The sequence below is a fragment of the Amycolatopsis anabasis genome (assembly GCF_009765355.1).
GTDB lineage: Bacteria > Actinomycetota > Actinomycetes > Mycobacteriales > Pseudonocardiaceae > Amycolatopsis > Amycolatopsis anabasis.
Window position 1 is genome coordinate 1 of record NZ_VTHK01000002.1, and the last position, 115,343, is coordinate 115,343.

A 115,343-nucleotide genomic window follows, 5' to 3' on the forward strand; every position below is an offset into this window, starting at 1 on the left:
GCCATGATCCACATCCTCACTCACACGAGGAGCCTCCATCAGACCCGGGGCGGTTCATCCCGCTGGCGCGTGAGGGTCGTGAGTGTTCCAGCCGGTTAGAACCGGACCAAACACTCACGACTCCGCGCGGGGTGGGCATCGGCCGCCGGCTCGGCTAGCCTCGTGATCATGATCGGACCGGAGTTCGCATGAGCCTGCCGCGAGCGCTGGGAATCGCCTTGGGGGTGCTCGCCGACTGGAAGTTCGGGGATCCCGAACGGCGTCATCCCGTCGCGGCCTACGGCCGGGCCGTGCGGGCCGTGGAGGCGAAGCTCTACCGCGACGACAAGCGAGCGGGCGTGGTGTTCCTCGCCGCGCTGGTCGTTCCACTGTGGACGGCCGGGCGGCGGGCCGAGCGCTGGTCCCGGCGCCACCCGCTCGCCGAGGTCCTGCTCACCGGCGCCGCCACCTGGATCACGCTGTGCGGCACCACCTTGCGCCGCAGGGCACGCGAGATCGCCGAACCCCTGGCGGCGGGGGACGTCGAGGCGGGGCGGGCGGCCTATCCCCGGTTGCTGTTCACCAGCCCGGAGCAGATGGCGGACCACGAACTGGCCCCGGTCGTGGTGTTCGCGGTGTCGGAAAGCTGTTGCGACGCCGAGGTCGCGCCGTTGTTCTGGGGCGCCGTCGCCGGGGTTCCCGGTTTGCTCGCCTACCGTGCCGTCAACACGCTGGACAGCACGGTCGGGTATCTGAGCCCGCGCTACCGGAACTTCGGCTGGGCCTCGGCACGGCTGGACGACGTCCTGAACTACCTGCCGTCCCGGATCGCCGCCGTGCTGACCGCGCTGAGCGCTCCGGCGGCGGGTGGTTCAGCCGCCGGAGCGTGGCGCGTCTGGCGGTCGGACGCCCGGCTCGACACCAGCCCGAACTCCGGGCAGCTGTTCGCGGCCTTCGCCGGCGCGCTCGGCATTCGCCTGAAGAAACCGGAACGCGGGAACCATCCCGGTGCGCCGGTGGTGGCGTTCGGTTCGGGTGGCCCGGCGACCCCGGCCGCCGCATCGGCCGCGGTGCGGCTCAGCGCGCGGGTGGGCGTGCTGGCCGGTGCCGCCGCGGTGGCCGCCGCCGCGTTCCGCGGGAACCGGCCACGCCTCAGGCGGGGGTGAGCCCGGCGACCGCGTCCTCGAGCGCGGCCAGGCGCGTCGCGGACGTCGCGATCGCGCAGTAGGCGGCCCGGCCGGACGCCGCGGCGCCGTCGGAGGTCAGCACGACGCCCTCGCGGCGGCGGTGGTCGTACCGCAGCCCGCCGAGCGCCAGCAGGTGTTCGGCGTCCTTTGTGGACGGTGCGGGGAAGACCCCGGCCGCGACGTGGCGTTCGTGCGGGTAGTCCGGTCCGACCAGGCGGACGAGCAACCGGTGCAGGTGCGTGAACCCGCTGAGCCGCGCGTTGAACTCGGAGAGGAGCACCTGCCCGTCCGGGGTGACGATCCCGTCGATGTTGACCAGGCCCCGGTAGCCGAGGGTGCGCATGACTTCGGCCAGCCGGAGGGCCAGCCGCCGGAACCGGCCCGCCGATCCGGCGCCGGTGCCGGGATCCAGCCAGGCGAAACCGTCGACCCGGGGCCGCATCCGCATCTCCACCAGCACATCGGTGGTCACCTCGTGCGCCGAAATCGCGAACTCGGCGCAGAGCGTCACGCAGTTCTCGTGGTACTCCTCGACGACGACCGGGGATTTGCCGCCGGAGGACAGGTAATCCCACCGCTGCCGGAGGGGCGCCCGCGAACCGGCCGGGGTGTGCGCGAAATCGCCCGCGCCGATCGCGGGCAGCCCCGGATCGGGCGAGAGCACCACGTTCCCGAATCCTCCACCGTGGAAATCCCGTTTCACGATCACGTGCGCGCCGCGGCGGAGGTACCCGTCGACGGTTTCCACGGCCTCGTCGAGACCGCGGACGACCGCGCCCCGAGCGGTCGGCAGGCCGAGCCCGGCGGCCAGCGCGCGGAAGGTGCTCTTGCTGTTGAACAGATCGGCCCCGCCCTCGTCGACGAACGCCTGGCCGGGAACGGCGTCCGCCACCCCGGCCGCCGCGGCGATCGACGTGGTGAAGCGGTCCAGGCAGTACGCGGTGAAATCCGTGCACCCGAGCCGAGCCAGCCGGGTGACGAACTCGGGGTCGCCGAGCCGGTCGCGGGTCAGCATGTCCTCGCCGAGACGGCCCGGCGGGGGCACGAGAACGGTGAGATCACCGGTGTCCATCCCGAGCGTCCGGGTCACGTAGTCGAGGAAGGCGTCGCTCGGCCGCCTGCTGAGCACGAGGACGTCCCCGGGAGCGGCCAGCCACAGAAACAGACCGGACCGCGCGCGCACGGCGACCCGCGCGGTTTCGGTGGGGGGATCGGCGAAGAGGTCCTCGTTGACGAAGTTCTCGATGTACAGGGTCGGCATGCCCTCAACTTCCCAGGGACAGCCACGTCTCGGTGAGGAAGGTCAGCGCCCGGCGCTCGACCTCGGTGAGATCGGGGTGCCAGGTGTCCAGCAGCAGGACCGAGCGGTAACGGCCGGAGGTGTTCTGGACCGAGTGTTCGAAGGAGTCGTCGAACACCAGGCATTCCCCCTCCCGCCATTCCCTGGTCTCGCCGCCGACGGTCATCGAGCAGCCGGGCGGCACCACCAAGCCGAGGTGACAGCGGATCCTGGTGTTGCTGAACCCGCAGTGCGGTTTCATCCGCGTGCCCGGCGCCATCACCGAGTAGTACGCCATCCCGGCCGCGTCGATCCCGGGCACCGCCGCGATGGCTTCGGACGTGGCGGGGCACGCGGCGTGGTTCTCGTGGTAGCGCTTGCCCAGCCGGAAGAAGTGGTACGCGCTCCAGTTGCCGGTGGTGGCCAGGTCCGCCGATTCCGGATGGTCGGCCAGCGCGTCGTACTGGGCGAGGAACTCGTCCCGGATCCGGGCGAAGTTCCGCTCGAGGGTGCGCACCCACTCGTAGCGGGCGGGGTCGTGCCACGGCTCGGCCGCCAGCCCCGGGTACAGCAGCACCGGCCGCTGCCGGGGCGCCCCGCCCTTGCCCGATCCGCCCAAACCGTCCCGGAGCCGCTCGAGGTTCCGGTGATCGATTCCCTCGCGGTCGGCCCAGTCGGCCAGTACGGACACCGCGTCCGGCTGCTCGTTCATCTGTCCCCCAAGGATTCCGTGCCTGTCCTCGATGCTACGGACTGGTGATCAACGCGGAAAGCCCCGGCACGGGCGGCTTGACGGCTTCCGATCCGCGGCATAACCTCTCGTCTTCAGACAGGCACAGACGAAGAGCCACTGTCAGCGGTCTTCGTCGTGTCTGTTTTTTGCGTGTGCCGGATCGCTGACAGCCAGCGCAGAAAGTTGGCGGTCCATGAGTTCACAGACGGTCGCAACGGCGGGATCGGTCTCGAACGTCTCCCAGGTAGCCGCGCTGATCAACGGCCTGCCCAGGCTGTCGCGCAAGGCGAATCTGCTGTGGTACCTGGTGCTGGGCGGACTGTTCCTGGACGCCTATTCGAACGCCGCGCTCGGCGCCGGGCTGGCGCCGATGACCAGGGAACTGGCGCTCAGCCCGACCCAGGTCGGCGTGCTCACCGCGACCGCGCCCGCGGTCGCCATCCTGTTCAATCCGGCCGGCGGCTGGCTGGCCGCCCGGATCGGCCGGGTCAAACCGCTGATCATCGCCAAGGCGATCGCGGCGCTGGGCGCCCTGCTGACCGCCACGGCGGGCAGCTTCGAGGCGGTCTGGCTGGGCCGCGGGCTGGTCGGCGTGGCCTACGGCGTCGATTTCGCGGTGGCCATGGCACTGCTCGCCGAATACACCCCGGCCCGGCTGCGCGGCCGGTTGAACCTGTGGCAGTCGGTCTGGTACGTGGCCACCACCGCCAATCTGGCGCTGACGCTGCTGTGCTACCAGCTCGGCGTCTCGGCCGAGATCTGGCGCTGGTCGGTCGGCTCGGCGGGCGTCTTCGCGGTGGCCCTGCTGGTGCTCCAGGTCGTGTTCCTGGTGGAGAGCCCGTCGTGGCTGGCGGCCAAGGGACGGCTGGCCGAGGCCGCCCGCGGCCTGCGCCGGATCTACGGTTTCCAGGTGACGCCGGGAACCCCCGGCGAGGCGGCTGAGCCGGAGCCGCCGAAGGTCGGGTTCCGGCAGGCGGGCGTGCTGTTCCGCAAGCCCTATCTGCCGCGCACGATCCTGTCCACGGCGATCTCGCTCACCCAGTCCATGCAGTACTTCGCCATCGGCTGGTACCTGCCGGTGATCAGCCTGGCGATCTTCGGGCAGCGGTTCGAGACGGCCACCCTCGGCTCGATGATCTTCAACAGCGCCGGGATCGTCGGCGGCGCGCTCTCGGCGTACTTCGGCCGCAAGATCGGGCTGCGGGTCAGTTCCGCGGTCGGCTACGCCTTCGCGTTCGTCATGCTGCTGGTGATGGGCCTCGGATTCGGCAAGCTGCCGATCGCCATCGGATTCGTGCTGCCCTTCCTGTTCATCTTCTTCCACTCCGCCGGTCCGGGGGCGAACGGCAAGTCGATCGCGGCGTTGTCCTACCGCAGCGACATCCGCACCCTGGGCACCGGCGTGACCGGAATGCTGGGCAGCTTCGGCAGCGTGATCGGGCTGTACGTGTTCCCGCAGATCAAGGAATCGCTGGGGCTCGGGCCGACGATCGCCCTGCTGGCGGTCGTGCCGCTGCTGGGACTCCTCTCCTGCCTGATCATCAAATGGGATCCGACCCGCAGCGGCATCGATCCGGACGACGAGGTGATCGACCTCAAGAGGAGTGCGTGATGCGCCGAGGAATCCTGTCCGTCGACGAAGGCTCCACCGGCACCCGGGCGGCCGTGGTCGGCGAGGACGGCGAGTGCGGCCCGTCGTTCTACGCCCCCCTCGACGTGGTCCACCCGGCCGCGTCGCGGGTGGAGCAGGACGCGGAACAACTGCTGCGCCGGACCGTGGAGGTCGCCCGCCAGGCGGTGGCCTGGGCGGCGGAGAACGCGGTGGAGATCGCCGGGCTGGCCCTCTGCACCCAGCGGGCGACCACCATCCTGTGGGACCGGATCACCGGGCGTCCGCTGGCCCCGGCGGTGGTGTGGCAGGACAGCCGGTACGCCGGCGAACTGGCCGAGCTGGCGCCGAAATGGGATCCCGTCCTGCTGCCCCGGACGGGCCGCCCGGTGGGCGCCCGGGCCCCGTTCCTGTGGGCCGCGCGGGAACGGGAACGACTCGGCGTCCCGGCCGACCGGGTGCTGTTCGGATCGGTGGACACCTGGCTGGTGTGGCACCTGTCCGGCCGGACCCGGTACGCGATCTCGGCGACCAACGCGGTCGCGCTCGGCGGCTACCTGCTGCGCGAGCACGCCTGGGACGCGGAGTGGCTGGACGCGCTGGGCTGCCCGGCGGACCTGGCGCCGCCGCCGGTGGACGACGACGGCGACTTCGGCCGCACCGACCCCGAGGTGCTGGGCATCCGGGTGCCGATCGCGGCGGTCATGGGCGACCAGCACGCGTCCCTGATCGCCCTGGGCGCGCTGGCCCCGGGCCAGGGCACCTGCATGCACGGCACCGGCACGTTCGTCGGCGCGCTGGTCGGCGACGAACCGCCCGCGGACCTCGGTGCGATCGACGGGGTGCTCTGCCTGGTCGGCTGGCGCAGCGCCGGGCACAGCCGGTACAGCCTGGAGGCGTACACGTCGACCACGGGGTCGGCGCTGCGGTGGCTGACCGAGGACCTGCGGTTGTTCGAGTCCGCGGCCGAGATCAGCGCCCTGGCCGCGGCGCGGCCGACGAGCGATCGGACCTGGTTCGTCCCCGCGCTGGCCGGGGTGCGCACGCCCGTGCAGCGGCCCGAGGCCCGGGCCCGGCTGATCGGGCTGAGCCTGGCCACCACGCGGGACGCCATCGCCCGCGCGGTGCTCGACGGGATCGCGCATTCGGTGTGCGACACCGTGGAGGCGCTGCGCACGACCATGGCCCGGCCGGTGACCCGGTTGCGGGTCGGCGGCGGCCTCGCCGCCAGCGACGCGCTGCTGCAGAGCCAGGCCGACTTCACCGGTGTCGCGATCGAGCGGGTGGCCGAATCGGCGACCGCCAGCCTGCGCGGCGCCGCCTACCTCGCCGGGGCCCGGCTGGGGATCTGGCCGTCGCTCGCCGACGCGGTCGCCGACCAGCGACCGGGCCGGATCTTCGAGCCCGGCCTTCCGGAAACCGACCGGCGGGAACTGCGGGCGCGCTGGCAGGGCGTGCTCGCCGAAACACTGTCCTAAGTGGAGAGAGGATCTATGTTCACACTGCCGTCCCGACGGCCGAACGCCGTGGCCGCGCGGGCCACCCCGGCGGCGATGCTGCGGCTGGACCGCCGCCAGGCACTGGCCGAGCTCGCCGACGGCGAGTTCGACGTGCTGGTGATCGGCGGCGGCGTCACCGGCGCCTACACCGCGCTGGACGCCGCGTCCCGCGGCCTGTCCGTCGCCCTGGTGGAGAAGGACGACTTCGCCTCCGGGACCTCGTCGAAATCGTCCAAAATGGTGCACGGCGGGCTGCGTTACATCGAGCAGGGCAACCTCGACCTGGTCCGGCACTCCTTGCTGGAACGCCAGCGGTTCCGCCGCAACGCCCCGCATCTGGTGCAGCGGCTGCCGTTCCTGTTCCCGATCCTGGCCCAGGACGGCGTGTTCGACGCCCGGATCGCCCGCGCCTTCGAAGGTCTGCTGTGGACATACGATCTGGCGGGTGGCTGGCGGATCGGCAAACTGCACCAGCGGCTCACGGTCAACGAGGTGCTGGCGCACGCCCCGACCCTGCGCGCCGACCACCTGAAGGGCGGGTTGCTGTACTACGACAGCCGCGCCGACGACGCCCGGCTCACGCTGGCGATCGTCCGCAGCGCCGCCCGGCTGGGCGCGGTCGTCGCCAACGGCGCGGCGGTGACCGGCCTGCGCAAGGCCGGCGGGCGGGTGACCGGCGCCCGGATCGACGCCGGCGGGGAGCGGTTCGAAGTCCGCGCGCGGGTGGTGGTCAACGCGACCGGGGTGTGGGCCGACCGCGTGGACGGCATGGCCGACGAGGGCCATCGCCCGCGGGTGCGCCCGGCCAAGGGCGTCCACATCGTCCTGCCGTGGTCGAAGATCCGCAACGACTGCACGGTCACGGTTCCCATCCCCGGCCGCGCCCGGCGCGCGACCTGCACCCGCTGGGGCGACGTGGTCGTGGTCGGCACCACCGACACCGACTACGACGGCCCGACCGACGACGTGCACTGCACCCGCGAGGAGATGGAGTTCCTGCTCGAGGGCGCCACGATCGCGTTCGACACCAAACTGGACGCCGGTGACGTGCTGGGCAGCTACGCCGGCCTGCGCCCGCTGGTCGGCGGCAAGCAGGGCGCCACGTTGGACCTGCGGCGCGACCACCACATCACGGTCGACGCCGGAATGGTCACGGTCACCGGCGGCAAGCTCACCACCAGCAGGCACATGGGCGAGCTGGTGGTGGACGAGGTCGTCGGGCTGCTCGGGCGCAAAGCCCGCGGCCGCACCAAATCGCTGCCGTTGCTGGGCGGCGCGGGCTACGACGCCGAGGCCACCGCCGCGTCCGGCGGCATCGCCGCGCATCTGGGCGGCCGGTACGGCACCGAGGCGCGGTTCGTCAGCGCGCTCATCGACGAGGATCCGTCGCTGGGCGAACCGCTGCTCACCGGCCAGCCCTACCTGAAGGCCGAGGTGGTGTACGCGGCGCGTTCGGAGCTGGCCCGCTCGGTGGACGACGTGCTGTCCCGGCGGACCCGGTTGCGGTTGTTCGCCCGCGACGCCTCCGCCGAGATCGCCCCGCTCGTCGGTGAGCTGCTCGGCGCCGAGCTGGGCCTGGACCAGCGGACCGTGGCCGGGCAAGTACGGGAATACCGGGCGGATGTCGCCCGGGAGAAGTCGATCCTGTTGGGAGACAACGCATGATCAGCCGCCAGACGATCACCCACCCGTTCAACCGGGGCAACTACGTGGTCGGCGCCCCCACCCCGCCGCGCTGGGGCGCCCGCACCGAACCCGGACCGGGTGCGGCGTCGCTGCAGACCGCCGCCGTCACGGTGCCCGGCGCCCTGGTCGAATCGCTGCGCGGGGTGGCCGACACCGTGCACACCGACCGGAACGAGGTGGTGCTGCGCACCCGCGACTGGTGGGCCGGATCGATGATCGGCGAGACGGCGGGGCGACCGGCGACCCCGGACGCGGTGATCGCCGCGGTGAGCACGGTGGAGCAGGTCCAGGCCGTGGTCCGGCTGGCCGCCGAGCACCGGGTGCCGCTGACCGTGTCCGCCGGGCGCAGCAACGTCACCGGCGCCGCGCTGCCCGTCTTCGGCGGTGTGGTGCTGGACGTCTGCGGCCTGAACCGGATCCTCGGCTTCGACGCCACCTCGCAGCTCGTCGACGTGCAGGCGGGCATGTTCGGCGACGTGTTCGAGACCGAGCTGCAGGAGACCCACGGCGCCACCACCGGGCACTGGCCGTCGGCGTTCGCGATGTCCACCGTGGGCGGTTGGGTGGCCTGCCGCGGCGCGGGCCAGCTGTCCACCCGGTACGGCAAGATCGAGGACATGGTCGCGGGCCTGGACGTCGTGCTCGCGGACGGGAGCCTGGCCCGCTTCGGCGACTACCCGCGCGCCGCGACCGGTCCGGACCTCCGGCAGCTGTTCGTCGGCTCGGAGGGCACCCTGGGCGTGATCACGTCCGTCCGGCTGCGCACGCATCCGCTTCCCGGGTACGCCAAGGCGATCGCCTACGGCTTCGACTCCTTCGCCGCCGGGCTGGAGGCCTGCCGGTCGATCCTGCAGCGCGGCGCGACCCCGGCCGTCCTGCGGCTGTACGACGAGCTGGAGAGCGGCACCCACTTCGGCCTGCCGGACACCAACCTGCTGCTGATCGCCGACGAGGGCGACCCCGTCCTGGCCGACGCGATGATCCGGGTGAGCGCCGAGGTCTGCGCCGCTACCGGGTCCGAATTGGACGGTCCGGCGCTGTTCGAGCGCTGGCTGGACGAGCGGATGCTGGTCGGCAAGTCCGCCGACGGATTCACCCCCGGCCCCGGGTTCGTGGCCGACACCCTGGAAATGGCCGGGTCGTGGTCCGCGCTGCCCGCCATCTACGACGAGGTTATCGCCGCGATCGAAGCCGTCCCGGGCACGCTGGCCGCGTCCGCGCACCAGTCGCACGCCTACACCGACGGGGCGTGCCTGTACTTCTCGCTCCGCGGCGAGGTGGAGCCGGAGAAGCGGCGGCACTGGTACCGCTCGGCGTGGGACGCGGCCAACGAGGTGCTGATCCGGCACGGCGCCGCGCTCAGCCACCACCACGGCTCGGGCCTGCTGCGCGGCCCGTACCTGGCCGACGCGCTCGGCTCGGGCTTCGCCACGTTCGCCGACGTCAAGCGCGCCCTGGACCCGCACGGGCTGCTCAACCCGGGGAAACTGGGCCTGCCCAGCGAGCTGGGCGCGGGTCCGCTTGACTCGGCGGACTGAGCGACCACTGTGGACGCCATGAACGAGAAGATCGCGGCGGCGTTCGCGGAAGTCCCGGTGTGCGCGTCGGTGGTCGGCCCGGCGCGCGTCCGGGAGTTCGCGACCGCGGCCTCCCGGGTCGGGATCCTGGCGTCCATTCCGGTGGGACAGCTGCCGAAGATCGTGCCGGTGCTGACCCGGCTGGACAAGCTCCTGTTCGTCAACATCGACTCCTGCCCCGGCCTGGCCACCGACCGGGGCGGGGTGGACTTCCTCCAGGAGATCGGGGCGAGCGGGGTGGTCAGCACCCGGGTCGCCCCGATCGAACGGGGCCGCGCGCTGTCCCTGCTGACCATGCACAAGGTGTTCGTCACGGACCGGTCGAACCTGAACCGGAGCCTGGAGGCCGTCAAGCGCAGCGGCCCCGACCTGGTGGAGCTGATGCCCGCACCGATCATCCCGTGGATGTCGGCGGAGTCGCGGGAGGTGATGTCCCCGTTCGTGGCGGCCGGTTTCGTGACCGACCGCGCCGGGGTGGCGCATTCGCTGGCGATGGGCGCCCTGGCCGCCGCCTCGTCCGATTCGGCCCTCTGGTCACTGACCCGGGCCGAGCTGCGCGGGGGAGCGGAATGAGTTTCGCACCTTCCCGCGCGCACCGAATGCCACATCGGGTGCGCAGGGACCCGCCGAAGGCCGCATTTGACGCCCGCTCGCCCTAATTCGGTTGGGCTCGTGGTGCGGCGATGGGATGTTGGGCCGGTGGTATGTGCTGTGACGCGTCGCTTGCCGGGATGGCTGCGGGCGTGGGGGCTGTCCGGAGCCAGGGTGCTCGACGAGCTGACCGAACACGGTGACCGGTCCCGGGCGTGGCGGGTGCGCGCGGACGATGGTGACTACGTCGCGAAGCTGACCTTCGACGTTCCGGCGTTCGTCGAGCCGGGACTGCGGATCGCGGCGGCGCTGGACCGGGCGGGAATCACGACCGGCGCCCCGGTTCCCACCGTGACCGGGTCCCTGTGCCGCCGGGTGCGGCGCTGGCCCGGTGGCTGGACGCTGGCGCTGTTGGAGTTCGTCGAAGGGCGCCCGATCGACTGGACGACGCCGGACGCACCCGAGTTCTGCGGTGATCTGCTCGGGTCGGTCCACCGAACCCTGTGCGGGCTCGATGATCGCCCGGAACCCGCGGGCCGGTTGCTCGATTTCTACGCGGCGGAGGCGGCCCGGATCGGCGGGCCTCGCGGTGGCGCCCTCGCCGACGCCGTCGCGGCGGTGTGCGCGTTCGACCGCCGGGCAGGGCTGACCCAGGGGGTGCTCTACGGCGACCCGGCCCCCGAAGTGTTGCGCGACGACCGCGGCGGCGCGCCGGCGCTGATCGACTGGGGCACGCCGAGCTGGGGGCCGCTGCTGCACGACCTGGTGAGCTGGAAGCTCTTCGCCGCGGAGCGGAATCCCGGAGATCCCGGGGTCGGGCCGCGCCTGGTGGCGGCCTACCGCGCGCGGATGCCGGTCGAGGACACCGAGTTGGCCGGTCAGGAGTTGTTCGTCGACCTGCACCGCGCGATCCAGGCGGCCTGGGTTTAAGCGTTGATAGCAGAAGTGAGAGGGTCCAACTAGACTTCGACGCTGTCGCGCTGATCAGGAAGGAGCGGCTGATGACGGACCCAGGCGGGCAGAGTCCGCGGGAGCGTTACCGGGCCCAGGTGCGTGCGGAGATCAAGCAGCACGCGTGGGAGCAGATCGCCGCGGCGGGGGTGCCCGCGCTGTCGCTCAACGCGATCGCCAAGCGGATGGGCATGACCGGCCCCGGGCTGTACCGGTACTTCGCCAGCCGCGACGAGCTGATCACCGCGCTCATCCGCGACGCCTACCGGAGCCTCGCCGACACCGTCCGGGCGGAGTTCGACTCCGGCGCCGATCTGGCCGGGCTGGCCCGCGTCATCCGGGAATGGGCGCGCAGCGACCCGCAGCGGTACTTCCTCATCTACGGCACGCCCGTCCCCGGCTACCAGGCACCCGAGGACACCACCGCGATCACGTTCGAGGTCATGACGGTGCTGCTCGAAGCCTGCGGTGCGTCCTCGGCGGACAAACCGGCGACACCCTTCGACGCCCACCTGGAAAGCCACCGCGACTGGGCCGGCGACCACCCGGCGCCCGCCCCGACCCTGCATCGCGCCCTTGCCTTCTGGACCCGCCTGCACGGCGTGCTCTCGCTCGAACTCGCCGGCCACTTCACCGGAATGAAGTTCGACCCCGAACTGCTGATCGCCGACGAACTGAACGCCCTGCTGGCGCGGTGACCGCGGGCGGGAGATCGCACGACCTCCCGCCCGCGGGTCATCCTCTACTTAGGACAGTCACGCAAGAGCGGGGCTCAGGTCGCGTAGTGGGTCATGCAGATCGTTTCCGGCTCGAACCCGAGCGACGACCAGAACGCCTTGGCGGGTCCGTCGTGCAACCAGGTCTCCAGGCGGATCGGGTCGCTGGCACCGCGATCCCGCAGCCAGGCCAGGGCCGCCTTCGCCAGCGCGGTGCCGATACCGTCGCGCCGCTCCCGCGGGATGACGTAGCAGGTCTCGATCTCACCGGTCAGCCCGGGCAGCAGACCGTCGCCGGCGCTCAGCGAGCCGTTGACGAATCCGACGATGCGGCCTTCCCGCACCGCGACCAGGCAGAAGGCCCGTTCGTGCCACGCGAAAACGGACAACATGTGCTCGACCCGCCGCAACTCGACAGGCGTCATCGGGTCGCCGCCGGGAAGCTCACAACCCAGCCGATCCCACAGGCGTGCGACCGCCGGGCCTTCTTCCTCGCGAATGCGTCGTATGTCCACCATTGGTTTTCTCCTCGTCTCGGTCGTCAGCGTGCTGAGGGCGACACGGACGAGGAGGCGCGCGAGCGCGGTGAATCTAGAGTCAACCTGGCATGGTGCCCAACCTAGCAGCGCCCAGGCGGCGCAACCATCCCTTTTTCGCCGCGCCCCCGCCTTGACCTCAAGTATGGTCGAGATTTGAGACTGACCACCATGGACACCACACCTGACATCTCCCGGTTCGACTCCGCCTACGAATCCGGTTCCGCGCCCTGGGTGATCGGCGAGCCGCAGCCCGCGATCGTGGCGCTGGAGCGCGACGGCTGGATCCGCGGCGCCGTGCTCGATCTGGGCTGCGGCACCGGAGAGCACACGATCCACCTCAGCAGGCTCGGGTACGACGTGCGCGGGTTCGACTTCTCGCCGCGTGCCGTCGAGCAGGCGCGGGCGAACGCGGCCGGCCGGAACGTCCCGGCCCGGTTCGAGGTCGCGGACGCGTTGCACCTGCCCGGGGAACCGCGGTTCGACACGATCGTGGACAGCGCGCTGTTCCACATCTTCGACGACGTGGACCGTGCCCGGTACGTGCGCAGCCTGCATGCCGCCTGCCGTCCCGGCGCGCTGGTGCACGTGCTCGCGCTCGCCGACACCGGGCGCGGCTTCGGGCCCGAGGTCAGCGATGCCATGCTCCGCGAGGCGTTCGGCCGGGGCTGGACGCTGGAAGAGCTGCGGCCGAGCCAGTACCGGGGCATCGTCGGCGCCGAGCACAGCGCTCGACTCGGCCTCGCGGCGGGCACCGTCGTCGACGAGCCCGCGTGGCTGGCGCGGGTCCGGCGGGCCTGACGCCACCCGCCCGCCGAGGCGCTCTGCCGAATCTTTAGATCTCCCGTTTACGTTTCAGTTGCCACGGTTTTTCGAGGAACGGAAGGGAGGGACCGGCCATGCAGTTCGAAATCGAGATCGTCGAGGACGACGCCCAGCTGCTTCACCACCCGACCACCTGATCGGGTTGAACGCTGTCCAGCCGCAGCGGGGTCCAGTTGCGGCTGGACATGCCCGGTCCGGCACCCGAAGGAGGAAACGCATGAAACTGCGCAGGCGCGATCCCCTGGTGTGCCAGTGGACCGGGGCGGGATTCCTGATCGGAATGCCCGGCCGAAATTCTTCGCTCAAGGTTTCTCCCGGAATTCTGCGCATCCTGGAAGCCGCGGGCGATCCGGTCGACCCCGAAGAGCTGGCCACCGCCGTGGACCCGGACGGGTCCGGGAAGATCCGGCCGGTGGTGGACCAGTTGGTCCGGCACGGGATCCTGGTGTCCGACGTGGACGCCGAAACCGGTGGCCCCGCGCTCTGGGAGCACTGGGGCGCGGTCACCGAACGTTTCCACCTCAGCGCCCGCGACGCGAACTACCTGGTCGACTCGCCCGAGCGGGCGGAGGTCGCCGCCGCGATCATCGCGGGTGGCGCGGCCCCGCCGATCTTCAAGGAGTACCCGGACCGCCCGGTGGTCATGCTGCCCCGGCGGCCGCTTCCCCTGCGCGCGAGCGTGGAAGACGTGTTCGCCGCCCGGCGCACGCACCGGGAGTTCACCGGCGACCCGGTGTCGGTGGACCAGCTGTCCACAGTGCTGTTCCACACGTTCGCCCCGCAGCGGTTCCTCGACGGCGCGCTGTTCGGCGTGCAGCAGGGCCGGGTCAGCGCGTCCGCGGGCGGGCGGCACGAGGTCGAGTGCTACCTGGTCGCCTACGACGTCGAAGGGGTCGCGCCGGGGCTGTACCACTACTCCGCGAACCGGCACGCGCTGGAACTGCTCGACCCGGACGTGACCCGGGACCGGGTCGCCGAACTCAGCTACGACCAGGAACCCTCGTACCAGGGCGCGTTCACGATCTTCACCACCGCGGTCGCCCATCGGCTCGCGTACAAGTACCGGCACCCCCGCGCCTACCGGCTGTGGATGTACGACGCCGGGCACTACGGCCAGACGTTCGCCCTCACCTGCACCGCGCTCGGCCTCGGACCGTTCCAGACGGTCGCGTTCACCGACACCGAGGTCGAGCGGCTGCTCGGCGTCGACCCGGATGAGGAGTTCGCGGTGTACCTGTTCTCGGCCGGCGTACCGGCCGGGGAGAACCCGTTGCAGCCCAAAGGTTTCAGCACACCCGCACCCAGCCTGGTGCGGTGAGGGGAGATTCGCGATGGCACTCGACCGGCTGGTCCCGTCCGCCGCGCTGTTCCGGCACGAGATCTTCGGTTCCCGGCACGCCCACCACCGCGCGGACGAGCTGACCGGCGGCTTCGCGGACCTGTTCTCCGCCACCGCGCTCGAGGAACTGCTCGGCGGCACGGGCCTGCGAACCGCGTCGATCAAACTCGTCAAGGACGGCCGGGAACTCCCGGTCGCCGCCTCGGGCGTACCGGACATCGGCGATCCGGCGGGCGCGCCGCCGCTGGTGGACACCGAGTTCGTCCGGCGCGGGCTCGCCACCGGGCACACCCTGATCCTGCGTTCGCTGCACCGGTTCCACCCGCCGCTGCGGGCGTTCGCCCACGCGCTCGCCGCCGACCTCGGCCATCCGGTGCGGGTCAACGCGTTCATCAGCCCGCCGCACGCGGTCGGCGCGGCGCTGCACTACGACACCCAGGACGTGTTCATCCTGCAGATCGCCGGTTCGAAGGTCTGGGAGCTGAAGAGCCCGCCGATCCGCCACCCGCTGCCGAGCCAGGCCTGGTTCGACTTCCCCGCCAAGCGCCGGGACGAACTGCGCGAAGCGGCGGAACCGCTCGGCGTGCGCACGCTGCGCCCCGGCGACACGCTGTACCTGCCGGGCGGCACCATGCACGCCCCGCGCACCGAGGACGAGGTGTCCATCCACCTGACCGTCGGGGTGTCCCGGGTGACCCGGCACGATCTGCTGCGCCGCCTGGCCGAGGCCGCGGCCGAGGACGACTGGTTCCGCGAGGCGGTGGACCTCGACGCGCTGGAGAACCGGCCGGACACCGCGCGCGAGCTGGTGCGGGGGGCCACCGCGAGGCTGGCCCGCCAGGCGGGCGAGGTCCCGGTGGACGGACTCCTGTGGTCGGTGCGGGAAGAGGCGTTCCGCGAGCTGGTGCCGGAACCGGTGCCGGTGCTTCCCGCCGCCGAACCCGCCCCCGGCCACCGGTTGCGGGCGGGCGCGCAGTTCAGCGCGCTGGCCGAGGGGGATTCCCTGGTGCTGCGAGCCCGCGGCCGCACCCTGCGGCTGCCGCTCGCCGCCGCACCGGTCGTCGCGCTGCTGCGCAAGGGTGGCACGCTGGACGGCGCCACGGCCGTCGAGGGCCTCGGCCGCGCCGAACTGGCCGACATCCGGCGAGCGTTGAGCGAGTTCGGGTTGCTCGTGCCCGAAGCACCGGTAGCACCACCCGATCGGCTGGAGGACCCGGCCTGATCCACCCGCTACCGTCCGGAGCAGGCCACTACTGGGGGAGGAAACCGCGCCGTGCCGGCCGTGCAGAGTCAGAATCCGCCCGGGACGGGCACGTTGCGGAGCCATCCGCGGTTCCTCCGGGTGTGGGGAGGGCAGGTCGCCGGGGCGATCGGTGACCAGCTGGTACCGGTCGCGCTGAGCCTGCACGTGGTGCTGCACGGCGGCGGCGCGGGCACGGTCGCCGGCGTGCTCGGCGGCCGCGCGGGCGGCCTGGTGCTGTGCCTGCTGATCGGCGGGGTGCTCGCGGACCGGATGAGCCGGTCGGCGATCGTGGCCTACGCGGACACCTACCGGGCGGTGCTCCTCGTGGCGACCGCGCTCCTGCTGGACCGGCTGCCGATGGGCCTGCTGGCGCTGGCCACCGTGCTGGTCGGAGCGGGGGAGGCGCTCGGCCGCCCCGCGTACCGGTCCCTGGTGCCCACGCTGCTGCCGGTTTCCTTGCTGGAGAAGGGAAACGCCCTGGTTTCGGCGGGACTGCGGAGTTCGGCGGTGCTCGGCGCGCTGGCCGGGGCGAGCGCCGCCGCGCTGGTCGGCACCCGGGCCGCGCTGCTGATCGCCGCCGGGACCTTCGCGTTCGCCGCGTTCACCGTGTTCGGGGTGCGCGCGCCCGCGCCGGACCGGAAACCGTCCTCGGTGCTCGGCGACGCCCGGGACGGATTGCGGGCGGTGTACCGGCGTCCGTGGGCGATGGCCGTGATGGCGGCGACCTGCGTGCAGATCATGGCAGGCACCGCGGTCGCGCTGACCCTGCTGCCGATCGTCGCCCAGCGGGAGTTCGGCGGCGGGTTCTCCTACGGCGCCGTGCTCGCCGCCACCGCGCTCGGCGCGCTTCCCGCGGTCGTGCTTGCCGGGAAGTGGCGGCCGAAGCGGCGCGGGACGGTGTCGATGCTCGTGCTCGTCTGCTACGCCGGGCTGCCGCTGAGCCTGCTCGGCCCGCTCCCGCTGCCCTGGACGATCGCGGTCTTCGCGCTCGGCGGGTTCGTCGTGGAGCTGTTCTTCGTGTACTGGCTTTCCGCGCTGCAGCGGGAAATTCCCGCCGAGCTGCTGGGCAAGGTACTGGCGCTGGACCAGCTCGGCGCGTTCGCGCTGCTGCCACTGGGATACGCGCTGGTCGGCCCGGCCGTGGCCGCGTTCGGCGAAGGCGCGACACTGCTGGGCAGCGGGCTGATCGTCGGGGTCACGACCCTGGCGACCCTGCTCGTCCCGGGGGTGCCCGAGTTCGGCGGATCTTCCCGTCCACAAAGGACGACGCGCTGACCTGTTCCCGGGATCCGCTCGGACGGCGATCCTCAGTCGCGAGGAGCAGATCGATCTGCTCAATCGCAGTGAGGTTTTCTCAGTAGGGCTTGTCCAGGGGTGCTCGGAGTGCTCGATGCGGCGTGGGGAACCTCGCCTTCCCGGGCGCGCCGAAGGGTCGCATTTGACCCCCGCCGACTCCCGGAACGGGCGTGCGAGTTCCCCGTTTCGGTAGGTGAGTTCGACATCCGGGAAGAAACCTCGCTGGGTCTTCTCCGCAGGGCCGGGACCTTGGTTGCCGGGTACCGGCCGATGCTGGACAGGCTGGTCTCGGGTTCGGGCTGAGCCAGCGTCGATGCGGCGTTCGGCGCGTCCCTCGTCCTGGGCACTTCCCGCAATGTCCGAGAAGCCCTACCGAGAAAGGATCAGTGTGGAGGACTGGAACGCGTGGCGTCCGGGGAATCCCGGTGTCCGGCCCGATCTTCATGACGCCGAACTGGGGCCGGACATCAGCGGAGCTGATCTGCACGACGCGGACCTGCGCGACGCCAATCCGAAGGACGCAGGTCAACCCTCCGTTTCCGATAGTCGGCGCCTTTGCGGGCTTTACTCGTTGGGGTTCTTGTGGATCCCACCCGCGGATGGCGAGCAGGGTCACCGACGGTGATGTCAGGTGGTTGACCTGCGAAAACGTCACAGCTAATTCATTTCGCAGGTGAGGCTATCCTAATTCTCTTTGTGTTGCGGTTTCCGGTATCCGGTGGCAGCGTGCAGTCCGTGGCCATTGTTGGATAAGGAGCGATTATGACAACCACCGAAATGCCCATGCCCGCGGTCAACGAGTGCACCGTCACCGGCTGCTCGTACAACCACGATGGCTGCCACGCCTTCGCGATCACGGTGAACGGCACGAACGGGGCCGCCGACTGCGGCACTTTCGTCCCGCTGTCCCGTAAAGGCGGCCTGCCGAAGGTCGTCGCGCAGGTGGGCGCCTGCTCCCGGGCCGACTGCGTGCACAACAGCGATCTCGAGTGCACCGCGTCCGGAGTGCGAGTCGGGCCCGGTGAAGGCGACCACGCGGCCAACTGCCTGACCTACACCAAGGCTTGACGCCTGCATTTCCTTCTCGCGAATTCCGCTTTCGGGGTCGTGAGTGTTTGAACCGGTTCCAACCGGTCTGAACGCTCACGACCCCGAAAGCATGTCACCGCCTGTTCTTTGCCCGGCCCCCGCTCTTGTGGATCTTCCTCGCCCGCGGGCTTCGGCGGGCGAGTGCCGGATCAGGCGCGGATGCGCGTGCATCGGCATGTGCGTGGTCTAGGGTGCTGCTGCTACGGATGAGCCGCCGCCCCGCACAAAACCTTGGGGCTTGATGTACGGATGGTGATGGATTTTCACATGGTTCACCGGATCGGTTGACAGGCAAGATCATTTTGTGGCAGAAAACAGCGTGCCCGGGGTGAGACGAGGAGCTTGTGCTGGCTGGGTTTCACCGTGGGGGCGGTCGCGGTCGGCGGTTGCGGATGGTTGGCTCGATTTCACGGTGTGTCGCGGCACTCCGTGTGGTGAGCGGTGCATGCGCGGGATCCGTTACGCGGTCATGGACGTGAGACTCGGGGCAGGCCACGACGGACAGCGGGGTGTCGGGCTCGGCTGTGGAGAGGTTGCTGGCTGGTGAGCGATCGGTTGGCGCAGTCGTATGACGATCTTGCCTCGGTCGCTGCCGGTGTGCTTCGCGGATTCGTGGTTTGCGAGGTGGATGAGCTGCCGTTGGCGGTGCTGGCCGCGGCGGCGGGCGTGTCCGAAGCCGAGGCCGGGCCGGTCGCGGACGGTTTGGTGCGGGACGGGTGGCTGACCGCGCGCGGCCCCGGGTGGTTCGCCACGACTTCCGCGGCGCGCGCCGCACTGGGCGGGTTGGCGCCCACCCGGCGCGGCGCGGACGCGATGGCGGCCGCCGCCCGTGGTGTGGGCGAGCACCTCCGTGCCGCCGCGGCGGTGGTCCGGCGGGGTTTCGCGGACGCCGAGCGGGATCCGCTCGGCTGGGCGCGTCGGCACGGCCCGTTGGTGGCCGGGGTGGTGCGGTCGGCGCACCGCCACGGCGAGGCCCGGTTGGCCGTCGAGATCGCCGCGGTGTGGTGGCGGGTTACCGAGGACGTGCCGGAGGCGCCGTGGCGCCACGATCTCGCGCGTGCGGGGGAGGAGGCGGCCATCGCCGTGCGGGATCCGGCGGCGCTGGCGGACCTGCTGTCGCGCAGCGCGGGCTGCGCGGTCCGGGCGGGTGATTTCGCGACGGCGGAAGCGCAGTGGGTGCGGGCGTTGGCGGTGTTCCGCGAGGCCGGTGACCAGGCCGCGGGGATCGACGTGTTGCGGTCACTGGGGTCGCTGTACCGGCGGTGGGGGCGGCTGCACCGCGCCCTGGACGTGTATCTGGACCTGCTCGCGACCCACGAAAGCATCGGCGACGGTGCGGCGATCGTGGAAACGTTGGGGTGGCTGGAGGAAGTGCTGCTGGCCGCGGGGCGGCCGGAGGCCGCCGAGGAACATCTCGCCCGTGCCGTGGGGATGGCGGAGACGAGCACGCGGTTCGACGAGAGGGCGCGTGCGGAGTTGCTGATCCTGCTGGGCCGCGCCCGCTGGCACGCGGGCCGCCCCGGGCCGGCACGGCAGGCGTTCAGCGGGGCGCTGGCGTTGCTCGTCGACCGCGACGAGGCCCGTGCCGATCAGGTTCGCGCGATGCTGGCGACCGGCGACGGGCGGCGGTTGCCCGGGGACGACGGCGAGCGGGACACCGGTTCCGGGCCAGGCGCGCCACCGCCAGCGCCAGCAGAATGAGCACCGCGAGCCACAGCCACGGTTTCGCGCGGGAACGGCGGGGCCGGGCGTGGCGGTGACCGGGACGTCGGTGACGCGGGGACGCGTGCATGGCGGTTCTCTTCCGGCGGTGGGGCGTTATTCCGGCTCGGACTTGAAGACGTCGCGGTCGGTGTCCGGCGGGACGGGGTCGTAGGTGGTGAGCAGGTCGAGCACCGGCTGGCAGAGGAAGATCTTGTTGTAGTTCTTGCCGGGCAGCGGGGTGAGCAGCCCGGCACGCTCGAGGGTGCGGGTCACGTCGTTGGCGCCTTTCCAGGTCATGCCGAAACGGTTGGCGATTTCGCGATGGTTGCTGACCGGCATGCCGATCAGCCCGCCGGCGACCGTGGCGGCGTTGCCGCTGCTGCGCTTGACCTTCGACAGCTGGTCGGCGCGCAGATCCTCCAGGCGCCTGATCAGCGCGATCCGTTCCCCGCACAGCTCCCGAACGCCCTCGGCGAAGAACATCATGAACGCCTCGAAGCTGCCGGTGTCCACGACCTCGCGCAGGCGCCGGTGGTATTCCTCGCGGTGCCGGTCCATCCACCGGGACAGGGGCAGGATCTGATCCCGCAACGCCTTGGCGCGCACGAGTTCCAAGCTGACGTACAGGCGGGACACGTAACCGTTGCCGCCGGCGAAGGGATGGATCACCTCGAGCTGGTGATGCCCCATGGCGATCTTGCCGACCAGCGGCAGCTCGCAATCGTCGCGTGCCCAGGCCTCCCACTGGGCCGCGGCGGTGGGCAGGTGCGGGCCGGGCGGGGTGTGCACGAGCACCGCGGTGTCGGGCGTCGGGCCGCCGACCCAGCTGTGGCCGGTCCGCCAGGACCACGCGCTCTCGTCGTCCTCGCCGCGCTGGGGAGCGAGCTGGTGGCTGATCCGGCCCAGCAACGCCACATCGATGCGAGCGCCCTCGCGCATGGCGGCGAACGCGCGCTCGCCGGCCTCCAGATAACGCAGGAGCGGCTCGATGGCCGGGGCGGGTTTCGCGCCGGGCAGCTGCGCGAGCAGCACCTCGCGCAGGGACAGGTTCGTGGACTCGAGCGCGGCGGAGCTCTGCGCTTCGCGCAGCATGGTGTCGCGGACGAGAACCCGGCGATCCGGCAACCGCTGAGCCGCCTCGTCCAGGCGGCCCAGCGCCTGTTCGGCCGCCGCCAGCGCTCTGTGCGTCCGGGAGCGCAGCGGTAGATCGGATGGCAACGGACGAGGCACCCAAGCTCCTTCTCGCTGGACCGCATCCGGAAACCCCGGTTGGTCCCCCAGCGGATCCCACACCCCACCATCGGGGGTTGTTCCTGTCATGACGCAAAGACTCTACGAACACACGAAAAGGCGGCAAGTGGTGGATTCTTCCCGACGAAGATCAACTTGGCGGCGTAGTGGCGGACGGTGGGATCGGCGCCCCGCCCACGGCTCCGCGCCCGGCCGGTGTTGCCGAACGGCTTACTTTCGTGCGGTTCAACGGCGAGTCCGGGGAGAAAGCGCCGGGACGCCGGTGAGACGGCCTGGTGTGCCCGTCATGCGGCGGCCCGAGTCGAACTCCTATACCAAGCGCAATCCCGCCGCGTCCGGAAAGCCGCCATCGCGCACAGAATTCACCACAACGGGTGCAGTCACCACGACACACCGTTCGCGCGGAAGAATCCTCCCGGCGTCCGATCGTGATCATGGCATCCGTCGCGTCCACGGGTGCTCCTCCAAGTGAACGTGGGCGAGTCCTCGGTGCGTGCGGTTGACATCTTCGGCCATGGAATCCCAGCCTCCTGTCCACGGCGACACATTCGATCGAACACGGCGCACGGGGTGTGCTCAAGGGGATGATGAACGCACACCCGCCGGAAGAAACGCAAGCGTGGTCCGGCCTTTGCCGCCGGGCGACTTCTTTCTGGCCCGGCGGGGAAACACGCATGCCAATAGTTCGATACGCGTCCACTCGTCGCCGCGTCGGAACCGTCGGCGGCGGGCTGGGCGGGCGCGCCGGAAACGCATGGAATGGGCGGGGAACCCGATATTCGCCAGTGCCGGGAATCCCCGGTGAGAGTTCAAGTGAAATGCACACTCGGGCGACCGAAATACCCACTCGGGACCAACCCGCTCTACGGCGGAACGCGGATCAAGCGGGCTTCGGTCATTGTGTGGGTGAACCGCGGTGTTCCTTGGCCGGTGCGCGCAAGGTGTCGATCACCGAGCGGGCTACGCAGTGCAGGAGGGTCTGGTTTCGCCGGGCGTGTCCGCGCAGCCGGTGGAACGCCTCGGTGAGGGTGGTCCCGTGGCGTTCGGCGAGAATGCCTTTGGCTTGTTCGATCAGCACCCGGCTGTCCAGCGCGGTCTGCAACTGATCGATGCGCTCCCGCTGGCGCTGCCGCTCGCGCCCGTGCGCCAGCCCGATGCTCGCCGCGTCGGCGAGCAACCGCGCCCGTTGCCCGGACAGCCCGGAGAACCCGTCGGTGGTGTGGTAGAGCGCGACCACGCCCAGGCTCTGGTCGCGGTGCCGCAACGGCAGCGCGTACACCGCGGTGATCCCGTACCCCAGCGCCGTCGTGGTGAAATCCGGCCAGCGCGTCACCCGGCGGAGATCGGGCACGGCCACCGCGGTCGCGGTCCGGTAGCAGTCCACCGCCGGGCCCGCACCGTGCGCGATGGCCTGCCGGGGTAGCGCGGCGAGCCGTTCCGGGACCGCGGCGCGAACGTCGATCCCGCCCGGCGCGTCGGCGAGCAGCACGGCGGCGCCGCTCACCGACAGCAGCCGGGTGCACCGCTGGGCGAGCAACCTGGCGACATCCTCCAGTTCGCCGACACCGCAGGGATCGGCCAGCTCGAGAAGGCTCTGCTCCAGCTCGCGATCGCTCATTCTTTTGTCACGTCCTGTTATCGGGACCCTCGGTCACGGCCGACAGGGTTTCCCCTTACCGGCAAGGCGCAAACCTCAACCGGACCATTCCCGCCCCCAGGAGGGGGTGATCCGAAAGCGGCTTGAGTCTCCCGTCGCTGGAGAGTTTAGCGTCTCGGACATGACGATCACGGTTCTGGACACCTACCCGGCCATGCGGGAGATCCTGCGGTCGCCGCACGCGGACCGGCCCGCCCTCCTGCGGGCCATGCTGGAACCCGCCGCGGGCATGTACCGGTACTTCCCGGGCGAGGTCGATCTCGTCGAGATGCACCTGATGGGCTCGGGCTTCCCGCTCGACCGGGACGAACAGCGGTGCCGGGAGGCGCTGGAGGCGTTGCACGACGCCGACGCGTGGGGCCGGATCGAGCGCGCGCTCGACGACGCCCTCGCCGTGCAGCTCGCGGCCACCCCCGGCATCGCGGTGCCGGACATCACCGTCCTCATCGTCCTCGGTGACCCCGGGGACGCGCACTTCATGGGCCCGAACCTGGGCATGACGGCGAATGGCAGCGTGTCCGGGTACGTGTTCCTGAACTTCTGGCCCTACCCGGAGAACCTGGCACGGCTGGAGGCGACCGCGGTCCACGAGCTGAACCACAACCTCCGCTACGGCGAAGGCGCCGTCGTGTGGGACCCGGCGACGGTCACGGTGGGGGAGCAGGTGGTGTCCGAAGGGCTGGCCGACGCGTTCGCCCGCCAGCTCTACGGCGACGAACTCGGGTACGCCCGCATCGGAGTGCCGCATCTGCACGACGACGCGGTGTTCGCCAAAGTCGTCTCCGGCCTCGAAGTGACCGGCATGCGGAACTTCACCGCGTGGGTGCACGGTGACGCGGCCGCCGCCCGGTTCGGCGCGACCCCGGTCGGGCTGCCCACCGGCGCCGGCTACGCCGTGGGCAACCGGCTCGTCGACGCCTACCTGGCCGCGACCGGCCGCACCGCGGCGGAGGCACTGCTGGTGGACAGCCGGGAAGTCATCGACACCGCGCTCGGCCGGGCCCGATAGTTCCGCCGACGGCCCTCAGGGCTGGTGCGCCCGGACGCGTTCGGCGATCTCGGCGGGCCGGGCGCCCTGCCACCAGACGGGGTCGGCCGAGCCCGCGGTGACGCCGCCGTCGTGGTGCACGTAGTAGCGGGCGTCGCGGCCGGTGTCGAACTCACCGGCCAGCGCCCGGCGCAGCCATTCCGCGCCGTAGGTGTACATCTCGTTCGCCACCCCGCCGAGCGGGTGGAACTGGTCCTCGTAGACGCGGATTTCCTTGGGAGCACGGATGAGTTCGTACAGCGCGAGCGCTTCCTCCAGCCGGGTCAGCTCGTCGAACTCGCCGATCCCCATCAGCACCGGGCACGCGATACGACCGGCCAGCTCCCACAGGTTCATCCTGGTGCCGAGGTCGGCGTCGAAGGCTTCTTCGTCGGTGTAGCCGGACATGTACATGAAGTTGGTCTTGAAGTTGGGCTGGGCGCGGTTGAAGATCGTCTCGAAATCCCCGTAGACGCCCATGAACCCGGCCACCGCGCGCAGCCGCGGCTCGTGCGCGGCCGCGCGCATGCCCCAGTAGGTGCTCATGCTGCAGCCGAAGAACCCGATCCGGCCGGCGTCCACCTCCGGCCGGGCGGCCAGGAAGTCGACGAAGCGGGAGACGGCCCGTTCCGGGTTGGTCAGCGTCGCCTTCAGCCCGTGGGAAAGGGATTCGCCCTCGCCGGGCATGTCCACGGCCAGCGCGACGTAACCGCGCTCGGCGTAGTGGCGTTGCCCGGCGAGCAGGAAGTCCTCTTTGGTCATGTCCATACCGGGGCCGAGGATCACCGCGGGGGCGTTGCGGGGCTGCCCGGCGGGCAGGTGCAGCAGGGCGAACAGGTGCTGCCCCTCGAAGTCCAGCACCACCCGCTCGATCCGGCCGCCGCCGAGTTCGGACAGCTTGGCCACCGCGGCATTGCACCGCTCGCGCAGCATCGCCTTGCGCGCGTCGTCGGCGAAGTACGCGTACTGCGCCCGGCTCCACAGCAACGCGGAACGCAGGTAGAACGCGTAAGCGGTCGCACCGAAGCCCTCCTTCTCGTAGTGCTCGGCGCGCTCCCGCGTTTCCGCCGCGACCCTGGCGAAAGCCTTGGGCTGCATCGGGGCCGAGCGCACCCGCGAGAAGACCCGGTCGAAGTCGCCCGCGTCGTAGCCGAGGTTGTGGAACGCCCCCGCGCCCTCGGGGTGCAACGCGTCGAATCCGCCCGACCGCAACCCCAGGTCCAGCACCCAGCTCTGCTCGTTGCCGCGAGTCGTCATGACCGCTCCCTCCTTAAAGCATGAAGTATTGCGTTAGCGACGCTACTCCCGGGCTCGCCACTAAAGCAAGGATCATTGCGTTAGAATCCCGGCATGGCCACCACCGATCGCCCGAAGCGGCCGGGCGGACGCAGCGCCCGGGTCCGCTCCGCCGTGCTGCGGGCCGTCGAGGAGCTCCTGGTCGACGGCGGGATCGCGGCGCTGAGCGTGGCGGCCGTCGCCGAGCGCGCCGGGGTGAACCCCAGCAGCGTCTACCGCCGCTGGGGCACTCTGGACGCCCTGCTGTTCGACGCCGTGCTCGCCGCGACCGCCCGGACCGTGCCGACCGCGAACACCGGATCGCTGCGCGGCGACCTCGAGCGGTTCGTCCAGTCCTCGATCCGGGCGACGCAGACCCCGCTCGGCGCCGCCCTGGCCCAGGTGCTGCTCACCCGCCCGCTCACCCCCGAGGGGCAACGGGAACGGCAGCAGTACTGGGCGCGGCGCCACGAGGCACTGCGGCCCATCTTCGACCGGGCGAGGGAGCGGGGGGAGCGGGTGCCCGATCCCGAGGACGTGATCGAGACCGTGCTCGCCCCGGTGTACTTCCGCCGATTCGTCACCGGCAGGCCGATCAGCCGCAAGCTCGCCGCCACACTGGTTGACCGGACCCTGGCAGGTTCTCCACACTCCTAGGTCGTCATCGAGAACGTCCAGGAGGTCCATCGTGTCCACATCGGACATTTGCCTGATGACCGCCCGCGAACTGGCGGCCGGCCTCCGGCGCGAGGAGCTGTCCGCGCGGGAAGTGGTGCGCGCGCACCTCGACCGCGTCGAGCTGGCCAATCCGCGGGTCAACGCCATCGTCACGCTCACCGCCGAGCTCGCGCTCGACGCGGCGGCGCGGGCCGATGAGCGGCTGGCGGCCGGGGACGACGTCGGCCCGCTGCACGGGCTCCCGATGGCGCACAAGGACACCCACGAGACCGCGGGCATCCGGACCAGCTACGGCTCCCCGCTGCTGGCCGACTACGTGCCCGCGCGCGACGAGCTGATCGTGCGGCGCCTGCGCGAGGCGGGTGCGATCACCCTCGGCAAGACCAACGTGCCGGAGTTCGGCGCCGGATCGCACACCTTCAACCCGGTGTTCGGTGTCACCCGAAACCCTTACGACACCACGAAATCCGCGGGCGGCAGCAGTGGCGGCGCGGCGGCCGCGCTCGCCTGCGGGATGCATCCGCTTGCCGACGGCAGTGACATGGGCGGCTCACTGCGCAACCCGGCCTCGTTCTGCAACGTGGTCGGCCTGCGCCCGTCGCCGGGCCGGGTGCCGACCTGGCCCGCCGCCATGGCCTGGACCACGATGGCGGTGCAGGGCCCGATGGCCCGCACGGTCGCCGACACCGCGTTCCTGCTGTCGGTGCTGGCCGGCCCGGATCCGCGGTGCCCGATCTCGCTGGAGACGCCCGGCGCCGCGTTCGCCCAACCGCTGGAGGCCGACCCGCGGGGGCTCCGGGTCGCCTGGTCGCCGGATCTGGGCGGTCTGCTGCCGGTGGACCCGCGGGTCACGGCGGTCCTGGAGGCCGCGGTGCGGACCTTCACCGATCTCGGCTGCGCGGTCGAACGGGACTGCCTCGACTTCACCGGCGCCGACGAGGTGTTCCGCACGCTGCGCGCCTGGCAGTTCGCCCAGGCCCACGCCGATCACCTCGACACACGTCGTGACCTGCTCAAACCCAGCCTGATCCGCAACGTCGAGGAGGGCCGGCGGCTGAGCGGCGAGGAGGTCGCGCGCGCCGAGGTCGGGCACACCGAACTGTTCCACCGCGCCCGCGAATTCTTCGAGCGCTACGACCTGCTGTTGCTGCCGGTCAGCCAGGTGCCGCCGTTCGACGCCGAGCTGGAGTACCCGGCCGAGATCGACGGCGAGCCGATGCGCGACTACCTCGACTGGATGCGCTCGGCGTACTTCGTCAGCGCCACCGGCAGCCCGGCGCTCTCCGTGCCCGCCGGGTTCACCCCGGACGGGCTGCCGGTCGGCCTGCAGATCGTCGGCCCGCACCGCGCGGAGATGACCGTGCTGCGCGCCGGGCACGCGTTCGAGCAGGCAACCCGGTGCACCGACCGCAGGCCCGGACTGCCGGGCTAGCAGCCCACCACCGACCCGGGGGCATCCCGCCCGGCGCGCGCCGAGGCCCCGCGCTCAGGGGCGAACGCGCACCGTATAGACTGCTCTCCGTCGTCATCCGGTGGGTGGCGAATGAACGCGGGATGTGGCGCAGCTTGGTAGCGCACCTGACTGGGGGTCAGGGGGTCGCAGGTTCAAATCCTGTCATCCCGACGTCGCTGAAGGGCCTCTGACCTGAGTGTTTCACCAGGTCAGAGGCCTTTGTCGCTTCCGTCCCCGTTGAGCGACTTCTGGTCCGGTGAGGAGCCGGATCCGGTGCCTGACGCCTCGGCGGATCCGAACGGGCCACTCGCCTACCTGGACATCACCGTCTTCGGCTGGCTGAACTACACCTGGACGTCCGGTGCCGGTCAAAACCGCCGACGGCCAGGTGGTCGCCGACCCGGCTCCGAGCCCCTGTCCGGACCATCCCAGCAGAGATACCACCAGTTCATCGGCCACCCCCGCGTCGGCTCCGGCCGGACCGCGCATCAGTCGATCGGTTGATACGCCTGAGTTCGCGGTGGACGTCCGCGCTCGGTCGATTGTCCGATGTCCGGCGATGTTCCGGTCAGCATGCTGCGAGACATGTCATTCAGGGAATCCCGCGTGGGGCCGGCCGCTGTCCGGGAACGACTCCTCGCCCCGGACCTCGCCCGCGGGCTGATGCTCGCGCTGGTGGCGCTGGCGAACTCGGTGCTCTACCTCTACGGCCGGCCGTATGGCCCGCGACAGCACATCATCGAGCAGGACATGCTCGACCGGGTCGTCAGCGTGCTCAACGTGACGTTTGTCGAGGTGCGCGGGTATCCGATGTTCGCCGCCTTGTTCGCCTATGGCGTGGTGCGGATGATGCGGCGACAGCGTGCCGCCCTCGGCTCCGATATCGAAGCCAGGCGAGTGCTACGGCGGAGATTTCGCTGGATGATCGCGTTCGGGTTCGTGCACGCGATGTTGCTGTTCCCCGCCGATGTGCTCGGCCTGTACGGGGTACTGGGCTTCGCGCTGGTGGCGTTGATCCGGGTCAAGGACCGGACGTTGCTCGCGGTCGCCGCTGGGTGGCTGGTGGTCGTCGCCGTGGTCCAGGGGAGCGCCTACGCGACGCCGGCATCCAGCGGCGAGCGCACCTTCTTCTGGTCCTTCGCGGTGGACGATCCGATCAAGGCGCTTGCCCTGCGGCCACTGGAATGGCTCATGACCCCGTTCGGCATTCTCGGCGTCGGCAGCGCCGTCCTGGTCGGCGTCTGGGCGGCCCGGCGTGGGCTGCTCGGCGAACCGGCCCGGCACCGCGCCCTGCTGGTCCGGGCCGGGGTCGGCGGGCTCAGCCTGGCCGTGGCCGGTGGCCTGCCCATGGGCCTGATGGTCGGCGGATTCTGGGAGCCGGCGTCGGAAACCGTCCGGTGGACCGCGTCGGCGGTCCACGCGGTGACCGGGGTCGCCGGTGGCTTGGGCTACGCGGCGCTGATCGGCTTGCTCGCGATCCCGCTCGGCGGCCGGCGCGGCCCGGTGGTCCTGGCGATAACCGCGTGCGGGCAGCGTTCGCTCAGCTGCTACCTGTTCCAGTCGGTGGTGTTCGTGGTGCTGCTGATGCCTTACACCCTGGGGCTGGGCGGGACTCTCGGGTCGGCCGGGGTCGCGTTGGTCGCGCTGGGAACCTGGCTCGTCTCGGTGCTGCTCGCGGACCTGCTGCGGCGAGTCGGCAAGCGCGGACCGGCGGAGGTCTTGCTGCGCCGGCTGACTTACCGGGGGTGAATGGGAGGCTGGGCGGTGTGACATCGGCGGAGGAACGGCTGAGCCTTCAACGGGAACGGCGCTGGAACCAGGTCTGGGCGCTCGCGCCGTACGGGCTGCTGGCACTGGCGTGCGCCGTGTCCCTGGCGCTCGGCACGAGCGATTGGCCGCACCGACTGGGCACGCTGGCCCTCGTCGCGGCGCTGGCGCTGTGGCACGGATGGTTCGTCGTCGGGCATCCGCAATGGTGGGAGCGCGGCACGTGGGCGATGACGGTGTACTTCCTCGGCCTGCTGGCCTGCACCGTGCTCCTCGTGCTCAGGAGCAACGGGTTCCTGCTGTTCGTTCCGGCGTGTTACGTGCTCGCGTTCGTGACCCTGCCCGGCTGGCTCGCGTACGCCGGTGTGGTGGTCGCGAACATCCCGTGGCTGGTGCTGCCGGGAACCGACTTCCGGCGGACCCTGATCACGCTGGTGACGGTGACGCCGCTGGCCGCGTTGATCGGCTGGGCGATCCGGGCGATGGAACGGGAGGCGATCCGGCGGCGGGAGGCCAACAGCAGACTCGTCGCCATCGCGGCCGAGAACGCCCGGTTGCACGCGATGCTGCTGGAACGGGCCAAGGAGACCGGGATCGCGGAGGAACGCGCACGGATAGCTCGCGAGATCCACGACACCGTAGCGCAGGGACTGACCGCGATCGTCACCCAACTGGAAGCCGCCGAGGAACTGATCGCGCCGACCGGCCCGGTGCGCGGCAGGCTGGGCACCGCCAAGCGGTTGGCGCGCACCAGCCTGGTGGAAATCCGCCGATCGATCGAAGCGCTGCGCCCCGGCCCGTTGCAGGACGCCAGACTCGGCGACGCCGTGCAGCAGGCCGTGACAACCTGGCGTGAGCAGTACGGCATTCCCGCGACATTCACCGTGACCGGGACGCCGCGGCCGATGCATTCCGAAGTCGAGGTGACGATCCTGCGCGCGACGCAGGAGACGTTGTCGAACGTCGGCAGGCACGCGCGGGCGGGCCGAGCGGACATCACACTGTCCTATATGGAGGATATGCTCGTCCTGGACGTACGCGACGACGGGATCGGCTTCGACCCCTTGTCCGCCAACGGGTTCGGGCTCACCGCGCTGCGTCAGCGGGTGCGACTGCTGTCCGGTTCCGTGGACATCGAATCCGCGCCCGGATCCGGAACCGTCGTCAGTGTCAGCGTTCCGATGATCGAGGTGGAGTGATGACAGTCTTGCGGTTGGTAGTCGTCGACGACCACCCGGTCGTGCGGGACGGGCTGCGCGGCATGCTCGGCACCCAGCCGGACTTCGAGATCGTCGGCGAGGCCGCGAGCGGGACCGAGGCGTTGACGGTGGTGGCCGCCGCGCGGCCGGACGTGGTGCTGGCGGACCTGCGGATGCCGGACCCCAGCGGCGCCACCCTGATCCGCCTCCTCCGGGAACGGGTCCCCACCACGCGGGTGCTGGTCCTGACCACGCACGACACGGATTCCGACGTGTTGCCCGCCATCGAAGCCGGTGCGATCGGCTATCTGCTCAAAGACGCGCCGCGCGAAGAACTGTTCCGGGCGGTGCGCGCCGCCGGCCGCGACGAGACCGTGCTCTCCGCCTCGGTCGCCGCCCTGCTGCTCCGCCGCATCCGCCCGCCGCGGCCGCTGACCCAGGCCCGGCTGAGCGCGCGGGAACACGAGGTTCTCGCACTGATCGCACGGGGCAAAACCAATCGGGAGGCCGCGGCGGAGCTGTACATCAGCGAGTCCACGGTGAAGACACACCTGCTGCACATCTACGCCAAGCTGGAAGTACCCGACCGGGCTTCCGCGGTCGCCGCCGCGTACCAGCGAGGCATTCTGACCTCCGGGGATGCCCGCGACACACCGTGAGCGGCGTCGGGCTGCGCGTGGAACTCGCCTACCGAAACGGGGAACTCGGTAGACCGAAACGGGGGACTCGCGTCAGGACGGCTGTTCGCGGAGGTCGCCGGGGCGGACGCCGATCAGCAGGAGGGCGACCGCCAGCAGCACGATTCCGGCGCTGATCTGCAGGCCGAGGGCGAGGCTGCCGGTGCCGGCCTGGATGAAGCCGAGCAGGGAGGGCGAGACCGCGGCGGCGAAGGAGCCCATCGAGGTGACGACGGCGATGCCGGTGGCCGCGGCCCGGGTCGACAAGTAGATGGACGGGATCGAGTAGAAGACCGTGAGCCCCGCGTAGTGGGCGGCGGCCAGGATCGCGAGCAGGAGGACGACCAGGCCGACGTTGTGCCCGGCGAAGGAGAGGGCCACCATCGCGCCCGCGGCGACGAGCCAGCTGGCCGCGGCGTGCCAGCGGCGTTCCAGGGTTCGGTCGGAGTGCCGCCCGACGAGCAGCATCACCAGGATTCCGGCCAGCGGTGGCAGGGCGGAGAAGAACCCGAGGTTGAGCACGTTGCCGACACCGGCGTCGGCGATGATGCGCGGCGTCCAGAACGAGACGGCGTTGGCCAGGGTGTAGGCGCCGCAGGCGCAGAGCCCGAGCAGCCACACCTTGCGGTCGCGCAGCGCGGCCAGCAGGCCGTCGTGCCCCGCCCGGTCGCCGGGGTCCTTCCGGCGCTGGTCCTCGTCGAGGTCGGCGCGCACGGCCGCCCGCTCGTCCGCGCGGAGCCAGCGAGCCTGTTCGGGTTCGTCGACGAGCCACCGGAGGACGAGCAGCGCCAGGACGATCGGCGGGATTCCCTCGACGAGGAACAGCCATTGCCAGTCGGCGAGCCCGCCGAGCCCGCCGAATCCGTGCATGATGGCTCCGGAGACGATCGAGCCGAGCACGCCGGAGACCGGCACGCCGACGAAGAAGACCGCGGTCATCCTGGTGCGGCGCGCCGAAGGGAACCAGCGGGACAGGTAGAACAGCGCCCCGGGGAAGAAGCCCGCCTCGGTGACCCCGAGCAGGAACCGGGCGAGGTAGAAGGTCAGCTCGTCGCGCACGAACAGGGTGGCGATGGTGACCGCGCCCCACGAGGCCATGATGCGCACCAGGGTCTTGCGCGCGCCGATCCGGGCGAGCAGGGCGTTGCTGGGGACCTCGAAGAGGATGAAGCCCACGAAGAACAGCGTCACGCCGAGGCCGTAGACCGCCGGGCCGAGCCCGAGGTCGCGGTTCAGTCCCTGCTGGGCGATGCCGATGTTGGTCCGGTCGATGAAGCTGACGATGTAGCAGAGCACCAGCAGCGGCATGATCCGCAACGCGATCTTCCGGTAGGTCGCGGCGCGGTCGACGGCGGTGGTTCCGGTTGCGGCCACGGCGTGCGACTCCTTCGTCGGGGATCCGCCCGGCTGGGGCGGTGGCGTGCAGAGTGTCGGCATCAGGTGTTGACTTTGTCAATACCCGAGGGATGGTCGCTACTATGCCGGTATGGCTCAGCGTGACGGCGGCGGCGACCTGCTCCCCATCTCCGAACTGCTGTCCTACCGCCTGTCCCGCACCTCCTCCGCGCTGTCGCGCAGTGCCGCGCTGCGGTACCGGCGGGAGTTCGACGTGAGTCTCGGTGAGTGGCGGGCGATCGCGCTGATCGCCGCGGACGCGACGCTGACCCTCAACCGGCTGGCCCGCCGCGCGGGTCTGGACAAGGCGCAGATGAGCCGGGTGGTCACCAAACTGGCCGAGCGGGGACTGGTCGACCGGACGCCCGGTTCCGGCCGCACCTCGCAACTCTCGCTCACCTCCGAGGGGCAGAAGGTCTACAGAGGACTCATCGGGGCCGCGAACGAGCGGGACGCGACCTTCCTGGGGCTGCTGTCCCGGCACGAGCGCGAGGTGCTCGACCGGGCCCTCGGGAAGCTCGCGGATCTCGCGCTGGAACTGGAGCGGCAGGAGCGGGACGCGCTCGGCGACGACTGATCGGCCTGTTGACATTATCAACAGCTTGCCGTAGTCATGGAGTCATCCATTGAGGAGGTGACGCCATGGCCGACGCGGTCACGATCTGCGAATGCTTCGCCCGCGACGGGCTCCAGCACGAACCGGTCTTCCTCCCGACCGCCACCAAGGTCGCCCTGCTGGAACGGTTCGTGGCCGCGGGATTCACCCGCGTCGAGGCGACCGCCTACAGCCATCCCGGCCGGGTGCCCGCCTTCGCCGACGCGAGCGAGGTGCTCGCCGCGGCGCCGCGCGGCGGCGGAGTCGCGCTGAAGGCGACCTGCCCGAACCCGCGGGCCGTCGAGCGCGCGCTCGCCGACCTCGACCGCGGCGCGGGGGCGGACGAGCTGAGCCTGCTCGTGTCGGCGAGCGAGAGCCACACCGAGCGCAACCTGCGCACGACCCGGGCCCGGCAGTGGGAGCGCGTCACCGAGATGGCCCGGCTCGCCGGTGGCCGCTTCCGGTTGATCGGGGTGGTGTCGGTCGCCTTCGGCTGCCCGTTCGAAGGTCACGTCGATCCCGGGCGGGTCATCGAGGACGTGGCGCGCTTCGCCGACCTCGGCGCCGGCGCGGTCACCCTCGGCGACACCACCGGGGTGGCGACCCCGGTGGCCGTCGCCGCGATGTTCCGCCGGCTGGAAACCGAACTCCCGGGCCTGCCGGTGATCGCGCACTTCCACAACACGCGCGGCGCCGGGATCGCGAACGCCGTCGCCGCGCTGGAGGCGGGGTGCCGGAACTTCGACAGCGCGCTCGGCGGGGTCGGCGGGCATCCCGCCGCCATCGAGTACGGCGCCGGGCTCACCGGCAACGTCTGCACCGAGGATCTGGTCGCCCTGTTCGAGGCGATGGGCGTGCGCACCGGTCTGGACCTCGACGCCCTCGCCGCCGCGTCGCGCGCCTGCGAGGCCGCGCTGGGACGCGAACTGCACAGCATGGTCGCCCGCGCGGGCTTCGCGCGGTCCGCCTGAACCCCTGCCGACAAGGAGATCTTCTTGACCGTCACCACCACCGGCGAACCGCTGCTCGTCGAGGATCGCGGGCCGGTGCGCGTGCTGACCCTCAACCGGCCCGCCAAGCTGAACGCGTTGAACACCGCGCTGACCCGGGCCCTGGACGAGGCGCTGCGCGCGGCCGACCGGGAGCCGTCGGTCCGCGCCGTCGTGCTGACCGGCAGCGGGCGCGGGTTCTGCGCGGGCGCGGACCTCACCGAGTTCGCGGAGTTGACCCCGGACAACCAGGCGCGGGTGCTGGACCGGGCCGAGCTGACCGCCACTGTCCAAACGCGACTGCAACGGCTCGGGAAACCGGTCGTGTCCGCGGTGCGCGGCGCCGCCGTCGGTGGCGGCGCCGGGCTGGCCATCGGGGCCGATATGGCGGTGGCCGGAACCGATCTGAAGTTCGGCTACCCCGAGCTGCGGCATTCGCTCGTCCCGGCCCTGGTGATGACCGGGCTGCAGCGCCACCTCGGCCGCAAACTCGCCTTCGAGCTGATCAGCACCGGCAGGCTGCTCGACGCCGCCGAGGCCGCCGGGCACGGCCTGGTCAACCGGGTCGTCGAGCCCGGGCAGGTGCTGGCCACCGCGCTCGGCATCGCCGAGGGCTGGGCCGCGGTCGAGCCGCGGGCGATGCGCGCGGCCAAGGAACTCTTCCACCGGGTCGCCGATCTGCCGTACGAGGCCGCCATGCGCGCCGGGCAGGACGTCAACGCCCTCATGCGCGGGTTCCGCCGGTGAGCGCGGCTCCCGGCCTCCTGGCGGGCGTGACCGTCCTCGACTTCTCGCGCGTGCTGGCCGCGCCGATGGCCACCCAGATCCTGGCCGAACTCGGCGCCACCGTGGTGAAGATCGAGCGCCCGGGGACCGGCGACGAGACCCGCGGGTTCGAACCCCGGCTCCCGCACGGGGAGAGCGCGTATTTCTTCGCGTTCAACCGCGGGAAGCGTTCGGTCACCTTGGACCTGAAGTCCCCGCGCGGGCGGGAACTCGCCCGGGGACTCGCGCTGCGGGCGGACGTCGTGGTGGAGAACTTCCTGCCCGGGGTGATGGACCGGTTCGGCCTCGGCTACGCCGGCCTTGCCGCGGAGAACCCGGGTCTCGTCTACGTTTCCGCCACCGGTTTCGGGCAGAGCGGCCCGGACCGGCACCGCAAGGGCTACGACACGGTGTTCCAGGCGCTGTCCGGGGTGATGGCCCTGACCGGCCCGCCGGACGGGCCCCCGGTGAAGACCGGGGTCCCGGTGGCCGATCTGACCTCGGGGCTGTGGGTGGTCATCGCCGTGCTCAGCGGGCTCGCCGGACGCGTCGCGAGCGGGCGGGGACGCCACCTCGACATCGCCATGATGGACGTCCAGCTCAGCCTGCACGCGCTCAACGCCGCCCGGTACTTCGCCCTGGGGGAGGAGCCGGTGCGGACCGGGACCGAGCACCCGGGCCGGGTGCCCTCGGCCGCCTTCCGCGACGCGGACGGGGAATGGCTGCACATCAGCGCGAGTGACCAGCACTGGGTTCCGCTGTGCCACGTGCTGGGGCTCGACGATCTCGCGGCGGATCGCCGGCTGCGCGGCAACGCCGGTCGCGTCGCCGAACGGGAGCGGGTCATGCGTGCGCTGACCGACGCCATCGCCCGGCGGGAACGGGGGCCGCTGCTCGCCGCGCTGCGCGCCGCCGAGGTGCCCGCCGGGGAGGTGCGCGGGCTGCGCGAGGCCCTGGCGGATCCGCACGCCGCGGCGCGCGGTGTCGTGGCCGGATTCGACCACCCGACCGAGGGCGCCTTCCCCGCGTTGCGGACCCCGCTGCGCGAGACCGGCGAGCCGCCGCCGGAGACCTGCCCGCCCCCGCTGCTCGGCGCGGACACCGAGGACGTGCTCGCGACGATGCTCGGCGTGCCGCCCGGGGAACTCGCCCAACTGCGAATCGAAGGGGTGATCTGAAGTGTCCACAGTGGACCGGGTGACCTGCGAGGTGGCCGCCGGGATCGCCCGGGTCGTGCTGGCGCGCCCGGCGGCGCGCAACGCCGTCGACCTGCCGATGTGCCTGCGGCTGCGGGAGGTCTTCGAGGAGATCGACGCCGACGGCGGCGTCCGGGCCGTGCTGCTGTCCGCGGCCGGGCCGTCCTTCTGCGCCGGGGCCGACCTGCGGGAGCGGACGGACAAGGACGCGGCCTGGGTGCGGCGCAGGCGGATCGCGTCCTTCGCCGCGTACAGCGCGATCGAACGGTGCCGCCATCCGGTGGTCGCGCTGGTGCACGGCGCGGTCGTCGGTTCGGGCGGGGAGATCGTGCTCGCCGCGGACTTCGCGGTCGCCGCCGAGGACGCGGTGTTCCGGTTCCCGGAGCCGCACTGGGGAACCGTGGGCGCCACCCAGCGGCTGCCGCGTGCCGTCGGGAAGCGGCGGGCCAAGGAACTGCTGTTCACCAACCGCCCGGTCACCGCGGCCGAGGCGCGCGAACTCGGGCTGGTCAACCGCGTGGTGCCGGGGGAGCGGCTCGCCGAGACGGGAACGGAGATCGCGCATACGATCCGCCAGGCGCCCCCGCTGGCGATCGCGCTCACCAAGCGGGCGGTCGACCTCGGTCACGAGACCGATCTCGACCGGGGGATCCGGATCGAGCTGGCCGCGATCGAGCACGGCCTGGCCGACGGCGGCTGGCGCGACGGTGTCGACGCCTTCGCCCGGCGGGGCACGGCCGAGGAGGAATGATGGAACTCAGGACCGCGTGCCCGCTGACCGTGCACGAGGCGCTGGACCGGGCCGCCCTGCTCGCGCCGGACGTCGAAGCCGTGGTCACCGCCGACGCGCGGATCACCTACGGCGAACTCGCCGGGGAGGTGGTCCGGATCCGGTCCGCGCTGGCCGCGCACGGGATCCGCCGCGGCGACCGGGTCGGACTGTGCCTGGGCAACGAACCGCGCTGGGTCGCGCTGTTCCTCGCCCTCGGCTCGCTGGGCGCGCTGACCGTTCCGCTCAACACCCGGTGGCGGACCGGGGAAATCCGCGACGCCCTCGCCCGGTCCCGCGTCACCACGCTGTTCGTCGCCGACCGGGTCGTGCGCGTCGACTTCGTCGCGATGCTCCGCGAACTCGGCCTGGACGGGGAAAACCTGCCGGTTCCCGGCCTGCCCGATCTCGAGCGGGTCGTCGTGCTGGGCGAAGATTCGCCCGACTGGCCGGACTTCCTGGCCCGCGGCGGCGCCGACGTGCCGCCGTGCGCCGAGCCGGAGGACCTGCTGCTGGTCCAGTACACCTCGGGCACCACCGCCCGGCCGAAGGGCGTGCTGCTCACCCACCGCAGCATGTGCGCCGACGCGTTCTTCTCCGGTGCGCGCCTGGGCCTGCGGCCCGGCGACCGGTTCCACAGCGCGCGCCCGTTCTTCCACGTCGCCGGGAGCACGCTGTCCGTGCTCGCGTCGATCCAGCACGCCACGACCCTGGTCACCATGCCGCGGTTCGAACCGGCCGAGGCGCTGCGGCTGATGGAGGCCGAGCGCTGCACCCACTTCTCCGGGAACGACACGATCGCGCTGATGCTGCTGAACCATCCGGACCGCGCCCGGCGGAAGCTGTGGCTGCGCGGCGCCTGGGTCGCGGCCTCGCCCGCGGTGCTCCGCCGCGTGATCGGTGAACTCGGCGCGGTGGAATGCGTGGCGGGCTACGGGCTTTCCGAGGCGTCGCCGAACGTGGCGCAGTCCTGCTGGTGGGAGGACCGCGAGTTGCGCGCCTCCGGCGCCATGCGGGTCGAACCCGGGGTCGAGGTCCGGATCCGGGCGCCGGCGGGGGACCGGGACTGCGGGCCCGGCGAGCCCGGTTCGATCCTGGTGCGCGGCTGGAACGTCATGCGCGGTTACCTCGACGCGCCCGAGCAGACCGCGGCCGTGCTCGACGCGGACGGCTGGCTGTCCACCGGCGACGTCGGGCTGCTCGACGAGACCGGCCGCCTGCATTTCACCGGGCGCACCAAGGACATCATCCGGGTCGGCGGGGAGAACGTGGCCCCCGCGGAGGTCGAGGACGCCCTGCACCGGCACCCGGGCATCCGGCAGGCCGCGGTGGTCGGGGTGCCCGACGACCGGCTCCTCGAGGTTCCGTTCGCCTTCGTCGTCCTCAACGAGGGGGCCGCGGTCACCGAAGCCGAGCTGCTGGCCTGGGCGCGCGAGCGGATGGCCGGGTTCAAGGCGCCCCGTTACTTCCGGATCGTCGAAGGGTTCGAGCGGACCGCGAGCGCGAAGGTGCGCAAGGACCGGCTGGCCGCCCGCGCCCGCGAACTGATCGGAGAGACCGGCCCATGACGGCGATTCCGACCCCGGTCACCCGGCTGCTGGGCGTCGAGCTGCCGATCGTGCAGGCCGGGATGTCCTGGGCCTCCTCGTGCTCGGCGCTCCCGCTCGCGGTCAGCCGGGCCGGTGGGCTGGGCGTGGTGGCCGCCGGGCCGATGCGCCTCGACGATCTGGACCGGACCCTGGGGGAGATGCGGCGGGGGACCGATCGCCCGTGGGCGGTGAACCTGCCGCTCTACCGCAAGGGGGCGCAGGAGGTCATCGACCTCCTGCTCGAGCACCGCCCGCCGGTGCTGATCGCCTCCCAGGGCGGGCCCCGGCGCTACCTCGACCGGTTCCACGCCGCCGGGACGATCTGCCTGCACGTCGTCGCCGGAACCGAACACGCCCGGAAGGCGGCCGGAGCCGGGGTCGACGGGCTCGTCGTGGTGGGCGCCGAGGCGGGCGGGCATCCCCCGCCTTCGATGGTGGGCACCGGAGTGCTCGTGCGCGCGGTGGTGACGGCCGTCCCGGGCACCCCGGTCATCGCGTCGGGGGGCATCGCGGACGGGGCAGGGCTGGCCGCGATGCTCGCGCTCGGCGCGGGCGGCGCGCAGTTCGGCACCCGGTTCCTCGCGAGCGACGAGGCCACCGTCCATCCGGCCTACAAGGCGGCCGTGGCCGGAGCGTCCATCGAGGACACCCGGACCGTCGGGCACGGCCTGGGCACGATTCGCGGGATCGCGAACGAGTTCACCGCGCGCATGGCCGAGCTGGAGCGCGTCGCGGCCCCGCTCGACGCCCGCCGCGAGGCGTTCGACGCCGCGACCCTGCGCGACGCGGCGCTGCACGGTGACGTCAGCGGCGGCAAGGTCGAGGCCGGGCAGTCGGCCGGGCTGGTGGACGAGGTCCTCCCGGCGGCGAAGATCGTCGAGCGGATCGTCGCCGAGTACGAGCGGGCGCGGCACCGCCTCCCCGCCGCCAGGTAGGTCGTGAGTGTTCCGGCCGGTTCTAACCGGTCTGTCCACTCACGACCCCCCACACCCGGCGCCCTCGTGCAGAAGGCGCTCCGCCCCCAGGTTCTGCCATTCAGGTGTTGACATTCTCAACACTCGGGCTGAGACTCTGCGAGTGAACCGGTGCATCGGGGCACGGCGAGGAAGGGATCCGAGATGTCCGTCAACTCCGCGGCGACGTTGTTGATCAACGGAAAATGGCAGGAGGGCAACGGGAACTTCGATGTGCTGGATCCCGCCACCCTGGACGTCATCGGGCAGGCGGCGGACGGTGACCGCGACGACGCGGCCGCGGCGCTGGACGCGGCCTGCGCCGCGTTCGACGGCTGGCGGTCGGCGGGCGCCGAGCGGCGCGGCGACCTGCTGCGCCAGGCGGCCGCGGGGATCCGGGCGCGAGCGGAGTCCCTGGCGAGCCTGCTGACCAGTGAGAACGGCAAGCCGCTGGCGGAGTCCCGGGGCGAGTTGCTCGGCAGCGCGCGCATGCTGGAGTGGAGCGCGGAGCAGGGCAGGCGGGCCGACGGGCGGGTGACCCCGGCCTCCGGTTCCGGGCCGGGGCTGGTGCTGAAGTCCCCGGTCGGACCCGCCCTGGCCATCACGCCGTGGAACTTCCCCGCCAGCATGCTGATCCGCAAGGTCGGCCTCGCCCTGGCCGCGGGCGTCCCGTTGATCGTGAAACCGGCCGAGCAGACGCCGTTGATCGCCGCCGAGCTGATCGGCATCGTCAACGACGCCGGGCTCCCGCCGGGCGTCCTCCAGTGCGTGACCACGTCCCGCCCCGCGGAGGTGGCGGGCGCGCTGCTGGCCGACGAGCGCCTGCGCAAGGTCAGTTTCACCGGATCGACCGAGGTGGGCCTGGGCCTGGTGCGCGGCACCGAGAACCACCTGCGCCGCATCTCGCTCGAACTGGGCGGGCACTCGCCGGCGATCGTGTTCCCGGACGCGGACGTGCCCGCCGCGGCGGCCGGGGTCGCGGCGGCGAAGTTCTTCAACGCCGGGCAGAGCTGCATCGCGATCAACCGGCTCTACGTGCACCGCGAGGTGCGGGACGAGTTCCTGGAACTGCTGGAGCGGAAGGTGGCCGCGCTGCGGCTGGGACACGGCTCGGCGTCGGGAACGACCACCGGCCCGCTGATCGACCGCGCGGGCCTGGCGAAGGTGGAACGGCACGTCGAGGACGCGGTCTCGCGGGGCGCGACGGTGATGCTCGGCGGCCGCCGCTGGGAACCGGCGGATCCCGCGCTGGCGGGCGCCTTCTACGAGCCGACGATCCTCACCGGCGCCGACGACGGCATGCGGATCACGCACGAGGAGACGTTCGGGCCGGTGCTGCCGGTCTACTCGTTCGACACCGACGAAGAAGCGATCGCGCGGGCCAACCGCACCGATTACGGGCTCGCGGCCTACGTGTTCTCCGGTGGCCTCGCCCGCACCTGGAACGCCGTCGAGCGGCTGAACTTCGGGGTGATCGGCGTGAACGAACCGGGCCCGGTGCGCCCCGAACTCCCCTTCGGCGGCATGAAGAACAGCGGCCAGGAACGAGAAGGCGGAGCCGAGGGCATCGAGGCCTACCTGGAGACGAAGGCCGTCTCGATCAGGTTCTGACCGGAAAGCGGAGGCGGCGAAATGACCAGCACGGAAACCGGCACCGAACGCGCCACCCGGCTCGCCGAACGGGACGCGCGGACGATCATCCACCCGCACACCACGATCGGCGCGCCGGACCCGGCCGTGGTGTTCGACCGCGGGCACGGCGCGTTGCTCTGGGACGTGGCGGGAAAGTCCTATGTGGACGGAACCTGCGGGCTGTGGCAGTGCCCGGTCGGGCACGGGCGCCGCGAGCTGGCGGAGGCGGCCGCCGAGCAGATCGAGAAGCTGGAGTTCTACTCGTCCTTCGGCGACTACTCCAACGAACCCTCGATCGCGCTCGCCGAGCGCCTGCTCGGCCTCGCCCCGCCGGGACTGGACCGGGTGTTCTTCACCAACGGCGGTTCGGAAGGCGTGGAGACCGCCATCAAGCTGGCCCGGCTCGCCCAGACCCGGGACAACCCCGAACGCACCGTCATCCTGGCCCGCACCGGCGGGTACCACGGCATGGGCGGCGGATCGCTGGCCGCCACCGGAATCGACCGGCTGCGCGCGGGGTTCGGCCCGCTCCTGCCCGGTGTCGAGTTCCTCGGCAAACCGCACGAACTGGTGCACGGCGAGGGCGCGACCGATCTGCTGATCGCCGAACTGGAACGGCGGATCGCCGAGATCGGCCCGCACCGGATCGCCGCGTTCATCGGCGAACCGGTGCTGGGCGTCGGCGGCATGGTCCCGCCGCCGCGCGACTACTGGCCGCGGGTTCAGGAAGTGCTTCGGCGGGCAGGAATCCTGCTGATCGTCGACGAGATCGTGACCGCGTTCGGCCGGACGGGGCACTGGTTCGCCTCCGGCCACTACGGGATCGACCCGGACATGATCGTCACCGCCAAGGGGATCACCAGCGGCTACATCCCGATGGGCGCCGTGCTGATCGGCCGCCGCGTGCTGGAACTGGCCGACGGGGCGACCTTCCTGCACGGCTTCACCTACAACGGTCATCCGGTCGGCGCCGCGGTCGCGCTCGCGAACCTGGACATCCTGGAACGCGAGGGCCTGCTCGACCGCGCGAAGGTCGCCGGCGCCCGGATCCTGGACGGGCTGCGGCCGCTGGAGACCCTGGACCACGTCCGCGAGGTGCGCGGGATCGGGCTGATGCTCGGGGTGGAACTCGACCGCGACGCGGCGAGCGTCCAGTCCGGAGCCCGCGCGGACGGCCTGATCGTGCGCGCCGCGGGAAACAACATCGTGCTCTCCCCGCCGCTGGTGATCACCGACGAGCAGGCCGGCACCCTGGTGCGCGTCGTGCGCGAGCACGTCGAGGCGATGCCGTTATGACGGCCGGGCGCAGGCGCGGCAAGCTCGCGCCGATCGCCGTGCTCCTGGTGCTGAGCGTGCTCACCGGATGCGGCGGCGGCCCGGCGGGCGAGTCGCTCACCTTCGTCTCCACCGGCAGCGAGTTCCAGGACGGGCAGCGGAAGGCGTGGCAGGAGCCCTACACCGCGGCCACCGGCGTCCGGTTCCGCAACGACGGCCCGGTCGACGAGGCGAAGCTGCGCTCGATGGTCGACGCGGGCAAGGTCACCTGGGACGTGGTCGACACCAGCGCCGCCGCGGCCGAGCAGTACTGCGGGAAGTACCTGGAGAAACTGGACTTCTCGATCGTCGACCGGTCGAGGTACCCGGCGGGCACGGTGAGCGAATGCGGAGTGCCCGCGTACTTCTACAGCATCATCTTCATGTACGACACCAGGAAGTACGGGAACCAGCCGCCGACGCGCATCGCCGACTTCTTCGACCCGGTGAAATACCCCGGCAGGCGGATCGTGCCCCCCGAACTCGCGACCGGCCTGCTGGAGGACGCGCTGCTGGCGGACGGGGTTCCGGCGGCGAACCTCTACCCCCTCGACGTCGAGCGGGCGCTGCGCAAGGTCGGCGCGATCCGGAACCTGACCACGTTCGCCAAGACCTACGGGCAGATCCAGCAGTCCATGGTGGACGGTCAGGTCGACCTGGCGCTGGTGTCCACGGCACGGGCCTACCAGACGCTGAAGGCGGGCGCCCCGTTCCGGCCGGTCTGGGACAAGACCATCGTGAACTGGAACGACCTCGTGGTGCCCAAGGGGTCGGGCAACCGGGACGCGGCGATGCGGTTCATCGAGTTCAGCGCGCGGGACGCGCAGTCGGCGAAGTTCTCCGAACTCGCTTCCGTGCAACCGGTGAACGAGGCGATCAAACCCGCGTTCGACGCCGTGCAGCGGCAGATCGACGCGTTCTCACCGGAACACCGGTCCAGCGTGGTGCTCGGTGACGCGGCGTGGTGGGCGCGGAACTTCGACGCGGTGACCGCCAGGTTCACCGCCTGGCTGGCCGGATAGGAGGGCGGCATGACCACTGCGACCTTTCCGGAGGCGCCGAGCGCGCCCGCGGCGGGCGGGAGCCGTTCGCGCCGGGGCGCCGCCGGGTGGCTGCTGCTGCCCGCGGCGGCCGCGCTGCTGGTGTTCTTCTGCTACCCGCTGGGCACGATCATCTGGCAGAGCTTCACCGAACCGGAACCGGGCTGGGCGAACTACGCGGCGCTGTTCTCCGACGGCGTCTCGGTGACCGTGCTGCTGCGCACCCTGTGGACGGCGTGCGTGGTGGCGTTCGCGACGTTGCTCCTCGCCTACCCCTACGCGTACGCGATGACCCGGGTGTCCCGGCGGACCCGCGGGGTGCTGACCGTGCTGGTGCTGCTGCCGTTCTGGACCTCGGTGATGGCGCGGAACTTCGCCTGGTACCTGCTGGAACAGCGGGGCGGGCTGATCGAGCGGATGTTCGCCGCGGTCGGCGTCGACGGCGTGGTGCTGCTCGGCGGCGTCGCCGGGGTCACCGTGGCGATGGTCCAGGTGATGCTGCCGTTCATGGTGCTGCCGCTGTTCAGCGGGATGAGTTCGATCGACCGGCGCCTGCTGGACGCCGCGACCAGCCTGGGCGCACCGCGGCGGACCGCGTTCGTCAAGGTGTACCTGCCGCTGTCGCTACCGGCCGTGGTGTCCGGGTTCTCCCTGGTCTTCATCGTGACGCTGGGCTTCTTCGTCACCCCGGCGCTGCTCGGCTCGCCGCAGCAGTCGCTGGTCTCGCAGGTGATCGAAACCCGGGTGAGCGATCTGCTGGACTTCCCCGGCGGCGGGGCGCTGGGCACCGTGCTGCTCGGGGTGACCCTGCTGGTGCTCTTCCTGGTCAGCCGAGTCGCCCGGCCCGCCGCCGCGTTGTCGAAGGCGGTGGACCATGCCTGAGCACGTGCCGCGCGAACGCGCACTCGGCTGGGGCCTGCGCTGCTGGGTCGCCGGGGTGGCGATCCTGCTGCTCGCCCCGACCCTGGTGGTCATCCCGATGAGCTTCGGCGCGGGCCAGACCTTCGAGTTCCCGCCCCGGGAGTGGTCGCTGCGCTGGTACCGGGAGTTCTTCGAATCCCCGGAGTGGATGGCCTCGCTGGTCACCTCGGTCCAGGTGGGACTGCTCACCGCGGTGCTGGCCACCGTGCTCGGGGTCGCCGCGGCCATCGGCCTCGACCGCGCGCGGTTCCGGGGCAAGGAGATCCTGCGTTCGGCGATGATGGCGCCGATGATCGTGCCCGGCATCGTGGTGGCGGTCGCGATCTACGCGGCGTTCCTGCGCTGGCAGCTCAACGGCACCCTGTTCGGGTTCGTGCTGGCACACACCGTGCTGGCGGTGCCGTTCGTGGTGACCGCGGTCGGCGCGAGCCTGGCCGGATACGACCGGACGGTGGAGACCGCGGCGGCCAGCCTCGGCGCGTCCTGGTGGGCGATCACCTGGCGGGTGACGCTCCCGTTGCTCGCCCCCGGGGTGGCGTCCGGGTTCGTCTTCGCGTTCGTCACCTCCCTGGACGAGGTCGTGATCGCCCTCTTCCTGCAGACCCCGGACATCCGCACGCTCCCGGTGCAGATGTACGACTCGATCACGCTGGAGATCGACCCGACGATCGCGGCCGCGTCCAGCCTGATCGTCGTGGTGACCACGCTCGCCCTGCTGATCCCGCAATTCGTCCGCCGACGCCGGAGCGAAACATGAGCACTCACAACGAAGACCACGCCAGCCACGGAATTCGCATCGACGAGGTGACCAAGGTGTTCCCCGGGTTGCCGCGGCCCGCGGTGGCCGACGTGTCGCTGGACATCGCGCCCGGGGAGTTCATGACCTTCCTCGGCCCGTCCGGCTCCGGCAAGACCACGATGCTGTCGATGATCGCCGGGTTCACGTCGCTGACCAGGGGCACGATCTCGGTCGACGGCAAGGACATCAGCCGGGTCAAACCGCATCGCCGCGACCTCGGCGTGGTGTTCCAGCAGTACGCCCTGTTCCCGCATCTGTCCGTGCGCAAGAACATCGCGTTTCCCTTGCAGCAGCGCGGGTTGGCCAAGGCCGAGATCGCGGAGAAGGTGCGCGGGGCGCTGCGCCTGGTGCATCTCGAGGACTTCGCGGACCGGTTGCCGAAGCAGCTTTCCGGCGGCCAGCAGCAGCGGGTGGCGCTGGCCCGCGCGGTCGTCTACCAGCCGAGGGCGCTGCTGATGGACGAACCGCTCGGTGCGCTGGACAAGAACCTGCGCGGCCAGTTGCAGCGGGAGATCGCCCGGATGCACCGCGAGCTGGGGATGACCTTCATCTTCGTCACCCACGACCAGGAGGAGGCGCTCACCCTGTCCGACCGGATCGCGGTGTTCAACGACGGCGTCGTGCAGCAGGTCGGCACCCCCGCCGAACTCTACGAGCGCCCCGCGACCCTGTTCGTGGCGCGGTTCCTCGGCGAGTCGAACGTGTTCCCCGGTTCCGCCGGGGACGGTGACGTGGTGGTCCGGCCGGAACGGATCGAGCTGCACACCGATCCGGGCGCGGTGCCGGTGGGGCACGAGCGCCGGGCGGCCACCGTCACCGATGTCGTCTACGTCGGCAACCACAACCGGATCGGCCTGCGGTTCGACGACGACGCCACCGGGTCGGCGATGTACCTGGCCGGGATGCCGTTGCCCGCGGCGCCGGGGCAGCCGGTGCTGGCCTGCTGGCACCCGCGGCACCAGGCGGTGGTGGGCGAGCAGGTCGCCGGTTCCCCGGCGGCCGCCGAGACCGTGCGGGCCGCGCGATGACCGGCCGGCGGCGGTGGACGAAGATCGCCGGTGCCGCGGTGCTGGCGGCGGCACTGCTCGCGGGCTGCACCGGCGGCGCGCCGAACGGCAGGCTGACGTTCGTCTCCTACGGGAAGGGCGCCTACCAGGACGGGCAGCAGGCGGCGTTCCTGGAACCGTTCGAGAAGCGGTCCGGCCTCAAGATCACCGTGGACGGGCCGTCGGACAACGCCAAGCTGCGGGCCATGGTGGAGGCGGGCAAGGTCACCTGGGACGTCATGGACACCGACGCCTTCATCGCCCGCGAACAGTGCGGGAAGCTCCTGGAGAAGATCGACGTCGGCGCGCTGCGGGACAGTTTCCCGCCGGGCACGCTCTCCGACTGCGGCGTCCCGACCGCCCTGTTCGGGCTCGCGTTCCTCTACAACGAGAAGACCTATGGCGCGCGCCCGCCCACCACCCTCGCCGACTTCTTCGACCCCGCGAAGTTCCCCGGGAAGCGCGTGATCTACGCCAAGGACCCCGCCATCGGCCTGTACGAGTCCGCGCTGCTCGCCGACGGGGTCGAGCCCGCGAACCTCTATCCGCTGGACACCGGGCGCGCCCTGCGCGCCTACGACCGGATCCGGCCCGAGCTGATCCTGGCGCAGACCTACGGCCAGCAGCAGCAGGCGATGGTGGACAACCAGGCGGATATGGCGCTGGTGGTCAGCGCACGCGCGTATTCCGTGCTCAAGGCGGGTGGCCTCCATTGGCGGGCGGTCCAGACCAAGGTGCCGGTGACCTGGGACGTGCTGGTGGTTCCGAAGGGCAGCCGGAACGCCGACCACGCCAAGGATCTGATCCGGTTCGCGTCCCAACCGGAACAGGGCGCGAAGTTCGCCGAACTCTCCGGTGCGGGCGCCGCCAACGTCCGGGCCGAACCCGCCCTCGACGACTTGCGCAAGCGGGTGGACGTGCTGAGCAAGGACCGCGCCGGTGACCAGGTGCTGATCGACGCGCAGTGGTGGACGGAGAACTACCAGCGGATGGTCCGGGAATGGGCGGCCTGGCAAAGCGGCTGAGCGGGACACCTTCGACGAGTGGGAGCGCTGATGACCAACACCGAAGCGCAGTACCGGAGGATCACGGCGGGCAGCCCCGCGCTGACCGACGACCGGGTGCGTGACCTGCTGCGCACGCGGTTCGGGGTCGACGCGGTGCGCACGGCCGCACTGGCCGGTGAGACCGACCAGAACGTCTGGCTTTCCGACGATCGGGGCGGCGAGTACGTGCTCAAGCTCTGCGCCGAGTCCGAACGGGCGCGCGTGGAGTTCCAGACCGGTCTGCTGCGGCACCTGGAGCGGTCCCATCCGGAGTTGCCGGTGCCGCGGGTGCGGACCGGCTCCACGGGCGGCGCGATCGTGCCGGTGCCCGGGCCGGACGGGGTGGTCGCGCGGTTGCTGAGCTGGGTGCCGGGCACCCCGCTGGCCGAGGTGCCCCGGTACTCGACGGAACTGCTGCGGGACGTCGGAGCCGCCGCGGGCAGGCTCACCGCGGCGACCGGTTCCTGGCGCCCGCCAACACCGCCGGAGTCGCACTACTGGGACTTCCTGCGCGCCGACGCCGTACTGGGCGGGGCTCCCGAGGCGGTCGGCGATCCGGAACTGCGGGCGGCGCTCGCCCGCATCCGCGCGGAGTTCGTGCCGTCGCTGTCCCGGTTCACCACCCTGCCGACGGCGGTGGTCCATCACGACCTCAACGCCTACAACGTGCTGGTCGACACCCGGTCGCCGCGGCACCGGGTCTCGGGTTTCATCGATTTCGGCGACGCCCTGCATTCCGCGCGGGTGGCCGATCTGGCGATCCTGGCTTCGAGCGTGCTGCGCGGCGCGGAGGATCCGTTGCGCGTCGCCGCGGTCCTCGCCGCGGCCTACCACGGCGCCTGCCCGCTGTCCGAAGCCGAGCTGGACCTGGTGTTCCCGCTGATCGCGTTGCGCACGGCCATGGTGGCGGCGACCACCGCCCGGCTCGGCGCGGCGGGAGCGCACGGCGATCCGCGCCACCGGTCTCCGGCGACCGCGGAGCTGGCCCGGAAGCTGGCCGCGATCCCCGCCGCGGTGGGAACCGGGATGATCCGCCACGCGTGCGGGCTGGCCGCGAGCCCGCACGCCGCGGCGGTGACCGGGTGGCTCGACGCCCCGGAGCGGACCGCGGAGTCCTTTGTGGACGGCGAGCTGGCGGTCGTGGACCTCGGCGCGGGCAGCGCCGTGTTCGACGGCGTGGATCCCGGGGACCCCGGCGCGCTCACCGCGGCCGCGCGGGCGGCGATCGCCGCCGAACGCCCGGCGGTCGCGCTCGGGCGGTTCGGCGAACCCCGTTTCCCCGAGTCGGCCACCGGTGGCTCCGAACCCGCGAACGTCCACATCGGACTGGAATTCTTCGCGGCACCGGGCGCGCCGGTCTCGGCGCCCCTGGCGGGGCGCGTCGAGGCGGCCGGGTTGGCGGACCTGGTCCTGCGCCACGAACCGGCTCCGGGAGTCCGTTTCTGGACCGTCTACTCCGGACTGGAAGTCGAGGCGGAGCCCGATGCGGAGATCGGCGCGGGCGAGCGGATCGGCCGGATCGCGGACCGGTCCGGCGCAGGCCCGGCGCCCGGCCTGCGCGTGCGCCTGGCCACCGTGCCGGTGACCGGATGGCCGGAGGTCCCCGCGCACGTCACGCGGACCGAGTTCCCGGCCTGGCGGAGCCTGTTCCCGGACCCGGGGCGGCTGTTCGGCCCGGATTCGCCGGTCACCGCGTGGACGCCGTCGGTGCACGCCGCCCTGCGCGGCCGCGAAACGCACCTGCCCCGCACCCACCCCACCTACTTCGAGCAGCCGATGGCCATGGTCCGCGCCCGGGACTGCCGGTTCTACGACGAATGGGGACGGTCCTATCTGGACGCGCTGAACAACGTCACCCTGCTCGGCCACTGCCATCCGCGGCTGGTCGACGCGGCCGCCCGGCAGCTGAGCAGGCTGAACACCAACAGCCGGTTCGTCTACGACGTGCTGACCGAGTACGCGGCCGCGCTCACCGCCACCCTGCCGGACGGGCTGGACGTGGTCTACTTCCTCAATTCCGGCAGCGAGGCCAACGACCTGGCCCTGCGCATGTCCCGGTACCTGTCCCGCCGGGACGACGTGGTGATCATCGACGACGCCTACCACGGCTACACCTCGGTGGTGTCCGACGTGAGCCCGTCCCGTTACCGGCACTACGGCAAGCCGGACACCACGCACCCGACCCCGGTGCCCGACCGGTACCGGGGCGAGTACGGCTACCAGGACCCGCGGGCGGGGGAGAAGTACGCCGGACACGTCACCGAGACCTTCGACCGGCTCGCTGCCCAGGGCCGCCCGCCCGCCGCCTACCTCTTCGAGGGACTGCTCGCCGGGGCCGGTCAGGTGGTGCTCCCGCCCGGCTACCTCCCGCCGATCTTCGCGGCGGCCGGGCAGCACCGGATCTTCACCATCGCGGACGAGGTCCAGGTCGGCTTCGGCCGGCTGGGCGAGCGGTTCTGGGGTTTCCAGACCCAGGGCGACGACGTGGTGCCCGACTTCGTGACCATGGGCAAGTCGATGGGCAACGGGTTCCCCGTCGCGGCCCTGGTCACCACCCGGGAGATCTCCGAGGGGTTCGACCGGACCGGCCGGTTCTTCTCGACCTACGGCGGCAATCCGGTGGCCTGCGCGGTGGGCCTCGAACTGCTGCGGGTGCTGGAAGAGGAAGGGCTGCAACGCAACGCGCTGGAGGTCGGGCAGTACCTGCGGGACCGCCTCCGGGATCTGGCGGACAAGCACGAGCTGATCGGGGACGTGCGGGGGCAGGGTTTCTACAGCGGCGTCGAATTCGTCCTGGACCGCCAAACCAAGGAACCGGCGAGGGCGGAGACGCTGATCGTCTGCGAGCGGCTGAAGGAGGCGGGGGCCCTGGTGTATCCCACCGGGCCGCACTGGAACGTCCTCAAGCTCAAGCCCCCGCTGAGTTTCACCCGGGCGCACGCGGACGAGTTCGCCACCGCGCTGGACCGGGTGCTGGAAGCGGGCTGGTGAGGCTGGTGCGGAGGAACGATTGCGCGGCGGATGTCGTCTTCCGCGGCGGGCGCGTGCTCACCGTGGACCGGGATTTCACCGTGGCCTCCGCGGTCGCGGTGACCGGTGAGCGGATTCGTGCCGTCGGTTCGGACGAGAGCGTCGGCGAGCTGATCGGACCGGACACCCGGGTGATCGAACTCGGCGGGCGCGCGGTGCTGCCCGGGATCAACGACGCCCACCTGCACCTGGCCCTGTTCGGCCTGTCCTCGCCGCCGTTCTCGGTGGACCTCAGCGGGGTGCGGTCGGTCGCCGCGCTGGGCGAGGCGCTGACGAAAGGTTCGGCCGGGCTCGCGGACGGCGAGTGGCTGATCGGTGGCGGGTGGCGCGAAACCACCATCGCCGAATTCGCCCCGGGCGCCCGGGGACCGCACCGGGAGCACCTCGACGCCGTCACCGGGCCGCGACCGGCCGTGCTGAACCACGTCTCGCTGCATTCGGTGCTGGCCAACACCGCGGCGCTCCGCGTCGCCGGGATCGATCGGGACACCGCGGACCCGGCCGGTGGCCGGATCGTCCGCGACGCGGACGGCGAACCGACCGGGTTGCTGCTCGAATCGGCCGCCGGGCTGGTCACCCGGCACCGGCCGCGACTGCCGGAACGGCGGCGGCTGGACGCCATCGCGTCGGCGATGCGGACGCTCAACGCGCTGGGCATCACCAGCGTGACCGATCCGGTGGTGTGGCCGGAGCTGTTGCGCGACTACCTCAGCCTGCACCGGGAAGACCGGATGACCGTGCGGGTCAACACCTTGCTGCACTGGGACTGGCCTTCCCCGTCCACCTCGTCGGACGGAATCCGGACCGCGCTCGGTTATGCCGGGCTTTCCAGCGGGCTCGGCGACGACTGGTTGCGGGTCGGCGGGGTGAAGTTGTTCGCCGACGGGGTGCCCGGCAACCGCACGGCGTGGCTGAACCAGCCGTATCCGGAAGGCGGTTCCGGCGGGCTGGTCACCGCGGGCGCCACCGAGGAAGCGCGGTACGCCGAACTGCTGGACATCATCGACCAGGTGCACCGCCACCGGCTCCAGATCCAGATCCACGTCACCGGCGACCGGGCCGCGGACGCCGCGATCGACGGAATCGTCCGCGCTCAGCGAGCCGATCCGTGGCCGCGGGCGCGGCACGCGCTGATCCACGGCACGCTGCTGTCCGAGGAGTCCCTGCCCCGGCTCGCCGAATACGGCATCGGAGTGATCACCAGCTCGCTGATGAAGACCTACACCCGCGCCTCGATGGAGCCGGTGATCGGCGCGGACCGGTGGGAGCGGACCTTTCCCGCGGCGGCGCTGCTCGCCGCGGGCGTGGCCGTGGCCGACAGTTCGGACGCGCCGTGCTTCTTCCCCGACTGGCGGCGCGGGCTCGCCACGTTCGCCGGTGCCGGATTCCCCGGGAGGAACGGGGAGACCGCCGTCCTCCCACCGGAACGCCGCCTCGGCCGGGAACAGGCGATCCGGCTCTGGACCGGCGCGGGCGCGTACTTCGAACACGCCGAGGACCGGAAAGGCGCCCTCCAGAGGGGGAAACTCGCCGATCTGGTGGTGCTGGCGCAGGATCCCCTCACCACCGATCCGGAATCCCTGCCCGGCCTCACCCCGGTGCTGACCATGGTCGGTGGCCGCATCGTGTTCGACGCCGCCGCACCGGGGTGACCGGGGTCGTGAGCACCGGGTTCCCTCAGACGACACCGGCCGCGATCAGTTGTTGCCAGATCTGGCTTTGGTCGACGACCTCGACGCCGAGCTTCTCGGCCTTGGTGAGCTTGCTTTCGCCGACCCCGGCGCCGGTGATGAGCAGGTCGGTGTTGGCCGAGACGGACGAGGCGATGGCCGCGCCCGCCTTCTCGCACAGCCGTTGGAAGGCCGGGCGGGCGACTTTCTCGCCCGAGCGCGGGTCGTTGATCGCGCCGGTGATCACCACCGTCTTCCCGGCCAGGGGCGCGCCGGCCGCGACGACCGGCGGGAGGTCCTCGTCGCGCACCTCCAGCGAGACACCGGCTTCCCGCAACCGCTGGAGTTCGGGCCGCAGCCGGGTGAGGTGCTCGATCAGGGAGGCGGCGACCTTCGGCCCGATGTCCTCCACCGCCACGAGGCCGTCGACGCCCGCGTCGGCGACCTCTTCCAGCGAGCCGAATCCCGCGCGGCACAGCCGGGCGGCGGTGCCGTCGGAGGCCATCGGGATCGCGAGCCCGATCAGCGCCCGGCGCAGGCCGACCCGGCGGCTCGCGTCGATCGACTCGATCATGCGCGCGGCCGAGACCTCGCCGATGCGCTCGAACTCCAGCAACCGCTCCTTGGTCAGTTGGTAGAAGTCCGACGGGCGCTCCAGGATCCCCGCCTCGGCCAGCCGTTCGATCCACACCTGCCCGATGGCCTCGATGTCCGCCGCGGCCCGCGACGCCCAGTGGATCAACCGCCGCACGGTCTGCGCGGGGCAGGCGAGGTTGGTGCAGAACAGTTCGCGGCTGTTGCCCTGCTCGGTCAGCGGCTGCTCGCACGACGGACACGTCGCGGGCGGCACGATCTCCCGCTCCGCGCCGGTGCGCTTCGACGCGTCGAGCACACCGGCGACGAACGGGATCACGTCCCCGGCGCGGCGCACCAGCACCGTGTCACCGATCCGGACATCGCGGGCGCGGATCACCTCCTGGTTGGCCAGCGTCGCCCGGGTGACCGTCGTCCCGCCCACGAACACCGGCTCCAACCAGGCCACCGGGGCGATCTTGCCCGTCTTGCCGACATCCCAGACCACATCGGACAGCACCGTGGTCTTCTCCTCGGCGGCGAACTTGTACGCCAGCGCGCCGCGGGGTGAACTCGACCGGGTCCCGGCCGCGGCATAGGCGTCCCGGTCGGCCAGCCGCAGCACGGCGCCGTCCAGGTCGTAGTCCAGATCGTTGCGCTGCCGCTCGATCGTCGCGATCACCTGCTGCGCCGCCTCCGCGTCGGCGCAGCGCCGCATGTCCGCGGCGGTGAACCCGAGCGTCCGCAGCGCGCTCTCCAGATCGGCCTCCGCGTTGTCGGGATCGGTGTCCAGATCGAAGGCGAAGAACCGCAGGCGCCGCTCGGCGACGGTGGCCGGGTCCTTGGCCCGCAGCGTGCCGGCGGCGGCGTTGCGCGGGTTGATCAGCGGCTTGTCCGGATGTCGCTCGTTGTAGGAGGCGAAGGTGGAACGCAACATCACCGCCTCACCCCGCACCTCCACCCGCCCCGGCGCGCCGACCCGCTCCGGCACCCCGTCGGTCAGCGCCCGCACCAGCACGGTCACGTCGTCGCCGGTCGTCCCGTCCCCTCGGGTGACCGCTCGCGCCAGCCGCCCGTTCTCGTAGACCAGGGCCAGCGACAAGCCGTCCAGCTTCGGCATCACCACCACCGGCTGGCCGGGGAAGCGGTCGAAGAACGCCGCGACCTGCTCGGGCCGGGTCGCCTTCTCCAGCGACAGCATCGGGCGCGAGTGCCGGATCGGCGCGTGCAGCACCGCCGGCGCGCCCACCTGCTCCAGCGGATTCGGCTCCGGCGCCAGCCCCGGGTTCGCCTCGACCAGCCCGCGCAGCTCGTCCTCGATCGCGTCGTACTCGGCGTCCGCCACCAGCGGCGAGCCCCGGTAGTAGGCGTCCCGCAGCACCACCACCCGGTCGGCGAGCTCCTGAATGCGTTCCCCTGCGTCCACGGCACAGGACGCTACCCACGCCCACCGACAAAACGCCACGTGGCGCGGCGGGACCGGTCAGGTGGTGGAGCCGAGGATGGGTTCGGATTCGCGGATTCCCTGGTCGCTCGGGCGGTGCCCGGACAGTGCCCGCTCCGCCTGGCGGGCCCGCAGTTCGAGGTGCGCCTTGGCGGGTTCGGCGTAGCCGTAGCGTTCGCGCGCCTGAGCCGGGGTACGGGTTTCCGGCCGCTTCGGCGGCACGCCGAGCAGGACCGGCGCCACGACCGACACCGTGCTCGGCGAGAGGAAGCCGAGCATGAGCAGTTCGGCGCGCCTGCTGAGGTGGGCCGCGGCGAAGGTGATCCGCGCCAGCGGCCGCACCAGGGCGTCCAGGACGCGCGACTGCCGCAACCCGGACATCTCCCGCATCCACCGCGGCATCGTGGCCAGGGTCGCCTTGCGCAGCGCGAACGCGATCAGTTTCGCCGCCGGTCGCAGCACCGCGGGCAACGGCGGAAGCATGACCTCGGCCCGCAGGAGGTGGTTCATCGTGTCCTTGGCGACCTGGGAGCCGACCAACCGGGGGCGCATGCGTTCGAAGTAGGCCCGCACGCCTTCCCTGGTGCGCGGCACGTCGGCGGGGTCGCAGGTCTGCAGTTCGGCCGCGACGGCGCACTCCCGCCAGTAGCGTTCCTCGTCCTCGGCGGACAGCTTGCCCGGCCCGTACCGCTCGTAGGCGTACAGGATCGAATGCCAGGCGGTCAGGTGGATCCACAGCTGCGAGTCCGGATCGTTGGCGTCGTAGCGCCGGCCGCTGAGGGGTTCGGTGCCGACGGCCTTGGAGTGCACCTTGACCAGCACGTCGGCGGCCTTGGCGGTCGAGCGGCTGTCCCCGAAGGCCACCAGGGCGAAGTAGCGCAGGGTGCGGTCGTAGCGAGTGCGGGGCCGGTCCCAGATCGCGCGGGTGGCGTCCACCGAGGCGACCAGGAACGGATCGAGTTCCTCGACGACCACCGCGCGCTGGAAACCGACCGTCAGCGACGTCGGGTAGCTCCACACGCGCCAGGTGACCGAATCCGGGCCGAAGAACCCGTAGTCCTCCGCGGGCTCGATCGACTTCCGTCGCGGCAGCGACACGGGCACGGCCATGGCCTCACTCCTCACGAGCCAATTCCTACCGACAGGTAGGAACGGTAGCAAGGCGATGATCCTACTGTCTAGTAGGAAAAGCTGGCCGGGCCGTCGCCCGAGCCCGCTTCACGACGGACGGCGGGGTTGTTCACCGAGTTCGCCGCGTAGCCGGGTGAGGAGTTCCGTGGTGGTCTTGGCGGTTTCCGACGTCCTGGCCGCGATGGTGTGCGCCAGCATGTCGGTGACGATCGACGCGGTGAGCGTCTCGCCGGTGAACCCGGTCGGCGAATCCGGCGCCGGGACCACGACCCGCACCCGCGCCGCGAGGTCGGTGGACAGCTTGCTGGTCACCAGCACGACATCGGCGCCGGTGCGCCGGGCGTGGGACAGGACCGTCTCGACGTCGCGGTTGTGCCGGGCGGGTACGTAGACCACGATCGCGTCCGCCGAGGTCAGGGGGAGGAGCGCGTCGGCGAGGCGGAAGCCGGTGTCGGGGCAGTGCCGGGTCACCAGGCCGCGCCGGGCGAGGCGGAACGCGGCGTACTCGGCGCAGACCGAGGACAGGCCCAGACCCCAGGTGAAGACCAGGCGGGCTTCGAGGAGCGTGTCGGCGGCGGCCTCGATGTCGGCGGGGTCGAGGTGTCGGTGCAGTTCCTGCAGCCGTTCGACGCCGTCGCCGACCACGCGGTCGATCGGCCGCGAGCCGATCTTCTCCAGCGTGGTGGTGAGCCGGGTGGTCGGTTCCGTGCGGGCCGTCAGGGTCTGGCCCAGGTGCCGTTTGAGTTCGGGCAGGCCCGAGTAGCCCAGCGCCTTCGCGGTCCGGACCACGGTCGCGTCGCTGGTTCCCGCGGCGCTGCCCAGATCGCCCGCCGAGGTGAACAGCACTTCGGTCGGGTTGGCCAGCAGGAACTGCGCGACCTGCCGTTCGGCCGGTTTGAGGTCGTCCAGCCGGGCCCGCACGTAGTCGTCGAAGTTGTCGCCGTCGTACGAAGTAGTAGCCATGACACCCTTGACGTCGTCGTAGTTGTTACTACAAACTGCACGAAGTTTACCCAGTTCGAGCAGTGGGGCGTAGTGAACACTACACGTGAGCTCGGTGAGGAGACCACATGGACACCGATCGGCCCTTGGTGAAGATCCGGGGCGTCCGGAAGTCGTTCGGCGCGGCGCGGGTGCTCACCGACATCGACCTCGAGGTGCGCCGGGGCGAAGTCGTCGTGATCATCGGCCCCTCCGGCTCCGGCAAGTCGACGCTGTGCCGCTGCATCAACCGGCTGGAGACCGCCGACGAGGGCACCGTCGAGATCGACGGAACGGCGCTTCCCGAAGAGGGGAAGGAACTGGCGCGGCTGCGGGCCGAGGTCGGCATGGTCTTCCAGTCCTTCAACCTCTTCGCGCACAAGACCGTCCGCGAGAACGTGATGCTCGGCCCGATCCGGGTTCGCGGGCTCAGCCGGGGCGACGCGCGCGACCGGGCCGACAAGCTGCTCACCAGGGTCGGCGTCGCCGAGCACGGCGACAAGTTCCCCGCGCAGCTGTCCGGCGGCCAGCAGCAGCGGGTGGCGATCGCCCGCGCGCTCGCGATGGAACCCGCGGTGCTGCTCTTCGACGAACCGACCAGCGCGCTGGACCCCGAGATGATCCACGAGGTCCTCGACGTGATGACCGGGCTCGCCGCCGACGGGATGACCATGATCGTCGTAACGCACGAGATGGGCTTCGCCCGCAAAGCCGCCGACCGGGTCGTGTTCATGTCCGAGGGCCGCATCGCCGAGTCCGCGGATCCCGAAACGTTCTTCGCCAGCCCCCGAACCGCACGCGCCCGGGACTTCCTTTCCCGGGTGCTGAGCCACTGAGCGGGGACGGAGATGACCGAAGGCACCCATGCCCGGCGCGCGGTGCTGCTCGCCGCCGGGGCGATTCCGCTGCTGGCCGCCTGCGGTGGCCGCGCCGCCGGGCGCACCACCGGCAACAGCGCCTACACCACGATCGACCAGGCCGACGCCGTCGACCACGGCCCGATCGGGGCCGGCCTGCCGGACACGCCCACCCTGCGCCGGATCCGCGACCGCGGTGTCCTGCTGCAGTCGGGATCCGTGACCATGCCCGGCTTCGGGCTGATGAACCCGGGCACCGGCAAGATCACCGGATTCGACGCCGGGATCGCCCAGCTGCTGGCGAAGTACCTGCTCGGCAAGCCGGAGGTGGACACCATCACCGGGGGCGCGGACACCCGGGAAGCCATCCTGCAGAACCATTCGGTCGACGTCGCGGTGAGCACCTACACGATCAAGAAGAGCCGGGCGCGGCTGGTGAACTTCGCCGGTCCGTACTACCTCGCGCGCTCCGGCGTGCTGGTCGCCGCGAACGGCCCGCACGTCACGTCGCTGAACGAACTGGCCGGGCGCGACGTCGCCGTGCAACCGGGTGCGGCCGAAGAGGCGCTGCACGCGGGATGCCCGGCGGCGCGTCCGGTGGTGTTCGAGGAAAGCAGCCAGTGCGCCGCCGCGGTCCGGCAGGGACGGGTGCAGGCTTGGTCGGCGAACACCGCGATCCTGCTCGGCAAGGCCGCCGTCGACGGGCGGCTGCGGATGACCCCGGTGACCTTCGGCAGCAGCCCGTTCGGCATCGGGATGCCCAAGGACGATCCGGAGTTCAAGCGGATCGTGGTCGGCTTCCTGGACCGGATCGTGGCCGACGGCACCTGGCGGCGGCTGTGGGAGCAGACCGTCGGCGTCCTCATCCGCACCCCGGCGCCCGAGCCGCCGCAAATCGGGTCCGTCCCCGGTTCCTGACAGAGGAGTGTCATGTCGGTGCTTTTCGACCACGGCGGGGAAATCCTCGACGGCTTCTACACCACGCTGCTGCTGACGGTGTGCGCGTACCCGCTGGCGCTCGTCCTCGGTTCGGCCCTGGCGATCTGCCGGATCAGCCCGGTTCGGCCGCTGCGGATCGTGGGCGGGCTCTATGTCGACATCGTGCGCAACTCGCCGCTGCTGCTGATCGTCGTCCTGATCATCTTCGGGCTGCCGGACGCGGGGCTGCTCATCCCGCTGTTCTGGTGCCTGGTGCTGGGGCTCGGGATCTACTTCGGCGCGTACGTCTGCGAAACGGTCCGCGCCGGTATTCGCGCGGTGGACCGGGGGCAGGTGGAGGCGGCGCGCGCGATCGGGCTGCCCTTCCGCCGGGTCGTCACCGATGTCCTGCTGCCGCAGGCGTTCCGGGCGATGGTGCAGCCGCTCGGCACGATCCTGATCAACACCGCGCTCGGCTCGGCGCTCGGGGCGGCGGTCGGCGTCGCCGAGCTGACGCTGGAAACCCGGTCGTTCAACCTGGACACCGCGGAGCCGATCCTCGCGTTCGTGGTCGCCGCGTGCGGATATCTGGCCATCAACCTGGTCGTCAGCCTCGCCATCCGGCTGATCGAGCGAAGGGCGCGGGTGCTGCGATGAACGAGGACGTCCTGTTCGATTCCCTCGGCCCGAAGGCGAAGGCGCGCCTGCGCACGGTTTCGGTGCTCTGCGGGCTGGCGCTGCTCGGCGTCGTGGCGGCGTTGCTGCTCCAGCTCGGCCACTCCGGCCAGCTCGACCCGGACCGCTGGGCGGTCCTCGCCGACGGCGCCATGCTGCGCTTCCTGCTGCAGGGCTTGTGGATGACGCTCGTGGTCGGCCTGGTTTCGACGGCGCTGTCGGTGTCCCTGGGGGTCCTGCTCGCCCTGGGCAGGCTCAGCAGGACCCGCTGGCTCAGCCTGCCCTCGGCCGCGGTGATCGAGTTCTTCCGCGCGATGCCGCTGCTGCTGATCCTGTTCTTCTTCATGTTCGGGCTGCCGATGCTCGGGGTGCGCCTGCCGCTGTTCTGGCAACTCGTGCTGGCGATCGTCGCGCACGCCGGCGCGATCTTCGCCGAGATCGTCCGCGCCGGGATCCTCGCGATCGGGCGCGGGCAGAGCGAGGCGGGCAAGGCGATCGGCCTGCGCCACTGGGAGGTGATGGCGTTCATCGTGCTCCCGCAGGCGGCCCGGGCGCTGACCCCGGCGCTGGTGAGCCAGACGGTGCGGGTGATCAAGGAATCCAGCCTCGGCTACGTCGTCGGCCTCGCCGAACTGCTCAACAACGGCAAGGTGCTCGGCGAGTTCAGCGGGAACTTCATCCAGGCGTACGCCGGTGTCGGCGTGCTCTACATCGTTGTCAACATCGCCCTTTCCCGGCTGGCCGAGCGGCTCGCCGACCGCAAGGGCTCCGGCAAATCCCGTGTACAGGAGCGTTCGTGACCTCTGCCCACCACCCGTTCACCGTCGCCGCCCCCTCCGAGGCCGGGGTGGACGCCCATGTCGTCCAGCGGTTCGTGAGCACGCTGCGGGAGCGGGAGATCTCGCTGGACAGCCTGCTGATCTACCGCGGCGGGCGGCTGGTGCTCGATCAGTACTGGTGGCCGTACCGGGCCGACCGGCCGCATATGATGCATTCGGCGACGAAGTCGTTCGTCGGCACCGCCGCCGGATTCGCGCTCGCGGAGAACCTGATCCGGCTCGACGACACGGTGGCGTCGTTCTTCCCGGAGCAGGTGCCCGCGAACGCGTCGGCGAACCTGCGGGCGATGACGGTCGAGGATCTGCTCACCATGCGCACCGGGCACCGCGTCGGACTGTCCGGCAAGACGTGGCGGCTGCTCACCACGAGCTGGGTCGAGGAGTTCCTGCGCGCGGAGGTGGAGTTCCCGCCCGGCAAGGCGTTCACGTATTCCAGCGCGAGTTCGCACATCCTCTCGGCGATCGTGCAGCGCGCGGCCGGGGTGACCGTCTTCGAGTACCTCCGGCCGCGGCTGTTCGAACCGCTCGGGTTCTCCGGGCACAGCTGGGACACCGATCCGGAGGGGATCTGTTCGGGCGGCAACGGGTTGAGCCTGCGCAGTGTCGACTTCCTCAAGTGGGGCGTGCTGCACCTGCACGACGGCATCTGGTGCGGGCGGCGGGTCCTGCCGGACGGCTGGGTGCGCGCGGCCACCGGCTGGCACGTCGAAAACGCCCACGCCGGCGCCTGGAACGGCGCGGAATTCGTCCCGCGGGATCCGGGCGAGTCCGAGGAACGCGCCGAGGGATACGGCTACCAGATCTGGCTGGACGTCGACGGGGCGTACCGCGCGTCCGGAATGTTCGGCCAGGACGTGTTCGTGCTGCCGCACCACGACGCGGTCGTCGCCACCACCGGCAGCATCCGGCACGGCAGGCACCGGTTGCTTTCCGGGCTGCTGCACGACGAACTCGTCCCGGCGTTCTCCGGGACGCCGTCGGTGGCCGGGGACGAGCGGCTGGCGGCCGCCTTGGCGGGCACCGGGGACGCGCCGGAGCTGTCCTCGGTGCCCGCGGCGGTGGACGTCGACGGGAAGCGGTTCCGGTGCGCCGCCAACCCCGACGGCGTCGAGGCGATCTCGTTCCGGCGGGAGGCCGACGAACTGGTCGTCACGCTCGAAGACGCCCGGGGCGCGCACGGCGTCCGGTGCGGGCTGGCCGCCTGGGCCGAATCGAGCACCGGCGTCACCGGCTGGCAGTTGCACCACTCGTACCAGCCGGAGTCGATGCGGGTCCTCGCCGGCGCCCGCTGGACCGCCCCGGACGTGCTGACACTCGACTGGTACTTCGCCGAATCGCCGTTCCACGACACCGTGACCGTCGAGTTCACCAGCGGGGACGAACTGCGCTGGCACCGGCGCACCAACGTCAACAGCGGCGACACCGAACGCCCGGTCATCACCGCCCGCGCGGGCTGATTCAGCGATCGGGCCTGGTCGCGCGCACCCACTGGAAGGTCACCGGGCCCTCGGGTTCTCCGCGCCGCAGTTCGCCGCTACTCCAAGTCAGCGCGCCCCATGACCTGAAAGCGTGACCCGGGTTCGCGGAAAGTCATGCCGTCGAATGGCTTGCTTGATCATTTACTGGGCCATCCAGGTTAGCTCGAACACAAAAGAGTCGGCCCGCCTTTCACAATTCAGAAGATCAATTTCCGGCGTTCCGAGTTCACGTTCCGGAAATTCGACCTCTTTGGGGTGATGGGCATGGAAGGCGGTTCGGCGTCTGCGCTAACGTATGCGCGGCACTGACCCGTTGCGAACAGGAGACCCACTTCAGAAGCTGACCTGCGTACAGTTTCCGGATCAAGGAATCCGAGTTCACCGTGGATTTGCTGTCGAATCCGCCATGCCTGACGGGGCATCGCGTTATGTGTTGATCAGGTAAATCAAAGAAGGAGAAACCCGTGGTCAAAAACGTGCTGGTTGTCGGCGCGGCGACGGCTGGAATGCTGTTCATGGGGGCGCCGGCATTCGCCGAGCCCGGCCCGCCTGTCGATGGCCAATTGCTCAGCCAACCCCTCGTTTCCAACGTCAACGTCCTGAACAACAACATCGTTCCCGCCGGGAACCTCAACGGTGGTAGTGGCAACAACGCAGGTCAGAACAACACCGGCGGCAACGGCAACAACCTCGGCTCGGCCAACAACGGCGGCAACGGGAACAGCAACGGCGGCAGCCAGAACGCCGTCGGCAGCGGCAACTCCGGGGGCGCCGGTCGTCAGGTCGTGCTGGCCGATGAGGGCGGCCCGGGTAACACCAACGGTGGCAGTGGGAACAATGCCGGTCAGGGCAACATCGGTGGTAACGGCAACAATATCGGGAACAACAACAACGGTGGCAACGGGAACAGCAACGGTGGCAGCGGGAACATCGTCGGCACGGGTAACGTCCACCCCGGCGGGTTCCACGTCGTTCCGCCGCTGCTGATCGGCGGCCGCCAGGTCGCGCTGACGGTCAGCGGCGGACCGGGAAACCTCAACAGTGGCAGTGGGAACAATGCCGGTCAGGGCAACATCGGTGGCAATGGCAACAATATCGGGAACAACAACAACGGTGGCAACGGGAACAGCAACGGTGGCAACGGCAACACCGTCGGCACCGGAAACCACGGCTAGGCCAAGGGGCTAGGGAACCCAGGGGTGGCGGAAGGGCTGACCTTCCGCCACCCCTGGTCGCCGTGTCCCGGAAAAGCGCCTACTAGCCTGCTGGCTGATCGTTCCGCCCGATCCCGATCCGCTGGAGGCCACCTTGACCACCCCGACCGCGGTCATCACCGGCGCGGCGAGCGGGATCGGGCGTGCGCTGGCCGAGGCGCTCCACGCGAAGGGAACTCGCCTGGTCCTGGCCGACGTCGACGCCGACGCCCTTTCCGCGACGGCGACGAGGCTCGGCGCGACCGGTGTGGTGACCGATGTCGCCGATCCGGACGCGATGACCGCGCTCGCCGAGCAGGCTCCGCGGGCGCGGTTGATCTGCCTGAACGCCGGGATCGTGGGCCGGTCGCTGGGCGCGCCGTGGGAGGTGCCGCCCGGCGACTGGGACCGCGTGTTCGGCGTGAACGTCGGCGGGGTCGTCAACGGCCTTCGCGCCTTCGTGCCGAAGCTGCTCGCCACCGGCGAGCCCGCTCACGTGCTGATCACCGCGTCACTCGCCGGCCTCGCGGTCTTTCCCGGAGGCGGCGCGTACGGCCCGTCGAAACACGCGGTGACCGCCGTCGCGCAGCACGCGGCGATGGCCCTGGCCGGGACCCCGGTGCGGGTCAGCATGATCTGCCCGGCGCTGGTCGCCACCGGTATGTCCGCCGAGGGAGTGGAGCCGGGCGTGGTCGCGGAGAACGCGTTGCGGGCCGTCGACGACGGCGTCTTCGCCGTCCTCCCGGCCGAATGGGAGGACGCGGTCATCGCGCAGGCGGAGCGGATCGTGTCCGGGCAGCAGCCCGTCCCGCCCGTTCCGCGGCAGGACTGAGGCGCCACCGCACCGGGCGCTCGACGTCGGCGCGGGTGCTCGTTCCGACGATCTCACCGGCGTTGTCGACGTCGACGGCGGCGGTTTCGGTGCCCTCGGGGAGCGGGCCGAGGTCGATCATCGTGCCGCGTCGCCACAGGAACGGGTGCGGTTCCCTGGCGGCGGTTCCGGCCGGGGTCCGCAGGGTACCGGCGATCTGACCGAAGTCGTTGATCGCGCTGACCGAAACGTCGGTGACGGTGAGTCTGTCCGAGTTCGGCAGCAGGGCGCACCCGCCGGTGTCGCAGCGCACGGCGGCTTCCGCTCCCTGGTCCGGGTCCAGCTCGCGATTGCTGACCGCGCGCGGAACGGCCCCCGCGCCGAGGTCGAGAACGCGGCCGGAATCCCAGACCACGCCGTGCCCGCCGCTGAGCCCGATCACCCGGCCGTCCTCGGCGATGGCGGTCACCGCCGCGGTTCCGGCGCCGGGCGAAGCGCCCAGATCTTCGGGATCGACCCGCCCCGACGCGGCCCCGGCGGACGTCGCCGGGACGATCCCGGCCACGAGCATGCCGAATACCAGCACCCGCCACTTCCGGACCGCCGCCATAGCGGAGAATAGTGCCCGCGCGGCCGCGAATCCGGCAAGCCGAGCGGTGGCGAAAGGGGACCGGATCGGTGAATACTGTCACCCCGGGAAATGTTCCCCGGCGGAGTCCTCGCAATTCGCTGACAACTATCGCGTTCAGCCCGCCATCGGCACGGCGGTCCCGGGAAAACGGCGTTCGGCGCAGGGTGTGCCGCCACCGGCTCGCCGATCACCGCGAACCGGCCGCCGGTGGCCGACGTGCAGGTTGAGGTACCTTTTGTCATGCCGGGCAGCCTCCCTGCCGCGGGAAGGCTCACCTTCCTGCCAGGCCCCGGCCGGGCCGCGAATTTATCATCCCGGTCAGCTTCTATTTCGTAGAATCGGGCCGAATATGATAATTCGTCGCCGATCTCGAAAATAATGTTCGGGAGCCTTGAAGGTTGGGTAATCGCACACTAATCTCCAGCTCGGGGTTGCCTCGCGGATCAGCCCCAGTTGTTTGTCTGTGTTCTCATTCAATGAGGAAAGGAACTGCTAATGACGGCAACTATGGTGCGCCCTGCCCGCAGGTGGGCGGCCGGAACCGGGGTTGTGGCCGCGATCGTCGCGGTCGTAGTGGGCGTGTTCGGTGCCGGTATGGCTCAGGCGGCGGACAAGGAGCTGACCTGGAAGGGCGCCTTCCCGATCATCGGTGAGCAGACCGTGAAATCGGTGATCCACGCCGAGATTCCGGCCTCGGTCAAGGCGGGCGAGAAGGTTTCGGTGCCGTTCTCCATCGATGTGGACGCCGGTCAGGCAGCCGGTGACGGCCTGCGGCTGGTGGGTATCAAGAAGCTGTCCGGCGCGATCAAGTCCTCGGTGACGCTCAAGGTCAGCAGCGGCCAGTCCGTTCCGCTGCCCATCGAGGTGCCGATTCCGGACACGGAGGTGCCCGCGGAGGGTGCGTTGACCTTCAAGGCCGAAGGCACCGTCGAGTTCACGATCCCGCAGGGGACTCCGGCCGGCGAGGCGACCACCTCGGTCGACCCGAAGGCCACCTCGCACATCAAGACCGACGCCACGGACCCCAGCCTCGCGGAGTTCGACGTGGAGCTGGCCCTGGACCCGCCGGATCAGGACACCGTTCTGGGCAAAACCCAGGTCGGCTGATCGGCACCGCACCACCGGATTTTGGGACGTCCCCGATCGGGGCGTCCCAAAACCCGTTCCGGCCCGGGTTAGGGTGGGCCGATGACGCCTGCGGCTCTGCGGAAGACATGCCTGGGTTTTCCCGGCGCGCGTGAGGAGTTTCCCTTCGGGGAGGAGACCAGCGTGTTCAAGGTCGCCGGGAAGATGTTCGCGCTCAGCGCATTGGGGGCCCGGCCGCTGCGGGTGAGTGTCAAATGCGACCCCGATCTCGCGATTCAGTTGCGTTTGGACCATGCCGCGATCACCGCGGGCTACCACCTGAACAAGAAGCACTGGAACACCGTCGTGCTGGACGGTTCGGTGCCGGACCAGCTCGTGCGCGAGATGATCGAGGACTCCTACGACCTCGTCGTCGCCGGGCTTTCCCGTCGGCAGCAAGAGAAGCTGAAGTGGGTGGCGCTCAGCCAGGAGTCGTAGCGGCGCCGAAGGTGGTGTGCGCGCGCCGAGCCTGCTGTAATGGCTGGGTGCAGTTCAACCCTTACGGCGGCGTGGCGGCGCAACTCGCCGCCACCGTCGTGAACGCCGGGCCGGATGCGACCTCGGAGACCTTCGAGGACATCATCAAGGCCTACGACTACCGGCCCGCCTGCCGCGTGAACGCCGAGGAGGCGCGGGAACTGGTCCGCTGGGCCGCCCGCCTGCGCCCGGTCTTCCACGAACCGGTCCTCGAGGAGCGGGTGCGGCTGCTCAACGAGCTGCTCGCGATCGTCGCCGCCCGGCCCTACATCACCCAGCACGACGGCCGGCCGCCGCATTTCCACTACGCGGCGAGCGACGCGCCGATCGTCCACCGCATCAAGGCCTACACCACGGGCGGGCTGGCCCACGCGCTCTGCGAAGACCCGCGCCGGATCGGCGCCTGCGGCCGCGCGGGCTGCGATCTCGTGTTCGTGGACACCTCGCGCAACGGGCGCAGGCGGTTCTGTTCCACGCAGTGCGCGAACCGCGCCCATGTGGCCGACCACCGCAGGCGGCAGAAGGAACGCGGCTGACCGCACGACGAAGCCGCCGAGCAGGTTGAGGGCGGAGGTCACGTGGTGGTCGAAGACGAGGAGGGCGACCACCAGGGCGAGCGCCCAGAGTCCGATGATCCGCGGCCTCGGCCAGTGCCGGATGGCGGCGAACAGCGCGACCGAGATGAGCGCGAAGGTGATGGTTTCCAAGGAAGTTTCCTCCGCTCCGGCCGATACGCGAACTTCGTGCGGAATTCGATCGTACGGAAGGCGGAAGAATGCGCCATTCGAAACATTTGCCCGGACCGGCCTGGCACAGACGGACCAGGCGTTTTTGCTACCTGATCGAATGAGGCGGTTTTCGCTGGCGCGTTCCGGTTGAGGCCTGGTCTACTCGATGGCGTGGAGCAGTGGAGCCGCGACAAGACAATGCGCTCGACGCACGGGGTGAATTGTACCGGTTCGTGCCGGACGAAGACTTCCGCGCAGGACGGGATCTGCACCGTTTACCGCGACTGGGAACCGCGGTGAGCACTCGTGGCCTGGCCAGGCTGCACCTGAACAACCTCCAGCGGCGGTACCATCCGAAGCTCGTCGCGGTCGGGTACTCCGCGATCAATTCGTTCCTCTCGATCGCGCTGATCGCGGTCGCCGCGATGCTTACCCACCAGCCGCTGGTGTTCCCCTCCCTCGGCCCGACCGCCTTCCTGCTGTTCTCGACACCCCTGGTCCCCGCGGCCAGCCCGCGGAACACCGTGCTGGGGCACCTGGTCGGCATCGGAGCGGGCGCGCTCGGGCTCGCGGTCACCGGGCTGCTGACCACCCCGCCCCACCTCGACGACGTGACCGTGCCCCGGGTGGGCTCGGCCGCCATCGCCCTCGGGCTGACGTGCGGGCTCATGCCCCTGCTCCGGGTCAGCCATCCACCCGCCGCCGCGACCACGCTGATCATCGCGCTCGGGCTGCTGCGCACCCCGCACCAGCTCGTCGTCATGTTCCTCGGCGTCCTGCTGATCACCGCGCAGGGCCTCCTGATCAACCGGCTCGCCGGGATCGACTATCCTTTGTGGACGCCGAAGTCCGCCGGGAAGTAGGCCCAGCCTCGGCTCCCGTGCGGATGCACGGACCGGTGCTCGGGAGGTCCCCACATGGTGCCCGATCGGCTGATTGCCCGGCGTGTCGGTGTCGCTACGGTGGAAGGGCGGGGGTTGCCGCAGGAAGGCGTGGCCTCGCTACAGCGGGGTCGGCACGCTGCCCGCGACCCGCGGGCTTACCGCCTAACCGAGGCCGTACCCGGACCAGTCGCTCAGCTGTACCACGCGGTCTCATCCAGGCCACACACCCGGTGGCCGCGGCCAACCGCCCGCCCTTTCTTCCCTTTGTTACTCCGGGTTTCCCGAACGTCGCCGGGAGCCCGCGAAACGAGCAACCAGCTCAGTCGGTTTCGCGCCGCGCCCGCCGGGTGATGCGGCGGCGTTCGAGGACGTAGCCGAGCGCGGTGACCGCCAGGGCGGGCAGCGCGATCTTGGCCTGCGGGAACTTCGCGGTGTTCGGCGGATCGGTGGCCTCGGCGCCCGGGTAGGCGAGCGCGGAAATCTGGGTCACCCAGTACAGGGACGCCAGAACGGCGGCGGTGTCCAGGCTGGTCCGGGCCGAACCGGGTGCGCGCCAGAGCTGGTAGAGGCTGGCGAGCCCGAGGGACAGCCCCATGCTCATGGTCTGCCCGTTGTGAAACTTGGCGTGCGGCGGCCAGTTCGGGTTGAACACGTGCGTTTCGTTCCAATCGGCCCGGTAGGGGCCGACGGCGGTGGCCAGCGAGGTCAGCGAAATCAACACCCGTCCGAATCCGCGGCCGCGCACCAGTGCTTTCCGCATTGCCGTTCCTTTCCCGAGGAGTTCGCCGCCAGTATCCAACCTCCAGAATGGTCGAGGTCAAGGACATTCGCGTCGCGCAGGTCTAGGGTCGAGGTCATGATCGATGACGCGTTGAGCCTGGAATGGCTGGGCTGCACGACCTACCGGATCCGGATCGGCGGATTGACCCTGCTGCTCGACACGTTCGTCGACCGGCCCGCGTCCGCACCCCAGGTGGGGGTGAGCGCGGCGGACCTTTCCGCCGATTTCGCGTTCATCAGTCATGCGCACATCGACCACATCCTCGGCGCCGATGTCGTCGCCAAGAACGGCGGCGCCACCATCGTCGGTTCGTACGAGAGCATCCGGCTGATGCGGGAGGCCGGGGTGCCCGAGGCCCAGGTGCTGCCGGTGTCCGGCGGGGAAACCGTGGACTGCGGGCACGACGTGCGGGTGCGGGTTTACCCCAGCCTGCACTCGTGCTTGTTCACCCCGCGGCGCTGGGACTCCGGCGCGGAATGCCTCGGTGATCTCGGCGTGAGCCACCAGGAGCGGCTCGCCCGGGTGCTGAATTCCGAGCTGTTCGGAAGCCCCGACACGCCTCCGGAAATCCTCGTGTACTACCGCGGGCTGACGAGCCCGTACTCGTCCTTCGACGGCGGGCAGCTGATGTACCTCGTGGAAACTCCGCGCGGCTCGATCCTGTGGAGCGCCAGCGCCGGCTGCTGGAGCCCGATCCTGCGCGGACTGCGGCCCGACGTCGCGGTGCTCGCCGCCGCCGGGCGGCCCAACCTCGACGGCGAACCCTTCCAGGGCACCCTCGCGGAATTCCTCGTCCGCGAGATCGAGATGCTGCGGCCCGGCAGGACGATCTTCTGCCACCACGACGCGTTCCTCGCGCCGATGACACCCGCCACGGACACCACGGCCGCCGCCGAGGCCGTGCGGAACCGGTGCCCCTACACCGAACTCGTGGACCTGACCTACCTGAACCCGGTGCCCATCCTGGACTAGCGCCCCGAGTGGACCGCCTGCCGCGAGTTCTACGTTCGGGCACGCGAGTTGCACGTTCGGGACCGGGCACTTTGCGTTCGGGCAGTCGAGTGCGCGGTTCCCGCTCGCCCGGCGCCCGGGTGCGGAACTCGCCTACCGGAATGGGGAACTCGGTAGACCGGAACGGGGAACTCACCCGTCCGGAACGGGGGACTCGCGACAGCCGGGACCGTAGGATGAAGTATGGAGAACGAAGAGCTTCGGCGGCGATTCGCGGGGTTGACGACCGCCCATGTCGCGGATGCCTGCCTTCGTGCGCGGATTCCGGTGCGCTGTGCGCCCGCGCTCGTGCGTGCGATGGAGCCCGGTAGCCGCATAGTCGGGCGGGTGGTTCCCGCGCGGCATGCCGGTAGCGTCGACGTCTTCCTGGAAGCGCTCGACCGGGCCGTGCCCGGCGACGTGCTGGTGGTCGACAACGGCGGGCGGGCCGACGAAAGCTGCGTCGGCGATCTGGTGGCGCTCGAGGTGCGGACCGCCGGGCTCGCCGGAATCGTGATCTGGGGCCTGCATCGCGACACGGCTGATCTGCGGGCGATCGGGTTGCCGGTGTTCAGCACCGGGGCGATCCCCACCGGCCCGTTGCGCCTCGACGACCGCTCCCCGGACGCCCTGGTGTCCGCGCAGGTCGGCGCATGGACGGTGGGGCCCGAGGATCTGGTGCTGGGCGACGACGACGGCGTGCTGTTCGTACCGGCCGCGCACGCCGGGGAGCTTTTCCCGCTCGCGGAGGCGATCCGCGACACCGAGCGGCGCCAGGCCGAGCGGATCCGCGCGGGCACGTCCCTGCGCAGCCAGGTCGGGTTCGACACGTTCCTCGCCGAGCGCGCGCGGAACCCGGCCTTGACGTTCCGCGAACACCTGCGAGCCGTGGGCGGGGCCATCGAGGAATGACGTTCCTGCCCCGGCGCGGGTTCGCCCCCACGGTCGCCCTATATCGGGCAGGCTACGCTACGTCAACCAAAGATCCCCAGCCGGAAAACCGGGAGCGGAGCGAGTGACCAAACGTAACGACCCGCCGGTCGAACTGCCCGACAAATGGGCCCGGCAGCGCGTCACCGTCGTGGTGCCCTGCTACAACGAGGCGGAAACGCTCCCCGTTCTGGTCGAGCGGCTGCTCGCGCTGCCGTTGCCGGAACTGCGGATCCTGGTGGTCGACGACAATTCCCCGGACGGCACCGGCCAAGTCGCCGACGAGCTGGCCGCCACCGTCGAGCGAGTGTCGGTCGTGCACCGCGAGCGCAAGGAAGGGCTGGGGCGCGCGTATGTCGCCGGGTTCTCCGCCGCGCTGGAGACCAGCCCGGACTGGGTGGTGCAGATGGACGCGGACGGATCCCATCCGCCGGAGGCGATTCCCGGGCTGCTCGGCACCGCGCTCGCCGCACGCGCCGAGGTCGTGATCGGATCCCGTTACGTGCCGGGCGGGCGCGTCGACGAGGAATGGGGCACGAACCGGCGCTGGCTTTCGGCCTTCGCCGAATGGTACGTCGAACGGATTCTGGGTTTGGGGATCCGGGACGCGACCGCGGGTTTCAAGTGCTGGTCGGCCGAGACCTTGCGCAGGCTGGATCTCTCGCGCGTCGGCGCCGCCGGGTACGCGTTCCAGGTCGAGATGAACTACCTGGCCGTCCGGGAGAACTGCCGCATGGTCGAGGTCCCGATCTACTTCGCCGACCGGACGGTGGGCGAGTCGAAGATGAGTTTCCGGGTGAAACTGGAAAGCGCGGTGCAGCCGTGGAAACTGCGGCGACGGCACCGGAAGACCACAGTGGACTGACGTTAGGCCGGGGGAACCGGCCAGTGCGGTGCGCCGAGTTCGCGGGAGATGGTGCGCGCCGCGTCGCGCACGGCCCCGGCGACGGCGTCTCCGACCGGCCATTCGAGCATCGGGACGACCACGCCGACGGCCCCGGCGACGGTTCCGTAGCCGTCGAAGATCGGGGCGGCGAGGCCGCATTCGCCGATGACGGCTTCTTCTTGTTCACTCGCCAGCGCGTGTGAGCGCACCGCGTCGAGCTGGGCGCGGAACCGCGCGGGATCGGTCACCGTGTCCCGGGTCATGCTGCGCAGCGGCCCGTCCGGGTAGGACTCGGCGTGTTCGGGGGAGAAGGCCAGGATCGCCTTGCCGAGCGCGCTGGCGTGGGCGGGGATGACGATGCCGACCTCGGGCATCTGCCGGGACCCGTCCGGGCGCGGTTCGTGGTGGACGATCAGCACCTCCTCCGGGAGCAGCACCCCGGTGCGCACGGCGTACCCGGTGCCGCGGGCCAGTTCGCCGGCCCAGGTGATGGCCCGGGACCGGAGTTCGAGGGTGTCCAGGTAGACATTGCCCAGTTTGAGCGCGGCCGGGCCGAGCCGGTAGTGGCCGGAACCCTGGTCCTGCAGCACCATGCCGTGCACCTGCAGGGTTTTGATGATTCCGTGCACAGTGGACGGTGCGAGGTCCAGCCGGGTGGCGATCTCGGAGAGGGCGAGCCGACGCGCGGTCCGCAGCACGCCGAGGACCCGCATCGCCCGGTCGACGGACTGGATCATCGTGCGCCCCATCTCCTGTCCGTCATCCGCCCGCACTTTACAACAGCCGATCCTCATCCTAAGCTCGCAATCCATTCGATAATGTCGAATGAGTTGCGACGATCGCGCAAGGAGGCGCTGGATGTCGGTGCGGCAGTTGGTGAACGACCCGGCGGATTTCGTGCCGGAGGCCCTGCAGGGGTTGCAGCGGGCCCATCCCGGGCTGATTCGGTACCACGAAGATCCGGCCTACGTGGTGCGCGCCGGGGACTCGAGTGCCCCGAAGGTGGCCCTGGTGTCGGGCGGCGGCTCCGGGCACGAGCCGTTGCACACCGGTTTCGTCGGCGAGGGCATGCTGGACGCGGCCGTTCCGGGTGCGGTGTTCGCCAGCCCCACCGCGTTCCAGATCAGGGCGGCGATCGGCGCCGCGGACCGCGGGCGTGGCGTGCTGCTGATCGTCAAGAACTACACCGGTGACGTGCTGAACTTCCGGATCGCCGCCGAACTGGCCGCCGACGACGGCATCGAGGTGCGGTCCGTGCTGGTGGACGACGACCTCGCCACCGATGGGCAGGAGGAGGGCGGCCCCGGGCGGCGGGGTACGGCGGCCGTCGTCGCGGTGGAGAAGATCTGCGGCGCCGCCGCGGAACGGGGTGCGTCGCTGGCCGAACTCGAGGCGCTCGGCGCGCGGATCGCCCGGTCCGCGCGCACCATGGCGCTGGCCCTGGCCTCGTGCACGCAACCCGGGCAGCCGCGGCCGTCGTTCGACCTCCCGGACGGCGAGATCGAATTCGGGGTCGGCATCCACGGCGAGCACGGGGTGGGTCGCCGGCCCTTCGGCTCCGCGCGTGAACTCGTCGGCGAACTGACCCGGCCCCTCCTCGCGGCGCTCGGCCTGGACCGGGGCGACTCGGTGCTGGCGATCGTCAACGGCCTCGGCGCCACCCACGCACTCGAGCTTTCGGTGGTCCACCGCGAGCTGACCGCGTTCCTGGACGACCGCGGCATCGACGTGGCGCGGTCGCTGGTCGGTTCCTACGTGACCTCGCTGGACATGCGGGGCTGTTCGGTGACGCTGCTGCGCGCCGACGACGAACTGGTCGACCTGTGGGACGCGCCGGTCCGGACCCCGGCGCTGACCTGGTGAACGAACGGGAGCGAGAGATGGAAACCTTCACCACGGCCGAGACGCGGGCCTGGATCGACCGGTTCATCGCCGAGATCACGCGCCGCGGAGCCGATCTCACCGAACTCGACCGCCGTGCGGGGGACGGCGACTACGGCACCAACCTCGCCTCCGCCCTGCGCCGGGCCGAAGCCAACCTCGCGGCCGCGGAGCCGGATTCGCCGAAAGCCGTGTTCACCGCGGTGGCGAACGCCTTCCTGCACACCGGCGGCACCAGCGGACCGCTGTTCGGCATGTGGTTTCGCGAATTCGCCCGGGCCTTCGGGAACGAGATCACCCCGGCCGCGCTCGCCGAGGCCGCGCACAACGCGCAAATTGTTGTCCGCCGGCTCGGCTTGGCCGAGGTGGGGCACAAGACGATGGTCGACGCGATGGTCCCGGCCGCGGAAGCGCTGTCCGCGGCGGCTGCCGCGGGAGCGGACGTCCCGGCGGCGTTGCGCGCGGCCGCGGCGGCCGCCCACGAGGGAGCCGCCGCCACCGAGCAACTGCTCGCCCGGCGCGGCCGGGCCAGCTATGTCGGCGAGCACGCCCGCGGGGTGGTCGATCCCGGCGCGCTGACGGTCGCGCTGTTCTTCGAAGCGGGGACGACCTCGGCGACTCTCGCCTAGGTGGTCCGCACCATCGGCGGGTGGCCGTTCCAGGTGACGAAGCAGGAACTGGTGGTCCCGTCGCCCCGGGTGAAGTCGACGCGGATCCACCCCGCGGCCTCCCAGACCCGCACCTGCCACCCGGCGGCCGGGGTGGCCGAGACCAGCCGCGCGGAAGCCTGCCCCATGTCGAGCACGACCCGCCCACCGCTGCCGCGCACGTCACCGGGAGGCGGCGGGGATTCGACCGGGATCGCCTGCGGCCGGTCACCCAGGGCGTCCGGGCGCTGCACAGCTTCCCGTCCGGGATGATCTCGCGGTGCCGTCCCGCGGCGTCCCCGATCCGGATTCCGTTCCAGTCGTAGAGGTCGCCGCGAGGGCGGCCGCGCGTCGTGAGCGCATGCGTCAACTCCTTGAGGATCTTGCTTCTTACGGATGCCGACCGTAAGAGCGCGAACCGCCGGAGTACGCACCCGAAACCACCCGATGAGCCGCCCTTGAAGGTCTCTTAAGGTGCGGGCTGCCCGTATCCGCCGTGCGGCGCGGGATATCCCGGCGCCGGACCGGGCCACGGCGCCGGGGCCGGTCGGGGACGCAGGCGCAGCACGACCGCGACGCCGATCAGGCCGACGCCGAGCAGGCTGACCGTGATCGGGAAGGTGCTGCCCTTGTCGGTGATCTCGCCGAACAGCGCGGCGCCCTCGCAGTCCTGGCGTCCCGCTTGGACGTCGACCGTGCAGGTCCACTTCGGAAGGTCCAGGGAGCTTTCGTCAACACCGCGGGGATGCTACCGACATGATCATCCCCGCGGTGCCGTAATCCGGAAATCGGCGTGCTCAGCGCAGCTCGGTCAACCAGCGGCCGCGCGAAGGTGATGGCCGAACTCGTCACCGACCAGCCGAGTGTCCACAATGGACTCATCGGCGAGTGTCGCGAGTTCGTGGTGCTCCCACCAAGCGCGCTACTCGACCTCTTCGACCGTGCCGATCACCTCGAGCCGTATGCCGGGTACGAGGTGGCGGCCCGCGTGGTGCAGGTTCACCCAGACCGACCCCGGACGCAGATCCGGCGAAGCGTCGATCACGGTTCCGTGGTCACCGGCGAACTGGCCGCCGGCGACCTCGACCCGGGCGCCGGTGGGAAACGCCGCCTTGAACGGTTCGCCGGGTTTGCGGGCGTCCGGCCTGTCACTCCACAACACGGGGCACCACGTCTCCTCTCGCGGGCGGGGTCCTGGTCCGCGGGAACACCACCAGCATCCGCCCATTCGCCGGGTGGGCACAGGACCATTCGGGCTCATTGCCGCGCGGCGAGCAGGGCGGCGATGCCATCGAGCTGGCGTTGCAGGCCGAACTCGAACAGTTCGTCCAGATCGTTCAGCGTGTCGACGCCGCCCGCAACCTCGGCGAAGGTGGGGAAGCGGCCCGATTCGAGGAGTTCGGTCAGCAGCCCCATCTCCGCGTCCTGCCGCTGCACGCCGCTGATTCCGGTGTCCTGCTCGGTTTCCACCTCGAACGCGTTGGTCACCGCGATGCCGCCGACGTAACCGTTCAGCGTGATGACCACGTACAGCTGGACGTTCCGGTCCAGGCCGAGCCCGTCCAGGGCCCGCAGCGCCCAGTCGACGTGCCGCAACCCGCTGGCCACCACCGGCGGGCGGATGAGCGAGTTGAGCAGGATGGGCGCGAGCCACGGGTGCCGCCGGTACGCGCGCCACTGCACCCGGGCGGCCAGTTCCAGTTTCGCGCGCCAGCCCGGCGGACCGGGTTCGGGCAGTTCCTCCGCCCCGAACGCGGTGTCCGCCATCAGCCGGAGCAGTTCGTCCTTGTCCGGCACGTGGCGGTACAGCGACATGGCGCCGACGCCGAGTTCGACCGCGAGCCGGCGCATGGACAGCGCCGCCCGGCCTTCGGCATCCGCGAGCGCGATCGCCGCACGCACCAGGCGATCGCGGCTCAGCGCCGGTTCGGCGGGTTTCCCCGGCCGGGCCGCGGGCCGTTGCCGCACGCGGTCGCTCACCACGGTCCCGCTGCCGGGAACCGCGCGCACCCAGCCCTCCTGGCGGAGCACGGCCAGCGCCTTGCTGGCCGTGGCCATGGCGACGCCCCAGTCGTCGACGAGCCGCCGGGTGGAGGGCACCCGTTCGCCCGCCCGAAGTTCCCCGGACGTGATGCGCTGCCGGATGTCCGCCACGATGCGCAAATACGGGGCGGGGCGCGGCGAATTCGTCATCAGCTCCTCATAAGTGTACTAGTGCGGTTGCCCCTGGCGCGGCCCGGGCGGGCTGCACCGCACTAGGGCGGAGTCAGGGTAATTCCCGATATTTCGCCACGTCAATTGTCCGGGCGGTCGGTACGCCGCTAGCTTGCGCGTACGGTGTACCAACTTGGCACAGGGGGCGAGCATGACCACGACGAGCGAACCGATGAACAGCCGCACCGGCACCGGGCACCGGCCGGTGGGCGGGCGGCAGCCTTGGTGGCAGCGGCCGTGGGTGGTGCCGCTGGCGTTCCTCGCGGCCGTGTTCCTGGTCTACTCGCTGCCGCCGTATCTCGGCCTGGACCCGGCCAGTTCGAGGGTTCCGGCGCCCCCGGGCGTCGGCTGGTACTACCCGGCGCTGGTGGCGCACATCGGGTTCGCGTCGGTCGCGATGGTCACCTGCGTGCTGCAGGTCTGGCCGTGGTTCCGGCAGCGGCATCCGGTGGCGCACCGGCGTATCGGCCGCGTCTACGTGTTCGCCGGGGTGCTCCCGGCGGGGGTGATGGGGCTGGCGATCGCGCTGGCCGGCCCGTTCGGCCCGGTGGCGGCGACGAGCAACGCGCTCCTCGCGGTGTTGTGGCTGATCTTCACGATCGCCGGGTTCCGGATGGCCCGCGCGCGGAGGTTCGGTGAGCACCGCAAGTGGATGATCCGCAGTTTCGCATTGACAATGTCGATCATCAGCAACCGGATCTGGGCCGTGGTGTGGGCGCTCGCGCTCGAGCCGCAGCTGGCGACCACGTTCGGCGGCAGCGAGCAGGCGCTCGGGCAGGCCATCGCCGGGCTGACCACCTGGACCGGCTGGGTCTTCCCGCTGCTGATCGCGCAGTGGTGGCTGGAACGCGGGCGGGGTCGTAAAACCGCCAACCGGAGTCAATCCGTTGCCGCGCGGTGATTTCCCCAAACTCGATGCCGCGGGCGGCGGGACTGGCTAGGCTGACCCGGTGCCGCCCCGGACCCCGGCGCCGACAGGGTGATTTCGACTGGGGAGGGGCGAAAGCATGACCATCCGGCAGACCGATGCCGAAGACTCCGAGGGTGGCCCGGCGGTCTTCGCCGAACGGGCCACCGGGATTCCGCTGGGCACCCGCCGCGCGGTGGCGGACTGGATCGCCGACGAGAACACCACTGCCGAGGAGATCGGCCGGTTCGTCGACGCGCACGGCGGGTACTTCCGCCGACATCCGGAGCGGGTCGTGAAGCCACCACACGAGTCCATGACTTTGGATTGGTGGCTTCCCTGATTCCCTGAGGGCCGGTTCGATCCCAGATCTGTTCGGGAACCAGGGGCTTCGCCGACTGTCCGTAGTGGACTCTTCCGAGAGGTGCTGGAGCACCTGGATCAGCGGAAGGTGCGCCGGTAGGCGTCGGGCGGGACGCCGACGGTGCGGTTGAAATGGCGGCGCAGGGTGGCCGCGCTGCCCATGCCGACCCGGTCGGCGATCTGGTCGACGCTCTCCGAGGTGTTCTCCAGGAGCTCCTGCGCGCGGTGAATCCGTTGCGCCAGCAGCCATTGCAGCGGCGTGGTCCCGGTGACCGCGGTGAACCGGCGGGTCAGGTGGCGCGGGCTCAGGTTCGCGCGGCGGGCGAGATCGGCCACGGTCAGCGGCCGGTCGAGATGCCCGATCGCCCACGCGAGGAGTTCGGCGAGGCCGTCCCCGTCGCTGGGCGGCACGGGATTCGCGATGAACTGGGCCTGCCCGCCCGGCCGGTGCGGCGCGACCACCATCCGGCGGGCCACGTCGTTCGCGACCGCGGTGCCGTAGTCGGCGCGCACCATGTGCAGGCACAGGTCGATCCCGGCCGCCTTGCCCGCGGAGGTCAGGACGCCGCCGGAGTCGAGGTAGAGAACCCCCGCGTCGACCTCGACCTCAGGGTGGCGTTCGGCCAGCCGCGCGGCGTGCATCCAGTGCGTGGTGGCGCGCCGCCCGTCGAGCAGGCCCGCGGCGGCGAGCACGAACGCCCCGGTGCAGATGGACGCGACCCGCGCGCCCGCCCGGTACGCGGCACGGACCGCGTCGACCAGCTCGGCGGGCGGGTGGTCGATGACGTTGTGGCAGGCCGGGATGACGACGGTGTCCGCGGTCGCCAGCGCGTCGAGCCCGTGCGGGGTCTCGGCGTGGAACCAGCCGCCGACCCGGGCGCCGGGCGGGGCGCAGACGACCAGGTCGTACCAGGAGTCGGCCAGTTCCGGCCGCGCGAGGCCGAACACCGCGGCCGGTACGGCCAGTTCGAACAGCGGGATCCCGTCGGTGACGGCCAGTGCGACAGTGGGCATGTCCGTAACTGTACGCATGTTGGCGTTCCGGACACTCGTGACCGAGGTTCCCGGCGGCGAGCATGATCGGCGTGACCAAACAAGACACGAGTCCCCGCGTCGCCGGGCCCGGCGTGCGGATCGGCGAGCGCACGTGGCTGCGGGCCGGGGTCGCGGTGGCGTCGGTGGGCTGGGGCGCCAACCAGTTCGCGCCGCTGCTGCTGATGTACCGGGCCGAACTCGGCCTGTCGGCCGCGACCGTCCAGGCCACGTTCGGGTTGTACGCGCTCGGGCTGATCCCGGGACTGCTGCTGGGCGGCCCGGTTTCGGACCGCTTCGGCCGCCGCCGGGTCATGCTCCCGGCGCTGGGCGTTTCGGCGCTCGCCAGCGGGTTGCTCATCCTCGGCGGTTCGGCGCCCGGCTGGTTGTTCGCCGGGCGCCTGATCGCCGGGGTCGCCAGCGGGGCGGCCTTCAGCTCGGGCGCCGTCTGGATCAAGGAACTCTCCGGCGCGGGCTCGGCTCGCGAGGTGAACCCCGGCCCGCGGCGGGTGACCACGACGATGACCGCCGGGTTCGGCGCGGGCCCGTTCGTCGCCGGAGTCCTGGCGCAATGGGCCCCGGCGCACACGGTCGTGCCGTACCTGCCGCATCTGGCGCTGGTCGTCCTCGCCGTGCCCCTCGTCCTCGGTGCTCCGGAAACCCGCGCCCCGCGACCGGGCACCGGCTTCCGGCAGGCGCTGCGGGTGCCCGCCGCACGGGAACACCGGTTCCGCGCGGTGGTGGTCCCGCTCGCGCCCTGGGTGTTCGGCGCCGCCTCGATCGCACTCGCCTACCTGCCCGGTCTCGTCGGAGACCGGCTCGGCGGCGGCGCGCTCGCGTTCAGCGCGTTGGTCACCACGCTGACCGCGGTGGCCGGAATTCTCGTGCTACCCCTGGCCCGCGGGGTGGACCGGCCCGGCACGCCGCGCCTGATCGGCGCCGCGCTGGTGACCGTCGTGGCCGGTCTGCTGGTCGCCGCGGCCGCCGCGGCGACGGCCCAGCCGGTGCTCGTCGTTCTCGCGGCGGTGGTGCTGGGCGGAGGTTACGGCTGCTGCCAGGTGTGCGGACTGCTCGAGGTCCAGCGCCTGGCCCGGCCCGGCGAACTGGCCGGGCTGACCGCGCTCTACCAGGCGCTCACCTATCTCGGCTTCGCCGCGCCGTTCCTGCTCGCCGCGGCCCAGCGGTTCGTTCCGGCGAGTGTGCTGCTGCTCGTGGTCGCCGCGCTCGCCGTCCTCACCCTGGCCTGGACCGTGCGCGCGGTCCGGTTCACCCGATCATCCGGAGAAAAGCCGTGAACATTCCCGAAATCCTGACCTTCGGCGCCGCCGAAGCCGCCCGGCGGCTCCGCGCACGCGAGGTCTCCAGCACCGAACTCGTGCGGGCCGTGCTCGCCCGGATCGAAGCCGTCAACCCCCGGGTCAACGCGATCCGCGTGGTGCTCGCCGAAGAGGCGCTGAAGGCCGCCGTGGACGCGGATCGGCGGCTGGCGGCCGGGAAACCCGCCGGACCGCTGGACGGGGTGCCCGTCACGGTCAAGGAGAACATCGACGTCGCCGGCACCGCCACCACCCAGGGCGTGGCGGCGCTCGCCGAGGAGATCGCCCCGGTGGACGCGCCGCCGATCGCGAACCTCCGCCGGAACGGGGCCATCCCGATCGCACGGACCAACCTGCCCGACTTCGCCCTGCGCTGGCACACCGACAGCGGAATCGCGGGCCCGACGCGGAATCCGTGGGATCCCGAGCTGACCCCCGGCGGGTCGAGCGGCGGCGAAGCCGTGAGCCTGGCCACCGGGATGAGCCTCCTCGGCGTGGGCAACGACCTCGGCGGTTCGCTGCGCTGGCCGTCGCAGTGCGCCGGAACCGCGGCGCTGCGCCCGACGCTCGGCCGGATCCCGCACGCGCTGTCGCTCGAACCGAGCACGAAACCGATGAGCCTCCAGCTGATCGAGGTCCAGGGCCCGATGGCCCGCCGCATCGAAGACCTCCGGCTCGCGCTCGAGGTGATGGCCGCGGCGGATCCCCGCGATCCCTGGCATTCCCCGGTTCCCGCGTCCTATGCCCCGGAGCGGCCCCGCCGGGTGCACGTCCTCGCCGAACTGCCCGGCGTCCGGATCGATCCGTCCGTCCGGGAGGCGATCCGGCGGGGTGCCGACGCGCTGGCGGCCCAGGGTTACCAGATCCGCGAAGAACCCCCGCCCGGGATCGGCGAGGCCGCGGCCACCTGGGCCCGGCTGATGACCAGCGATGCCCGTCGCGCGTGGCCGGACCTCGACCCGGTCGTGTCGGCGAGTGGGCGGCGGTTCATGGAATCGATGTTCGAACTCGTGCCGCGCATCGGGCTGGACGAGTACGCGGAGCTGTTCACGACCCGCCTGCGGCTCGCCCGCGCCTGGGCGGAGTACCAGCGGGAAACGCCGCTCGTGCTCGCGCCGATCTTCGCGGGCCGGGCGTTTCGCGCGGGCAGCGACCTCGAAGGCGTTGCCGCGGCGGGGGAGATCGTCGCCGGGCTGCGCGCCACGGTCGCGGTGAACCTGCTCGGACTGCCCGCCGTCGCGGTTCCGGTCGGCCTGGTCGACGGCCTGCCGCAGGCCGTGCAACTCGTCGGGCCGCGGTTCGGCGAGGAGTTGTGCCTGCGGGCGGCGGAAGCGATCGAGGCGGCATGGCCGACTCCGACGCCGATCGATCCCGGCGATCACCGGGACTGACGGCCGAGCACGACCGCGTCCTTCGGCCGGTTCTGCTCGTCGGTGGTGACCACCGCGGTCGGACCGTTGATCGCGGCGAACGCGGTGAAACCGTTGCCCTTGCCGAGAACCGGCAGCGCGGGCTGGGTGGTGACCGGACCGGCCGAGAGCACCACGGTCACCGGTTTGTCCAAGCCGAGCGCGAACACCGGCGCGGTCTGCGGCGGGAGCGGCATACCGAGTGTTCCCGGGGCCGGTTGCTCCGGCGTCCGCGCCGGATTCCACAGCAGCGCCGCGGGCTGCCCGCCCGAAGTGGCGCCGGACACCGCGAGCAGCCGCCCGGGCGGTCCGCCGCCGATCCGCACCGCGTCGGCGAGCAGCCGGATTCCGGTGGTGCGGTAGAGGGAAGCCGGGAAGCTGGTGGTGCGGTTCGCGTGGCAGGGATTGGCGTTGACGGCGGCGCCCAGCGCGATCAGATCGTCCACGCGAACGTCCGCGCCCACCCCGCTGAAGGAACGGCGGCTGATCGCGCCCTGGTTCACGGCGCTGCCCCACGGCCCGAGGAAGGTCTTCTTGTCCGCGCCGTAACCCCGGTGGAACACCAGGAGATCGGGCGCGCAGTGGCTCGATCCGGTCCAGCCGGTGAACACCCCGTTCTCGACGTTCCCCAGATCCAGGTCGACCCGCCCGTCCTCGTCGCGGGAGTACTTGTCCACCGCGGTCACGTCCGTGGCGAGCAGCGTGCGCGGGAACAGATCGACGCCGGTCCTCGACCCGATGTCCAGGGTGACCGCGGGATCGTCGAGGTCGAAGGTGTCGCCGCTGGAATCGAACCAGGATTCTTGGTGCACGCGCTGCACGATGTTCACCCGGTACTTGCCGGGCTGCGTCTCGCTGGGGAGCGCGAAGACCACCTGCTCCGGTTCCGCCCACAGCAGCAGCCAGCCCTGCGGCTTTTCCCCGGGCGTGAGCAGCGCCCGCGCCGCGGAGTCGATGAGCGCGGTGTCGTGCACCGCGGGGCCGCGGGCCGTCCACTGACCATCCCCGGCATTTCGTTCGTAGGTCGGGGCCGTGGGCGGGGGCGGCGGAGCCCAGGGCGGTGTCGTGGCGACCACCACGGCGACGCCGGACAGCAGAGCGAAGAGGACGAGCCCGAAGAGGATTTTCTGGCGCATGCGGATGGGAGGCCCCGTGGCGGGCGGCGGTTTCGCGGGACGGGCTTCGGTAAGAATCCGGAAAGGTGTAGGTCGTCGCTACCAGCTGGTCGCCGGGTAGGTCATCACGCAGACGGCGTCGACATCGTCCGCCGTGGCCTCGTAGCAGTGCGGCACGTCCGCGGTGAAGACGACGAAGTCACCGCTGCCGACCTCGGTCGGCTCGTCGGCGGCACCGACCAGCAGGGCGCCGTGCGCCACGTAGACGTGTTCCACGGTTCCGTGCGCGTGCGCGGGGCTGTCGATGCGCTGACCGGTCCGGTGGATCCGGAGCCGCCAGACCTCGGTGAGCACGCCCGCGCCCATCCGGTGCAGCAGTTCCTGCTTGCTGTACTCCGGTGCGCCGGTACCGGCCCGTACGACGGGTTTCGCGGGGGTGGCGGGCAGGATCAGGTCCCCGAGCGGCAGGCGCAGCGACACCGCGATGGCGGACAGCGTTTCGATTGTGGGATTTCCCCCGCCGCTTTCCAGGGTGGACAGCGTGCCCTTGCTGATGCCCGCCTCCCGAGCCAGATCGGCGGCCGACATGCGCCGGGCTTCCCGCATGCGGCGAATCTGGGCGCCGATCGCCGCCGCGACCCCGTCCTGCTGCCGATCCGTCATCACCACTCCATCATGTATATTGAACGTATCGTTCAGTCTATTGAACCGTGCTCGTGGACGCATCCGGAGGTTAAGCGTGGAGACCTATGACCGGCTCATCGAACTGCTCGACGAGCACGGGGCCGAATACCGCCTGATCGACCATCCGGCCGAGGGGCGGACCGAAGTGGTCAGCGGCCTGCGCGGCAACGCGGTCGCCGACGCCGCGAAGTGCATGGTCCTCATGGTCAAACTCGGCAAGAAGGTCACCCGGTACGTGCTGGCCGTGGTGCCCGGCGACCGGAAGGTGGACCTCGCCGCCGTGCGCGCCTTGCTCGGCGGGACCTACGTTTCCTTCGCCTCGCCCGAGATCGCCGAACGGTTGTCCGGTTGTGTCGCGGGCACCATCCTGCCGTTCTCCTTCCACGAAGACCTGCAGCTCGTGGCCGACCCCGCCATCCGGGAAATCGACGAACTGTATTTCAACGCGGCCCGTCTCGACCGATCGATCGCGCTGCGCACCGCCGACTACCTCGCCCTGGCGAAGCCGAGGTTCGAACCGATCCAGCAGCGGCAAGAAGCCGTGTGCGACTAGCGGAATCCGCTGAACGTGGAATCCGTGATCATCCGGGTAACGTGTTGCACCGCGATCCCGACATCCAGCCCAACGCGAGCTGAACTCTAGTGATGCATCCAGTGCCGGTGCGACGAGTTTCATAGCGGACGCGTACGGTGCGTATGCGACCTGGCTCACCAGGCAGTGGTGCGAATCCGCTGGTCACACTCGCATCGGGGCTCGTCTTTGGTGGTTCTCCACAACTCTGGGTGCGCGCTTCGCGGCGGGTCCAACATATTCGTACCCGCCGGTAGCCGGGAGTGTGTACTTGGCATGGGCGGTTTCGCCCTGGATGTGTGTACTCGTGTTGGAGGCTCGTTCGGTGTTCGGTCGTGTTGCCATTGTCAATCGTGGGGAAGCGGCGATGCGGCTGATCCACGCTGTCCGGGATCTCGCGGCGGAGACCGGGGCACGGATCGAGACGGTCGCGTTGTACACCGACGCGGACCGCACGGCGACCTTCGTGCGGGAAGCCGATCTCGCCTACTGCCTCGGCCCGGCGTCCGCGCGGCCCTATCTCGACTTCGAGGTGCTGGAGCGCGCGCTGACCGAGACCGGGGCCGACGCGGCCTGGGTCGGCTGGGGGTTCGTCGCCGAGGATCCGGCGTTCGCCGAGCTCTGCGAGAAGCTCGGCGTGACGTTCGTCGGCCCGAGCGCGGACGCGATGCGCAGGCTCGGCGACAAGATCGGCGCGAAGCTGATCGCCGAAGAGGTCGGCGTCCCGGTCGCGCCGTGGAGCCGCGGCGCGGTCGCCGATCTGGACGCGGCGATCCGCGCGGCCGGTGAGATCGGCTACCCGCTGATGCTGAAGGCGACCGCGGGCGGCGGTGGCCGGGGGATCCGGGTGATCAACGACGAGCGGGAACTGGCCGAGGCCTACGAGCGCACCAGCCTGGAGGCCGAACGCGCCTTCGGCAGCGGGGTGGTCTTCCTCGAGCGGCTGGTCACCGGCGCCCGGCACGTCGAGGTCCAGGTGATCGCCGACGGGCAGGGCACGGCGTGGGCGCTCGGGGTGCGGGACTGCTCGGTCCAGCGCCGCAACCAGAAGATCATCGAGGAATCCGCCTCGCCGGTGCTGGCCGCCGAGCAGACCGCCGAGCTCAAGGCCGCCGCCGAGCGGCTCGCCCTGGCCGTGGACTACCGCGGCGCGGGCACCGTGGAGTTCCTCTACCACCCCGGCGAGCGCCTGTTCGCCTTCCTCGAGGTCAACACCCGGCTGCAGGTCGAGCACCCGATCACCGAGGTCACCACCGGGGTCGACCTGGTACGCGCCCAGCTGCACGTGGCGTCCGGCGGCAAACTCGAGGGCGACCCCCCGGCGGAACTCGGGCACGCGATCGAGGCGCGGCTCAACGCCGAGGACCCCGACCGCGATTTCGCGCCCGCCCCGGGCCGGATCGCGCGGCTCGCCCTGCCGGCCGGTCCCGGCGTCCGGGTGGATACCGGGGTGAGCGAAGGGGACACCATCCCGGCCGATTTCGACTCGATGATCGCCAAGATCATCGCCTACGGCCGCGACCGGAACGAGGCGCTGGGGCGCCTGCGCCGGGCGATGGCCGAGACCACGGTGATCATCGAGGGCGGCGCGACCAACAAGAGCTTCGTGCTCGAGCTGCTCGACCGGCCCGAGGTGATCGAGGCGAGCGCCGACACCGGGTGGATCGACCGGGTGCGCGCCGAGGGCGAACTCCAGTCGCACCGGCATTCGGCCATCGCGCTCGCCGCGGCCGCCATCGAGGCGTACGAGGAATCCGAACTCGTCGCCCGGCAACGATTCCTGTCCACCGCCCACGGCGGCCGGCCCCAGGCCCAGCACGAGACCGGCCGCCCGCTCGAGCTCAAACTGCGGGGCGTCGGCTACCGCGTGCACGTCGCGCGGATCGGGCAGCACCGGTTCCGGGTCGGCTTCGAAACCGGCGCCGAACCGCTCACCGCGGACGTCGAGATCGAACGGTTCGACCGGCATACCGGGCAGCTCGTGGTCAACGGGAAGCGGTTCCGGCTGGTCACCGGCACGCACGGCCCGGTTCACCTGGTCGAGGTGGACGGCGTCGCCCACCGGATCAGCCGGGACGAGGGCGGCGTGGTGCGTTCACCGGCGCCCGCCCTGGTGGTGGCCACCCCGCTGGAGCCCGGCGCCGAGGTCGAGGCGGGCGCGCCCGTGCTCGTGCTGGAGAGCATGAAGATGGAGACCGTGCTGCGGGCCCCGTTCCGCGCGCGGTTGCGGGAATGCCTGGTCGCGGTCGGCAGCCAGGTCGAGACCGGGGCGCCGCTGCTGCGGCTGGAACCGCTCGGCGACGACGACGAGGCCGCCGAGGAAACCAAGGACGGCGTCGAACTCGAACTGCCCGACGGGCTCGGCGCGCTCGACGCGCGGGAGCGGGTGGCGCGGGGCCTGCAGGACCTGGGCAGCCTGCTGCTCGGATTCGACGTGGACCCGCACGACGAGCGCCGCGTGCTGAACGACTACCTCGCCGCCCGGGCGGAACTGGTCGAGGCCGGGCAGCGGCCGCTGGCCGAGGAGATCGACCTGCTGGAGATCTTCGCCGACCTCTCCGAGCTGAGCCGCAACCGCCCGGCCGGAGACGAGTCCAAAGTGGACACCCGGGTGCACAGCCCGCGCGAGCACTTCCACGCCTACCTGCAGAGCCTCGACGTCGAACGGGCCGGTGTCTCCGAGACGTTCCAGCACCGGCTCGCCAAGGTGCTCGGCTACTACGGGGTCGGCGAGCTGGAGCGGACGCCGGAACTGGAGGAGGCCGTCTTCCGGATCTTCCTGGCCCAGCAGCGCGCCGCCGCCGATGTCACGGCGGTGGGGGCGATCCTGCGGCAGTGGCTCGCCGAGGGGCCGCCGCCGCAGGCGATGCGGGTGCGGTCGGGGCGGCTGCTCGAACACGTCGTCGCCGCCACCCAGCTGCGGTTCCCCACGGTGGCCGACCTCGCGCGCGCGGTGGTGTTCACCTGGTTCGCGCAGCCGATGCTGCGGCGCAGCCGCGCGGAGGTCTACACCGGCGTGCGCAAGCATCTGCGTCACCTCGACGCGCATCCGGACGCCCCGGACCGCGCCGAGCGGATCGCCGCGATGGTGGCCAGTTCGGAACCCCTGGTGCGGCTGCTCGGTCAGCGGATCGGCCGCCCGGGCACCGATCCGGCGCCGATGCTCGAAGTCCTCACCCGCCGCTACTACGGCAACCGGGCGCTGGAGAACGTGCACACGAACCGGGTGGCGGGCTGCACGTTCGTCCTCGCCGACCGTCCCGGTGAACAGGTCCGCGTGGTGACCACCGCGGTGGACTTCCCGGCCCTGCCCGACGCGATCCGGGCGATCGGTGAGCTCGCCGCGGACGGCGAACTGGTCGCCGACGTCTACCTCACCTGGGCGGACCAGCCCGGCGACATCGACGCGATGGCCACCGAACTGGGCAAGGTGCTGGCGGCGCAGCGCCTGCCGCGCCGGCTCGGCCGGATCACCACCACCGTCGCCGGGCGGAGTGGCGCGGTGATGCACCACCACTTCACGTTCCGCCCCAGCGCGGACGGACTCGCCGAGGAACGCCTGATCCGCGGGCTGCACCCGCTCATCGCCCAGCGGATGCAGCTGGAACGCCTGCGCGACTTCGACCTCACCCGGCTGCCGTCGCAGGACGAGGAGATCTACCTGTTCCGCTGTACGGCGAAGGAAAACCCGTCCGACGAGCGGCTCATGGCGATGGCCCAGGTACGCGACCTGACCGCGCTCCGGGACGACAAGGGTGAGCTGATCGCCCTGCCCGCCGCGGAGGACATCCTGGCCACCTGCCTGGACGCGATCCGCAAGGAGCAGTCGGGACGGCCGGCGAAGAAACAGGTCGGCACCAACCGGATCGTCGTCTACGTCTGGCCGCCGGTCGAGCTGACCATGGAAGAACTGAACACGGTCGTGCAGCGGGTGCAGCCCACCACCACGGGCGCGGGCCTGGAGGAGGTGCTGTTCCTCGCCCGCCGCCGCGACGAGGAGACCGGCGAGTTGATCGACCTCGCCCTGCGGATCGGCTACGACGGCGCCGATGTCCAGGTGACGGTCGGCGAACCGGAGACCGAACCGATCGAGCCGCTGGACGACTACCGCCAGAAGGTGCTGCGGGCACGTGCCCGGGGCACGGTCTACCCGTACCAGCTGACCGGCATGCTCGCCGGGCCGCGGGGGACGTTCGTCGAGCACGACCTCGACGAGACCGGGGTGCTGGTGCCGGTGGACCGTCCGCGGGGCCGGAACTCGGCGGCGATCGTCGCCGGGGTGATCTCCACCCCGACCGAGCGGCATCCCGAAGGGGTCACCCGGGTCGTGCTGCTGGGCGACCCGACGAAGTCGCTCGGCGCGCTGTCCGAACCGGAATGCGCGCGGGTGATCGCGGCGCTCGACCTGGCCGAGAAGATGCGGGTTCCACTGGAGTGGTTCGCCCTGTCCTCCGGCGCCCGGATCTCGATGGCGTCGGGCACCGAGAACATGGACTGGGTGGCCGCCGCGCTCAAGCGGATCGTCGAGTTCACCCAGGCCGGTGGCGAGATCAACATCGTGGTCACCGGGATCAACGTCGGCGCCCAGCCGTACTGGAACGCCGAGGCCACGATGCTCATGCACACCAAGGGAATCCTGGTGATGACGCCGGATTCGGCGATGGTGCTGACCGGTAAGCAGGCACTGGACTTCTCCGGTGGCGTGTCGGCCGAGGACAACTTCGGCATCGGCGGGTACGACCGGGTGATGGGCCCGAACGGGCAGGCGCAGTACTGGGCGCCGAACCTCGCCGCGGCCCGCGAGGTGCTGATGGGGCACTACGAGCACACGTACATCGCGCCGGGGGAGACCACGCCGCGCCCGGCCGAGACCAGCGACCCGCACGACCGGGACATCTCGGACTTCCCGCATTCCCTGCCGGGCAGCGATTTCACCAGGGTGGGCGAGATCTTCTCGCCCGCGTCCAACCCGGACCGCAAGAAGTCCTTCGACATCCGCACGGTGATGCGCGCGGTGTCCGATCAGGACCATCCGGTGCTGGAGCGCTGGGCGGGGATGGCCGACGCGGACACCGCGGCCGTGCAGGACGTGCACCTGGGCGGGCGGCCGGTGTGCCTGCTCGGGATCGAGTCGCATGCGTTGCCCCGTCGTGGTTTCCCGCCCACCGACGGTCCCGACACCTACACCGCCGGGACGTTGTTCCCGCGTTCGTCGAAGAAGGCCGCCCGCGCGATCAACGCGGCCAGCGGGAACCGGCCGCTGGTGGTGCTGGCGAACCTGTCCGGTTTCGACGGTTCGCCGGAGTCGATGCGCAAGCTGCAGCTGGAGTACGGCGCGGAGATCGGCCGGGCCATCGTGAACTTCTCCGGCCCGATCGTGTTCTGCGTGATCTCCCGGTATCACGGCGGCGCGTTCGTGGTGTTCTCCAAGGCGCTCAACCCGAACATGACCGTGCTCGCGGTGGAAGGTTCGTTCGCGTCGGTCATCGGCGGCGCCCCGGCGGCCGCGGTGGTCTTCGCGGGCGAGGTGAACCAGCGGACCGCCAACGATCCCCGGGTGCGGGACCTGGAGGCACGCGTCACCGAGGCGACCGGCGCCGAACGAGCGACGCTCAGCCTGCAACTCGCCGAGACCCGTGCGAGCGTCCGGACGGAGAAGCTCGGCGAGATGGCCGCCGAATTCGACCGGGTGCACAGCATCCAGCGGGCCGTGGAGGTCGGCTCGGTCGACGCGATCGTCACCGCCGCCGAACTGCGGCCGCGGATCATCGAAGCGATCGAGAACGGGCTGCGAACCCGATAACGCGCGGGGTGCCGGGAGCCGCTGGGCGGGTTCCCGGCACCCAGGCCGTGCTCGGTCAGCGCAGCCCGCGCGAGACGATCAGCCCCCAGCCCTTGTTCATGGCGTTGTCCGCCACCAGGCCGGACGCGAGGACACCTCGCGTGCCGGGCACCTTGCTCAGGCCGAGAATCGAGTTCTGCCCGTCTTCACCCCCTTGTTCGGCGACTTCCGGCGGAAGCTGCTCGGTGGTCCAGGCGGTGCCGTCCCACCGGGCGAGCGCGGACCGCAACTGCCCGCCGGGCCAGCCGCCGACCCAGACCGTGCCCGCGCCGTCGACCCCGGCCGCGTTGGCCTCGTCGAACGGAATCGCCGGGAGCGGCTTCCAGGCGGCGCCGTCCCAGTGCAGCGCCATGGTCGCGGCCGGCACCTCCGGATCGTTGGACTTGCCGAAGGCGTACACCGATTTCTGGTCGACCACCACGACGTGGTTGACCAGCCAGCCGGTCGGATGCTCCGACGGCACCGGCAGGGCGGTCTGCTCCCACTTCTTGCCGTCCCAGTGGTTCACCAGCGGAGTGGACTTGTCCTTGCCGGTGGCGTTGACGGTGATCCAGACATCGTCCGGGCCGGTGCCGTCGATGGCCCAGGCATCGGCCCGGAGCCCGGCGGGCACGTCCGGAAGCTTCACCGGGTTCCACGCCTTACCGTCCCAATGCTCGACCCGGTACTGGTAGGAGTTGGTCGACGGCTGCCAGTCCATCACCGTCAGGTAGGCCCAATCCTTGCCGAAAGCCTTGATCTTGCCGGGAAACTGCAGCCAACCCGCGGGCGGCGCGGGCCGCTCGACGTTCGTCCACTTCTTCCCATCCCAGTGCTGCAGCACGATCGGGACACCGGATTCCGCGACCGCGCTGCCCGGACGGGTGCGGAGCCGGGGGCCGGCTTGCCCCGGTTTGACGTCCGGGACGACCCCCGCGGCCCACGCGTCATCGGGAGCCGAAGCCGTCACCTCCTGCAACTGTGCGCTCCTGCCGCCGGAATCGGCCGGGGCGACGTCGGTCCAGGCCGTGCCGTCCCAGTGTTCGATCGCGGCGTCCAGGCGTTTGCCGTCCGCGTTCGGTTTGCTGCCGACCGCCCAACCGTCCTGCGCGCCGGTCGCCGAAACGTCGAAGAGAATCCGCGATTCGGTGGCGGAGAACGGTTGTTCCAGCTTCCACTGGCCCGCGGCTGCCGCCTGACCACCGGACAAACCCAGGACGAGCCCGCAGACCGCGGTCACCACCCCGGACGACCTGCGTAACCGCAGGCCCGCTGCACCTTTTGCCATGGAAATCCCTTTCCCTCGGATGAGCGGATCACGTCCCAGTACGGGTGAAAAGCCCCCGAGGTTGTCAACGATCGGGAAAATTTCCGGGTGCCTACCGCAGGACGGTTTTGGTGCGCATGAGGAACTCCGCGAGGTAGCCGTCATGGGGCAGCCCGGGCTCCATCCAGGACGTCGGGTGTTCGCCGACGTAGACATTGCCGATGGTCGGCTCGGCGACGAGTTCCTCGATGAGCCGCTCGTCGGTGGTGATCGCGGTCAGGACGAGGGTTTCCCGGAGCGGGCCGATCCCGGCATCGCGGTGCCACGGCGCGACCCAGACGCACGGGAAGCCGAGTTCCACGCCGATCTGCCCGGCGAACGGACTGTCCACCTGGTGCACCGCCGGCCGGAGCACGGCGCTGCCGTCCCCGAGTTCGTCTACGATCCCGTCCCCGCCGAGCCACGCCCGGGTGCCGGTGGCCTTGGCCAGCAGGTGCTTCTCCCACTGGCGTGCCGTTTCGACCGGCAGCACGGGCAGGATCGCCCGCTCGTCTTGCGGCGGCAGGCTGGGCAGGGCGGCGAGCCGTTCGGCGATCGCTTCGGCCACGGGGGCGGGGTCGCCTTCGACGAGCACGGCGGTGGTGTTGACACAGCCGACCCCGCCACCGGCGCTGACCGAGTCCACGATGGTGTCGAGAGCGGATTCCCAGTCGGCTTCCGCGGTGAGCAGGATTTTCGATCGCCCGGGCCCCTGCGGCAGAACGCCGGGATGGTCCGCGTACTTGCGCACCACGTCGCCGCCGCCGTAGACCATCCCGAGATCGGCCTGCCCCAGGATTTCCCCGGCCGCATCGTGATCGGTGGGCAACAGAACGACCTGGTCCTCGGCGAATCCGGCTTCGCGCAATGCGGTGACCAGGCGGTGCGGGGTGAACGGTTCCCGGCGCGAGGGGCGCACGGCGAGCCGGTAGCCGAGCGCGAGTGCCTCCAGCCAGCCCTGGTGCACCGCGGGATGGTTGCCCGCGGCATGCACGGCGAACACGTCACCCCGGCGCGTCCACACCGCCCGGCCGGTGCGGGTGAACGGATCGCGCCAGTCGTCGACCGCGCCGACCGGCCGGGCTTGCCGCACGCTGCGGTGGGCCTGGGCGGCGGCGCGGGCGATGTCCCCGGTGGCCGTGCGCACCGCCGAAATCGACATCCCGGACACGGCGCTGACGGTTCGCTGGTACTCCTCGACCGGGAGACCGGCAACGGTTCCCGCGGCGAACAGTTCACCCGCGCGGGCAATGGCCGCGATCCGGTCGTCCACCGGCGCGGTCCGGGCCAGGTGCAGCGCTTTCATCGCCCGGGTGACGAAGAGCCGGGGCGCGAGGCTCAGCGTCGCCACCGGGTTTCCGGTCACGTCGTGAACGGTTTCCTGCTTGCGGGAACGGTACGGACCGGTCGGGCCCAGGACATCGAGGCGCAGCATCAGTACACCCCCTCGATCACCGTCGTGCCGCCGAAGGAAGGGGCGGGCGTGACATCGGCGACGGAGTCACCGAGTCCGCCCGGCGGCGGCGCGATCCGGGTGGCGTGGTCCCGCTCGGGATTGTTCACCAGCAAGGCCGCCTTGCTGACGTGGTTCATCACCACCTGGCCGCGTTCGCCGACGGGCACGACCCGCCCGGTGTCCGGATCCACGACCCGGAACGTGGTGTAAGGAGCGAAGGTGTCGAATACGCACGGTTCTTCGTCACCGAGACCGGCGCGTTCCACCGCGGCGCCGAGAATCATGGTGCTGCCGTAGATCCCGGCGAGCCGCGTGCGCGGGAAGACCTCGGTGCGCAACAGAGCGCGCGTGTCGGCGTCCAGATGCGCTCCGCCCCAGATGATCGTGTGCACCTTGCGGTTGACCAGTTCGACCAGATCGTCGTGCTGGGCCAGGCGTTCCAGCAGGGGCGGGGTGGACGCGAGCACGCCCACGTCCTGGCTGCGCAGGACGTGACCCATTTGCTCGATCAGATGGTCGGCGTACGCGTCGAATTCGCCGGTCCGGCCGGTCGCGACCAGTTTCTTCACCCACCGCGGATCCAGGTCGATGGTGAAGTTGATGCCGCCGCGTTCGTGGCTGACCGCGGCCATCGTCGCACCGACGCCGTGCGGGCCGCTCGGGATGGCGCTCAGCCAGTCGGCGTCCCGGGGAACGCCGAGCGCGTCGAAGCGCGCGCTGAGCCATTCGACGCCGAGCCGTTCCCAGTCCGCGGTGAACACCACCCGCTTCGGTTGTCCCGTGGTGCCACCGCTTTCGTACACCCGGGCCGCGTGTGCGTCGCCGTAGCCGCGCGGAATCAGATCCCGGGCGCGGACATCCCGCAGTTCGTTGACGACATTGGGAAACAGGGCCAGGTCGTCGAAGCCCTGCACGTCGGTCAGCGGATCGAAGTCCAGGGTTTTGGCGCGTTCCAGCCAGAACGGCGAGCCGGTCTCCGCGCTGAAATGCCACCGCATCGCCGCGCGTACGAACTCGTCGGGATCCTGATCGGACATGACAACTCCTCAGTGCCAAGAAATTCGGGACGGGAAGGGCGATCCGGCCCTCCTGCCGTCGCCACAGCCCCCACGCTAGGCCGACTCTCTTAGACCTTCCAAGACCAAGTCATCTATGTATTGATGCCTTCTGGGTTATGAGACGATCGGGTGTATGGACCTCCTTCCGCTGCGCTATTTCCAGGTCGTCGCGCGCCACGAGCACATCAGCCGGGCCGCCGAGGAACTCCGCGTCGCCCAGCCTTCGATCAGCCGCACGATCGCCCGGCTCGAAACCGAACTCGGCGTTCCGCTGTTCGACCGGCAGGGGCGCCAGATCCGGCTGAACCGCTTCGGCGCCGCGTTTCTCCGCCGCGTGAACCGCGCGCTGGCCGAACTCGACGACGCGCGTCAGGAACTCACCGATGCCGCCGGACTCGAACACGGCACGGTTGCCGTCGCCTCGGAAACACTGCTCACGCTCACCAAGTTGCTCGCAGACTTCCGCAACGAGCATCCCGGGATCGGAATCCAGCTCTACCAGGCCACCGCCGAGCGGATGGCGCAGCAACTCGCCGCGCGCCAGGTCGATCTCTGCCTCGCCTCACAACCCGTCGCCGGGCCCGCCCTGCACACGGTCGAACTCGTGCGTGAGGAGGTCATGCTCGCGGTCCCACCCGCACATCCCCTCGCCGCCCGCCGGCGAATCCCGGTCGACGCCTTGGCCGACGAGCCGATCATCACCACCCGGCCCGGCTACTGGCAACGCGCGCTGACCGACCGGCTGTTCGCCGCCGCCGGTCTCACCCCGAACGTGGTGGTGGAAGGAGACGAACTCGGCCCGCTGCAATTCCTGATCCACGCCGGTCTCGGCGTCGGCCTGATTCCCGCCATGTCCCGCCGCGCGGGCACCTATCCCGCCGTCGGCTGGGTACACCTGAACAGCCCGGACAGTCACCGCGTCCTCAGCATCGTCTGGCGCGAGGACGCCTACCTGTCCGCCGCCGCGCAACGTTTCCGAGATTTCGTCATCCACCGCCCAGCCGACCTCGGCGCGTAACGGCCGCCGCCGCGCTCTCGACAACGCCGCCGATATGAACCACACGCAGCCGAAGTCCTGGTCCTGGGCCGCCTGGCCGATCTCCGTGCTCGTCAATTTCACCCTGGGATATGCCCGGATCGTGCCTTACCTGATGCTCCTGGTGGTACTCGACAACACCGTGTTCGCCACCTTCGGCTGGACGCAACGCGACCCGACTTTCAACGACGGGATCCTCGCCCCGCTTTTCGTCGCGGCGGTTTCCGTTCTGTTCGTCCTGGCAGTGTTCTTCCTCGTCAACATTTTCGTGGCCCGGCGGTCCACGCTTTCCGCGTGGTGGTACTGGATCCTGAACTCGGCATTGCTGCTCGTGCCGAGCATCGCGGTGAGCATCTGGCCCGACCTTTGGCGGACGATCCGCTGGTACTGACCGGCTTCGGGCAACTTCACTCCTGGCTTGCGTTACTTCCAGCCATTTCCCTGCTTGCCCTCCGCGTGTTCTAGCGGGTGCCTACCGATTCCGACCCAGGTGCCGGGATGTGCGGCGCGTCCTGGTCCGTGTCGACCGGCTGATTGCTGACTAGGTCGGCCCGACACTTCTTGGCAATGCTCAGTGCGGCGGTGGTGGTTCTGGTGTGGCGGGATCGGTGATGGGTTCGGGGGTGTTGGTGTAGGTGCGGCCGAGGTCGGAGGTCCAGAGGATTTCGCCGTGTTGGTTCTTGGTGACATGCCAGAAGGGGGATTGTGCGAAGCGGTGGTGGCGTCGGCAGAAGGGGTCGCGGATGTGTTCGTCGGTGGTGCCGTCCTTGTTGTGGGGTATTCGGTGCTCGAAGTCGCATTTTTCGGCGGTTCGGTTGCAGGCGGTGTAAGAGCAGTATCGGTTGCGCAGGTTGGCCAACTCCTTGAGTTGTCGTGAGGGCCGGTAGCGCCTGGCAGCGAGTTTCTTGGCATAGCCCTGGTCGTCGACGAGGACACCGGACCACACCGCCTTCAGATCGAAGGCGAGTTCGCGTAATCGCTGCGCGGGCAGGGGCCCGTAGCCGCGGAGTTCACCAGGCAGGTTGTCCAGGCCGAGCAGCGTACTGGCGTTCATGGTCACGTACACGTTGGTGGTGACCGTGCTGGCGTTCTTGCCCAGTACGAGGTCTCGGAGCACGTCGGCGCGGAGTTGTTTTCTGGTGCGGGGTTCATCGGGGCCGGCGACTTCGCGGGCGATGCTGTCGATGCGTTGGGCCATGGCCAGGACATCGTGGGAGGGCAGGAACGCGTGGAACCAGGACATGCCGTCTTCGCGGTGCGCCACCGCGGTGCGCCGCTCGGCCTTGCGCGACCGGCACCGCTCGTCGGCGCCGTCCGGGTCGACCTTCAACACCGCCCAGCGAACCGTGTCATACAACTGGCGTGGGGTTCTCTCCAGCACACGGGGGAAGATCCGTGTCTCGACCTCGTGTGCCTTCTCGAGTGAGAGGACCGTGGTGGCGCGTTCGATCTGCGCGGCGCGAGCGGGATCCAGGCGACCCTTGGCCAGCGCGCCCAAGGTTTCCGGCAGCCGGTGGATCAGGGCGTGTGCCAAGGCCAGATCGCTGCCGGCTTTGGGAACGGACACCTTGAGCTCGCACGCCAGGGTGTCGGGCACGCCAGCCGCGGCGTCCTCCGGCCGCTGTCGGGCGAATTGTTCGATCGCGCGCAGGCGGACGGCTTCCAGCATGGATTGGACCTCGGTGACCGCGCGGGCGAGTTGGAGGGAATCCACCGCGTCGCAGGTGCCTACGTCGACGTCGAGGAGTTCGTTGATGTCCCAGCCGGGAGGGGTGGGATCTGGGCCTAGGAACTTGTCGTAATCAATCACATGCGCTACGTTACTCGAACACGTGTTCGAACACAACCGGGAATGTTGCAGATCGATTCGACCTGGCCACGGCGCGGGCGTGGGTTGGGCCGGGATTCGCGTCGACGGCTCCCAGTTCTTGGAATCAGACGAAGGTATGTAGTCGTGTGGTCCCCGCGCTGACACGCTCGGTGTGGGTGCTGCGAACGGGAGGAGAGCGGCGATGAAGGTGCTGGCGGCGATCGTGACCGGGGTGCTGATCGGGGCGATGGCGCCTTCGGTCGCCGAGGCGCGACCGGCGGCCCCGGTCGCGCAACCCGCGGAGAAGGCTCCGCTTCCCGGTGCGGCGAAGAATGTCCAGCTGCGCAAGGCCTTGCCGGACACCGAGGGCGCCATTTCGATCAACTTCATGGACTACCGCACCGGCCCCTTCCAGCACCGCGACGTGATGTTCGTGAGCGGGAAGTTCGGCCTGCGCACCTATGACGTGTCGAACCCGGACGAGCCGGTTCTGCTCGACCACCTCACCAAGCAGGAACTCGCGCTGCCCGGTGACGATGTCGCCCAGCGGTTCTGGGAGAACGAGGACGTGAGCGTGGACCCCAGCCGCAAGCTGGTGTTCCTCGCCCGGGAGCGCACGGCATTCGGTCGGCAGGGTGGCGCGGAACGGCCGACCGGTGTGTACATCGTCTCGGCGGCGGATCCGGCCGATCTGCGGTTGGAGAGCTTCGCGCAGATGGGCACCGGGCACATCACCACCTGCATCAACGACTGCAGGTACCTCTGGACGACCGGGTATGACGGCACGCCGTCCACCGATCCGGACACCTATCGCCGTTCGGGCAAGGTGTTCGTCACCGACATCCGGGATCCGCGCAACCCCAGGACCCTGCCGACCTATGTGGACCTCGGCCGCAACCAGGGCGAGACGCATATGACCCACGACGTGCAGGTGGACGCGGCCGGCGTGGCGTGGGTCGCCGGCACCGGCGGCACCCGCGGTTACCGGACTTCGGGATGGCACTGGGACCCGGTGGCCAAACGAGTGCGCGAGGCGACCGCGATCGACCCGATTCCCTATGCGGGCGGCGGAGTTCCGAAGACGACCATGCCCACGGCCTTCTCGCACAACTCGTTCCGGCCGGTGGGCAGCAGGCTGTCCGATGGGCCGAGGCCGACCAGGGAGAACCCGGCGGGCAGCCTGCTGCTGCACACCGAGGAAGCGTTCGGCTCGCCGACCTGCAAGGACCAGGGCCGGTTCGTGATCTCCTCGCTGCAGGGTTCCGACCAGGGCCAGTCGTGGCGGGCGACCCCGGACAAGCCATTCCACCTCCGCACGGTCGGCATTTGGACCCCGGACGACCAGGAGGGCACCCTCCCCGGTCCGGACACGTTCTGCTCCGCGCACTATTTCGATGTGCAGCAACGGATCGTGGCCTATTCCTGGTACGAGCAGGGCACCCGGTTCCTGGACATCAGCAACCCGGCGAAGCCGATCCAGATCGCGTACTGGCGGCCGGAGGGCGCCACCTCGTTCGCGCCCTACTGGCACAAGGGCCGGGTGTTCCTCGCCGACCTTTCCCGCGGGGTGGAGATCCTCAGCCTCACCGAGGACGCCTACCAGGCGCAGCGCACCGCTTCCAACGTGACGCTGCGAACCGTGCCGGGCCAGGTCACCGCCGGTCCCGCGGGCGCCCCGCGCAACCGTCTGCCGCTCAAACCGGATCCGGACTACGGGCACGCGTGCCCGATGCTCGAGGGCCGAGAGTGCGAACCGGGTTCGGTTTCCTGCTGCTAGAACCGCTGGCGGTTTAGTCGCCTTCCATCGTGGCCACGGACTGCCTGGTCTGTGCCCAACATCGCGGCGAAGGGCCGCTTGCCTGTCCCCGGATCTGGGCCGGTCGGCGCGTCATCGTGTCGCACCGGCCCCCGACGAGGACGGCCTCGCGGTTCCGGGCTGCCTCTTCGTCGAGACGCCGGCGGCGCACTCCCGCGCTCGACATGCTCACCGAGGCGGAAGTCATCGGCGTCGCCCAAGCGGCCTGGCGCGCGGCCCACGCGCTGCGCGACGACTACGCCCGGACCGAGGCCGAGAGTTGGCTGGCCGCGCCGCGCTACCGGGAACCCGAACTCGCCGACCTGTGTGCGCGGCTCGCGGCCTACTTCGACGACACGGTGGCCTGACCCGTGAATCCACCCGTCTTGACGTGTGAATCCCGATTCACTACTGTGTGAATCCGGATTCACACCCTGTCGATCAGGAGGCGACGATGCCTGCCGAATCCTCGAGAACACGCACCCTTCCCGCCAAATCGCCGAGCCTGCCGCCCGGGCCGCGTCAACCGGCCGCGCTGCAAGCCGCACGGTGGTTGCTCGGCTCGACCTCGTTCCTGGAGCGCTGCCAGGCGCGCTTCGGTGACCTGTTCACCGTGAACCTGGTCGCGAAGGCGGCCGCCGGACCCGCGGCCGACCGGAACCAGGGCCGCTGGGTCTTCCTCGCCGATCCCGAGCACGTCCGGCAGGTCTTCACCGCGGACCCCGAGATCGTGCGCACCGGTGACACCAACCGGTTCCTGGAGCCGCTCGTCGGCCCGAGGTCGATCCTCGTGCTGGACGAACCCGGGCATCGGGGGCAGCGCAAGCTGATGTTGCCGCCGCTGCACGGTGAACGCGTCCGGAACTACGGCACGCTGATCTCCCGCGTCGCCGAGGCGGACCTGGCGCGCTGGCCGGTCGGCGAGCCGTTCGCGCTGTGGCCCCGGATGCAGGCGATCACGCTCGAGGTCATCGTCCGCGCGGTCTTCGGCATCGCCGAACCACGGCGAATCGCCCGCGTGACCGCGTTGCTGGGCCGCATGCTCAACCGGATGACGAACGCGCGCTGGCTTCTCGTCCAGTCGCTACTCGCCACGGTGGCGGAATCGACGGGACACAAGGGAACCGCGCGCCGCCTGATCGGTCCCGTCGACGAGGTGATCCGCACCGAGATCGCCCATCGGCGTGCCGCGACCGATCTGGACCAGCGCGACGACATCCTGTCGCTGCTCGTCCGCGCCGAATACGCCGACGGTTCGCCGATGAGCGACGACGAACTGCGCGACGAGCTGATGACCCTGCTGATCGCCGGGCACGAATCGACCGCCACCGCCCTGGCCTGGGCGTTCGAGCTGCTGCTGCGGCATCCGGACAAGGTGGCGCGCGTGCGCGAGGAAACCGAGGCCGGGCTGGACGACTACGCCGGGGCGGTGGCTCAGGAGACGCTGCGCCTGCGCCCGGTGGTGCCGTTCGTCCTGCGCAACCTCGCGCAGCCGATGGAAATCGGCGGTCACCTGTTGCCGGCCGGGACGTGGCTCGCGCCGTGCGCCTACCTGATCCATCGCCGCGAGGACGTGTACCCGGAACCACTCCGCTTCCGGCCCGAACGTTTCCTCGAACGGCCCGCGGGCGCCACCACGTGGTTGCCGTTCGGCGGCGGGGTCCGCCGTTGCCTGGGCGCGAGTTTCGCCCAGCTGGAAATGCGGCGCGTGCTGCAGACCGTTCTCGCGCACGCCGATCTGGTCCCGGCACGGGGAAAAGCCGAGAAGATCCGCGCCCGGTTCATCACCCTCGCACCCGCACGGGGTGCTCGAGTCCTCCTGGAAGGCGGCGGGAAATGAACGACACCAAGACGGTCAGCACGCGGGAGCGGCTGCTGCGGGCGGCCGCCGAGCTGATCCAGGAGGGCGGTTACGCGACCGCTTCGGTGGGCGCCATCGCCGAACGCGCCGGACTCGCGACGGGCGCGCTCTACCGGCACTTCCCGTCCAAGGCCGAACTGTTCGTCGAGGTCTTCCGCGAGGCCGCGGAGCGGGAACTCGCCGCGATGCGGGCGGCGTCCGCGCGGTCCGCCGAGTTCGCGCGGCGGTTCGAGGCGGTCATCCACACCTACGCGACCGGCGCGCTGCGCAACCGCCGCCTCGCCTGGGCCCTGGTCTACGAGCCCGTCGACCCGCTCGTCGACGCCGAACGGCTGGCGTACCGGCGCCGCTACCGCGACGGCATGATCGAGCTGCTGCGGGAAGGCCTTGCCGCGCAAGCGATTCCGGAGCAGGACGTCGAGCTCGCCGCGGCGGCCGTGGTCGGTGCGATCGCCGAGGCGCTGGTCGGCCCCCTGTCGCCGGTCGCGGGCCGGACGCCCGGTGAGGAGGAGATCATCGCGGCGATCATCGGTTTCTGCGCCCGGGCGATCGGCCTGGACCGGGGGAGGCCATCCCGATGAACCTGTACGAGACCGACTTGGCTCTGCGCGAGGCACTGGACCGCGAAGGTGGAGCCTGGGGTGCCGAACGCGTCCGCGAACTCGGCGAGATCGCGGGTTCGGCGGACGCCCGCGAGCACTCCCGCCGCGCTGAGTGGAACGGCCCGCGCCTGCACACCCACGACCTCGAAGGCCGCCGCATCGACGAGATCGAGTGCGATCCCTCCTGGCACTGGCTGCTGTCCACGGGAATCGAGCACGGGGTGGCTTCGCTGCCGTGGCGCGAGAACCGTCCCGGCGCCCACGCCGTCCGCGTCGCGCTGGGCCACCTGTGGGGGCAGCTCGACACCGGCGTGATGTGCCCGTTGATCATGACCTTCGCGGCCGTGCCGGTGTTGCGGAAATACGGTGGCGAGGCCGCCGCGGAGTGGATCGATCGCCTCACCACGGGCGCGCTCGCCGGGCAGGCGTACACCGAGAAACAGGGCGGTTCCGATCTCCGGCGAACCACGACTCGTGCGATTCCGTTGGCGGACGGCGATTTCGAGTTGCACGGGCACAAGTGGTTCGTCTCCGCGCCGATGTGCGATGTGTTCCTGACGCTCGCCCAGACCGATCGGGGCCTGTCCTGTTTCCTGGCAGAACGCCAGGCCGGCCTCGAAATCGTGCGGCTCAAGGAAAAACTGGGCACCCGATCGCTGCCGACGGCCGAGGTGGAGTTGCGCGGGGTCCGGGCCCGCCTGATCGGTGAGGAGGGGCGCGGGATGGCGCCCCTGCTGGAAAACGTGAACCACGCGCGGCTCGGCCCGGCGGTCGCCCCCGAAATGCGGGCCGCGCTGGTCCGCGCGCTGCACCACGCCCGCCACCGCACGGCGTTCGGCGCCGCGCTCGCCGAGCAACCGGCCATGCGCAACGTGCTCGCCGATCTGGCCCTCGACTCCGAGGCGGCCACGGCGACGGCCCTGCGGCTGGCCCGCGCCTACCAGGACTACGACTCGCCGTTCCGGCGGCTGGCCACCACGGTGAACGAGTTCTGGGGTTGCGGCCGGGTCACCGGCTTCGTCGCGGAAGCGCTGCAATGCCTGGGCGGCAACGGGTACAGCGAGCAGTCCGGGATGCCCCGGCTGCTGCGGGACGCCGCCGTGCATCCGATCTGGGAGGGCTCCGGCAACGTCATCGCGCTCGACGTGCTTCGCGCGATGGCCCGGGAACCCGAGGCGGTCGAGGCCTTCGTCGCCGAGTGCGAACTCGCCCGGGGTGGTGACCACACCTTGGACCGCCACCTCGACCGTCTGAAAAGGACGTTGAAAACCGTAGCGGAGGACGGGGATCCGCAGTTCCTCGCGCGCCGGGTCGCCGAAGATCTCGCGGTGGGCTTCCAGGCGAGCCTGCTCGTGCGGCACGCCCCCGCCTTCGTGGCCGACGCCTACTGCGCCGGTCGCCTCGGGGAGGATCGCGGCCGCGGATACGGAACCTTGCCTTCCGGTATTGCCGCCGACGCGATCCTCGAACGCGCCCTGCCGAGCTGACAGAACGCTGACTCACCCCTGAGGTTCAGGCCGACCGTATCGGGGATTCCCCTGATCCGCATCGCTCTTGAGGATGAGACCGCGATCCGGCGCACGACCGATGCCCCGTACGTAACCGGTCCCTACGATCGGTCCCGGGTAATGCCACAGGCGACAATTCCGGGCCCGTGGCGCGGTGCCGTCGATCCGAAAAACGGGTCGAGACACAAAGGGATCGGGCAGGGGGACATGACAGTCGAGGAGCTTCAGCGAACACGGGTCGACGAGGCCGATCACGCGCCGCGGATTGCCGCGCCCGCGCCGGTCGCGGTGCGGCCGAAGCGGCCTTCCCGCGTGGGCGTGTTGATCCGCCGGTTGCCGTTCACCTCGGCGGTCACGATCGCCATGCTGGCGCTGTCGATCTGCACCGGAACGCTGTGGGATCCCGCGCGGGAGCGCAGCTGGTACCCGTTCGTCGCCTACGGGGTGCCCACGCTCGAGGACGGTCACTGGTGGACCGTGGCCGCGGGCGCCTTCTTCGCCGTGGTTCCGCTGTTCTACCTGCCGATGGCGGGTGGGTTCGCGCTGCTGGTCGGATTCACCGAATGGCGCCTGGGCACCGGGCGCACCGCGGCGATCACGATCGGCGGGCAGCTCGTCGGCGTGCTCGGGGCGTGCCTGATCCTGATGACCTTCCGGCACTCCGGCTGGGAATGGGCGGAACGGCTTTCCCATGCCGTCGACGCCGGGTTTTCCGGGGGTTCGCTGGCCGCGATCACCGTCGCGAGCGCGGCCATCCGGTCGCCGTGGCGGTGGCGGATCCGGGCCGCGGTGTGCACGTATGCCGGTGTCGCGATCCTCTACGTCGGCAACCTCGCCGATCTGGTTCATTTCGTGGCGGTCGCGGCGGCGTTGCCGCTGGCCGGGGTGTTGGTCGGCCGCCACCGCGTGCGGCGGACGGGGACGCCGAGCCGCCGGGAGCGGCGCCTGCTCGCCGTCGTCGGGCTGGTGGTGGTCGCCTCCGCCCAGGTGGTGATGTGGCTGATTCCCGGGGACGGTCCGCTCGGATCGTCGCGGGACCTGTCCGCTTCCCTGATCGAAGTGATCATCCTGGTGGCCGCGGTGGTGGTGATCGGCAACGGGCTGCGCCGGGGCAGCCGGGTGGCGTGGCGCTGGGCCGTGGGGTTGACGGTGTTCGCGTTGCTCCAGGGGGTCGTGGTGGTCGCGGTGCTCGCACTCGGTGACCTCGCGGGCGAGGACAACTCCATCGAGGGCGTCCCGCTCCTGGTGGCCGACAGTTTGCCGTGGGCGGCCGAACTCTGCGTGCTGATCGTGGCGCGGGGCGCGTTCCGGACGCCGCCCCACCGGTACCGGTTGCGGCACGCGCGCGGCACCACGGCTCCGGAGACCGCGCGCACACTCGTAGAGCGGTGGGGTGGCGGTTCGCTGTCGTGGATGACCACGTGGTCGGACAACTTCCACTTCATCACCCCCGACCGGCAGTCCTACCTCGCCCATCGCCGCCACGCCGGGGTCGCGATCGCGCTGGGGGATCCGATCGGCCCGCCCGGCCACGCCGAGCACACCGTGCGCGGATTCGCCGAGATGTGCGATCAGGCCGGGCTGATGCCGTGCCTGTTCTCCGCCAGCACCGCGACCCGGGCGATCGCCGACGAGCTGGGCTGGCAGCACGTGCAGGTCGCCGAGGACACCCTGATCGACCTGGAGACCTTCGAGCTGCGCGGAAAGCGGTGGCAGGATGTGCGTTCCGCGCTCAATCGCGCCCGCAAGGAGGGCATCGAGTTCCGGCTGGTCACCTTGGCCGAGCAGCCGCGGTCGATCCTCACCCAGGTGCGCGAGATCTCCGAGGAATGGATCGGCGACAAGGGCATGCCCGAAATGGGTTTCACTCTCGGCGGGGTCGACGACGCCCTCGATCCGGACACCCGGGTCGGCCTCGCGATCGACCAGGGCGGCACGGTGCACGGGTTCACCTCGTGGCTGCCCATCCACACCGGCGAGGGCACGACCACGGGGTGGACGCTGGACCTCATGCGGCGGCGGGCCACCGGGTTCCGGCCGGTGATCGAGTTCCTGATCGCCTCGGCCTGCCTGGCCTTCCAAGCCGAAGGCGCGCGCACGGTGTCGCTGTCCGGGTCCCCGCTGGCCTGCACCCGGGACCGGGAGAAGGCGCCCGCGATCGCGGCCCTGCTGGAAACGCTCGGCGCGAAACTGGAGCCCTACTACGGCTTCCGTTCGCTGCACGCGTTCAAAACCAAGTTCCAGCCCCGGTACCAACCCCTCTACCTCTGCTACCGCGACGAAGCCGACCTTCCCCGGATCGGTATCGCCCTCGGCCGCGCCTACCTGCCCGACACCCGGCTGCGCGACCTCGTCCGCTGCCTCCGCAAGAGCGGTGCGCATATGCCAGGATGAGGTGTGCCTCGTCTGGGTTCCGGGATTTCGTTGATCGCTCGCGGCCCTGAACTGAACCTCCTGCGTGCCGCGTTGACGAGGGCCGCGGACGGCGAGGCCAACGCGGTACTGGTCGCCGGGGACGCCGGTGTCGGCAAATCCCGTCTGCTCGCCGAACTGGTCGGCCTCGCACGGGAAACCGGTGCGACCGTCCTCACCGGACGGTGCCTCGACGTGGACGAGGCCGGGTTGCCGTACCTGCCGTTCGTCGAGGCGCTCGGCCAGCTCACCGCCGGGCAGCGGGCGGCACTCACCGAGCGGCCGGTGCTGTCCCGGCTGGTGCCGGGCGCCGGGTCCGCGGCGCCGGGCGGTACGCGTGATCAGGCGATGGAGCGGCTGCGGCTGTTCGACGCCGTGCACGGTCTGCTCGCCGAACTGGCCGCCGACGGGTGCGTGCTGCTCGCACTGGAGGATCTGCACTGGGCGGACGCCTCGACCCGGGACCTGGTGCTGTTCCTGCTGTCGCGTTTGGACCGGCAGCGGCTGCTGGTGGTAGCGACCTATCGACAGGACGATCTGCATCGCAGGCATCCGTTGTGGCCCCTGCTGGCCGAACTTTCCCGGCTGCCGGTCGCCGAACGGCTCGAACTCGCCCCGTTCGGCAGCGCGGACGCCGTGACGTTCGTTTCCGCGCTCGCCGAAGGCTCGCTGCCCGAGGCGACGATCCGCGCGATCGCCGAGCGCTCCGAGGGGAACGCCTTCTTCTGCGAAGAGCTGACCGCGGCCCACCAGGGCGGTGGCGGCGGGGTGTCCAGCGGGCTGGCGGAACTGCTGCTGGCGCGGATGGAGCGGCTGAGTTCCCAGGCCCAGCGGATCGTGCGGGCGGCCTCCGGGGCCGGGCAGGCGGTGGCGCACACGGGCCTGCGCGCGGTCTGCGAACTCGACGACGACGTGCTGGAGGACGGGCTGCGCGAGGCGGTGCGGCACAACGTCCTGGTCGCCGCCGACGACGGCTACACCTTCCGGCACGCGTTGCTGCGCGAAGCGGTGTACGACGATCTGCTGCCGGGAGAACGAGTGCGGTTGCACGCCGGTTACGCCCGGGTGGCCGCCGAGCAGGGCGCCGTGGCGGCGCTGGCCCAGCACAGCTTCAAGAGCCACGATCTGCCCACCGCGCTGGAAGCGTCCGTGCGCGCCGCGGCCCAAGCGGGGGAGATGCGCGCGCCGGGCGAGGCCCTGCACCACCTCGCGCAGGCGCTGCAACTGTGGGAGGTCGTGCCGGATCCGGAGGAACGAACCGGTACGGACGAACTGTCCCTGTCGCGTTCGGCCTCGATGATGGCGTCGGCGGCCGGTGAGGCGGAGCGAGCGGTGACGTTCGCCCGCTCGGCGGTGGCACAGGCCGATCTTCGCGGCGACCCCGAACTGGCGGCCGACGCGCGGCACCAGCTGGCGGTCGCGCTCATCCCGTTCGAACTGCACCGCGACGAGGTGTCCGCGGCCGTCGACCGGGCATGGGAACTGGTGCGCGACCGGCCGCCGAGCGAAGTGCGGGCCAAGGTGCTGGCACTGCGCGCGCGGACCTGGGTGTGGAACTCGAACCACGGGCTGGCACTCGCGGAACTGCGGGGCTACGCCGAGCAGGCGATCGCCGACGCCCGGCAGGTCGGTGCGGCGGAGGTCGAGGCGGACGCGCTGGTCACCCTCGCGGTGTTCGCGGAGTGGGAAGCCGACTCCGACGAGGCGATCCGGCTCGGTTACGCCGCCGCGGAACGGGCGGCCGCGATCGGCGCGTTCGACGTGGAGTTGCGCGCACTGCAGAACATTTCGTCGAACTACGTCATTACCGGGCGGTTCCGCGAGGCGCTCGGCGTGTCGGAGCAGGCCTGCCACCGGGCCGCCGAAGTCGGATTGACCTGGGGCGAAAACGGGCTCAACGCCCGGGTGAATCAGGTGTTCGATCTGTTCCTGGTCGGCGACTGGGAAGCGGGACTCGCCGAGGACGATCTCGTGGACGCGCCCCGGCTGGCCCGGGCTCGGGTGTCCTCGGTGATCGTGAACATCCTGGTGGCCCAGGGTCGTTTCGACCAGGCCGACGAACTCGCCGGCCGGTTCGCCGGGCAGACCGAGGACGCGCGCACCGAGACGCTGACCGGGATCGCGCTGGCCGAAGCCGCGTACTGGCGCGGGCGGTATGTCGATGCCACCGATCGCGCCCGGACGGTGCTCGACCGGCAGGGGACCGTGGCTCGAGCGAGCATCAACGCCATCAACTGGGCGGCCGCGATCGCCTTGGCGGCTCTGGCTGATTTCGCCGAGGAGGCTCGTCGGCGCGGGGACGAGAGCGTGGCGCGGCAGGCCGTCGCCGACGGCGAGCAGGTGCACGCGCGCGCGATGCGTGACGGGGAGGGCACCCAGACACCGCAGGGCACGCTGGAGCGCCGCGCGCCGGAAACCCGGTCGCTCGCCCGCAGGATGGACGCCGAACTGAGCCGGTTGCGCGGTCACGACGATCCGGCGCTGTGGCGGCTCGCCGCCGAGCATTCGGCGTCGATCGCGTACTGGCACGCCATCGCCCGCTGGCGCCTGGGCGCCGCTCTGCTCGGCACCGGCGAGCGCGATCAGGCGGGCGAACACCTGCGCGCCGCGCACGAAACGGCCGTCCGGCTGGGCGCCGCCCCGCTGCGCGACGCCGTGCGGACGCTCGCGCGGCGCGCCCGGATCTCCCTCGGCGACGTCGCCCCGGCACCGGCCGCGGACGTGCTGACGCCCCGGGAAAGGGCGGTGCTGGAACTGGTCGCCACCGGCCTGACCAACAAGCAGATCGGCGCCCGGCTCTTCATCAGCGAGAAAACCGCGAGCGTGCACCTCTCGCGGGTCATGACCAAACTCGGCGCGGCGAGCCGGACCGAAGCGGTGACCGTCGCGCAACACCGCGGCCTGCTCTGAACCAGGAGCTACCTGCGGGTTCGGGGTCGCGTGGCGGATCCGGCCGGAAATGTCGGTGGTCGATGCGAACATATGTTCGTGTCGAACGAGGGTCCGATCCTGCATGCCGATCTCGACGCTTTCTACGCGTCGGTCGAGCAGCGGGACGATCCGCGGTTGCGGTCCCGGCCGGTCATCGTGGGGGGAGGGGTGGTGCTGGCGGCGAGTTACGAGGCGAAGGCGCACGGGGTGCGCACGGCGATGGCGGGTGGGCAGGCCCGCCGGTTGTGCCCGCACGCGATCGTGGTGCCGCCTCGGATGTCGGTGTATGCCGAGGCGAGCAAGGCCGTGTTCCAGGTGTTCGAGCAGACCACCCCGCTGGTGGAGGGGTTGTCGATCGACGAGGCGTTCCTGGACGTGGGCGGGCTCGGGCGGATCTCCGGCACCCCCGCCGAGATCGCGGCGCGGCTGCGGCGGGAGGTCGCCGAACGGGTCGGGTTGCCCATCACGGTCGGGGTGGCCAGGACGAAGTTCCTCGCCAAGGTGGCCAGCGGGGTGGCCAAACCCGACGGGCTGCTCGTGGTCCCGCACGACGGCGAGCTCGCCTTCCTGCACCCGTTGCCGGTCGAGCGGCTGTGGGGAGTCGGGGAGGTGACCGCGCGCAAACTGCGGGACCGGGGGATCGCCACGGTCGGCGAGGTGGCGGCGCTGCCCGCGGCGGATCTGGTGTCGATGCTGGGCCGGGCCTCGGGTGGCCATCTGCACGCCCTGGCGCACAACCACGATCCGCGGCCGGTGCGGACGGGTCGCCGCCGGCGGTCGATCGGGGCGCAGCGGGCGCTGGGCCGGCGGCGAAGATCGTGCCGCGAGCTCGACGCCTTCCTGGTGTCCCTGGTCGATCGGCTGGCTCGCCGGTTGCGCGCGGCCCGGCGAGTCTGCCGCACGGTCACGCTCCGGATGCGCTTCGCCGATTTCACCCGGGCGACGCGGTCGCACACGCTGGTCCAGGCGACCGCGGACACCGAGGTCATCCTCGGCACCGCGCGCGGCCTGCTGACCGCGGCGTGGCCGAAGATCGCGGCCGAGGGGATCACCCTCATCGGGCTCGCACTGTCCAACCTGGACAATGACGACTCCGTCCAGCTCGCGTTGCCGTTCGACGGGCAAGGGGGCCAGGCCCTGGACTCCACACTCGACAACGTGCGCGACCGGTTCGGTTCGGCCGCCATCACCCGGGCCGTGCTCCTCGGGCGCGACGAGGGGCCCTCGGTGCCGCTGCTGCCCGACTGACCGAAACGCGTGAACCGGAGTGACCCGGGGACTCACGCCGGTACTTCCCGGCCCGAAGGCTGCGGCGACACCGATCCGTCCGGACGGCTTCGCCCTACAGGAGCACCACTGAGCGGAGGACGTCGCGGCGACGCAGCTTCGCGAACGCCTGCTCCACTTCGTCCAGTGAGATCGTCTCGGTGACGAAGGCGTCCAGGTCGAGCTTGCCCTGGCGGTAGAGGCCGAGCAGGGCGGGGAAGTCGCGCGAGGGGAGGCAGTCGCCGTACCACGAGGACTTGAGCGAGCCGCCGCGGACGCGCAGTTCCAGCAGCGGTATGTCCAGGCGCATGTCGGGCGTGGGCACGCCGAGCAGGACGACCGTCCCCGCCTGGTCGCGGGCGTAGAACGCCTGTCTCCAGGTCTCGGGGCGGCCCACGGCGTCGATGACGACATCCGCGCCGAAGCCGCCGGTGAGCTCCTGGATCCGCGGCACCGGGTCGGTGATGCCCGCGTCGATGGTGTGCGTGGCGCCGAAGCCGCGGGCCCAATCCAGTCTTCGGGGATCCGTGTCGACGGCGATGATGGTGGTCGCACCGGCCACCTGCGCACCGGCCACCGCCGCGCTGCCCACGCCGTCGCAGCCGATGACCGCGACGCTGTCGCCGCGCTCGACCGCGCCGGTGTGCAGCGCGGCGCCGACCCCGGTCGCGACCCCGCAGCCGAGCAACGCGGCCGCGGCGGGTGCGACATCGGGCTCGACCTTGGTGCATTGCCGCGCGTGCACGAGGATCTTCTCGGCGAGGGCGCCGAGGCCGAGCGCGGGGGTGAGCGGAGTGCCGTCGGCGAGCGTCATCGGCTGGGCGGCGCCGAATGGCGAGAAGCAGTCCACGGCTTGCCCTTGCGGCAGGCACGGCAGGTTCCGCAGAACGCACGCCAGTTCAAGATGACGAAGTCGCCCGGCTCCACCTCGGCCACGCCATCGCCGACGGCCTCCACCACGCCGGCGGCCTCGTGCCCGAGCAGGAACGGAAACGTGTCGTCGACTACGCCCTCCCGGTAATTCAGGTCGGTGTGGCACACCCCGCACGCCCGCACCCGCACCACCGCCTCGCCGTGCCCGGGATCCGGGACCATGACCTCGGCCACCTCGACCGGCGCCTGCCCCGACCGCGCGACAACGCCACGGACCGTCTGCGCCATGGACCCTCCCCTCCCCGCCACGCGCTCTGGCGACAGCTCTCGGCGCGGCGCGATCGTCGAGCCGAGCCTGCAACACCCGGATGACGACCGCAAACTCAACCAGGCCCGCATCGCTCAGTCACCCACCGACGGGTTATGCGGAATCAAGGCAGGAACAACGTGAGACCTGGCTTCGGCTGATGGACTTTCCAGGGCAAGACAGGTTAAGGAAAGGGCTTGGCGGGCGCGGAAACCTCCGGGGCACCGCCGAAGGTGCGGCGGTAGGCGCCCGGGGTGGTGCCGAGTTCGCGGTGGAAGTGCTGGCGCAGCAGGTTTCCGGAGCCGAACCCGGTGCGCTCGGCGATCGCGTCGACGGACAGGTCGGTCGTCTCCAGCAGGGTGCGCGCGCTGGTCAGGCGTTGCTGGTTGAGCCACCTCAGCGGGGTGAGCCCGAGATGTTCGACGAACCGGCGGCCGAAGGTCCGGGTGCTCATCGCGGCCTGCTCGGCGAGTTGCCCGACGGTCAGGCGCTGGTGGAGGCGGCGCATCGCCCAGTCCAGGACCGGGGCGAACCCAGGGGCACGCGACACGTCCGGTGCGGGCGGCGACACGTACTGGGCCTGATCGCCTTCCCGGTGCGGGGCGATGACCATGCGACGGCCCACTTCGGCCGCCACCGCGGCGCCGAAGTCCTGCCGGACGATGTGCAGGCACAGGTCGATCCCGGCCGCGGTGCCCGCACTGGTGAGGACGGTTCCCTCGTCGACGTAGAGCGCGCTTTCGTTGACGTGGACCTGGGGATAGCGGCGGCGCAGCTCTTCGGTGTGCATCCAGTGCGCGGTCGCCGTGCGCCCGTCGAGCAGACCGGCGGCCGCCAGCACGAAGGCGCCGGAGCACAACGACGCGATCCGGGCGCCCCGGTCGTGCGCTTCGCGCAGCGCGTCGAGCAACTCGGCCGGCGGCCGGAAGCCCGGTGTTTCGCAGGCCGGTACCACGACAAGATCCGCGTCCCGCAACGGGTTCAGCCCGTGCGCCGCCTCCAGTCGCAGCCCGCCGAGCGTGCGCTGCGGGCCGCTCGCGGTCTGGCACAGGGTCAGCTCGTACCAGTTCGGGGCGAGATCGCGGCGGTCGCGGCCGAACACCTCGCACGGCACGGCGAGTTCGAACAGCGGGCAGTCCTCGAGGATCGGCACGGCGACCGAGATCCGCCCGGGTGGTTTTTGGCGCATGGCGCAAATCTAGTGAAACGTGGCGTTTCCGCCACTTTCGGGAACGGGCCCGGCGGGCAGATGCTGGAAAGATGACGGAGATCCAGGAGAGGGGACCGCTGGACGCGGGGTCCGAGGAGGGGGCTCGGTTGCTGGGGATCGCGGCCGACCTCGTGGTGCGGCACGCCGAAGGGGTGGCGGACGGCCCGGTCGCACCCGCCCAGCCGGGCACGGCGTGGATCCGGGAATGGCTGGACGGTTACGACTTCCACGCGGGCCGCCCGGCGGAGGAAACGCTGCCCGAGGTGATGGACGTGTTGCGGCGCTGGGGCGTGCACACCACGCACCCGCGGTATTTCGGGCTGTTCAACCCGACCCCCACGTGGTGGGGGGTGGCCGGTGAACTGCTCGCCGCGGGCGTCAATCCGCAACTGGCCGCCTACAGCCACGCCCCGGCCGCGGTCGAGATCGAGCGGCACGTGCTGCGTTTCCTCGCGGACCGGCTGGGATTGCCGGCCACCACCGAGGGCAGTTTCACGGTCGGCGGTGCGGAGGCGAACCAGACGGCCGTGGTGGTCGCGCTGACCCGCCGCTTCGGGTCCTATGCGGAGCACGGCGTGGCCGGACTGCCCGGACGGCCGGTGTTCTACGCGTCGGCGGAAAGTCACCTGGCCTGGTTGAAGATCGCGCATCTGACCGGTCTCGGCCGCGAGGCCGTCCGGTTGATCCCGGTCGATTCCGCGCACCGGCTCGACCTGACGCGGCTGCGCGCGGCGCACCGGGCGGACCTCGACGCGGGCCGGACACCCTTCCTGCTGGTCGGCACCGCGGGGACCACGGGCGGCGGGGCCATCGATCCGCTGCCGGAACTCGCCGAGCTGGCCCGCGCCTGGGGTCTGCACTTCCACGTGGACGCGGCCTGGGGTGGCGCGGTGTCCCTGTCCGATCGGCTCCGGCCCCTGCTCGCGGGTATCGAGCGGGCGGACAGCGTCACCGTCGACGCGCACAAATGGCTTTCCGCGCCGATGGGGGCGGGGACGTTCCTCGTCCGCCACCCGGGTGCGCTCGCGCGGAGTTTCCGCGTCACCACCGCCTACATGCCCGCGCCCGAGGCGGCCGGTGACCCGTACACCACGAGCGTGCAGTGGTCGCGCCGGTTCGCCGGGCTGAAGGTGTTCCTCGCGCTGGCCGCGGTGGGGCAACCCGGATACGCGGCGCAGATCGAGCGCGACGTCGAACTCGGCGCGCTGCTGGCCGACCGGCTCGCCGAGCACGGCTGGCGGCGGGTGAACGACACCCCGCTGCCGGTGGTGTGCGTGGCCGATCCGGACGTGGGCGCGCTCGGTCACGAACACAGCGTGCGCTGGCACGACGCCGTCGCCGAGCACGTGGTCCACAGTGGACAGGCATGGGTGTCCCCGGTCCGGCTCGCCGGTCGGCCCGCGGTGCGGCTCTGCCTGATCAGCCACCGCACCGGACCGCGCGACCTCGAAGACGTGGTGCTCGCCCTCGGCAAGGCCCGCGCGAGCGTGAGCGTGGTCCGGTAGTCACCGCGGATCGGCGGTGTGGAAACGGATCCCGTCCGGTTCGAGGTCGCGGAACAGCGCCGCCGGCTCCACCAGCTGCTCGAGGTGGTGCACGCCGGGCGCCAGGCCACCGGCGTGCAGCAGCCTGGCGACGTGCGCGGTGACGATCCCGGTCGCCTCGCTCTCCCGGGAGCCGCTCGCCGCGAAGGCGGCCCGGCGCCCGCGCTCGTCCACGGCGGCCGCGTGGACCACGAAGCTGACCCGTCCGAAGTGGACACTCGACAGCGCGGCGGTCAGGAGCCCGTCGAGCCGGAGCCGGTGCGCGGCCGCGAAGAACCCGATCCGGCGCAGACCGAACATCGCCCAGGTCGCCGGGGCCGAATCGAAGCACAGCCGGGTGGTCACCGGTGCGCCGAGTGTGCGGGAGAGCGTGTGCTGATCGGAAAACGGGAACGGGAAGGCGGTCCGGCGCCCGGCACCCGGCAGGTGGACCCGCTTGCGGGCGAGGCCGCGCGCGGCCGGTTGGGCGAGGCTGTCCACGGTCCACCGGACGGCGTCCTGGCCGTGGTGCTCGCCCAGGCCGAGCAGGATCGTGACGTCCACTCCGGTCGCCGATCCGAGTTCGGCGACGCACCGGCGCGCGAGCAGGTTCGTCAGGCCGGGTGCGACGCCGACGCTGAGCGCGGCGACCGCCCCGGTGGTGGCGGCCAGTTCGTCGAGCCCCTCAAGGGATTCGAGCACAGACCGGGTGGCGCTGACATCGACGTAGTGGACACCGCGTTCCAGGCAGATCCGGGCGAGGACCTCGTTCGCCCGTTCCACGCAGCAGACGACCACGCCCGCGTCGGCGACCGCGCGTTCCACCGCGGCGCGGTCGGTGACGTCGACGGCCAGCGGTCGCACGGCTCCGGCGGTTTCCTCGGCGAACGCCCGCGCGCGGTCCGGGTCCCGACCGGCGGCGACGACCCGTCCCGGGAACCAGCGCGCGAGGGCGGTGGCGGTGACCCGGCCGACCGCGCCGTAGCCGCCGAACACCAGGATGCGGTCACCGTTCACCGGACCGAGCCTAGCCGAGTGCGGTGCGGGTTCGATTCGGTGAACTGGGCGCGCTCGTGCTCGGCAACGCCAGGGGAGCGGACCGGCGCCGGTTCCACCGCCAGGTCATCGGCTACCCGTGCGGGATCGTCGGCGATGGCCCGATCCTGCCTGGGCCGCCCTGGTCCTGCCCAGCGCCCGGTGAAGCCGGTTCGCCGCGTGGAATCCTGCTCCGGCGATGTCGATCCGCTCGCCCGGAATTCGACGTATGGGTGAGACGGGCGAACCGGCCCGCGAGACGAATGGGGATGGCGATGAAAAGAAACAGACGGTGGGTGCGGTCGTTGCTGGCCGTCACGGCCGCGGGCGTGCTGGCCGGATCGGCCGGGGTGGCCCAGGCGGCGACCGGGGACGGTTCCGGCGCGGTGGTGCGGACCGATTCCGGTCCGGTGCGGGGCACGGTGGCCCCGGAATACCGGACGTTCCAAAAAGTTCCGTTCGCCGCGCCGCCGACCGGTGAGTTGCGCTGGCGTTCGCCGCAACCGTCGCGGCCGTGGTCCGAACCGCGGGACGCCACGAAACCCAGCAGCCCGTGCGCCCAGGCGTACAGCGGCGACCCCCGGCCCACCGACGAGGACTGCCTGTACCTCAACGTGACCACCCCGCGTTCGGCCGGGCACGGGCGGCCCAAACCGGTGATGGTCTGGCTGCACGGCGGCGGCAACAGCTACGGGACCGCCGCCGACTTCGACGCCCAGCGGCTCGCCACCCGCGGGGACGTCGTCGTGGTCACCACGAACTACCGTCAGGGCGTGTTCGGGTTCCTCGCCCATCCGGGGCTGGCCGGTTCCGGCGCCTTCGGGCTGGAGGACCAGCAGGCCGCGCTGCGCTGGGTGCGGCGCAACGCCGCGGCCTTCGGCGGCGACCCGGGCAACGTGACCCTGTTCGGCGAGTCCGGCGGCGCGTTCGACGTGTGCGCGCAGCTGACCGCTCCGGGAGCCCGCGGCCTGTTCCACCGCGCGATCGCGCAGAGCGGTTCGTGCGCGACCACCTGGCCCGCGAACGGGATCGTCTACGGTCAACCGGCCAGCTCACCGTGGCTGTCGCTGGCGCGGAGCGAGGCCAACGGCGTCGCGTTCGCGGGCCGGTTCGGCTGCGCTGATCCGGCGACCGCGGCGGCCTGCCTGCGCCGCGTCCCCGCCGCCGAGCTGGCCAAGGACCCCGAGACCAGCGGCCTGACCACCGTCGCCTTCGGCACCCGGGTGCTACCGGAGAACCCGCCCGACGCGTTGCGGCAGGGCCGTTTCCACCGGGTGCCGGTGATGTGGGGGACCACCCGCGACGAGGGCCGGTTGAGCGCCGCGTACTCGCCGCAGCCGTTCACCGAGGAGCAGTACCAGCGCATGCTCGGCGAGGCGTTCGGCGAGCAGGCTTCCCGGGTGGCGGCGCGGTATCCGTCCAGCGCGTACGGTTCCCCGGCGCTGGCCTGGTCCGCCGTGGCGACGAACCGGGTGTGGTCGTGCCCGCAGCTCACCGACGATCGCCTGCTCGCCGGGCGGACGCCGGTCTACACCTACGAGTTCGCCGACCGGAACGCCCCGCAGGGCTACTTCCGGTTCCCGCCGGATCTCCCCTCGGGGGCCTTCCACTTCTCGGAAGTGCCCTATCTGTTCGACGTAGTGGGTTTCGCGGCGAAGTTCACCCCGGAACAGCAGCGGCTGGCCGACCGGATGATCGGCTACTGGACCCGGTTCGCCGCGACCGGTGATCCGAACGGGCGGGACCTGCCGAAGTGGTCGCCGTTCCGGAACTCGAACGCGCAGTCGCTCGCGCCCGGGGACGGCGGGATCCGTCCGGTCGACCTCGCCGCCGAACACGACTGCGGGTTCTGGGCGACGCTCCGCTGAGTTAGTTGTCAGGCGCTCGCATCGCATCGAGCCACGGGCGCAGGATCGGCAGGACGTGCGCGGCCTGCATGGCCTTGGTGTGGTCGAGGCCGTCCAGGACGCGCACGTCCCAGCCGAGTTCCTCGAGTTCCCGGCGGTGGGTGGTGATCGCGCCGGCGATGTCCACGGTCACCCCGCCCCAGCGCTCGTCGTAGGCGATGGTGTCCGCCGAACCGGCGAAGCAGAGGCGCGGACAGCCGATCCGCGCCCGGGCGGCGCGGTCGTCGAACCCTTGCAGCGCTTGGTAGAACGTGACGAACTGGCGGGTCTGCGGTTCGGTCATCGTGACCTCCACCGACGACCAGTCGAATTCGTCCGCGGCCGGAGCGGGTTCGGGGGCGGCCGGGGTGCTCGGGGTGGCGCCGGACATCCCGTGGGTGGCCGTGGTGACCCGCAGCATCTCGGCATACGGCCCGCCGAGCGGCGGGAAACCACCCATCGCGAGGGCCCAGAGGCGGCCGGTCCGGATCGCCAGTTGAAGCCCGCTCAACGCGAGCCACGAGTACCCGTAGTAGGCGAATCGGTCCGCGCCCGCGGCGTCGGCCACGGCGAGCAGATCGGCGGCGACGGCGTCCGGGGTGAGGGTGTCCGGTTTGGGCTCGCGCAGGACGTGGCCCTGGTAATCGAACGCGACCACCCGGAACGCGTCCCGCAGGCCGTCGATCAGGGAACGGCCCAGGGCGGGATCGGCGCCGAACTGCCGCATTTGTTCCGCCTGCGGCCCCTCGTCCGGCTCCGGATCCACCGGGAGCAGCACGGTCGGGCCGCTGCCGGAGACCGTCACTTCCAGGGTGGTTCCGTCGTGCAGTTTCGCCTCGGGCATCAGGTCAACTCCAGGTGGGATCGACAACTCTTTACGTCGTAAAGTGCAACTACGACACGATAGCTTATGCCGTAAAGAGATGGCTCGCCCGGGTAGGCGCCGAGCCGCGTAATCTCAGAATTGACTTATATACGGGCACGCTGGGATAATTGGTTCGTGCATGCGTTCGATGTTCTCGGCGATCCGGTTCGCCGCCGGATCCTGGAGTTGCTCGCCGACGGTGAGCAGCCCTCCGGCGCGGTGACCGCGGTGATCCAGGAGGAGTTCGGGATCTCCCAGCCGGGTGTCTCGCAGCACCTCCGGGTGTTGCGGGAGAACGGTTTCGCGCGGGTGCGCGCGGAGGGAACGCGGCGCCTCTACGCGGTGGACTCGGCGCCGCTGCGGGAAGTCGACCGGTGGCTCGAGCGGTTCCGCGGGATGTGGGAGCAGCATCTGGATGCCCTGGCCACCGAACTCGCCCGCGGCAAACGCGAACGCCGCCGCCAGGACTCGTGACCCGCGGGCGTTACCGTGTGGTAGGTCGCGGCGTTCCACCGCAACCTGGATCGGGGAAGGGTAGACGGCGTGTCGGCGGTGCGTTCTGCGGCGGTTGACCTGGTGTTTCGTGGTCGCCGGGTCATCCGGGACCGGGCGTTGGTACTGGCCGGGATCGACGGGCCGGACGTCCGCGCCGCGATCGGGCGGGCCGTGGCGGAAGGGGCCGACCTCATCGATCTCCGCGGCGTGCCGGTCGGCGCGGACTCCACCCTCGAGGAAGAAC

99 protein-coding genes, 1 tRNA gene and 2 pseudogenes (1 of these 102 running past the window's edge) are annotated in these 115,343 nt (G+C 71.0%); 74 read left to right on the plus strand and 28 right to left on the minus strand.

The window, feature by feature from the left end:
• Positions 1–188 precede the first annotated feature (188 nt).
• The gene (locus FXO23_RS02185; RefSeq protein WP_158880149.1) at positions 189–1,145 is read left to right on the plus strand and encodes a cobalamin biosynthesis protein CobD/CbiB; all 957 of its coding nucleotides are present in this window, start codon (positions 189–191) and stop codon (positions 1,143–1,145) included.
• Here FXO23_RS02185 and FXO23_RS02190 read toward each other — a convergent pair.
• Together FXO23_RS02190 and FXO23_RS02195 are read right to left on the minus strand one after the other, a co-directional pair.
• Positions 1,132–2,427, minus strand: a complete 1,296-nt coding sequence (locus tag FXO23_RS02190) for a preATP grasp domain-containing protein (protein ID WP_158880152.1) — start codon at positions 2,425–2,427, stop codon at positions 1,132–1,134. The genes FXO23_RS02185 and FXO23_RS02190 overlap by 14 nt on opposite strands.
• A 4-nt stretch (positions 2,428–2,431) precedes the next feature.
• On the minus strand, positions 2,432–3,157 hold the full coding sequence (locus FXO23_RS02195) for an aspartyl/asparaginyl beta-hydroxylase domain-containing protein (protein ID WP_158880155.1): 726 nt from the start codon (positions 3,155–3,157) through the stop codon (positions 2,432–2,434).
• 214 nt (positions 3,158–3,371) lie between these two features.
• Here FXO23_RS02195 and FXO23_RS02200 point away from each other — a divergent pair, with 214 nt between their 5' ends.
• The 7 genes from FXO23_RS02200 to FXO23_RS02230 all read left to right on the plus strand — a co-directional run bounded on the left by FXO23_RS02200 (position 3,372) and on the right by FXO23_RS02230 (position 11,789).
• Positions 3,372–4,790 carry an MFS transporter gene (locus FXO23_RS02200; protein ID WP_158880158.1) on the plus strand — a complete coding sequence of 473 codons (1,419 nt, stop codon included), beginning with the start codon at positions 3,372–3,374 and terminating at the stop codon, positions 4,788–4,790.
• Positions 4,790–6,265, plus strand: coding sequence for an FGGY family carbohydrate kinase (locus FXO23_RS02205; protein WP_158880161.1), 1,476 nt, complete (start codon positions 4,790–4,792; stop codon positions 6,263–6,265). Before FXO23_RS02200 ends, FXO23_RS02205 begins: the two co-directional genes overlap by 1 nt.
• A 15-nt stretch (positions 6,266–6,280) precedes the next feature.
• The gene (locus FXO23_RS02210; protein ID WP_158880164.1) at positions 6,281–7,951 is read left to right on the plus strand and encodes a glycerol-3-phosphate dehydrogenase/oxidase; all 1,671 of its coding nucleotides are present in this window, start codon (positions 6,281–6,283) and stop codon (positions 7,949–7,951) included.
• Entirely contained in the window at positions 7,948–9,510 is a 1,563-nt protein-coding gene (locus FXO23_RS52185) for an FAD-binding oxidoreductase (protein ID WP_158880167.1), read from the plus strand. Before FXO23_RS02210 ends, FXO23_RS52185 begins: the two co-directional genes overlap by 4 nt.
• Positions 9,511–9,528: 18 nt before the next feature.
• On the plus strand, positions 9,529–10,122 hold the full coding sequence (locus FXO23_RS02220; RefSeq protein ID WP_158880170.1) for a glycerol-3-phosphate responsive antiterminator: 594 nt from the start codon (positions 9,529–9,531) through the stop codon (positions 10,120–10,122).
• 138 nt (positions 10,123–10,260) lie between these two features.
• Positions 10,261–11,070, plus strand: a complete 810-nt coding sequence (locus tag FXO23_RS02225) for a phosphotransferase enzyme family protein (RefSeq protein ID WP_158880173.1) — start codon at positions 10,261–10,263, stop codon at positions 11,068–11,070.
• A gap of 71 nt (positions 11,071–11,141) precedes the next feature.
• A complete protein-coding gene (locus tag FXO23_RS02230) occupies positions 11,142–11,789 on the plus strand; it encodes a TetR/AcrR family transcriptional regulator (protein ID WP_158880176.1) in 648 nt (215 codons plus the stop codon).
• 74 nt (positions 11,790–11,863) lie between these two features.
• On the opposite strand, the gene FXO23_RS02235 is transcribed toward FXO23_RS02230, so the two are convergent.
• On the minus strand, positions 11,864–12,325 hold the full coding sequence (locus FXO23_RS02235) for a GNAT family N-acetyltransferase (protein WP_158880179.1): 462 nt from the start codon (positions 12,323–12,325) through the stop codon (positions 11,864–11,866).
• A 189-nt stretch (positions 12,326–12,514) separates the two neighbouring features.
• Between FXO23_RS02235 and FXO23_RS02240 the strand changes: the two genes are divergently transcribed.
• The 6 genes from FXO23_RS02240 (at position 12,515) to FXO23_RS02265 (ending at position 19,836) form a co-directional block, all read left to right on the plus strand.
• On the plus strand, positions 12,515–13,144 hold the full coding sequence (locus FXO23_RS02240; protein WP_158880182.1) for a class I SAM-dependent methyltransferase: 630 nt from the start codon (positions 12,515–12,517) through the stop codon (positions 13,142–13,144).
• A gap of 241 nt (positions 13,145–13,385) precedes the next feature.
• Positions 13,386–14,486, plus strand: a complete 1,101-nt coding sequence (locus tag FXO23_RS02245) for a SagB/ThcOx family dehydrogenase (protein ID WP_158880185.1) — start codon at positions 13,386–13,388, stop codon at positions 14,484–14,486.
• A gap of 13 nt (positions 14,487–14,499) precedes the next feature.
• Entirely contained in the window at positions 14,500–15,729 is a 1,230-nt protein-coding gene (locus tag FXO23_RS02250; protein WP_158880187.1) for a JmjC domain-containing protein, read from the plus strand.
• A 60-nt stretch (positions 15,730–15,789) separates the two neighbouring features.
• Complete coding sequence (locus tag FXO23_RS02255) at positions 15,790–17,025, plus strand: MFS transporter (RefSeq protein WP_158880190.1); 1,236 nt, start codon at positions 15,790–15,792, stop codon at positions 17,023–17,025.
• Between the two features lie 783 nt (positions 17,026–17,808).
• A complete protein-coding gene (locus FXO23_RS02260) occupies positions 17,809–18,114 on the plus strand; it encodes a DUF1540 domain-containing protein (RefSeq protein ID WP_158880193.1) in 306 nt (101 codons plus the stop codon).
• A gap of 564 nt (positions 18,115–18,678) precedes the next feature.
• Positions 18,679–19,836, plus strand: coding sequence for a tetratricopeptide repeat protein (locus tag FXO23_RS02265; RefSeq protein ID WP_158880196.1), 1,158 nt, complete (start codon positions 18,679–18,681; stop codon positions 19,834–19,836).
• A gap of 117 nt (positions 19,837–19,953) precedes the next feature.
• Here the strand turns inward: FXO23_RS02265 and FXO23_RS02270 are convergent, their stop codons facing one another.
• The gene (locus FXO23_RS02270) at positions 19,954–21,069 is read right to left on the minus strand and encodes a Fic family protein (RefSeq protein ID WP_158880198.1); all 1,116 of its coding nucleotides are present in this window, start codon (positions 21,067–21,069) and stop codon (positions 19,954–19,956) included.
• 916 nt (positions 21,070–21,985) lie between these two features.
• The gene (locus FXO23_RS02275; protein ID WP_158880201.1) at positions 21,986–22,708 is read right to left on the minus strand and encodes an ANTAR domain-containing protein; all 723 of its coding nucleotides are present in this window, start codon (positions 22,706–22,708) and stop codon (positions 21,986–21,988) included.
• A 160-nt stretch (positions 22,709–22,868) separates the two neighbouring features.
• Here FXO23_RS02275 and FXO23_RS02280 point away from each other — a divergent pair, with 160 nt between their 5' ends.
• Positions 22,869–23,756, plus strand: coding sequence for a DUF2268 domain-containing putative Zn-dependent protease (locus tag FXO23_RS02280; RefSeq protein ID WP_158880204.1), 888 nt, complete (start codon positions 22,869–22,871; stop codon positions 23,754–23,756).
• Between the two features lie 15 nt (positions 23,757–23,771).
• Here the strand turns inward: FXO23_RS02280 and FXO23_RS02285 are convergent, their stop codons facing one another.
• Entirely contained in the window at positions 23,772–25,031 is a 1,260-nt protein-coding gene (locus FXO23_RS02285; RefSeq protein ID WP_158880207.1) for an alpha/beta hydrolase, read from the minus strand.
• A 93-nt stretch (positions 25,032–25,124) separates the two neighbouring features.
• Between FXO23_RS02285 and FXO23_RS02290 the strand changes: the two genes are divergently transcribed.
• From FXO23_RS02290 to FXO23_RS02320, 7 genes are all read left to right on the plus strand, one after another.
• Positions 25,125–25,706, plus strand: coding sequence for a TetR/AcrR family transcriptional regulator (locus FXO23_RS02290; protein WP_158880210.1), 582 nt, complete (start codon positions 25,125–25,127; stop codon positions 25,704–25,706).
• A 31-nt stretch (positions 25,707–25,737) separates the two neighbouring features.
• On the plus strand, positions 25,738–27,159 hold the full coding sequence (locus tag FXO23_RS02295; RefSeq protein WP_158880212.1) for an amidase: 1,422 nt from the start codon (positions 25,738–25,740) through the stop codon (positions 27,157–27,159).
• 118 nt (positions 27,160–27,277) lie between these two features.
• A tRNA-Pro gene (locus tag FXO23_RS02300) sits at positions 27,278–27,351 on the plus strand.
• 102 nt (positions 27,352–27,453) lie between these two features.
• Positions 27,454–27,684: a hypothetical protein gene (locus FXO23_RS02305; protein WP_158880215.1), complete on the plus strand. Its 231-nt coding sequence runs from the start codon at positions 27,454–27,456 to the stop codon at positions 27,682–27,684.
• Between the two features lie 102 nt (positions 27,685–27,786).
• Positions 27,787–28,929, plus strand: coding sequence for a DUF418 domain-containing protein (locus FXO23_RS02310; protein ID WP_246256838.1), 1,143 nt, complete (start codon positions 27,787–27,789; stop codon positions 28,927–28,929).
• A gap of 17 nt (positions 28,930–28,946) precedes the next feature.
• The gene (locus FXO23_RS02315; RefSeq protein ID WP_158880221.1) at positions 28,947–30,146 is read left to right on the plus strand and encodes a sensor histidine kinase; all 1,200 of its coding nucleotides are present in this window, start codon (positions 28,947–28,949) and stop codon (positions 30,144–30,146) included.
• Positions 30,146–30,805, plus strand: a complete 660-nt coding sequence (locus FXO23_RS02320; RefSeq protein WP_158880224.1) for a response regulator — start codon at positions 30,146–30,148, stop codon at positions 30,803–30,805. The genes FXO23_RS02315 and FXO23_RS02320 overlap by 1 nt, the downstream gene beginning before the upstream one ends.
• 72 nt (positions 30,806–30,877) lie before the next feature.
• Here FXO23_RS02320 and FXO23_RS02325 read toward each other — a convergent pair whose 3' ends face one another.
• Positions 30,878–32,197 (minus strand): MFS transporter, encoded by a 1,320-nt coding sequence (locus FXO23_RS02325; RefSeq protein WP_246256840.1) that lies wholly within the window; start codon positions 32,195–32,197, stop codon positions 30,878–30,880.
• Between the two features lie 112 nt (positions 32,198–32,309).
• On the opposite strand from FXO23_RS02325, the gene FXO23_RS02330 reads away from it, so the two are divergent.
• The 16 genes from FXO23_RS02330 to FXO23_RS02405 all read left to right on the plus strand — a co-directional run bounded on the left by FXO23_RS02330 (position 32,310) and on the right by FXO23_RS02405 (position 51,554).
• The gene (locus FXO23_RS02330) at positions 32,310–32,795 is read left to right on the plus strand and encodes a MarR family winged helix-turn-helix transcriptional regulator (RefSeq protein WP_158880230.1); all 486 of its coding nucleotides are present in this window, start codon (positions 32,310–32,312) and stop codon (positions 32,793–32,795) included.
• Between the two features lie 65 nt (positions 32,796–32,860).
• Positions 32,861–33,784, plus strand: coding sequence for a hydroxymethylglutaryl-CoA lyase (locus tag FXO23_RS02335; RefSeq protein WP_158880233.1), 924 nt, complete (start codon positions 32,861–32,863; stop codon positions 33,782–33,784).
• Positions 33,785–33,808: 24 nt separating this feature from the next.
• Complete coding sequence (locus FXO23_RS02340) at positions 33,809–34,549, plus strand: enoyl-CoA hydratase/isomerase family protein (protein ID WP_425484831.1); 741 nt, start codon at positions 33,809–33,811, stop codon at positions 34,547–34,549.
• Complete coding sequence (locus FXO23_RS02345) at positions 34,546–35,745, plus strand: CaiB/BaiF CoA transferase family protein (RefSeq protein ID WP_218951877.1); 1,200 nt, start codon at positions 34,546–34,548, stop codon at positions 35,743–35,745. Before FXO23_RS02340 ends, FXO23_RS02345 begins: the two co-directional genes overlap by 4 nt.
• A 1-nt stretch (position 35,746) precedes the next feature.
• Positions 35,747–36,514, plus strand: coding sequence for an enoyl-CoA hydratase/isomerase family protein (locus FXO23_RS02350; protein WP_158880236.1), 768 nt, complete (start codon positions 35,747–35,749; stop codon positions 36,512–36,514).
• Positions 36,511–38,100, plus strand: coding sequence for an AMP-binding protein (locus tag FXO23_RS02355; RefSeq protein WP_246256842.1), 1,590 nt, complete (start codon positions 36,511–36,513; stop codon positions 38,098–38,100). Before FXO23_RS02350 ends, FXO23_RS02355 begins: the two co-directional genes overlap by 4 nt.
• The gene (locus FXO23_RS02360) at positions 38,097–39,056 is read left to right on the plus strand and encodes an NAD(P)H-dependent flavin oxidoreductase (RefSeq protein ID WP_158880242.1); all 960 of its coding nucleotides are present in this window, start codon (positions 38,097–38,099) and stop codon (positions 39,054–39,056) included. Before FXO23_RS02355 ends, FXO23_RS02360 begins: the two co-directional genes overlap by 4 nt.
• A gap of 183 nt (positions 39,057–39,239) precedes the next feature.
• The gene (locus FXO23_RS02365; protein ID WP_158880245.1) at positions 39,240–40,685 is read left to right on the plus strand and encodes an NAD-dependent succinate-semialdehyde dehydrogenase; all 1,446 of its coding nucleotides are present in this window, start codon (positions 39,240–39,242) and stop codon (positions 40,683–40,685) included.
• A gap of 21 nt (positions 40,686–40,706) precedes the next feature.
• Positions 40,707–42,002: an aminotransferase family protein gene (locus tag FXO23_RS02370; RefSeq protein ID WP_158880248.1), complete on the plus strand. Its 1,296-nt coding sequence runs from the start codon at positions 40,707–40,709 to the stop codon at positions 42,000–42,002.
• A complete protein-coding gene (locus FXO23_RS02375) occupies positions 41,999–43,042 on the plus strand; it encodes an extracellular solute-binding protein (RefSeq protein WP_158880251.1) in 1,044 nt (347 codons plus the stop codon). The genes FXO23_RS02370 and FXO23_RS02375 overlap by 4 nt, the downstream gene beginning before the upstream one ends.
• A 9-nt stretch (positions 43,043–43,051) precedes the next feature.
• Complete coding sequence (locus FXO23_RS02380) at positions 43,052–43,942, plus strand: ABC transporter permease (protein ID WP_158880254.1); 891 nt, start codon at positions 43,052–43,054, stop codon at positions 43,940–43,942.
• Complete coding sequence (locus FXO23_RS02385; protein ID WP_158880257.1) at positions 43,935–44,738, plus strand: ABC transporter permease; 804 nt, start codon at positions 43,935–43,937, stop codon at positions 44,736–44,738. The genes FXO23_RS02380 and FXO23_RS02385 overlap by 8 nt, the downstream gene beginning before the upstream one ends.
• Positions 44,735–45,808, plus strand: a complete 1,074-nt coding sequence (locus FXO23_RS02390) for an ABC transporter ATP-binding protein (RefSeq protein ID WP_158880259.1) — start codon at positions 44,735–44,737, stop codon at positions 45,806–45,808. Before FXO23_RS02385 ends, FXO23_RS02390 begins: the two co-directional genes overlap by 4 nt.
• Positions 45,805–46,851, plus strand: coding sequence for an extracellular solute-binding protein (locus tag FXO23_RS02395; protein WP_158880262.1), 1,047 nt, complete (start codon positions 45,805–45,807; stop codon positions 46,849–46,851). Before FXO23_RS02390 ends, FXO23_RS02395 begins: the two co-directional genes overlap by 4 nt.
• A gap of 30 nt (positions 46,852–46,881) precedes the next feature.
• Positions 46,882–49,863: an aminotransferase class III-fold pyridoxal phosphate-dependent enzyme gene (locus FXO23_RS02400; protein WP_158880265.1), complete on the plus strand. Its 2,982-nt coding sequence runs from the start codon at positions 46,882–46,884 to the stop codon at positions 49,861–49,863.
• Positions 49,864–49,868: 5 nt separating this feature from the next.
• A complete protein-coding gene (locus FXO23_RS02405; RefSeq protein ID WP_158880269.1) occupies positions 49,869–51,554 on the plus strand; it encodes an amidohydrolase in 1,686 nt (561 codons plus the stop codon).
• A gap of 25 nt (positions 51,555–51,579) precedes the next feature.
• On the opposite strand, the gene ligA is transcribed toward FXO23_RS02405, so the two are convergent.
• The 3 genes from ligA to FXO23_RS02420 all read right to left on the minus strand — a co-directional run bounded on the left by ligA (position 51,580) and on the right by FXO23_RS02420 (position 55,683).
• Positions 51,580–53,571: an NAD-dependent DNA ligase LigA gene (gene ligA, locus FXO23_RS02410; protein WP_158880272.1), complete on the minus strand. Its 1,992-nt coding sequence runs from the start codon at positions 53,569–53,571 to the stop codon at positions 51,580–51,582.
• A 57-nt stretch (positions 53,572–53,628) separates the two neighbouring features.
• Positions 53,629–54,699 carry an oxygenase MpaB family protein gene (locus FXO23_RS02415; RefSeq protein ID WP_158880275.1) on the minus strand — a complete coding sequence of 357 codons (1,071 nt, stop codon included), beginning with the start codon at positions 54,697–54,699 and terminating at the stop codon, positions 53,629–53,631.
• A 108-nt stretch (positions 54,700–54,807) separates the two neighbouring features.
• On the minus strand, positions 54,808–55,683 hold the full coding sequence (locus FXO23_RS02420) for a MurR/RpiR family transcriptional regulator (RefSeq protein WP_158880278.1): 876 nt from the start codon (positions 55,681–55,683) through the stop codon (positions 54,808–54,810).
• A gap of 107 nt (positions 55,684–55,790) precedes the next feature.
• On the opposite strand from FXO23_RS02420, the gene FXO23_RS02425 reads away from it, so the two are divergent.
• The 7 genes from FXO23_RS02425 (at position 55,791) to FXO23_RS02455 (ending at position 62,493) form a co-directional block, all read left to right on the plus strand.
• Positions 55,791–56,537, plus strand: a complete 747-nt coding sequence (locus FXO23_RS02425) for an amino acid ABC transporter ATP-binding protein (protein ID WP_158880280.1) — start codon at positions 55,791–55,793, stop codon at positions 56,535–56,537.
• 12 nt (positions 56,538–56,549) lie between these two features.
• Positions 56,550–57,476, plus strand: coding sequence for a transporter substrate-binding domain-containing protein (locus FXO23_RS02430; RefSeq protein WP_158880282.1), 927 nt, complete (start codon positions 56,550–56,552; stop codon positions 57,474–57,476).
• 12 nt (positions 57,477–57,488) lie between these two features.
• The gene (locus FXO23_RS02435) at positions 57,489–58,133 is read left to right on the plus strand and encodes an amino acid ABC transporter permease (protein WP_158880284.1); all 645 of its coding nucleotides are present in this window, start codon (positions 57,489–57,491) and stop codon (positions 58,131–58,133) included.
• Positions 58,130–58,951 carry an amino acid ABC transporter permease gene (locus FXO23_RS02440; protein ID WP_158880286.1) on the plus strand — a complete coding sequence of 274 codons (822 nt, stop codon included), beginning with the start codon at positions 58,130–58,132 and terminating at the stop codon, positions 58,949–58,951. Before FXO23_RS02435 ends, FXO23_RS02440 begins: the two co-directional genes overlap by 4 nt.
• Entirely contained in the window at positions 58,948–60,447 is a 1,500-nt protein-coding gene (locus FXO23_RS02445) for a serine hydrolase domain-containing protein (protein ID WP_158880288.1), read from the plus strand. The genes FXO23_RS02440 and FXO23_RS02445 overlap by 4 nt, the downstream gene beginning before the upstream one ends.
• Before the next feature lie 485 nt (positions 60,448–60,932).
• Complete coding sequence (locus tag FXO23_RS02450) at positions 60,933–61,643, plus strand: hypothetical protein (protein WP_158880290.1); 711 nt, start codon at positions 60,933–60,935, stop codon at positions 61,641–61,643.
• A gap of 133 nt (positions 61,644–61,776) precedes the next feature.
• Positions 61,777–62,493 carry an SDR family oxidoreductase gene (locus FXO23_RS02455; protein ID WP_158880292.1) on the plus strand — a complete coding sequence of 239 codons (717 nt, stop codon included), beginning with the start codon at positions 61,777–61,779 and terminating at the stop codon, positions 62,491–62,493.
• On the opposite strand, the gene FXO23_RS02460 is transcribed toward FXO23_RS02455, so the two are convergent.
• Positions 62,426–63,082 (minus strand): hypothetical protein, encoded by a 657-nt coding sequence (locus FXO23_RS02460; RefSeq protein ID WP_158880294.1) that lies wholly within the window; start codon positions 63,080–63,082, stop codon positions 62,426–62,428. The genes FXO23_RS02455 and FXO23_RS02460 overlap by 68 nt on opposite strands.
• 516 nt (positions 63,083–63,598) lie before the next feature.
• Here FXO23_RS02460 and FXO23_RS02465 point away from each other — a divergent pair.
• From FXO23_RS02465 to FXO23_RS02475, 3 genes are all read left to right on the plus strand, one after another.
• The gene (locus tag FXO23_RS02465) at positions 63,599–64,210 is read left to right on the plus strand and encodes a DUF6801 domain-containing protein (RefSeq protein WP_158880296.1); all 612 of its coding nucleotides are present in this window, start codon (positions 63,599–63,601) and stop codon (positions 64,208–64,210) included.
• Positions 64,211–64,291: 81 nt separating this feature from the next.
• The gene (locus FXO23_RS02470) at positions 64,292–64,666 is read left to right on the plus strand and encodes an MmcQ/YjbR family DNA-binding protein (RefSeq protein WP_158880298.1); all 375 of its coding nucleotides are present in this window, start codon (positions 64,292–64,294) and stop codon (positions 64,664–64,666) included.
• Between the two features lie 47 nt (positions 64,667–64,713).
• Complete coding sequence (locus FXO23_RS02475) at positions 64,714–65,241, plus strand: CGNR zinc finger domain-containing protein (protein ID WP_158880300.1); 528 nt, start codon at positions 64,714–64,716, stop codon at positions 65,239–65,241.
• Between the two features lie 33 nt (positions 65,242–65,274).
• Here FXO23_RS02475 and FXO23_RS52635 read toward each other — a convergent pair.
• Positions 65,275–65,412, minus strand: a pseudogene (locus tag FXO23_RS52635) (DUF5993 family protein); the annotation flags it as partial.
• 317 nt (positions 65,413–65,729) lie between these two features.
• Between FXO23_RS52635 and FXO23_RS02480 the strand changes: the two are divergent.
• On the plus strand, positions 65,730–66,296 hold the full coding sequence (locus FXO23_RS02480) for an HPP family protein (RefSeq protein WP_246256843.1): 567 nt from the start codon (positions 65,730–65,732) through the stop codon (positions 66,294–66,296).
• A gap of 340 nt (positions 66,297–66,636) precedes the next feature.
• Here FXO23_RS02480 and FXO23_RS02485 read toward each other — a convergent pair whose 3' ends face one another.
• Positions 66,637–67,077: a DUF6640 family protein gene (locus FXO23_RS02485; RefSeq protein WP_158880302.1), complete on the minus strand. Its 441-nt coding sequence runs from the start codon at positions 67,075–67,077 to the stop codon at positions 66,637–66,639.
• 96 nt (positions 67,078–67,173) lie between these two features.
• Here FXO23_RS02485 and FXO23_RS02490 point away from each other — a divergent pair, with 96 nt between their 5' ends.
• The 3 genes from FXO23_RS02490 (at position 67,174) to FXO23_RS02500 (ending at position 69,883) form a co-directional block, all read left to right on the plus strand.
• Positions 67,174–68,070, plus strand: coding sequence for an MBL fold metallo-hydrolase (locus tag FXO23_RS02490; protein WP_158880304.1), 897 nt, complete (start codon positions 67,174–67,176; stop codon positions 68,068–68,070).
• Positions 68,071–68,292: 222 nt separating this feature from the next.
• The gene (locus tag FXO23_RS02495; RefSeq protein ID WP_158880306.1) at positions 68,293–69,000 is read left to right on the plus strand and encodes an RraA family protein; all 708 of its coding nucleotides are present in this window, start codon (positions 68,293–68,295) and stop codon (positions 68,998–69,000) included.
• 103 nt (positions 69,001–69,103) lie between these two features.
• Positions 69,104–69,883, plus strand: coding sequence for a polyprenol monophosphomannose synthase (locus FXO23_RS02500; protein WP_158880308.1), 780 nt, complete (start codon positions 69,104–69,106; stop codon positions 69,881–69,883).
• A gap of 2 nt (positions 69,884–69,885) precedes the next feature.
• Here the strand turns inward: FXO23_RS02500 and FXO23_RS02505 are convergent, their stop codons facing one another.
• Complete coding sequence (locus tag FXO23_RS02505) at positions 69,886–70,641, minus strand: IclR family transcriptional regulator (RefSeq protein ID WP_158880310.1); 756 nt, start codon at positions 70,639–70,641, stop codon at positions 69,886–69,888.
• Positions 70,642–70,762: 121 nt separating this feature from the next.
• Between FXO23_RS02505 and dhaK the strand changes: the two genes are divergently transcribed.
• A complete protein-coding gene (gene dhaK, locus FXO23_RS02510) occupies positions 70,763–71,767 on the plus strand; it encodes a dihydroxyacetone kinase subunit DhaK (RefSeq protein ID WP_158880312.1) in 1,005 nt (334 codons plus the stop codon).
• Between the two features lie 17 nt (positions 71,768–71,784).
• Positions 71,785–72,414, plus strand: coding sequence for a dihydroxyacetone kinase subunit DhaL (gene dhaL / locus FXO23_RS02515; protein ID WP_158880314.1), 630 nt, complete (start codon positions 71,785–71,787; stop codon positions 72,412–72,414).
• On the opposite strand, the gene FXO23_RS02520 is transcribed toward dhaL, so the two are convergent.
• The 3 genes from FXO23_RS02520 to FXO23_RS02530 form a co-directional block, all read right to left on the minus strand.
• Positions 72,411–72,686 (minus strand): hypothetical protein, encoded by a 276-nt coding sequence (locus tag FXO23_RS02520; RefSeq protein WP_158880316.1) that lies wholly within the window; start codon positions 72,684–72,686, stop codon positions 72,411–72,413. The genes dhaL and FXO23_RS02520 overlap by 4 nt on opposite strands.
• Before the next feature lie 668 nt (positions 72,687–73,354).
• Positions 73,355–73,591, minus strand: a complete 237-nt coding sequence (locus FXO23_RS02525) for a hypothetical protein (protein WP_218951878.1) — start codon at positions 73,589–73,591, stop codon at positions 73,355–73,357.
• Between the two features lie 98 nt (positions 73,592–73,689).
• Positions 73,690–74,625 carry a TetR/AcrR family transcriptional regulator C-terminal domain-containing protein gene (locus tag FXO23_RS02530; RefSeq protein WP_158880320.1) on the minus strand — a complete coding sequence of 312 codons (936 nt, stop codon included), beginning with the start codon at positions 74,623–74,625 and terminating at the stop codon, positions 73,690–73,692.
• 172 nt (positions 74,626–74,797) lie between these two features.
• On the opposite strand from FXO23_RS02530, the gene FXO23_RS02535 reads away from it, so the two are divergent.
• Both FXO23_RS02535 and FXO23_RS02540 read left to right on the plus strand, forming a co-directional pair.
• Positions 74,798–75,547, plus strand: a complete 750-nt coding sequence (locus FXO23_RS02535; protein ID WP_425484832.1) for a DUF2306 domain-containing protein — start codon at positions 74,798–74,800, stop codon at positions 75,545–75,547.
• A gap of 106 nt (positions 75,548–75,653) precedes the next feature.
• Entirely contained in the window at positions 75,654–75,896 is a 243-nt protein-coding gene (locus FXO23_RS02540) for a hypothetical protein (RefSeq protein ID WP_158880322.1), read from the plus strand.
• 98 nt (positions 75,897–75,994) lie between these two features.
• On the opposite strand, the gene FXO23_RS02545 is transcribed toward FXO23_RS02540, so the two are convergent.
• Positions 75,995–76,930, minus strand: coding sequence for a helix-turn-helix domain-containing protein (locus FXO23_RS02545; RefSeq protein ID WP_158880324.1), 936 nt, complete (start codon positions 76,928–76,930; stop codon positions 75,995–75,997).
• A gap of 71 nt (positions 76,931–77,001) precedes the next feature.
• On the opposite strand from FXO23_RS02545, the gene FXO23_RS02550 reads away from it, so the two are divergent.
• Both FXO23_RS02550 and FXO23_RS02555 read left to right on the plus strand, forming a co-directional pair.
• A complete protein-coding gene (locus FXO23_RS02550) occupies positions 77,002–78,243 on the plus strand; it encodes an MFS transporter (RefSeq protein ID WP_246256844.1) in 1,242 nt (413 codons plus the stop codon).
• On the plus strand, positions 78,240–79,655 hold the full coding sequence (locus tag FXO23_RS02555) for an amidase (protein WP_218951879.1): 1,416 nt from the start codon (positions 78,240–78,242) through the stop codon (positions 79,653–79,655). Before FXO23_RS02550 ends, FXO23_RS02555 begins: the two co-directional genes overlap by 4 nt.
• On the opposite strand, the gene FXO23_RS02560 is transcribed toward FXO23_RS02555, so the two are convergent.
• Both FXO23_RS02560 and FXO23_RS02565 read right to left on the minus strand, forming a co-directional pair.
• Positions 79,643–80,809: a hypothetical protein gene (locus FXO23_RS02560; RefSeq protein WP_158880328.1), complete on the minus strand. Its 1,167-nt coding sequence runs from the start codon at positions 80,807–80,809 to the stop codon at positions 79,643–79,645. The genes FXO23_RS02555 and FXO23_RS02560 overlap by 13 nt on opposite strands.
• A 78-nt stretch (positions 80,810–80,887) precedes the next feature.
• Positions 80,888–81,451 carry a helix-turn-helix domain-containing protein gene (locus FXO23_RS02565; protein WP_158880330.1) on the minus strand — a complete coding sequence of 188 codons (564 nt, stop codon included), beginning with the start codon at positions 81,449–81,451 and terminating at the stop codon, positions 80,888–80,890.
• A gap of 76 nt (positions 81,452–81,527) precedes the next feature.
• On the opposite strand from FXO23_RS02565, the gene FXO23_RS02570 reads away from it, so the two are divergent.
• Both FXO23_RS02570 and FXO23_RS02575 read left to right on the plus strand, forming a co-directional pair.
• A complete protein-coding gene (locus FXO23_RS02570) occupies positions 81,528–82,025 on the plus strand; it encodes a YbaK/EbsC family protein (RefSeq protein ID WP_218951880.1) in 498 nt (165 codons plus the stop codon).
• A 343-nt stretch (positions 82,026–82,368) separates the two neighbouring features.
• Positions 82,369–87,846, plus strand: a complete 5,478-nt coding sequence (locus FXO23_RS02575) for an ATP-binding protein (protein WP_158880334.1) — start codon at positions 82,369–82,371, stop codon at positions 87,844–87,846.
• Positions 87,847–87,901: 55 nt separating this feature from the next.
• Here the strand turns inward: FXO23_RS02575 and FXO23_RS02580 are convergent, their stop codons facing one another.
• The 3 genes from FXO23_RS02580 to FXO23_RS02590 all read right to left on the minus strand — a co-directional run bounded on the left by FXO23_RS02580 (position 87,902) and on the right by FXO23_RS02590 (position 91,663).
• Positions 87,902–89,152, minus strand: coding sequence for a beta propeller repeat protein (locus FXO23_RS02580; RefSeq protein ID WP_158880336.1), 1,251 nt, complete (start codon positions 89,150–89,152; stop codon positions 87,902–87,904).
• A gap of 91 nt (positions 89,153–89,243) precedes the next feature.
• Positions 89,244–90,605, minus strand: coding sequence for an aldehyde dehydrogenase family protein (locus FXO23_RS02585; RefSeq protein ID WP_158880338.1), 1,362 nt, complete (start codon positions 90,603–90,605; stop codon positions 89,244–89,246).
• Complete coding sequence (locus tag FXO23_RS02590) at positions 90,605–91,663, minus strand: AMP-binding protein (protein WP_158880340.1); 1,059 nt, start codon at positions 91,661–91,663, stop codon at positions 90,605–90,607. The genes FXO23_RS02585 and FXO23_RS02590 overlap by 1 nt, the downstream gene beginning before the upstream one ends.
• 154 nt (positions 91,664–91,817) lie before the next feature.
• Here FXO23_RS02590 and FXO23_RS02595 point away from each other — a divergent pair, with 154 nt between their 5' ends.
• Together FXO23_RS02595 and FXO23_RS02600 are read left to right on the plus strand one after the other, a co-directional pair.
• Positions 91,818–92,702, plus strand: coding sequence for a LysR family transcriptional regulator (locus tag FXO23_RS02595; protein ID WP_158880342.1), 885 nt, complete (start codon positions 91,818–91,820; stop codon positions 92,700–92,702).
• Between the two features lie 34 nt (positions 92,703–92,736).
• Positions 92,737–93,111 (plus strand): hypothetical protein, encoded by a 375-nt coding sequence (locus FXO23_RS02600; protein ID WP_158880344.1) that lies wholly within the window; start codon positions 92,737–92,739, stop codon positions 93,109–93,111.
• Positions 93,112–93,291: 180 nt separating this feature from the next.
• On the opposite strand, the gene FXO23_RS02605 is transcribed toward FXO23_RS02600, so the two are convergent.
• Positions 93,292–94,530 carry a DUF222 domain-containing protein gene (locus FXO23_RS02605; protein WP_158880346.1) on the minus strand — a complete coding sequence of 413 codons (1,239 nt, stop codon included), beginning with the start codon at positions 94,528–94,530 and terminating at the stop codon, positions 93,292–93,294.
• Between the two features lie 202 nt (positions 94,531–94,732).
• Here FXO23_RS02605 and FXO23_RS02610 point away from each other — a divergent pair, with 202 nt between their 5' ends.
• The 8 genes from FXO23_RS02610 to dinB all read left to right on the plus strand — a co-directional run bounded on the left by FXO23_RS02610 (position 94,733) and on the right by dinB (position 106,887).
• Complete coding sequence (locus tag FXO23_RS02610) at positions 94,733–96,307, plus strand: LVIVD repeat-containing protein (protein WP_158880348.1); 1,575 nt, start codon at positions 94,733–94,735, stop codon at positions 96,305–96,307.
• Between the two features lie 203 nt (positions 96,308–96,510).
• Positions 96,511–96,693: a hypothetical protein gene (locus FXO23_RS02615; RefSeq protein ID WP_158880350.1), complete on the plus strand. Its 183-nt coding sequence runs from the start codon at positions 96,511–96,513 to the stop codon at positions 96,691–96,693.
• 86 nt (positions 96,694–96,779) lie between these two features.
• Positions 96,780–98,165: a cytochrome P450 gene (locus tag FXO23_RS02620; RefSeq protein ID WP_158880352.1), complete on the plus strand. Its 1,386-nt coding sequence runs from the start codon at positions 96,780–96,782 to the stop codon at positions 98,163–98,165.
• The gene (locus FXO23_RS02625; RefSeq protein ID WP_158880355.1) at positions 98,162–98,767 is read left to right on the plus strand and encodes a TetR/AcrR family transcriptional regulator; all 606 of its coding nucleotides are present in this window, start codon (positions 98,162–98,164) and stop codon (positions 98,765–98,767) included. Before FXO23_RS02620 ends, FXO23_RS02625 begins: the two co-directional genes overlap by 4 nt.
• Positions 98,764–100,275 carry an acyl-CoA dehydrogenase family protein gene (locus FXO23_RS02630; protein ID WP_158880357.1) on the plus strand — a complete coding sequence of 504 codons (1,512 nt, stop codon included), beginning with the start codon at positions 98,764–98,766 and terminating at the stop codon, positions 100,273–100,275. Before FXO23_RS02625 ends, FXO23_RS02630 begins: the two co-directional genes overlap by 4 nt.
• Positions 100,276–100,503: 228 nt before the next feature.
• A complete protein-coding gene (locus FXO23_RS02635) occupies positions 100,504–102,690 on the plus strand; it encodes a bifunctional lysylphosphatidylglycerol flippase/synthetase MprF (protein WP_158880359.1) in 2,187 nt (728 codons plus the stop codon).
• Between the two features lie 3 nt (positions 102,691–102,693).
• Positions 102,694–105,618: a helix-turn-helix transcriptional regulator gene (locus FXO23_RS02640; protein WP_158880361.1), complete on the plus strand. Its 2,925-nt coding sequence runs from the start codon at positions 102,694–102,696 to the stop codon at positions 105,616–105,618.
• Between the two features lie 72 nt (positions 105,619–105,690).
• On the plus strand, positions 105,691–106,887 hold the full coding sequence (gene dinB / locus FXO23_RS02645) for a DNA polymerase IV (RefSeq protein WP_179956662.1): 1,197 nt from the start codon (positions 105,691–105,693) through the stop codon (positions 106,885–106,887).
• 94 nt (positions 106,888–106,981) lie between these two features.
• On the opposite strand, the pseudogene FXO23_RS02650 reads toward dinB, so the two are convergent.
• Positions 106,982–108,066 (minus strand): annotated as a pseudogene (locus FXO23_RS02650) (S-(hydroxymethyl)mycothiol dehydrogenase).
• 203 nt (positions 108,067–108,269) lie between these two features.
• Entirely contained in the window at positions 108,270–109,274 is a 1,005-nt protein-coding gene (locus tag FXO23_RS02655) for a GlxA family transcriptional regulator (RefSeq protein ID WP_158880365.1), read from the minus strand.
• Positions 109,275–109,345: 71 nt separating this feature from the next.
• Between FXO23_RS02655 and FXO23_RS02660 the strand changes: the two genes are divergently transcribed.
• Entirely contained in the window at positions 109,346–110,800 is a 1,455-nt protein-coding gene (locus tag FXO23_RS02660) for a pyridoxal phosphate-dependent decarboxylase family protein (protein WP_158880367.1), read from the plus strand.
• On the opposite strand, the gene FXO23_RS02665 is transcribed toward FXO23_RS02660, so the two are convergent.
• Positions 110,801–111,835, minus strand: a complete 1,035-nt coding sequence (locus FXO23_RS02665) for a saccharopine dehydrogenase family protein (protein ID WP_218951881.1) — start codon at positions 111,833–111,835, stop codon at positions 110,801–110,803.
• A gap of 293 nt (positions 111,836–112,128) precedes the next feature.
• On the opposite strand from FXO23_RS02665, the gene FXO23_RS02670 reads away from it, so the two are divergent.
• Entirely contained in the window at positions 112,129–113,721 is a 1,593-nt protein-coding gene (locus tag FXO23_RS02670; protein ID WP_218951882.1) for a carboxylesterase/lipase family protein, read from the plus strand.
• Position 113,722: 1 nt separating this feature from the next.
• Here the strand turns inward: FXO23_RS02670 and FXO23_RS02675 are convergent, their stop codons facing one another.
• A complete protein-coding gene (locus tag FXO23_RS02675; protein ID WP_158880369.1) occupies positions 113,723–114,583 on the minus strand; it encodes an alpha/beta fold hydrolase in 861 nt (286 codons plus the stop codon).
• Positions 114,584–114,739: 156 nt separating this feature from the next.
• Here FXO23_RS02675 and FXO23_RS02680 point away from each other — a divergent pair, with 156 nt between their 5' ends.
• Positions 114,740–115,078 carry an ArsR/SmtB family transcription factor gene (locus FXO23_RS02680; RefSeq protein ID WP_158880371.1) on the plus strand — a complete coding sequence of 113 codons (339 nt, stop codon included), beginning with the start codon at positions 114,740–114,742 and terminating at the stop codon, positions 115,076–115,078.
• Positions 115,079–115,156: 78 nt separating this feature from the next.
• Positions 115,157–115,343: the 5' end (the start) of a dihydropteroate synthase gene (locus FXO23_RS02685; protein ID WP_158880373.1), read on the plus strand. 524 nt of this gene lie beyond the right edge of the window; only the first 187 of its 711 coding nucleotides appear in the window; it begins with the start codon at positions 115,157–115,159; the stop codon falls past the right edge of the window.

Coding starts and splice junctions, on each gene's coding strand:
- FXO23_RS02185 (WP_158880149.1), top strand. CDS start 189: ATGAGCCTGCCGCGAGCGCTGGGAATCGCCTTGGGGGTGCTCGCCGAC.
- FXO23_RS02190 (WP_158880152.1), bottom strand. CDS start 2,427: ATGCCGACCCTGTACATCGAGAACTTCGTCAACGAGGACCTCTTCGCC.
- FXO23_RS02195 (WP_158880155.1), bottom strand. CDS start 3,157: ATGAACGAGCAGCCGGACGCGGTGTCCGTACTGGCCGACTGGGCCGAC.
- FXO23_RS02200 (WP_158880158.1), top strand. CDS start 3,372: ATGAGTTCACAGACGGTCGCAACGGCGGGATCGGTCTCGAACGTCTCC.
- FXO23_RS02205 (WP_158880161.1), top strand. CDS start 4,790: ATGCGCCGAGGAATCCTGTCCGTCGACGAAGGCTCCACCGGCACCCGG.
- FXO23_RS02210 (WP_158880164.1), top strand. CDS start 6,281: ATGTTCACACTGCCGTCCCGACGGCCGAACGCCGTGGCCGCGCGGGCC.
- FXO23_RS52185 (WP_158880167.1), top strand. CDS start 7,948: ATGATCAGCCGCCAGACGATCACCCACCCGTTCAACCGGGGCAACTAC.
- FXO23_RS02220 (WP_158880170.1), top strand. CDS start 9,529: ATGAACGAGAAGATCGCGGCGGCGTTCGCGGAAGTCCCGGTGTGCGCG.
- FXO23_RS02230 (WP_158880176.1), top strand. CDS start 11,142: ATGACGGACCCAGGCGGGCAGAGTCCGCGGGAGCGTTACCGGGCCCAG.
- FXO23_RS02235 (WP_158880179.1), bottom strand. CDS start 12,325: ATGGTGGACATACGACGCATTCGCGAGGAAGAAGGCCCGGCGGTCGCA.
- FXO23_RS02240 (WP_158880182.1), top strand. CDS start 12,515: ATGGACACCACACCTGACATCTCCCGGTTCGACTCCGCCTACGAATCC.
- FXO23_RS02245 (WP_158880185.1), top strand. CDS start 13,386: ATGAAACTGCGCAGGCGCGATCCCCTGGTGTGCCAGTGGACCGGGGCG.
- FXO23_RS02250 (WP_158880187.1), top strand. CDS start 14,500: ATGGCACTCGACCGGCTGGTCCCGTCCGCCGCGCTGTTCCGGCACGAG.
- FXO23_RS02260 (WP_158880193.1), top strand. CDS start 17,809: ATGACAACCACCGAAATGCCCATGCCCGCGGTCAACGAGTGCACCGTC.
- FXO23_RS02275 (WP_158880201.1), bottom strand. CDS start 22,708: ATGAGCGATCGCGAGCTGGAGCAGAGCCTTCTCGAGCTGGCCGATCCC.
- FXO23_RS02280 (WP_158880204.1), top strand. CDS start 22,869: ATGACGATCACGGTTCTGGACACCTACCCGGCCATGCGGGAGATCCTG.
- FXO23_RS02285 (WP_158880207.1), bottom strand. CDS start 25,031: ATGACGACTCGCGGCAACGAGCAGAGCTGGGTGCTGGACCTGGGGTTG.
- FXO23_RS02290 (WP_158880210.1), top strand. CDS start 25,125: ATGGCCACCACCGATCGCCCGAAGCGGCCGGGCGGACGCAGCGCCCGG.
- FXO23_RS02320 (WP_158880224.1), top strand. CDS start 30,146: ATGACAGTCTTGCGGTTGGTAGTCGTCGACGACCACCCGGTCGTGCGG.
- FXO23_RS02330 (WP_158880230.1), top strand. CDS start 32,310: ATGGCTCAGCGTGACGGCGGCGGCGACCTGCTCCCCATCTCCGAACTG.
- FXO23_RS02335 (WP_158880233.1), top strand. CDS start 32,861: ATGGCCGACGCGGTCACGATCTGCGAATGCTTCGCCCGCGACGGGCTC.
- FXO23_RS02355 (WP_246256842.1), top strand. CDS start 36,511: ATGATGGAACTCAGGACCGCGTGCCCGCTGACCGTGCACGAGGCGCTG.
- FXO23_RS02360 (WP_158880242.1), top strand. CDS start 38,097: ATGACGGCGATTCCGACCCCGGTCACCCGGCTGCTGGGCGTCGAGCTG.
- FXO23_RS02365 (WP_158880245.1), top strand. CDS start 39,240: ATGTCCGTCAACTCCGCGGCGACGTTGTTGATCAACGGAAAATGGCAG.
- FXO23_RS02370 (WP_158880248.1), top strand. CDS start 40,707: ATGACCAGCACGGAAACCGGCACCGAACGCGCCACCCGGCTCGCCGAA.
- FXO23_RS02375 (WP_158880251.1), top strand. CDS start 41,999: ATGACGGCCGGGCGCAGGCGCGGCAAGCTCGCGCCGATCGCCGTGCTC.
- FXO23_RS02380 (WP_158880254.1), top strand. CDS start 43,052: ATGACCACTGCGACCTTTCCGGAGGCGCCGAGCGCGCCCGCGGCGGGC.
- FXO23_RS02385 (WP_158880257.1), top strand. CDS start 43,935: ATGCCTGAGCACGTGCCGCGCGAACGCGCACTCGGCTGGGGCCTGCGC.
- FXO23_RS02390 (WP_158880259.1), top strand. CDS start 44,735: ATGAGCACTCACAACGAAGACCACGCCAGCCACGGAATTCGCATCGAC.
- FXO23_RS02395 (WP_158880262.1), top strand. CDS start 45,805: ATGACCGGCCGGCGGCGGTGGACGAAGATCGCCGGTGCCGCGGTGCTG.
- FXO23_RS02400 (WP_158880265.1), top strand. CDS start 46,882: ATGACCAACACCGAAGCGCAGTACCGGAGGATCACGGCGGGCAGCCCC.
- FXO23_RS02415 (WP_158880275.1), bottom strand. CDS start 54,699: ATGGCCGTGCCCGTGTCGCTGCCGCGACGGAAGTCGATCGAGCCCGCG.
- FXO23_RS02420 (WP_158880278.1), bottom strand. CDS start 55,683: ATGGCTACTACTTCGTACGACGGCGACAACTTCGACGACTACGTGCGG.
- FXO23_RS02425 (WP_158880280.1), top strand. CDS start 55,791: ATGGACACCGATCGGCCCTTGGTGAAGATCCGGGGCGTCCGGAAGTCG.
- FXO23_RS02430 (WP_158880282.1), top strand. CDS start 56,550: ATGACCGAAGGCACCCATGCCCGGCGCGCGGTGCTGCTCGCCGCCGGG.
- FXO23_RS02435 (WP_158880284.1), top strand. CDS start 57,489: ATGTCGGTGCTTTTCGACCACGGCGGGGAAATCCTCGACGGCTTCTAC.
- FXO23_RS02440 (WP_158880286.1), top strand. CDS start 58,130: ATGAACGAGGACGTCCTGTTCGATTCCCTCGGCCCGAAGGCGAAGGCG.
- FXO23_RS02460 (WP_158880294.1), bottom strand. CDS start 63,082: ATGGCGGCGGTCCGGAAGTGGCGGGTGCTGGTATTCGGCATGCTCGTG.
- FXO23_RS02465 (WP_158880296.1), top strand. CDS start 63,599: ATGACGGCAACTATGGTGCGCCCTGCCCGCAGGTGGGCGGCCGGAACC.
- FXO23_RS02470 (WP_158880298.1), top strand. CDS start 64,292: ATGACGCCTGCGGCTCTGCGGAAGACATGCCTGGGTTTTCCCGGCGCG.
- FXO23_RS02485 (WP_158880302.1), bottom strand. CDS start 67,077: ATGCGGAAAGCACTGGTGCGCGGCCGCGGATTCGGACGGGTGTTGATT.
- FXO23_RS02490 (WP_158880304.1), top strand. CDS start 67,174: ATGATCGATGACGCGTTGAGCCTGGAATGGCTGGGCTGCACGACCTAC.
- FXO23_RS02495 (WP_158880306.1), top strand. CDS start 68,293: ATGGAGAACGAAGAGCTTCGGCGGCGATTCGCGGGGTTGACGACCGCC.
- FXO23_RS02505 (WP_158880310.1), bottom strand. CDS start 70,641: ATGATCCAGTCCGTCGACCGGGCGATGCGGGTCCTCGGCGTGCTGCGG.
- dhaK (WP_158880312.1), top strand. CDS start 70,763: ATGTCGGTGCGGCAGTTGGTGAACGACCCGGCGGATTTCGTGCCGGAG.
- dhaL (WP_158880314.1), top strand. CDS start 71,785: ATGGAAACCTTCACCACGGCCGAGACGCGGGCCTGGATCGACCGGTTC.
- FXO23_RS02530 (WP_158880320.1), bottom strand. CDS start 74,625: ATGACGAATTCGCCGCGCCCCGCCCCGTATTTGCGCATCGTGGCGGAC.
- FXO23_RS02535 (WP_425484832.1), top strand. CDS start 74,798: ATGACCACGACGAGCGAACCGATGAACAGCCGCACCGGCACCGGGCAC.
- FXO23_RS02540 (WP_158880322.1), top strand. CDS start 75,654: ATGACCATCCGGCAGACCGATGCCGAAGACTCCGAGGGTGGCCCGGCG.
- FXO23_RS02545 (WP_158880324.1), bottom strand. CDS start 76,930: ATGCCCACTGTCGCACTGGCCGTCACCGACGGGATCCCGCTGTTCGAA.
- FXO23_RS02560 (WP_158880328.1), bottom strand. CDS start 80,809: ATGCGCCAGAAAATCCTCTTCGGGCTCGTCCTCTTCGCTCTGCTGTCC.
- FXO23_RS02565 (WP_158880330.1), bottom strand. CDS start 81,451: ATGACGGATCGGCAGCAGGACGGGGTCGCGGCGGCGATCGGCGCCCAG.
- FXO23_RS02580 (WP_158880336.1), bottom strand. CDS start 89,152: ATGGCAAAAGGTGCAGCGGGCCTGCGGTTACGCAGGTCGTCCGGGGTG.
- FXO23_RS02585 (WP_158880338.1), bottom strand. CDS start 90,605: ATGCTGCGCCTCGATGTCCTGGGCCCGACCGGTCCGTACCGTTCCCGC.
- FXO23_RS02590 (WP_158880340.1), bottom strand. CDS start 91,663: ATGTCCGATCAGGATCCCGACGAGTTCGTACGCGCGGCGATGCGGTGG.
- FXO23_RS02595 (WP_158880342.1), top strand. CDS start 91,818: ATGGACCTCCTTCCGCTGCGCTATTTCCAGGTCGTCGCGCGCCACGAG.
- FXO23_RS02600 (WP_158880344.1), top strand. CDS start 92,737: ATGAACCACACGCAGCCGAAGTCCTGGTCCTGGGCCGCCTGGCCGATC.
- FXO23_RS02610 (WP_158880348.1), top strand. CDS start 94,733: ATGAAGGTGCTGGCGGCGATCGTGACCGGGGTGCTGATCGGGGCGATG.
- FXO23_RS02615 (WP_158880350.1), top strand. CDS start 96,511: ATGCTCACCGAGGCGGAAGTCATCGGCGTCGCCCAAGCGGCCTGGCGC.
- FXO23_RS02620 (WP_158880352.1), top strand. CDS start 96,780: ATGCCTGCCGAATCCTCGAGAACACGCACCCTTCCCGCCAAATCGCCG.
- FXO23_RS02625 (WP_158880355.1), top strand. CDS start 98,162: ATGAACGACACCAAGACGGTCAGCACGCGGGAGCGGCTGCTGCGGGCG.
- FXO23_RS02630 (WP_158880357.1), top strand. CDS start 98,764: ATGAACCTGTACGAGACCGACTTGGCTCTGCGCGAGGCACTGGACCGC.
- FXO23_RS02635 (WP_158880359.1), top strand. CDS start 100,504: ATGACAGTCGAGGAGCTTCAGCGAACACGGGTCGACGAGGCCGATCAC.
- dinB (WP_179956662.1), top strand. CDS start 105,691: ATGTTCGTGTCGAACGAGGGTCCGATCCTGCATGCCGATCTCGACGCT.
- FXO23_RS02655 (WP_158880365.1), bottom strand. CDS start 109,274: ATGCGCCAAAAACCACCCGGGCGGATCTCGGTCGCCGTGCCGATCCTC.
- FXO23_RS02660 (WP_158880367.1), top strand. CDS start 109,346: ATGACGGAGATCCAGGAGAGGGGACCGCTGGACGCGGGGTCCGAGGAG.
- FXO23_RS02670 (WP_218951882.1), top strand. CDS start 112,129: ATGAAAAGAAACAGACGGTGGGTGCGGTCGTTGCTGGCCGTCACGGCC.
- FXO23_RS02675 (WP_158880369.1), bottom strand. CDS start 114,583: ATGCCCGAGGCGAAACTGCACGACGGAACCACCCTGGAAGTGACGGTC.